The organism is Paenibacillus sp. J31R30 (genome assembly GCF_059692115.1).
In genome coordinates, this window is record NZ_JCAUAV010000010.1 from 56,959 (window position 1) to 172,301 (window position 115,343).

The 115,343-nt window shown below is 47.5% G+C and carries 114 protein-coding genes (2 of these 114 only partly in view); 72 read left to right on the plus strand and 42 right to left on the minus strand.

What is annotated here, in order from left to right; translation table 11 throughout:
• On the minus strand, window positions 1-1,468 hold the 5' portion of the coding sequence (locus tag AC58QO_RS25590; protein ID WP_497270520.1) for an O-antigen ligase family protein. It extends 305 nt beyond the left edge of the window; 1,468 of the gene's 1,773 nt are visible here — the first part of the coding sequence; its start codon is at window positions 1,466-1,468; the stop codon falls past the left edge of the window.
• 163 nt (window positions 1,469-1,631) lie between these two features.
• Here AC58QO_RS25590 and AC58QO_RS25595 point away from each other — a divergent pair, with 163 nt between their 5' ends.
• The 6 genes from AC58QO_RS25595 to AC58QO_RS25620 all read left to right on the plus strand — a co-directional run bounded on the left by AC58QO_RS25595 (window position 1,632) and on the right by AC58QO_RS25620 (window position 9,625).
• Complete coding sequence (locus AC58QO_RS25595; protein ID WP_497270522.1) at window positions 1,632-4,811, plus strand: S-layer homology domain-containing protein; 3,180 nt, start codon at window positions 1,632-1,634, stop codon at window positions 4,809-4,811.
• 114 nt (window positions 4,812-4,925) lie between these two features.
• Window positions 4,926-5,465 carry an NfeD family membrane protein gene (locus AC58QO_RS25600; protein ID WP_497270524.1) on the plus strand — a complete coding sequence of 180 codons (540 nt, stop codon included), beginning with the start codon at window positions 4,926-4,928 and terminating at the stop codon, window positions 5,463-5,465.
• Window positions 5,466-5,483: 18 nt separating this feature from the next.
• The gene (locus AC58QO_RS25605) at window positions 5,484-6,929 is read left to right on the plus strand and encodes a flotillin family protein (protein ID WP_497270526.1); all 1,446 of its coding nucleotides are present in this window, start codon (window positions 5,484-5,486) and stop codon (window positions 6,927-6,929) included.
• A 242-nt stretch (window positions 6,930-7,171) separates the two neighbouring features.
• On the plus strand, window positions 7,172-8,617 hold the full coding sequence (locus AC58QO_RS25610; protein WP_497270528.1) for an HD domain-containing phosphohydrolase: 1,446 nt from the start codon (window positions 7,172-7,174) through the stop codon (window positions 8,615-8,617).
• 110 nt (window positions 8,618-8,727) lie between these two features.
• Window positions 8,728-9,063, plus strand: coding sequence for a hypothetical protein (locus tag AC58QO_RS25615; RefSeq protein WP_497270530.1), 336 nt, complete (start codon window positions 8,728-8,730; stop codon window positions 9,061-9,063).
• A gap of 34 nt (window positions 9,064-9,097) precedes the next feature.
• Window positions 9,098-9,625: a YfiT family bacillithiol transferase gene (locus tag AC58QO_RS25620; protein ID WP_497270532.1), complete on the plus strand. Its 528-nt coding sequence runs from the start codon at window positions 9,098-9,100 to the stop codon at window positions 9,623-9,625.
• Between the two features lie 69 nt (window positions 9,626-9,694).
• Here AC58QO_RS25620 and AC58QO_RS25625 read toward each other — a convergent pair whose 3' ends face one another.
• Together AC58QO_RS25625 and AC58QO_RS25630 are read right to left on the minus strand one after the other, a co-directional pair.
• Window positions 9,695-11,020, minus strand: a complete 1,326-nt coding sequence (locus AC58QO_RS25625; protein WP_497270534.1) for a hypothetical protein — start codon at window positions 11,018-11,020, stop codon at window positions 9,695-9,697.
• Complete coding sequence (locus AC58QO_RS25630) at window positions 11,007-11,573, minus strand: RNA polymerase sigma factor (protein ID WP_497270536.1); 567 nt, start codon at window positions 11,571-11,573, stop codon at window positions 11,007-11,009. The genes AC58QO_RS25625 and AC58QO_RS25630 overlap by 14 nt, the downstream gene beginning before the upstream one ends.
• 344 nt (window positions 11,574-11,917) lie before the next feature.
• On the opposite strand from AC58QO_RS25630, the gene AC58QO_RS25635 reads away from it, so the two are divergent.
• From AC58QO_RS25635 to AC58QO_RS25650, 4 genes are all read left to right on the plus strand, one after another.
• Window positions 11,918-12,367, plus strand: coding sequence for a hypothetical protein (locus tag AC58QO_RS25635; RefSeq protein ID WP_497270538.1), 450 nt, complete (start codon window positions 11,918-11,920; stop codon window positions 12,365-12,367).
• 173 nt (window positions 12,368-12,540) lie between these two features.
• Window positions 12,541-13,809: an S-layer homology domain-containing protein gene (locus AC58QO_RS25640; protein WP_497270540.1), complete on the plus strand. Its 1,269-nt coding sequence runs from the start codon at window positions 12,541-12,543 to the stop codon at window positions 13,807-13,809.
• Window positions 13,810-13,939: 130 nt separating this feature from the next.
• Window positions 13,940-14,629: an L-ribulose-5-phosphate 4-epimerase gene (gene araD / locus AC58QO_RS25645; RefSeq protein ID WP_497270542.1), complete on the plus strand. Its 690-nt coding sequence runs from the start codon at window positions 13,940-13,942 to the stop codon at window positions 14,627-14,629.
• Window positions 14,630-14,777: 148 nt separating this feature from the next.
• Window positions 14,778-15,269 carry a GAF domain-containing protein gene (locus tag AC58QO_RS25650; protein WP_497270544.1) on the plus strand — a complete coding sequence of 164 codons (492 nt, stop codon included), beginning with the start codon at window positions 14,778-14,780 and terminating at the stop codon, window positions 15,267-15,269.
• A gap of 141 nt (window positions 15,270-15,410) precedes the next feature.
• On the opposite strand, the gene AC58QO_RS25655 is transcribed toward AC58QO_RS25650, so the two are convergent.
• From AC58QO_RS25655 to AC58QO_RS25665, 3 genes are all read right to left on the minus strand, one after another.
• Complete coding sequence (locus AC58QO_RS25655) at window positions 15,411-15,692, minus strand: helix-turn-helix domain-containing protein (RefSeq protein ID WP_497270545.1); 282 nt, start codon at window positions 15,690-15,692, stop codon at window positions 15,411-15,413.
• A 134-nt stretch (window positions 15,693-15,826) separates the two neighbouring features.
• Window positions 15,827-16,468 carry a thiamine diphosphokinase gene (locus tag AC58QO_RS25660; RefSeq protein ID WP_497270758.1) on the minus strand — a complete coding sequence of 214 codons (642 nt, stop codon included), beginning with the start codon at window positions 16,466-16,468 and terminating at the stop codon, window positions 15,827-15,829.
• Window positions 16,469-16,636: 168 nt separating this feature from the next.
• A complete protein-coding gene (locus AC58QO_RS25665) occupies window positions 16,637-16,870 on the minus strand; it encodes a hypothetical protein (protein WP_497270547.1) in 234 nt (77 codons plus the stop codon).
• A gap of 120 nt (window positions 16,871-16,990) precedes the next feature.
• Here AC58QO_RS25665 and AC58QO_RS25670 point away from each other — a divergent pair, with 120 nt between their 5' ends.
• A complete protein-coding gene (locus AC58QO_RS25670) occupies window positions 16,991-17,728 on the plus strand; it encodes a DUF554 domain-containing protein (RefSeq protein ID WP_497270549.1) in 738 nt (245 codons plus the stop codon).
• 1 nt (window position 17,729) lies between these two features.
• Here the strand turns inward: AC58QO_RS25670 and AC58QO_RS25675 are convergent, their stop codons facing one another.
• The gene (locus AC58QO_RS25675) at window positions 17,730-18,431 is read right to left on the minus strand and encodes a response regulator (protein WP_497270550.1); all 702 of its coding nucleotides are present in this window, start codon (window positions 18,429-18,431) and stop codon (window positions 17,730-17,732) included.
• A 323-nt stretch (window positions 18,432-18,754) separates the two neighbouring features.
• On the opposite strand from AC58QO_RS25675, the gene AC58QO_RS25680 reads away from it, so the two are divergent.
• Window positions 18,755-19,708, plus strand: a complete 954-nt coding sequence (locus tag AC58QO_RS25680; protein WP_497270551.1) for a diguanylate cyclase domain-containing protein — start codon at window positions 18,755-18,757, stop codon at window positions 19,706-19,708.
• Between the two features lie 140 nt (window positions 19,709-19,848).
• On the plus strand, window positions 19,849-21,477 hold the full coding sequence (locus AC58QO_RS25685) for an S-layer homology domain-containing protein (RefSeq protein ID WP_497270552.1): 1,629 nt from the start codon (window positions 19,849-19,851) through the stop codon (window positions 21,475-21,477).
• Window positions 21,478-21,762: 285 nt separating this feature from the next.
• On the opposite strand, the gene AC58QO_RS25690 is transcribed toward AC58QO_RS25685, so the two are convergent.
• The 5 genes from AC58QO_RS25690 to AC58QO_RS25710 form a co-directional block, all read right to left on the minus strand.
• The gene (locus AC58QO_RS25690; protein ID WP_497270554.1) at window positions 21,763-22,287 is read right to left on the minus strand and encodes a spore germination protein GerPE; all 525 of its coding nucleotides are present in this window, start codon (window positions 22,285-22,287) and stop codon (window positions 21,763-21,765) included.
• Between the two features lie 2 nt (window positions 22,288-22,289).
• Window positions 22,290-22,472 (minus strand): spore germination protein GerPD, encoded by a 183-nt coding sequence (locus tag AC58QO_RS25695; protein ID WP_477589118.1) that lies wholly within the window; start codon window positions 22,470-22,472, stop codon window positions 22,290-22,292.
• Between the two features lie 54 nt (window positions 22,473-22,526).
• Complete coding sequence (gene gerPC / locus AC58QO_RS25700) at window positions 22,527-23,234, minus strand: spore germination protein GerPC (protein WP_497270555.1); 708 nt, start codon at window positions 23,232-23,234, stop codon at window positions 22,527-22,529.
• A gap of 109 nt (window positions 23,235-23,343) precedes the next feature.
• Window positions 23,344-23,553: a spore germination protein GerPB gene (locus AC58QO_RS25705; protein WP_310501772.1), complete on the minus strand. Its 210-nt coding sequence runs from the start codon at window positions 23,551-23,553 to the stop codon at window positions 23,344-23,346.
• A gap of 35 nt (window positions 23,554-23,588) precedes the next feature.
• Window positions 23,589-23,813, minus strand: coding sequence for a spore germination protein (locus AC58QO_RS25710; RefSeq protein ID WP_497270557.1), 225 nt, complete (start codon window positions 23,811-23,813; stop codon window positions 23,589-23,591).
• Between the two features lie 129 nt (window positions 23,814-23,942).
• Here AC58QO_RS25710 and AC58QO_RS25715 point away from each other — a divergent pair, with 129 nt between their 5' ends.
• Window positions 23,943-24,401: a hypothetical protein gene (locus AC58QO_RS25715; protein ID WP_497270558.1), complete on the plus strand. Its 459-nt coding sequence runs from the start codon at window positions 23,943-23,945 to the stop codon at window positions 24,399-24,401.
• Between the two features lie 282 nt (window positions 24,402-24,683).
• On the opposite strand, the gene AC58QO_RS25720 is transcribed toward AC58QO_RS25715, so the two are convergent.
• The 8 genes from AC58QO_RS25720 to AC58QO_RS25755 all read right to left on the minus strand — a co-directional run bounded on the left by AC58QO_RS25720 (window position 24,684) and on the right by AC58QO_RS25755 (window position 32,559).
• Window positions 24,684-25,238 (minus strand): C40 family peptidase, encoded by a 555-nt coding sequence (locus tag AC58QO_RS25720; RefSeq protein ID WP_497270560.1) that lies wholly within the window; start codon window positions 25,236-25,238, stop codon window positions 24,684-24,686.
• A 260-nt stretch (window positions 25,239-25,498) separates the two neighbouring features.
• Window positions 25,499-26,863 (minus strand): sensor histidine kinase, encoded by a 1,365-nt coding sequence (locus tag AC58QO_RS25725; RefSeq protein WP_497270562.1) that lies wholly within the window; start codon window positions 26,861-26,863, stop codon window positions 25,499-25,501.
• Window positions 26,860-27,594: a response regulator transcription factor gene (locus AC58QO_RS25730; RefSeq protein ID WP_497270564.1), complete on the minus strand. Its 735-nt coding sequence runs from the start codon at window positions 27,592-27,594 to the stop codon at window positions 26,860-26,862. The genes AC58QO_RS25725 and AC58QO_RS25730 overlap by 4 nt, the downstream gene beginning before the upstream one ends.
• 57 nt (window positions 27,595-27,651) lie before the next feature.
• Entirely contained in the window at window positions 27,652-28,548 is an 897-nt protein-coding gene (locus AC58QO_RS25735; protein WP_497270760.1) for a PIG-L deacetylase family protein, read from the minus strand.
• Between the two features lie 101 nt (window positions 28,549-28,649).
• Window positions 28,650-28,853, minus strand: a complete 204-nt coding sequence (locus tag AC58QO_RS25740; RefSeq protein ID WP_497270565.1) for a hypothetical protein — start codon at window positions 28,851-28,853, stop codon at window positions 28,650-28,652.
• Window positions 28,853-30,016, minus strand: a complete 1,164-nt coding sequence (locus AC58QO_RS25745) for a Ger(x)C family spore germination protein (RefSeq protein ID WP_497270567.1) — start codon at window positions 30,014-30,016, stop codon at window positions 28,853-28,855. The genes AC58QO_RS25740 and AC58QO_RS25745 overlap by 1 nt, the downstream gene beginning before the upstream one ends.
• Complete coding sequence (locus tag AC58QO_RS25750) at window positions 30,016-31,455, minus strand: spore germination protein (protein WP_497270569.1); 1,440 nt, start codon at window positions 31,453-31,455, stop codon at window positions 30,016-30,018. Before AC58QO_RS25750 ends, AC58QO_RS25745 begins: the two co-directional genes overlap by 1 nt.
• 9 nt (window positions 31,456-31,464) lie before the next feature.
• Window positions 31,465-32,559 carry a GerAB/ArcD/ProY family transporter gene (locus tag AC58QO_RS25755; protein WP_497270570.1) on the minus strand — a complete coding sequence of 365 codons (1,095 nt, stop codon included), beginning with the start codon at window positions 32,557-32,559 and terminating at the stop codon, window positions 31,465-31,467.
• A 182-nt stretch (window positions 32,560-32,741) separates the two neighbouring features.
• On the opposite strand from AC58QO_RS25755, the gene AC58QO_RS25760 reads away from it, so the two are divergent.
• Complete coding sequence (locus AC58QO_RS25760; RefSeq protein WP_497270572.1) at window positions 32,742-33,065, plus strand: hypothetical protein; 324 nt, start codon at window positions 32,742-32,744, stop codon at window positions 33,063-33,065.
• A gap of 97 nt (window positions 33,066-33,162) precedes the next feature.
• Here the strand turns inward: AC58QO_RS25760 and AC58QO_RS25765 are convergent, their stop codons facing one another.
• Window positions 33,163-34,128 (minus strand): aldolase catalytic domain-containing protein, encoded by a 966-nt coding sequence (locus AC58QO_RS25765; RefSeq protein ID WP_497270574.1) that lies wholly within the window; start codon window positions 34,126-34,128, stop codon window positions 33,163-33,165.
• A 168-nt stretch (window positions 34,129-34,296) separates the two neighbouring features.
• Between AC58QO_RS25765 and AC58QO_RS25770 the strand changes: the two genes are divergently transcribed.
• From AC58QO_RS25770 to AC58QO_RS25785, 4 genes are all read left to right on the plus strand, one after another.
• Entirely contained in the window at window positions 34,297-35,133 is an 837-nt protein-coding gene (locus AC58QO_RS25770; RefSeq protein ID WP_497270576.1) for an inositol monophosphatase family protein, read from the plus strand.
• Window positions 35,134-35,215: 82 nt separating this feature from the next.
• Window positions 35,216-35,632 (plus strand): BRCT domain-containing protein, encoded by a 417-nt coding sequence (locus AC58QO_RS25775; protein WP_497270578.1) that lies wholly within the window; start codon window positions 35,216-35,218, stop codon window positions 35,630-35,632.
• A gap of 274 nt (window positions 35,633-35,906) precedes the next feature.
• Window positions 35,907-36,731 carry a hypothetical protein gene (locus AC58QO_RS25780; protein ID WP_497270580.1) on the plus strand — a complete coding sequence of 275 codons (825 nt, stop codon included), beginning with the start codon at window positions 35,907-35,909 and terminating at the stop codon, window positions 36,729-36,731.
• A gap of 178 nt (window positions 36,732-36,909) precedes the next feature.
• Window positions 36,910-38,265, plus strand: coding sequence for a dicarboxylate/amino acid:cation symporter (locus tag AC58QO_RS25785; RefSeq protein ID WP_497270582.1), 1,356 nt, complete (start codon window positions 36,910-36,912; stop codon window positions 38,263-38,265).
• Window positions 38,266-38,331: 66 nt separating this feature from the next.
• On the opposite strand, the gene AC58QO_RS25790 is transcribed toward AC58QO_RS25785, so the two are convergent.
• From AC58QO_RS25790 to AC58QO_RS25800, 3 genes are all read right to left on the minus strand, one after another.
• A complete protein-coding gene (locus AC58QO_RS25790) occupies window positions 38,332-38,490 on the minus strand; it encodes a hypothetical protein (protein ID WP_497270584.1) in 159 nt (52 codons plus the stop codon).
• Window positions 38,491-38,576: 86 nt separating this feature from the next.
• On the minus strand, window positions 38,577-39,836 hold the full coding sequence (locus AC58QO_RS25795) for a BaiN/RdsA family NAD(P)/FAD-dependent oxidoreductase (protein ID WP_497270586.1): 1,260 nt from the start codon (window positions 39,834-39,836) through the stop codon (window positions 38,577-38,579).
• A gap of 211 nt (window positions 39,837-40,047) precedes the next feature.
• Window positions 40,048-40,974: an FAD:protein FMN transferase gene (locus tag AC58QO_RS25800; protein WP_497270588.1), complete on the minus strand. Its 927-nt coding sequence runs from the start codon at window positions 40,972-40,974 to the stop codon at window positions 40,048-40,050.
• Between the two features lie 223 nt (window positions 40,975-41,197).
• On the opposite strand from AC58QO_RS25800, the gene AC58QO_RS25805 reads away from it, so the two are divergent.
• Window positions 41,198-41,881 (plus strand): response regulator transcription factor, encoded by a 684-nt coding sequence (locus AC58QO_RS25805; protein ID WP_497270590.1) that lies wholly within the window; start codon window positions 41,198-41,200, stop codon window positions 41,879-41,881.
• Between the two features lie 14 nt (window positions 41,882-41,895).
• Window positions 41,896-43,389: a sensor histidine kinase gene (locus AC58QO_RS25810; RefSeq protein ID WP_497270592.1), complete on the plus strand. Its 1,494-nt coding sequence runs from the start codon at window positions 41,896-41,898 to the stop codon at window positions 43,387-43,389.
• Window positions 43,390-43,517: 128 nt separating this feature from the next.
• On the opposite strand, the gene AC58QO_RS25815 is transcribed toward AC58QO_RS25810, so the two are convergent.
• Window positions 43,518-43,904 (minus strand): DoxX family protein, encoded by a 387-nt coding sequence (locus tag AC58QO_RS25815; protein WP_497270594.1) that lies wholly within the window; start codon window positions 43,902-43,904, stop codon window positions 43,518-43,520.
• A 246-nt stretch (window positions 43,905-44,150) separates the two neighbouring features.
• Here AC58QO_RS25815 and AC58QO_RS25820 point away from each other — a divergent pair, with 246 nt between their 5' ends.
• The 5 genes from AC58QO_RS25820 to AC58QO_RS25840 all read left to right on the plus strand — a co-directional run bounded on the left by AC58QO_RS25820 (window position 44,151) and on the right by AC58QO_RS25840 (window position 51,037).
• Window positions 44,151-44,981, plus strand: a complete 831-nt coding sequence (locus AC58QO_RS25820; RefSeq protein ID WP_497270596.1) for a hypothetical protein — start codon at window positions 44,151-44,153, stop codon at window positions 44,979-44,981.
• A gap of 211 nt (window positions 44,982-45,192) precedes the next feature.
• Window positions 45,193-46,893: a permuted SH3 domain-containing protein gene (locus AC58QO_RS25825; RefSeq protein ID WP_497270598.1), complete on the plus strand. Its 1,701-nt coding sequence runs from the start codon at window positions 45,193-45,195 to the stop codon at window positions 46,891-46,893.
• A gap of 34 nt (window positions 46,894-46,927) precedes the next feature.
• Window positions 46,928-47,653 (plus strand): ABC transporter ATP-binding protein, encoded by a 726-nt coding sequence (locus tag AC58QO_RS25830; RefSeq protein ID WP_497270762.1) that lies wholly within the window; start codon window positions 46,928-46,930, stop codon window positions 47,651-47,653.
• The gene (locus tag AC58QO_RS25835; protein ID WP_497270600.1) at window positions 47,650-48,825 is read left to right on the plus strand and encodes an ABC transporter permease; all 1,176 of its coding nucleotides are present in this window, start codon (window positions 47,650-47,652) and stop codon (window positions 48,823-48,825) included. Before AC58QO_RS25830 ends, AC58QO_RS25835 begins: the two co-directional genes overlap by 4 nt.
• 19 nt (window positions 48,826-48,844) lie before the next feature.
• Complete coding sequence (locus AC58QO_RS25840; RefSeq protein WP_497270602.1) at window positions 48,845-51,037, plus strand: hypothetical protein; 2,193 nt, start codon at window positions 48,845-48,847, stop codon at window positions 51,035-51,037.
• Window positions 51,038-51,090: 53 nt separating this feature from the next.
• Here the strand turns inward: AC58QO_RS25840 and AC58QO_RS25845 are convergent, their stop codons facing one another.
• Window positions 51,091-51,453: a hypothetical protein gene (locus AC58QO_RS25845; protein ID WP_497270604.1), complete on the minus strand. Its 363-nt coding sequence runs from the start codon at window positions 51,451-51,453 to the stop codon at window positions 51,091-51,093.
• A gap of 265 nt (window positions 51,454-51,718) precedes the next feature.
• Entirely contained in the window at window positions 51,719-52,735 is a 1,017-nt protein-coding gene (locus tag AC58QO_RS25850; protein ID WP_497270605.1) for a metallophosphoesterase family protein, read from the minus strand.
• A gap of 208 nt (window positions 52,736-52,943) precedes the next feature.
• Between AC58QO_RS25850 and AC58QO_RS25855 the strand changes: the two genes are divergently transcribed.
• Genes AC58QO_RS25855 through AC58QO_RS25865 form a run of 3 tightly spaced genes read left to right on the plus strand, consistent with a single transcriptional unit; the run spans window position 52,944 to window position 54,888 of the window.
• Window positions 52,944-53,312: a GntR family transcriptional regulator gene (locus tag AC58QO_RS25855; protein WP_497270607.1), complete on the plus strand. Its 369-nt coding sequence runs from the start codon at window positions 52,944-52,946 to the stop codon at window positions 53,310-53,312.
• Window positions 53,312-54,208 (plus strand): ABC transporter ATP-binding protein, encoded by an 897-nt coding sequence (locus tag AC58QO_RS25860; protein ID WP_497270608.1) that lies wholly within the window; start codon window positions 53,312-53,314, stop codon window positions 54,206-54,208. The genes AC58QO_RS25855 and AC58QO_RS25860 overlap by 1 nt, the downstream gene beginning before the upstream one ends.
• On the plus strand, window positions 54,205-54,888 hold the full coding sequence (locus AC58QO_RS25865; protein WP_497270610.1) for a hypothetical protein: 684 nt from the start codon (window positions 54,205-54,207) through the stop codon (window positions 54,886-54,888). Before AC58QO_RS25860 ends, AC58QO_RS25865 begins: the two co-directional genes overlap by 4 nt.
• Before the next feature lie 54 nt (window positions 54,889-54,942).
• On the opposite strand, the gene AC58QO_RS25870 is transcribed toward AC58QO_RS25865, so the two are convergent.
• Together AC58QO_RS25870 and AC58QO_RS25875 are read right to left on the minus strand one after the other, a co-directional pair.
• A complete protein-coding gene (locus AC58QO_RS25870) occupies window positions 54,943-55,473 on the minus strand; it encodes an SRPBCC family protein (protein ID WP_497270612.1) in 531 nt (176 codons plus the stop codon).
• A gap of 42 nt (window positions 55,474-55,515) precedes the next feature.
• Window positions 55,516-55,848 (minus strand): ArsR/SmtB family transcription factor, encoded by a 333-nt coding sequence (locus tag AC58QO_RS25875; RefSeq protein WP_497270614.1) that lies wholly within the window; start codon window positions 55,846-55,848, stop codon window positions 55,516-55,518.
• Window positions 55,849-56,140: 292 nt separating this feature from the next.
• Between AC58QO_RS25875 and AC58QO_RS25880 the strand changes: the two genes are divergently transcribed.
• Window positions 56,141-56,851 (plus strand): 3D domain-containing protein, encoded by a 711-nt coding sequence (locus AC58QO_RS25880; protein WP_497270615.1) that lies wholly within the window; start codon window positions 56,141-56,143, stop codon window positions 56,849-56,851.
• 74 nt (window positions 56,852-56,925) lie between these two features.
• On the opposite strand, the gene AC58QO_RS25885 is transcribed toward AC58QO_RS25880, so the two are convergent.
• The gene (locus AC58QO_RS25885) at window positions 56,926-57,786 is read right to left on the minus strand and encodes an alpha/beta hydrolase (RefSeq protein WP_497270617.1); all 861 of its coding nucleotides are present in this window, start codon (window positions 57,784-57,786) and stop codon (window positions 56,926-56,928) included.
• A 255-nt stretch (window positions 57,787-58,041) separates the two neighbouring features.
• On the opposite strand from AC58QO_RS25885, the gene AC58QO_RS25890 reads away from it, so the two are divergent.
• The 15 genes from AC58QO_RS25890 (at window position 58,042) to AC58QO_RS25960 (ending at window position 72,759) form a co-directional block, all read left to right on the plus strand.
• Window positions 58,042-58,338 carry a LiaF transmembrane domain-containing protein gene (locus AC58QO_RS25890; protein WP_057314263.1) on the plus strand — a complete coding sequence of 99 codons (297 nt, stop codon included), beginning with the start codon at window positions 58,042-58,044 and terminating at the stop codon, window positions 58,336-58,338.
• A gap of 47 nt (window positions 58,339-58,385) precedes the next feature.
• On the plus strand, window positions 58,386-59,081 hold the full coding sequence (locus AC58QO_RS25895) for a PspA/IM30 family protein (protein WP_497270619.1): 696 nt from the start codon (window positions 58,386-58,388) through the stop codon (window positions 59,079-59,081).
• A complete protein-coding gene (locus AC58QO_RS25900) occupies window positions 59,050-59,538 on the plus strand; it encodes a PspC domain-containing protein (RefSeq protein ID WP_497270621.1) in 489 nt (162 codons plus the stop codon). Before AC58QO_RS25895 ends, AC58QO_RS25900 begins: the two co-directional genes overlap by 32 nt.
• A gap of 3 nt (window positions 59,539-59,541) precedes the next feature.
• Window positions 59,542-60,228 carry a PspA/IM30 family protein gene (locus tag AC58QO_RS25905; RefSeq protein WP_497270623.1) on the plus strand — a complete coding sequence of 229 codons (687 nt, stop codon included), beginning with the start codon at window positions 59,542-59,544 and terminating at the stop codon, window positions 60,226-60,228.
• Window positions 60,229-60,767: 539 nt separating this feature from the next.
• Window positions 60,768-62,273 (plus strand): sugar ABC transporter ATP-binding protein, encoded by a 1,506-nt coding sequence (locus AC58QO_RS25910; protein WP_497270625.1) that lies wholly within the window; start codon window positions 60,768-60,770, stop codon window positions 62,271-62,273.
• 10 nt (window positions 62,274-62,283) lie between these two features.
• Window positions 62,284-63,267 carry an ABC transporter permease gene (locus AC58QO_RS25915; RefSeq protein ID WP_497270626.1) on the plus strand — a complete coding sequence of 328 codons (984 nt, stop codon included), beginning with the start codon at window positions 62,284-62,286 and terminating at the stop codon, window positions 63,265-63,267.
• Between the two features lie 63 nt (window positions 63,268-63,330).
• On the plus strand, window positions 63,331-64,338 hold the full coding sequence (locus tag AC58QO_RS25920; RefSeq protein WP_497270628.1) for an ABC transporter substrate-binding protein: 1,008 nt from the start codon (window positions 63,331-63,333) through the stop codon (window positions 64,336-64,338).
• A gap of 120 nt (window positions 64,339-64,458) precedes the next feature.
• Window positions 64,459-66,075, plus strand: coding sequence for a response regulator (locus AC58QO_RS25925; protein WP_497270630.1), 1,617 nt, complete (start codon window positions 64,459-64,461; stop codon window positions 66,073-66,075).
• Complete coding sequence (locus AC58QO_RS25930) at window positions 66,072-67,847, plus strand: cache domain-containing sensor histidine kinase (RefSeq protein ID WP_497270632.1); 1,776 nt, start codon at window positions 66,072-66,074, stop codon at window positions 67,845-67,847. The genes AC58QO_RS25925 and AC58QO_RS25930 overlap by 4 nt, the downstream gene beginning before the upstream one ends.
• 31 nt (window positions 67,848-67,878) lie before the next feature.
• Entirely contained in the window at window positions 67,879-68,859 is a 981-nt protein-coding gene (locus AC58QO_RS25935; protein ID WP_497270634.1) for a substrate-binding domain-containing protein, read from the plus strand.
• A 149-nt stretch (window positions 68,860-69,008) separates the two neighbouring features.
• The gene (locus AC58QO_RS25940) at window positions 69,009-69,911 is read left to right on the plus strand and encodes a hypothetical protein (RefSeq protein ID WP_497270636.1); all 903 of its coding nucleotides are present in this window, start codon (window positions 69,009-69,011) and stop codon (window positions 69,909-69,911) included.
• Window positions 69,908-70,300: a DUF3905 domain-containing protein gene (locus AC58QO_RS25945; protein ID WP_497270638.1), complete on the plus strand. Its 393-nt coding sequence runs from the start codon at window positions 69,908-69,910 to the stop codon at window positions 70,298-70,300. The genes AC58QO_RS25940 and AC58QO_RS25945 overlap by 4 nt, the downstream gene beginning before the upstream one ends.
• A gap of 130 nt (window positions 70,301-70,430) precedes the next feature.
• A complete protein-coding gene (locus tag AC58QO_RS25950; protein WP_068665909.1) occupies window positions 70,431-70,868 on the plus strand; it encodes a BrxA/BrxB family bacilliredoxin in 438 nt (145 codons plus the stop codon).
• Between the two features lie 437 nt (window positions 70,869-71,305).
• Window positions 71,306-72,115: an NAD(+) synthase gene (gene nadE, locus AC58QO_RS25955; RefSeq protein ID WP_497270640.1), complete on the plus strand. Its 810-nt coding sequence runs from the start codon at window positions 71,306-71,308 to the stop codon at window positions 72,113-72,115.
• 77 nt (window positions 72,116-72,192) lie between these two features.
• Window positions 72,193-72,759 carry a GyrI-like domain-containing protein gene (locus AC58QO_RS25960; protein WP_497270764.1) on the plus strand — a complete coding sequence of 189 codons (567 nt, stop codon included), beginning with the start codon at window positions 72,193-72,195 and terminating at the stop codon, window positions 72,757-72,759.
• Between the two features lie 64 nt (window positions 72,760-72,823).
• Here the strand turns inward: AC58QO_RS25960 and AC58QO_RS25965 are convergent, their stop codons facing one another.
• Complete coding sequence (locus tag AC58QO_RS25965; RefSeq protein WP_497270641.1) at window positions 72,824-73,801, minus strand: aldo/keto reductase; 978 nt, start codon at window positions 73,799-73,801, stop codon at window positions 72,824-72,826.
• Window positions 73,802-74,000: 199 nt separating this feature from the next.
• On the opposite strand from AC58QO_RS25965, the gene acpS reads away from it, so the two are divergent.
• Entirely contained in the window at window positions 74,001-74,387 is a 387-nt protein-coding gene (gene acpS, locus AC58QO_RS25970; protein WP_497270766.1) for a holo-ACP synthase, read from the plus strand.
• Between the two features lie 77 nt (window positions 74,388-74,464).
• On the opposite strand, the gene AC58QO_RS25975 is transcribed toward acpS, so the two are convergent.
• Window positions 74,465-75,064: a hypothetical protein gene (locus tag AC58QO_RS25975; protein ID WP_497270643.1), complete on the minus strand. Its 600-nt coding sequence runs from the start codon at window positions 75,062-75,064 to the stop codon at window positions 74,465-74,467.
• A 99-nt stretch (window positions 75,065-75,163) separates the two neighbouring features.
• Between AC58QO_RS25975 and mutY the strand changes: the two genes are divergently transcribed.
• Window positions 75,164-76,288 (plus strand): A/G-specific adenine glycosylase, encoded by a 1,125-nt coding sequence (gene mutY, locus AC58QO_RS25980; protein WP_497270645.1) that lies wholly within the window; start codon window positions 75,164-75,166, stop codon window positions 76,286-76,288.
• Between the two features lie 40 nt (window positions 76,289-76,328).
• Here the strand turns inward: mutY and AC58QO_RS25985 are convergent, their stop codons facing one another.
• Window positions 76,329-77,009, minus strand: coding sequence for a Crp/Fnr family transcriptional regulator (locus AC58QO_RS25985; RefSeq protein ID WP_497270647.1), 681 nt, complete (start codon window positions 77,007-77,009; stop codon window positions 76,329-76,331).
• Between the two features lie 201 nt (window positions 77,010-77,210).
• Between AC58QO_RS25985 and AC58QO_RS25990 the strand changes: the two genes are divergently transcribed.
• Entirely contained in the window at window positions 77,211-77,558 is a 348-nt protein-coding gene (locus AC58QO_RS25990; protein WP_497270648.1) for a DUF805 domain-containing protein, read from the plus strand.
• Between the two features lie 102 nt (window positions 77,559-77,660).
• Here the strand turns inward: AC58QO_RS25990 and AC58QO_RS25995 are convergent, their stop codons facing one another.
• The 5 genes from AC58QO_RS25995 to AC58QO_RS26015 form a co-directional block, all read right to left on the minus strand.
• A complete protein-coding gene (locus AC58QO_RS25995) occupies window positions 77,661-78,272 on the minus strand; it encodes a superoxide dismutase (RefSeq protein ID WP_236288187.1) in 612 nt (203 codons plus the stop codon).
• A gap of 96 nt (window positions 78,273-78,368) precedes the next feature.
• Complete coding sequence (gene yfhS / locus AC58QO_RS26000; RefSeq protein ID WP_497257385.1) at window positions 78,369-78,587, minus strand: mother cell protein YfhS; 219 nt, start codon at window positions 78,585-78,587, stop codon at window positions 78,369-78,371.
• A gap of 70 nt (window positions 78,588-78,657) precedes the next feature.
• Window positions 78,658-79,782 carry a Ger(x)C family spore germination protein gene (locus AC58QO_RS26005; RefSeq protein WP_497270650.1) on the minus strand — a complete coding sequence of 375 codons (1,125 nt, stop codon included), beginning with the start codon at window positions 79,780-79,782 and terminating at the stop codon, window positions 78,658-78,660.
• Entirely contained in the window at window positions 79,779-80,879 is a 1,101-nt protein-coding gene (locus AC58QO_RS26010; protein ID WP_497270652.1) for a GerAB/ArcD/ProY family transporter, read from the minus strand. The genes AC58QO_RS26005 and AC58QO_RS26010 overlap by 4 nt, the downstream gene beginning before the upstream one ends.
• Complete coding sequence (locus AC58QO_RS26015) at window positions 80,876-82,393, minus strand: spore germination protein (RefSeq protein WP_497270768.1); 1,518 nt, start codon at window positions 82,391-82,393, stop codon at window positions 80,876-80,878. The genes AC58QO_RS26010 and AC58QO_RS26015 overlap by 4 nt, the downstream gene beginning before the upstream one ends.
• A 357-nt stretch (window positions 82,394-82,750) precedes the next feature.
• Here AC58QO_RS26015 and AC58QO_RS26020 point away from each other — a divergent pair, with 357 nt between their 5' ends.
• The 9 genes from AC58QO_RS26020 to AC58QO_RS26060 all read left to right on the plus strand — a co-directional run bounded on the left by AC58QO_RS26020 (window position 82,751) and on the right by AC58QO_RS26060 (window position 89,947).
• Entirely contained in the window at window positions 82,751-83,182 is a 432-nt protein-coding gene (locus AC58QO_RS26020) for a GNAT family N-acetyltransferase (protein ID WP_497270654.1), read from the plus strand.
• Between the two features lie 144 nt (window positions 83,183-83,326).
• Entirely contained in the window at window positions 83,327-83,881 is a 555-nt protein-coding gene (locus AC58QO_RS26025; RefSeq protein WP_497270656.1) for a DUF402 domain-containing protein, read from the plus strand.
• Window positions 83,882-84,481: a signal peptidase I gene (gene lepB / locus AC58QO_RS26030; RefSeq protein WP_497270657.1), complete on the plus strand. Its 600-nt coding sequence runs from the start codon at window positions 83,882-83,884 to the stop codon at window positions 84,479-84,481.
• 47 nt (window positions 84,482-84,528) lie between these two features.
• Window positions 84,529-85,710 (plus strand): tRNA epoxyqueuosine(34) reductase QueG, encoded by a 1,182-nt coding sequence (gene queG, locus AC58QO_RS26035; protein ID WP_497270659.1) that lies wholly within the window; start codon window positions 84,529-84,531, stop codon window positions 85,708-85,710.
• Window position 85,711: 1 nt separating this feature from the next.
• Complete coding sequence (locus AC58QO_RS26040; protein ID WP_497270661.1) at window positions 85,712-86,248, plus strand: methylated-DNA--[protein]-cysteine S-methyltransferase; 537 nt, start codon at window positions 85,712-85,714, stop codon at window positions 86,246-86,248.
• Window positions 86,249-86,283: 35 nt separating this feature from the next.
• Window positions 86,284-87,315, plus strand: a complete 1,032-nt coding sequence (locus AC58QO_RS26045) for an HD-GYP domain-containing protein (protein ID WP_497270663.1) — start codon at window positions 86,284-86,286, stop codon at window positions 87,313-87,315.
• Window positions 87,316-87,392: 77 nt separating this feature from the next.
• The gene (locus tag AC58QO_RS26050; protein ID WP_497270664.1) at window positions 87,393-87,629 is read left to right on the plus strand and encodes a YneF family protein; all 237 of its coding nucleotides are present in this window, start codon (window positions 87,393-87,395) and stop codon (window positions 87,627-87,629) included.
• A 25-nt stretch (window positions 87,630-87,654) separates the two neighbouring features.
• Window positions 87,655-88,242, plus strand: a complete 588-nt coding sequence (gene folE, locus AC58QO_RS26055; protein WP_497270666.1) for a GTP cyclohydrolase I FolE — start codon at window positions 87,655-87,657, stop codon at window positions 88,240-88,242.
• Window positions 88,243-88,621: 379 nt separating this feature from the next.
• Entirely contained in the window at window positions 88,622-89,947 is a 1,326-nt protein-coding gene (locus AC58QO_RS26060) for a deoxyguanosinetriphosphate triphosphohydrolase family protein (RefSeq protein WP_497270668.1), read from the plus strand.
• Between the two features lie 398 nt (window positions 89,948-90,345).
• Here AC58QO_RS26060 and AC58QO_RS26065 read toward each other — a convergent pair whose 3' ends face one another.
• Window positions 90,346-91,374 carry an alpha/beta hydrolase gene (locus AC58QO_RS26065; protein ID WP_497270670.1) on the minus strand — a complete coding sequence of 343 codons (1,029 nt, stop codon included), beginning with the start codon at window positions 91,372-91,374 and terminating at the stop codon, window positions 90,346-90,348.
• A gap of 300 nt (window positions 91,375-91,674) precedes the next feature.
• Between AC58QO_RS26065 and AC58QO_RS26070 the strand changes: the two genes are divergently transcribed.
• The 3 genes from AC58QO_RS26070 to AC58QO_RS26080 all read left to right on the plus strand — a co-directional run bounded on the left by AC58QO_RS26070 (window position 91,675) and on the right by AC58QO_RS26080 (window position 94,600).
• On the plus strand, window positions 91,675-92,418 hold the full coding sequence (locus tag AC58QO_RS26070; protein WP_497270672.1) for an IclR family transcriptional regulator: 744 nt from the start codon (window positions 91,675-91,677) through the stop codon (window positions 92,416-92,418).
• Between the two features lie 254 nt (window positions 92,419-92,672).
• Entirely contained in the window at window positions 92,673-93,569 is an 897-nt protein-coding gene (locus tag AC58QO_RS26075) for a cation diffusion facilitator family transporter (protein WP_497270673.1), read from the plus strand.
• 113 nt (window positions 93,570-93,682) lie between these two features.
• The gene (locus AC58QO_RS26080; protein ID WP_497270675.1) at window positions 93,683-94,600 is read left to right on the plus strand and encodes an SRPBCC family protein; all 918 of its coding nucleotides are present in this window, start codon (window positions 93,683-93,685) and stop codon (window positions 94,598-94,600) included.
• 109 nt (window positions 94,601-94,709) lie between these two features.
• On the opposite strand, the gene sleB is transcribed toward AC58QO_RS26080, so the two are convergent.
• Together sleB and acnA are read right to left on the minus strand one after the other, a co-directional pair.
• The gene (gene sleB, locus AC58QO_RS26085; RefSeq protein ID WP_497270677.1) at window positions 94,710-95,372 is read right to left on the minus strand and encodes a spore cortex-lytic enzyme; all 663 of its coding nucleotides are present in this window, start codon (window positions 95,370-95,372) and stop codon (window positions 94,710-94,712) included.
• 231 nt (window positions 95,373-95,603) lie between these two features.
• Window positions 95,604-98,321, minus strand: a complete 2,718-nt coding sequence (gene acnA / locus AC58QO_RS26090) for an aconitate hydratase AcnA (protein WP_497270679.1) — start codon at window positions 98,319-98,321, stop codon at window positions 95,604-95,606.
• Window positions 98,322-98,555: 234 nt separating this feature from the next.
• On the opposite strand from acnA, the gene AC58QO_RS26095 reads away from it, so the two are divergent.
• The 10 genes from AC58QO_RS26095 (at window position 98,556) to AC58QO_RS26140 (ending at window position 108,068) form a co-directional block, all read left to right on the plus strand.
• A complete protein-coding gene (locus AC58QO_RS26095) occupies window positions 98,556-99,578 on the plus strand; it encodes an amidase domain-containing protein (protein ID WP_497270680.1) in 1,023 nt (340 codons plus the stop codon).
• A 40-nt stretch (window positions 99,579-99,618) separates the two neighbouring features.
• Window positions 99,619-100,761, plus strand: a complete 1,143-nt coding sequence (locus tag AC58QO_RS26100; protein ID WP_497270682.1) for a D-alanine--D-alanine ligase — start codon at window positions 99,619-99,621, stop codon at window positions 100,759-100,761.
• A 7-nt stretch (window positions 100,762-100,768) separates the two neighbouring features.
• The gene (locus AC58QO_RS26105) at window positions 100,769-101,086 is read left to right on the plus strand and encodes a hypothetical protein (RefSeq protein WP_497270684.1); all 318 of its coding nucleotides are present in this window, start codon (window positions 100,769-100,771) and stop codon (window positions 101,084-101,086) included.
• Window positions 101,087-101,743: 657 nt separating this feature from the next.
• A complete protein-coding gene (locus tag AC58QO_RS26110; RefSeq protein WP_497270685.1) occupies window positions 101,744-102,181 on the plus strand; it encodes a hypothetical protein in 438 nt (145 codons plus the stop codon).
• Between the two features lie 132 nt (window positions 102,182-102,313).
• Window positions 102,314-103,303, plus strand: coding sequence for a UV DNA damage repair endonuclease UvsE (gene uvsE, locus AC58QO_RS26115; RefSeq protein WP_497270687.1), 990 nt, complete (start codon window positions 102,314-102,316; stop codon window positions 103,301-103,303).
• Between the two features lie 95 nt (window positions 103,304-103,398).
• Window positions 103,399-104,169 carry an enoyl-ACP reductase FabI gene (fabI, locus tag AC58QO_RS26120; RefSeq protein ID WP_497257337.1) on the plus strand — a complete coding sequence of 257 codons (771 nt, stop codon included), beginning with the start codon at window positions 103,399-103,401 and terminating at the stop codon, window positions 104,167-104,169.
• A gap of 198 nt (window positions 104,170-104,367) precedes the next feature.
• Window positions 104,368-105,234, plus strand: coding sequence for an inositol monophosphatase family protein (locus tag AC58QO_RS26125; RefSeq protein WP_497270689.1), 867 nt, complete (start codon window positions 104,368-104,370; stop codon window positions 105,232-105,234).
• A gap of 199 nt (window positions 105,235-105,433) precedes the next feature.
• A complete protein-coding gene (locus tag AC58QO_RS26130; protein ID WP_497270691.1) occupies window positions 105,434-106,399 on the plus strand; it encodes a sugar kinase in 966 nt (321 codons plus the stop codon).
• Window positions 106,400-106,460: 61 nt separating this feature from the next.
• Window positions 106,461-107,123, plus strand: coding sequence for a bifunctional 2-keto-4-hydroxyglutarate aldolase/2-keto-3-deoxy-6-phosphogluconate aldolase (locus AC58QO_RS26135; RefSeq protein ID WP_497270693.1), 663 nt, complete (start codon window positions 106,461-106,463; stop codon window positions 107,121-107,123).
• A gap of 69 nt (window positions 107,124-107,192) precedes the next feature.
• Window positions 107,193-108,068, plus strand: a complete 876-nt coding sequence (locus AC58QO_RS26140) for a DinB family protein (RefSeq protein WP_497270695.1) — start codon at window positions 107,193-107,195, stop codon at window positions 108,066-108,068.
• Between the two features lie 47 nt (window positions 108,069-108,115).
• Here the strand turns inward: AC58QO_RS26140 and AC58QO_RS26145 are convergent, their stop codons facing one another.
• Entirely contained in the window at window positions 108,116-110,776 is a 2,661-nt protein-coding gene (locus tag AC58QO_RS26145) for an alpha-L-rhamnosidase (protein WP_497270697.1), read from the minus strand.
• Between the two features lie 433 nt (window positions 110,777-111,209).
• Here AC58QO_RS26145 and AC58QO_RS26150 point away from each other — a divergent pair, with 433 nt between their 5' ends.
• Both AC58QO_RS26150 and AC58QO_RS26155 read left to right on the plus strand, forming a co-directional pair.
• Window positions 111,210-114,062 carry a GxGYxYP domain-containing protein gene (locus AC58QO_RS26150; protein WP_497270699.1) on the plus strand — a complete coding sequence of 951 codons (2,853 nt, stop codon included), beginning with the start codon at window positions 111,210-111,212 and terminating at the stop codon, window positions 114,060-114,062.
• A 173-nt stretch (window positions 114,063-114,235) separates the two neighbouring features.
• Window positions 114,236-115,343: the 5' portion of a GntR family transcriptional regulator gene (locus AC58QO_RS26155; RefSeq protein WP_497270701.1), read on the plus strand. The gene runs 80 nt beyond the window's last position; 1,108 of the gene's 1,188 nt are visible here — the first part of the coding sequence; its start codon is at window positions 114,236-114,238; its stop codon lies off the right edge, out of view.

Below are 115,343 nucleotides of genomic sequence, written 5' to 3' on the forward strand. Positions count from 1 at the left end.
GTTGAATGGCTTTCGTGTCACTAGTTGTGTGTTCCGATTGTGCAGCAAACGCTTCTGACATACTCAGACGGATAAAAGCTAACGAAAATAAGAGAAAGACCAGTGAGACAAGCATGTTTATAAGTCTTTTTGTTTTTTTTACATCGCTGGTAGATTTGGACTCTTCCAATTGCGTGTGACATAATACGCCAAAAACGACCCATAAACCAAATAGCAAAGGAAAGTTGAATGTAAAATCAACTATACTATGAACCAAAAGGCAACCGAATGCAGAAAGGCAACTTACAACCCAAATTCTCGTAGAACCACTTGATTTAAGATAGGAAGATAGAGCTTTCCAAATAAACAGGAAAACAATTGATAAGAATAGCAGCACGCCGATAATTCCGGTCTCAATCCATGTCTCTAACCAATGATTATGTAAATAGAGGACAGTGTATGCAGCCGTTTGATAGCGGTACTGTAAGATGTTCCAAGCGCCACCGCCATAACCTAGTAGAGGAGAGTCCATAATCATTAACCAAGCGTCATGGTAGTAGCCGATACGTGTAGTCCATTCAGAGACATGAGGGCTTATTTGAGTCAAACGATTTAGAGCCATATCATTATTTGCGTAGATCAATGCTCCAGCTAGTACTAAGAGAGTAGTAATTATTGTTAGGAGTATAGTTCTATCCCGCATTTTAGGGATGAAATGCATAAATAAAGCAACGACGAGAACAGAGCATATATATGCCCATTTGGATGATGAAAATGATATAGCACTGGCAATTCCGGCGCCAACAGCTACAGCAACAAGGAAAATGGCTTTTCTATTTCCTTTTCCAAAGGCTAGATATTGAAGCGGAGTAACAATAATAAAAAGAAGTAGAACAGTCCGAGACCCTGTCAGAATGACTCCTGATGTTAGGAGGGAACAAAGCCAGATGTATCGGATTTTGTTTTCTAGAGCGGCTAGCATCGTGGACATGATAAAAGCGGTTAATAGTAATATCCCCCAGGCATTAGCATATTCCAAAGGTCCTTCGAAACGCCCATCTCGAAATTGGTCAATGAGAACACCGCAGATAACCCATGCAGCACATAGGTAGACGAACATTTTAATCAGAACATTTCTATGTTCTTTGGTAAGCTGAGCCGAGATAATGAATAGAGGTATAGCGATTGCAATTCGAAATGATGTTGCCAGTGAGTCTTGTTGATTAATAGCAGGTAAAGTAAGTAAAAAGTTCAAACAAACAAAAGCGGCTAAGCCGTAAAATACAGCATGAGAAGGCATTCTACCTTTAAAAATAATTGCTGCTGCAGATATGTAGAGGCAACCTCCTAGCATTAAGTACTCTGGTTTAAATAGTAGCCCATGCCAGAATAGAGAAATAAATAGGAATGTAAACATCAGGACAAGTGAAATAGAGGAGTGCCAGTTTCGTGTGCTTGTAGATAAGTTTTGTTTTTTTATTTGATTCACAATCGGTATATTCACTCCATCTTGTCAAATTAAGCGAAATTCGAGGCTATGTTCCTATATTTTCATTATAATGGATAGGACTTTGGTATTGTTGAATTTTCCATTTTCTCTTATTATTAGTAGGTAATCATCGATAGGAAACACTACCTGAGGAGGAAGTATTTTGAAATTAAAAAGCAAGTTAACTAGGCGGCTAAAGGAAAGAGCCTCTGCTGCGCTAGTGCTATTACTTTTGGTAAATATATTTACCCCAATTATAGCATCTGCAGCTAGTTTGTTTAATCTACAGTTTGATCCTGTGTCTGGTACGGTGTATGGGTATATTTATTCGGACAAGGCGGCGTTATCGGTAAGTGTAAATGATGCTACATATGGGACAAAGCCAGTAACTCCAAGTAGTATAAACTTTACAAGGATGTTTGGGACTGGCTATTATTATGAGTTGAACGGCTTGGGAAGCGATTCGCTTAAAGGACTTAAGCCTGTTACAGCCGTTGTGTATGAGGGGATCACCCCTGTTTACTCAACGATAAATAATGTGAGTAGTAATGTTTATAACTATAGTGGAGGTAATGTTACTCCTACTCCGCCTACTGGTCTTGTGGCAACTTTTGATCATGGGAGCTGGAGAATTAATTGGGACTTGCTTAATCAGCCGCTTCTCGATGGTATCAAAGAATATCGGAATGGAAAACCGGGTGGTTGGTCTACTGGTGGTTATATTCCAACTCAATGGAATACATCCTATGAGCTTAATAGTGAGCCTGTGGAATTTCAATTGAGCGTAACGGACGTACTTGGTAATGAATCGGCGCTTAGTGAGAAGGTTACACTCGTAGCTGCAACGGAACCAGATGCCTATCACTACACAGGTGTCGTTAATTTTAACGGCGTCGCGGAAGCAAACACAAGGTTTGATGTTAAAAATGCAGATGGTGTTGTTGTTGAAAGTTTTACGTATACGAATCAAGAAATCAAGGGCCAATCAGAACTTGGCCGTTACCGAATCAACGCCAATCAATATGACTATAACTATGTAGGGAAGCGATTAGAATATTATTTCGATTTGCCAGATAATAATTATTCAGTAACGGTTACGAATTCGCAGAATAAAATCTTCCAACTGACATCTTATGTTTCTAATAATGCTGCATATGTTGACTATGATGGTCTCTTTGCTCAAGTATATCACCCAGAGGTAAATATGAGTGGTAATTTTACAACCTTGCCAATCATGTTTACGAATTTAGATGCAGGTCATTGGTACGCACCTAATGAAGAAATTGTAAGGTTTACACCCACAAATGGTACTGGAAATCGTTTGGATATAGACTTTCCCTACGATAGTTGGCCGTTGTACGGAGTGGGGGCACATAATACAACGACTATTCAAAATGCAAATTTGATTGGTTCTGATTTAAAGCTTATAAAAGTTTCAGATCAATCCGAAGTTGGTATTACCAACTTGACTCATAACCCTTCTTTTTCTAATGAAGTAGTTACTAATACTTCAGTAGTAAATGGTAGCGGAGGCGGTGGTGGCGCTATTGCAACTACAACTGCAACTGCAGTAACTAGTACTGGGGACAGTTATGTACGACCGCAATTACTATCACTTGTACTAAATAAAGCTTTAGACCCTAATGAACAATATGTACTAAAAATGTCTTCTTCAAGCGGGTCCAATGAAATTAGATTACCGCTATGGGGAGGAAGTGGATTTAGTGCTGCAATGTCACTTTCAGTAAACAGTATTTATAATTATCCATATATATTCTCTGGTAACATGATTGACAATTACTCAACTGAACGAACTATTAATATTCTGCCAGCAGGAACGCTAGATGCTAATGCGGCTGCGGCCGTAACAGCCAAAATCACAGCTCTGCCAGCTACTTCAAGCTTAGTGGTAGCTAATGAAACAGCTGTAAATGCAGCTAAAGCAGCGTTTGATCTACTTACTACAGCTCAAAAGGCGTTTGTAAGTTCAGAGAATCAAACCAAACTGACGAATGCTATTGCTAAGATAGCGGAATTAAAAGCAGCTGCTAAACCTCCTGGCGGCGGTGGGTTTTTCATGGACAATTCACCGAAACCATCCGATGACGGTGCCACGGTGGATACAAGCAAGTATCTTACGAAAGAAAAAGGCACTGATGGTAAAGAGGTTTCGCGCGTACAACTGGATTCGGATGTATTTACAAAGGCTCTTGATGTGATCAAAGGCAACGATAACGACCACCAAACCATCACATTGGATGCGACAGGCACACAAGCTGGGGCCAAAATCGATATCCCAGCAGCATCTTTGGTGGAAGCGATGAAAGCGAACTCGAACATCGTTATTTCCATTCAGTCTGATGCCGGTACGTATCAGGTGCCCGTTAGCATTTTCAAAGACATCGCGAATCAATTAAATAAGGATCTTAAAGATGTGAAAGTGACGATTTCCGTGACGCAGGCTTCGGAGAAGTCATATCAAGCACTTCAACAAGCGAATCCAACGATCCAAACGTTAATCGCAAATCCGATTGAATTTACAATTACAGCAGAGTCAGGTTCTACGAAGGTAGAATTGAATGATTTCTCAGGCACCTATGTGGAACGGAAAATTATCGTACCAGCTACGGTAGATGGCGATGCAACCGTTGTTTCATTCGACTCGGTAACAGGTAAAATGACATTCATTCCTGCAGTAGTGTCACATGTTAATGGCAAAAGTGAAATCACCATCAAGTCGCCGCATAACAGCATGTACACGCTAGTAAAGTTAGACAAATCATTTAGTGATATCAGCACACACTGGGCGAAAGCGGACATTGAATTGCTAGCTTCCAAGTTCGTTGTACAAGGAATGAGCGAAACCACTTTTGCACCTGATCAACGTGTAACACGTGCACAATTCGCATCTATGCTGGTAACCGCATTAGCTTTAAGTCCAGATCCGAAGTCATCCGCTTCTTTTACAGATGTAAAAAGTGATGATTGGTTTGCAGGCGCTGTGGGTACAGCAGCTAAATTAGGACTTGTTGAAGGAAACAGTGCTGGGGAATTCGCTCCTAATGCGGACATTACAAGAGAGCAAATGGCCGTGATGATTTCTCGGGCGTTGAAGCTTTCAGGTAAAGATGTAAAGTCAACACTGGCTCAAGACAAGTTGTCTAGTTTTGTTGATAGCAGCTCAATCAGCGCATGGGCAACATCGGCAGTGGTGCAATCACTTGCAGCTAATATAGTCAATGGACTGACAGATCAATCGTTTGGACCTAAAGACAGTGCGACGAGAGCTCAAGCAACAGTTATGTTAAAAAGGTTCTTACAGTTTGCAGAATTTATAAACTAATATAGAGTCAAAAATCCACCTACTTAACTTAAAGTAGGTGGATTTTTTTGTACAAACATGAAGCGAAACCTTTTATTACCAATTTCGTCTATATTTATGTGGGAGGTAAAGCCGATGTTAACGTTGTTTATTGTTTGTTTTTTTGTAGGACTTGTACTTACGTTGCTCATCACAATCTTCGGTGTGGACAGCTTCGAGCTGCACGGCGATGCGGGCGGTACGCATGGACACGGGCATAGCGGCCCATCTTGGTTCAATATGTCCTCGCTGCTCGCGGGCCTGACGGTGTTCGGGGGCATGGGGTACATCCTTAACAAGGTTGGCATGACGAGTGGTTTACTCATTCTTCTCCTTGCCATTGCTGCCGGAATTATGATGGCGTGGCTCTTCTTTCTTTTGTACGCCAAGGTCATTTATAAGCACGATGACAGCATGAAGGAGAGCGATTTTGAGCTCAGCGGTCAGTTGGGAAAGCTTACAGTTCCGATTATCAGAAAAGGTATTGGTGAAATGGTCTATGTGCTCCAAGGAACCACACGCTCCATCAGTGTTCGTTCCGAGAACGGAGAGTCCCTGGCGAAAGGGACGAAGGTTGTTATTTTGAACATGAGCAAGGGTGTTGCAACGGTGACGGAATTTAGTGAATTTGAATGATGGGGAGGTACGGCAAATATGATGTATTCTGTGCTTATCATGGTAGTTGCTATTGTGGCTGTTGTTTTTATCTTACTGGCTTCGATTGTCAAAGCGTATAAGAAAGTGCCGCCGAATGAAGCAATGATCGTGTACGGTTTAGGGGGCAAAAGGGTTGTGCAAGGCGGGGGGACGTTCGTGATCCCAGGCTTTCAGAGCTACAAAACGATCTCCATGATGCTTACGAGTTTTGATGTGAAACCAGATCAGCCGATGTTCTCGCTGCAAGGTATTCGTCTCAAAATCGAAGCTGTGGCTCAGATCAAAATCCAGAGTGATCCCATCGCGATCGCAACCGCCTCTGAGCAATTTCTCGATCATACGATGGCGGAGCGGGAAGCGATGATTTTGCATTCCGTAGAAGGACATTTACGGGGGTTAGTCGGGCAATTGACGGTAGAATCCATTCTCAAGAATCCTGATGAGCTTAACAGCAAGATGAGGGAGACGTGTTCTGAGGATCTGGATAAAATGGGGCTCAACCTCATTTCCTTCGTGCTGAAGCGGGTAGCGGATGATCAGGGCTACATCGAGAACTTGGGTGTACCTGAGGTAGAGCGGATTCGCAAAAGCGCTAGCATTGCCAAAGCTGAAGTGGAGCGAGATATTCAAATTCGGAAGGCGGATACGGAGAAGGAGTCGGCCATTCGCAAGGCGGAAGCGCATCAGTTGACGATTGAAGCAGAGAGTGCCGCGTCGGCGAAGGAGGCTCAGTACCGCAAGGAGCTCAGCATGAAGGAAGCCGAGTTCAAGCAGGAGACGACGAGTCGTCAGGCGGAAGCAGATTTGGCCTATGAATTGAAGCAAAAGCAAATTCAACAGCTGCTCGTGACGGAACAGGTACGTATCCGTCAGATGGAAGCAGAGGCGAATAAAACCGTTCGCCAAATCGAGGTCGAGCTGAAGCAGAAGGAGCTCGAGGCTTCGGTCATTAAGCCAGCCGAAGCGGAGAAGCTGGCGGCTATCATGCGCGCCGAGGTGAGCAAGCAGCGGCAAATTCTTGAAGCCGAAGCGGATGCGGAGTCGACGAGAAAGCGCGGCGAAGCCACGGCGGAAGCGGAGCTTGCCAAAGGGAAGGCGAACGCCGAGGTCGTGCGTCTAGCGGGGCTTGCGGAAGCGGAGGCGCTGGAGAAAAAAGCCGAGGCCTACAAGCAGTACACGCAGGCTGCGGTGACGGTGGAAATTCTCCGCATCCTGCCGGAGCTGGCGGAGAAAATTGCGGCACCGCTAAGCAACGTGGACAAAATCACCGTTATCTCGCAGGACGGTTCGACGTCCGGCGTGAATCGCATCACCGGCGATATCGCCAAAATGATCGCGCAGGTGCCGGAAATCACTCAGACGCTCACGGGCAAAAGCGTGACCGATTTGGCCCGCGCGTTTCTCGGGACGGATGCTGACCCGACGTTGAAGCGGGAGGGGTAGGGATGTTGCCCCGCGACCGACTTTAAGACCCTGAAAGGGCCTTAAAGCCCCAGACACGCGCCAAACAACCCAAGCCACACTCTGAACTATAGAGTGTGGCTTTTCTTTTGCCAGAATAGCTAGCAAGCTAGTCGATTCTAATAGAGTTATCGAGCGAACATTGCCAGATTACGGTACAATAGTGGTGATGCGAGGGTACTTCGCAGTGAGGATAGTTTCTGCGTGATCTGTTGCGAAATTATATGATGGGTTCGGGGATTGCAGTGCTTGTTGTAGGCGGGGTTATTATTTCGACGACGCTCACGATTTCAGGCGTTGAAATGTTTCGTGTTTTTATTATCATGATTTCTTCGTTATGCGTGATGATGCTTGCCGAGTTTGTGGTGTTTAGAAGGCACATTAGGCCTATACGCAAAATGATAGGTCAGGAGACGCCGTCTCTGGCGACGATTCGTGCGGCCTACTTACAGACACATCGCTTTCCTGCGTTGTCGGTGATGCGGATCATGGGGCCGCACTTTCTGGGGCTATCTATTCCTGCTATGACCATAGCAAGCGTAGGGATTGCGTGGGGTTGGTTGACGCTGCCTGCTTTTTATGTCGGGCTGGCGGGCATAGGGGCCGTATTGATTGCTAGTATGCATGCTTTGCTTGAGTTTTTTACGACGGCGCAAGCCATTAGGCCTATGCTGATACATATACGCGAGCTGGGTCAGCGGCTTTATGGGGAAGACGTCTCGTTGGATGGACGCGTCATTGTGTCGATTCAGCGAAAGTTTCAGCTTAGTGCGTTTCTGATTGGCACGATGCCGCTTTTTCTTTTTAGCTTAGCAACGCAAATTCGGTTGAGCACAAGCGTGGATTCCTCGCAGCTGATCGCGGATTATTGGAAATGGGCGGCGATAATTCTGCTGCTTGGCGTCGGTTTCTCCTCCTTAGGTGCTCGCATGCTGGCCAGTGATATTCAACAGCCGATTGAGGATTTACATCGCGTGATGAAGCAAGTTCAATCAGGTGATCTTAAAGTAAGGGCCTCTGACTTATACTCGGATGAGTTTTCGAGGTTGTTTGCGGGCTTTAACCATATGGTGAAAGGGCTCGATGCCCGTGAAAAAATGAATAATCAGCTCCTCCAGAGCTATTACGCTACACTTGCAGCAGCTCTCGATGCTCGAGATGCCTACACGGCAGGGCATTCAACGCGCGTTGCCAAGTACTCCTTGCTGATCGGACGAGCAGTGGACCTGAGCGAGCAGGAGCTCGATTGGTTGAACAAAACAGCGCTGCTCCACGATATCGGCAAAATCGGCGTGCGCGATGCGGTCTTACTCAAGGATGGCCGATTAACCGAAGAGGAGTTCGAGCAGATCAAGCTTCACCCGGATCTCGGTGAGTCGATTTTGAAGCAAATTGAGCCTGCTGAGGCGATGGCTCCTTTGCTTCCAGGCGTGCGCTCGCATCACGAGCGCTACGATGGCGCTGGATATCCGGATGGCCTGAAGGGCCAGGATATCCCTGTGTTCGGCCGCATCATTGCGGTAGCGGATGCGTTTGATGCGATGACGTCCGATCGGCCTTATCGGAAGGGAATGCCTGTCGAGAAGGCGATGGCCATTCTCGCGGAAGGAAAGGGGACCCAGTGGGATCCCCGTTTTGTTCAGGGCTTTATGGATGCGTACAAAGCTTAGTTGCTATAGGGTAGACAGGGTTTGAGCGCAGGGGAGTAGGGGATGTGTGGCTTACAATGAAAATTCAATAAATGTTAATTTGCAAACTACTAGTGAAACAGAGGTGTTTGATGAGGAAAACAAACATAACTTTTATTATTTTGCTATTAGTAATTTTATTGCCTGTCTCTTATATAATGTACGGCCATTTAATATATAAACTAGACAAAAAGAAGGGAAGAACCGCTGTAGAAGAATATTTCAATAAATTTAAATGCTCTTATACAATTGAAAACATTTACGAATATCGTGTGGGTTCATGGATTGCTGGTTATACAAATGGCTACTTTTATGAAGTGAAAGGTTGTGACGGAGATCAGCGTAGAGTTTTTTTTAATACAGGAACAAGGGATTTAATACTAAATAATCCTGACAATTCAGCCTTAGTAATTAAAAAAATAAAATAATTTTTACTTAATAGCAACCAAGGAGGATGGTCACATGGATAAATTACGCTTCCCGATCGGATTGTTTGAGCACGAAGGTGAGGTGTCGGAGTCACAACTCCGCGCATGGATGGATGACATCGAGTTGATACCAAGCAGATTGCGTGAAGCCGTCGCGGGGCTCTCGGACGAGCAGCTGGACACGCCGTATCGCCCTGGAGGGTGGACGCTGCGTCAGGTGGTGCATCACGTCGCAGACAGCCATATGAACAGCTACATACGGTTCAAATTGGCACTGACAGAAGACAAGCCGACGATTCGGCCGTATTACGAGGATCGCTGGGCGGAGCTTAGCGACGGGAAGTCCGCGCCTGTAGAGCTGTCGCTTGCACTGCTAGACGCGCTGCACAGCCGTTGGATGATCCTTCTGCGCGACATGCAGCATGAGCAGTTTGCCCGCACATTCGTACATCCCGAGTCGGGGAATACAATTCGATTGGATTGGCATGTAGGCAACTACGCGTGGCATGGCAATCATCATATAGCTCATATCACAAGCTTACGGGATCGCAAAGGCTGGTAACCGCCAGCGCAGCAGCCGAAACCGCAATAAAACCCGCTAGGTCGATGTCGACTTAGCGGGTTTTGCAGTTTAGCGAGACTTGGCATACTCTTCCACTTGAGGACCCGCAGATCCTTTAGCGCTCACGATCCCAGCCTCAGGTGATAAATAGCGCCCAACCTTGTCGATCCATTCCTGGACGTAGTGATCGGTGGCCCATTGTGCCATGACGAGCTGCTCGCCAGGTTGTAGATCTAGGGTAAGTTGAGGAATACTGCCGGGCGCCTGCCCGTAGGAGTAGAATTTGAGCTTATCCCCTTCAAAGATGACGAGCATATCATCCAACGGCGACGTTAGCGCATCTGTGGCTTGCGGCCACGAAGACTTGAGATTGCTCCAGGAACAGCAGATATCGTCATGATTGACGACCTTATCCGGCAGCTCGCGAGGGAAATCGCGAAGCACATAGCGATCTGGTGCTGACGCACTAGTGCGAGTTGTTTCGGCAACTTTGCCTACCCACTTGCCGGGCTCACGCTGTACCGTCCAGCTCTGACCAGAAACCTCACTAAGGGCATTGTCTCCGACTCTGGACATTGAAGCAAGCTCATTATTCAAACTTGTGCCAAAGACATCCATAATGGACACATGGTTCTTGTCCACCGGCTTTTTGTAGAATTGCAGGGTGCGTGCTTCCCTCAGCTGTGGGAGTGTACGCACCCAGATGCGATCTGCATGATAAGGTGCATTCCCATTCCAAGCCTCCTCGGACTCTGCGATGGAGACATATTGGTTGCCTGCAAACAACAGTGTTTCAACGCGATTGAACTCTTGATCCTCTGGATTTGTGAAGCGCTCAGTCTTAACTGGCTGATCCGCCAAATGAGCAGATAAATAATGAGACTCACCCTTGCTTGTTGTTTGCGTGAGAGAGTCGATTTTCCAAAAATTTTGCTTATACGGCATCAGAATGCCTGTTCCTTCGGAGGTCTTCTCTAATTGCCCCCGAACAGGTGCTATGAGCATCGTTCGATAGGTGCTGTAGCGAAGGGGGGATAGCGCACGTCCTGGGACGCCTTTGGCAGGCTCATGCTCCGTGCGCAGTCCAATTAGCAGCGCTGTATTAATGGGAGCAGGAGGAGGCGTAGATACCGTTACCGCCGCACTCATTAGCTTCCCTTCGAGAGCAGCTGCTTCGCTTTGCGTATGCATGGTGTGCCATGGGAAAAGAAGAACGACAGCTAAGACAGTACCTAAACCAGCGACACAGAGAAGAGGCTTCGCCTTGGACTTGTTTCGCTCCTTGTGTCGAATCGTTTCCTCGATGTCATGCTGAAGCTTGGAGGTGAACCCCTTCTGCTGAAGGGGGCCATCTTCCAATTGCTTCTGGAAGTCATCCGGCTCAGGAGTTTTCAAGCGCTTCACGCTCCTTCAGACTAAGAACCTTAAGTCTGGCGTGGTGAAGCCTGGATTTAACCGTTCCTTCCGAGATGGCTAGAATCGCTGCCATTTCTTTGGTGGTCATCTGATAATGCGCATGAAGGATTAAAATTTCTCTATATTTTGCGGATAAAGACATGACTTTTTGCCAAATTTCACTTGCATATAAATTCTCGACCGCTTCGGTTTCTGCCGAGTTGGCAGTTCCTCCCGATTGGACGAAGCCGACAAGGGTTACCTTGCGCCAAAAAGCTTTGCGCAAATAATCATAAGCAGTATTGCGAGTTATGGTAAGCAACCAAGTTTTGACCGCAGCTTCACCACGGAAAGTTGTCAGATTGCGATATACTTTTAAGAAAGCATCCTGTGCAATGTCGTCGGCTGCATCTTTATTGCGACAAATGCTAAATGCGTAATTCCACACATCATTCCCGTAGGTTTCCATCAAATTACGAAGGATCACCTTCTGATCTGTTGTTTCTGCGATGTACTTCAAATAATCAAATACATGGACACCGGTCGTTTCCAATTCTCTCACCTCTCCTATATAGACGCATGAAGTCGCGAAAAGTTCATCAACTCCAATAGAAACTTTACCCATATCATTCGTAAGCCGCCGAGCGTTTGAGCCTCATCAGAGCGTATTCGTTCTTCCTTCGGTTCATGCCATCATTCTAAGGATGGTTTTGCTAATAAGCTAGGTCGTAGTTGGCAGGAAATTGTGCCTAGGAAAGAGAAAAGTAGGAGTAGAAACTGGAACGATACGAAGAGAGATTTAAATAGAAGAGGAACGTATGCGGACTAGCTTGACAATAAAGCGCTTTAGCACGCAATATGAAGGAAGGACTAGATCCTTCGGAGAGGAAGAACAGCATGAATTTCGTTGAGCATATAGCAGATCATTTGCGATCCGGACAAATAAGTAATTATCCGCAGCCGATTGCACTAAACTTAGGTTTAGTGTACACCGTGAAGCTAGAAGACAAGAAGACGAATTTAATTTGGCTTCCTTTTGAATATACAGGTTTAGCTTACATTGATATGGGCCTGCAGGTGAATGTTTACCCTTACTATCGCGGCACAATTATTGAAGAAATTGAACTTTCCCGAGGAACGGATCTGCACAAGCCCCAAACGGAAGAAGCATTCACCAAGACCCTTTATGCTAAAGGTTACGAACTGCACCAACTGTTGCAAGAAGAGCAGTACAGTCATTTACAAGGGAGTGCACCCGATTACCTAGCTAAAATGATGTATATTGTCGATTGGATGCGTTATTACAACTCTGCCAAAGCGGTAGCAGTGGCGAAAATAAAAGGTTAATCAACATTCGAGACAGCGGATCTTGCTTTCTACCTAGTAGAGGGCAGGGTCTTTTTGGTATTTCATACGGCTATAGTCCCAGTATGGGGAGCTTGTCCTGCTTGGATGAATGGGCTTTTAAGCATGTTCTCAAAGACTAGTAGAAGGCTTATCCTAGAGGATGGTGGAAGTATGTGCCGAAAATTTGGACAGAAGTGGAGAAAATAGCGATGAAACGATGGATGAAATGGCTGACGATAGCAACAATCGGTTGCCTATTAACGATAGGTAGCCTGCAAGGTAAAAGTGAAGCAGCAGGAGGATTTAAGGATATTGGGGGACATTGGGCGGAGCAGACGATCGTTCAAATGGTACAGCAGGGTTTGCTGGATGGATTTCCAGACGGCACCTTTCGACCTGATGAGACCGTAACGGCAGACCAATTTGTAAAAATTGTCCTGCTAGCCTTCACAGATAAGTTCCCGAATGGTGAACGGAAGTGGAAGACAAGCTTCTTGCAAACGTTGAGTGCGAGTAATCAAAATATTTTACAGCAGGACTACCGAGACTTCACGTTTAAGCCGAATACGGTCGGTTACTGGGCTAAACCTTACTTGGATCTAGCTAGTGATCTTCATTTTATTAGCAAAGGGCAATTCGCTGACTATAAGGCTTCCTTGAAACGGGAAGATGTCGCAGAGATTTTGTACTATTTGTTGAAGGAAACCGAGTACTTAGAAGACGAGACGTATAGTCTTGCGGCTGCATCCCATTTCGGTGATCTGCAGAGCGCAACGAGCAGACAGCAGAAGTTTATCGGAGAGTCGATGACGAAAGGGATTATGGAAGGGTATCCGAATGGTTACTTCGGTGTGGGCCAATATGTGACTCGTGCTGAGGCGCTGCAAATTATTACACGTCTCCAGACGAAATCGAAGCGCGTGAGCGTGAAAAACGACAATGAAGCTTTCATCAAAGTCGTGCCAACTAAGGATGGGAGCTATAAGAAGCTCGTTTTCCCAGATGAGCGTATGCTGCAAGCGTACGAAGTAATGGAAGAGGCGGGCAAACTGCGCGGAACGAATTACGATTTGGTAGAGACGACGCTGCGCCTATTCAAGAATGCTGAGGCAAAAGCTCAATCGCTGAGCGGGGCAACGGCGGAAGCGCGCAATAGCAATGAAGCTTCTCTCTGGTTGGATCCACAGTTTGCAACGTACGGAGTAACGGTCCAACTGGAGGACGGGGTGCTTGCCCGTAATACGGAGAGCATTCGTAAGTTCACAGATTTCCTATTCGGCTATGATGCGGACATTTTCAATCGCCAATTTACAGATGCATGCGCGCGTGCAGCAGCGAAAGGTGTTCTAGAAACAACAACGACACAAATCGGCAACTACTCGGTGGAAACACGTTTGGAGTCGGATGGGAAGACGATCGTTTTCTCTATTATTCATTCTTAAAAGGCATGGGAAAAGATGTACATACAAGCTAATTTGTTTGTCTGCCAATTGTAAAACATCTAGCTAACATGTACGTACAAGTGTATAATGGAGTTATCATATACATTTTATCGGAAGGTGTTGAGCTCAGATGCTTGATCAATTGAGACAGCAAGTTTTGGAGGCCAATTTAGATCTACCCAAATATCGGCTGGTTACTTTTACATGGGGCAATGTCAGCGGAATCGATCGGGAGCAGGGGCTCGTCGTTATTAAGCCAAGCGGCGTACCTTATGAGGATTTGAAAGCAGAAGACCTCGTCGTCGTTGATCTGCAGGGGAACATTATCGAGGGTAAATTGAAGCCATCTTCCGATACGCCAACGCATCTGGCCCTATATCGCGCTTTCCCAACGATTGGCGGCATCGTTCATACACATTCGCCTTGGGCTACCAGCTGGGCGCAGGCTGGCCGTGCCATCCCGGCACTGGGGACAACGCATGCGGATTACTTCTACGGTGAAGTGCCGTGCACGCGTCTCATGACAGAGGCTGAGATACAAGGAGCCTACGAATTGGAGACGGGCCATGTCATCATTGAGACGTTCCGCGAATTAGATCCAGCCATGGTGCCGAGTGTGCTTGTGAACTGTCATGCGCCTTTTAGTTGGGGCAAGGATGCGCATAATGCGGTCCATAACGCGGTGGTTTTGGAAGAGGTTGCGAAGATCGCGTATCGTACGTACAACTTGAACCCATCGATTCAGCCTATGGATCAAACCTTGCTGGATCGTCATTTCCTAAGAAAACACGGAGCGAACGCTTATTACGGGCAAAAATAAGATCTAACCAGGACAGTCGGCTGAAATCAGCTGATTGTCCTTTTTGTTGCAAACTCAAGCAACCCTCCCTCTGTTTTCACACCCTTTGGCGGAAAGCCATTCATTTGGTATGATGAAAGATAGACTAGGAAGAAGAGGATGATGACCAATGTTTACGAAGTCGAACTATAGTGGCACGAGAGAAGAACAATATACCTTGCTGATCGGGCAAGTTGAAGCTTTGATACATGATGAACCGAACCGCATTGCGAATCTGGCGAACGCGTCCGCTTTGCTGGGACAGTTTCTGGAGGATGTGAACTGGGTAGGGTTTTACTTGGTGGACACGCAAATCGAACGGAAAGAGCTCGTATTGGGACCTTTTCAGGGATTGCCGGCCTGCGTGCGAATTCCTTTCGGTAAAGGGGTTTGCGGGACGTCTGCCGAGCGCAAGGAGACGGTGCTTGTTCCGGATGTCCACGCCTTCCCAGGACATATCGCCTGCGATGCCGCTTCACAATCGGAGATCGTGATCCCGATTGTGGCGGGAGGCGAGCTCGTCGGCGTGCTGGACATCGACAGCCCGAGCCTAAGCCGGTTCGACGACGTCGACCAGCGCTATCTGGAGCAGTTCGTGCAAAAGCTTGCCGCCGTGATGTAGGGTGGGTGTTCCAGCTTTACAAATGAGCGTTCCCGCGCGAAACGTGCCCACTTGCCCATAAGCGGAGCGGGCTTGCTACCGAGCGCTACATGCAAAAAGAAACGCCAACTGCTTCTGCAGCTGGCGTTTCTTTTTGGCTCATTATGAAGGGTAAGCGTCGGTGCTAATAATAGCGGATAAGAGCTTGCGCATCGAGCGCGTTCCGACTTTATCCATGATTTTCTCGATGTGTACTTTCACTGTCTTCTCACTGATGAAGCAATAATCTGCGATTTCTTTGTTGCTATAACCGCGCAAAGCGATAAGACTAATAATTTCAGCTTCACGAGTCGTAAGGACGTGCTGAGATACAAAGTGTGTAATAACAGAAGGTAGTTTGGTAGGAAGAAGATTTCTTACAAGGTTCTCTTGAACAGGGGGCATGCTTAAACGACCTCAATATCTCAATAAATGACTAGCCTATCCGTTATTGTAACAGAGTTAGCCACATTATGGCGAAGAAGAGAGTGTCGAATTTCCAAATTTTTATGTAATTTTTGTTGAAGGGCGAGCGCTCTCTAATCCTTGCTCTGAATCACAAGCAATAAGCCTGATGATAGTTCGATAAGCCCTTCTGGTTCAAGGAGAACATTGCTGATACCAAGTGACATCCCGATGTCTAGTGTCGCTTGCTGAAGGGGGTATTGAAAGCCATGCAGCGTGATCCCCGTGACCTCCAAGCTAAGCGGGAGCAGCGAAATATGTGTGTAAGGTTCCTTTCGCACGCGTGTTGCTTGATCGATCACCATGATGAGGTTGTTGGCATCCATAATCGCACAAGGAATCCCTTGCGCCAAGCCTTTGCGGAGCAAATGCACATTGGCAAGCGAGTGATCGAAGCGCGTACCTAGTGCCCCGACGAGTAGAATCTGGCTCGGATTCTGTTCCAGCGCCCAGTTAAAAGCCATCTCCGTATCCGTTAAATCTTTGTAGATTGGATCACAATCAATTAAGATTTTGCTAGATGCTCGAATTAGGGCGAGCTCCTCGGTTGTAACCGAATCAAAATCCCCCATCGAAATATGTGGGAGAAAGCCATTTTGAATGAGAAATAGCGCCCCCCGATCAGAGCCGACAAGAATATCATCCGCCCGAATTTCCCCTAGCGCCCAATCGCCTAGCGTGCCGCCTGTGATTATCATAATACGTGTCATATCTATATCCCCCAGGGCAAAATTAACCAATCATCTACCCCTTAGTATACCATAAGTGAAATAAACGGTTACGCTGTCCTGCAAGGACCTTATATGTCGAGAAAAAACCGAGAAGCCAGGAAGGCCGCTCGGTTTTTCTGTGCATCAAGCGAGAGAAACATGTTCGGTAAAAACTTAGGTTCGTGCATCTACGCGCTTGCGCATAGGGTTAAGCTCGGACTGATCGTGATCAATCTCCGCCTCATCGGCAAAGCCTTGCAGCTCATATGTGCTGCGTCCTAGAACAAGATCGGCGGGAAACTCATCACCTCGTTTAAGCGTGACCTCTTGCCCAGCTTCATTGGCGTAAATACCGTCGGTTTCAACCGTATCGCCTGTCATAGGATCCATTGTTTTGTTCTTTGACATTCACCATGCCTCCTTTCCTGTTGCTTATCCTTACCATTTCCAACGTCGCAGGAAATTATGAGAAGAATCATGTAGAATGAGAAGGTCATCATAGTTTGTACGCAGAGGGGAATGAAAGGTATGGCTTTATGGGGGACGATCGTGAATGCAGTAGCCATTATTATCGGAGGATTACTTGGCATGCTGCTGCCCCGCATCTCAGAAAGTATGAAAAACACAGTCATGCAGGGCCTAGGGCTCGCTATAACTGTGTTGGGTATTACAATGGCACTTAAATCAGATCAAATCGTGATCGTGATCATGAGTATTGTCGTTGGCGGTATTCTCGGCGAGTTGATGCGGATCGAAGCCAATCTTACGAAGCTTGGCGACTGGCTTCAGAGCAAGATGAGCAAGCAACCGACGACGCATCCAGCAGCGCCAACCAGCATCTCAGAAGGCTTCGTCACTTGTACACTCGTCTATTGCATCGGCGCCATGGCGATATTAGGTCCATTGGATGGCGGCCTGCGTCATAATCACGATATTTTATACACCAAGTCGTTGCTCGACGGGTTCTTATCCATCATCTTCGCATCGACATTGGGGATCGGCGTTGTTTTCTCCGCGGCATCTGTGTTTGTGATGCAAGGAACGATTGCACTGCTAGCTACAGTGATCGCCATGGCGTTCAGCCAAGCGTCGCTGGATGCGATGATTGTGCAGATCACCGCGGTAGGCGGCGTCCTGGTTATCGGCGTAGGTATCAATATTTTGCAAATCAAAAAAATTAACGTGGCGAATATGCTGCCAGCACTTGTCATAGCCGCAGCGGCGGTGCCTCTGCAGCAGGTTATTGCCGATTGGCTAAATCGCTAAATTAGACAGCGGAGCCGTTAAATTTATACCCAACGCCTCTGACAGTAATGATGTATCGAGGCTCAGCTGGATTAACTTCTATTTTCTTGCGTAAATTGCTGATATGTACAATGAGTGTGCGTGGATCGCCCATACTGTCCAAGCTCCAGATGAGCTCAAACAAGTGCTCGATTTTATAAACACGATTTGGCGTTTTGGCCATGAGAGAAAGTAAATCAAATTCCTTGGCAGAAAGGGAGATCGTTCGTCCATTCGCTCGTACGATGTGGCTGACCAGATCGATTTCTAGACCAGGGAATTTGACCAATTGCGGGTCATCTTGATGCTGCTCACGAATAGAGTTACGGCGAAGAAGGGCTTTGACCCGGGCAACAAGCTGGCTTGGGCTGAACGGCTTCGTCATGTAGTCATCGCCACCCATGCTAAGACCAAGAATGATATCAATATCCTCGCTTTTACATGAAATGAACAAGATGGGGGTATTGCTCGTTTTGCGGAGCTGACGACATACCTCTATACCATCAAGTCCTGGCAGCAAAATATCCAGAATAATAAGATCAGGCCTATGTTCCCTCACAATTTCAAACACATCATGTCCGTTATTTGCACTGATTACTTTGTAGCCTTCACGCACCAAGTAGAGCTGAATTAATTGGACAATTTCTTGCTCGTCATCAACGACTAAAATTGTTTCTCCGGCCATGCTTGAATCCCCCTCAGTAATGAAACAACTTCTAAAGTAAGAAGGGTGTTCCTACTTTCATCAGATATTACCTACATTATAGAACGATTCTCCTAGTAATTTCTATCCTTTTATTGACAAATAGCGGGTTCTGAAAGGCATGATGTGGATAATTAGGTACAAAGGATGTCGATGTAATCTCGTTTGTCTGAAGATGCGACATCAATCGCTATTTTTCGACGAATCATTGATTGAAACTTAAGCATCATTTTATTTAATTTTTATGTTGCCGTGCTAAGCTACCAAAGTCTCTATGTAAAGCATAAGAGGGGGCGGCAGAGGTTATGCATAATGAGATGGTGAACAAGGACAGCAAACATGCAAGGTTGTCGAAGACGTCTCTCGCTCGTCAAATTATCGAGCAGGCTTGGGATTTGTATTGCAGGATAGATGTGCAAGGGAATTTGATCTATGCTTCGGAACGGTTTCGAGGGGTTCTCGGCTATGTACCCGATCATGTAGGTCAACTCATGGAGTCAGTTGATTCGGAGTTTCGTGTAGATGTGTATAAATTGTTCGTGCTTACCTTGCAAACGAAATCTAGCAGTAAACTAGAGTTTCGTGCGAGAGGAGCGAATGATGCTCACCTATGGATGGAATGCACAGCGATCCCACTTCGTGATGAACAGGGTGAGCTCATCGAGATTGTTTTCGCACTTATGGACAGTACGCAGCGCAAAAATCATGAAAACCAACTTGTTGCTATGGCATTCCATGATTCATTGACAGGCCTGCCGAATCGCCGACTGTTCAAAGAGAATTTACAACATCTGCTGCAGCAGGCGAAGCGAACAGATCGTGCTTTTGCACTGCTCTATGTCGATATTGATGATTTCAAAATCATCAATGACACGATGGGACACGATATCGGAGATGCATTTTTACAAGCTTTTGTAGACCGGATGCAGAGCTGTTTAAGAGATATTGATATATTTGCCCGAATGGGAGGAGATGAGTTTACGATTTTAGTGCCGGCTGTGGATTGTCAGGAGCATGTCGAGGGTATAGCGCGTCGCATCATAGCCAGTGTTGAGAAGACATGGGACGTTCAGGGGCATGTTTTTAGATCGACAGTCAGTATGGGCATTACGATGTATCGACCTGATCTTAAGGATGCAGCCCAAATGATGAAGGAAGTCGATATTGCCTTATACCAGGTGAAGGGTAAGGGCCGAAATCACTATCAATTTTATACACAAGGGTTATCTGACCACTGGTCGATGACATACTCTATTTAAATAAGCCGTTGCGCAAGAGCGGGAAACCCCCTCTTCCATAGCGGTTTTTTGTGTTTCCCCAGTATTTACTCGTAGCGATTTTGATAGCTTTCTAGGATGATAGAAGGAATCGAAACGAATCGAATAGGGGAGGAGACAAGATGAAATTGAGCAATGGATGGCGTAAGCTTGTCGTTGCCCTAGTCATTGTCGGTGCGGTGTGGCAGGTAACATTTGTGCATAAGAACGAGGTTATTGCTGGGGCTACCGCGGCTCAGGGGAAATTCAATATGTCGTATATATTCATGGGAGCACCTAGCTCCTTTGTATCACAAGTCAATAAAAGCGGTGAGACCTTAGACGTAGTATCGCCAAGTTATTTTCATCTAAAGGAAGATGGCAGTTTAGAAGTGTCCGATCTAGAGGCTTCTTTCATAACGGAGATGCATAAGCAGGGGAAACGGGTTGTTCCATTTCTAAGCAATGATTTCAGTCAAGCGCTAGGTGAAAAAGCAATCGATGGACGCGAGACGCTAGTTAAAGAGCTTGCAGCAAGTATCAAGGCTAATAATCTGGATGGTGTGCAATTAGATATTGAAAATGTAGGGGCGGCCTACCGAGATAAGTACACGGATTTCGTTAAAAAGCTGCGCGAACAGCTGCCGAGTACCAAGGAGGTTTCCGTCGCAGTAGCTGCGAATCCAACAGGCACTACGACGAGCTGGATTGGTCTCTATGACTATAAAGCACTAGCGGCTGTCTGTGATTATTTGATGGTCATGACGTATGATGAGAGCTATCCTGGCGATCCTACGCCGAGTCCTGTTGCTAGCTTGCCCTTTGTCGAGAAATCCATTCAGTACGCATTGACTCAAGCGCCAGCGAATAAAATAGTGCTAGGTATTCCACTCTATGGCCGTTACTGGAATCAGGATCCTGCGTCCAATGGAGCAGGAATTCCGGCTAGAAGCGTTCAGAAACTAGTCGATCAATACGGTGGAACGATACGTTATGACAATGCTAGTCAATCGCCAGTTGCAACCTTTACGATACAATCAACGGCTGCGAAATCAACGGTGAACAGCAAGCAATTGTCCGCTGGCACCTACACAGTTTGGTTTGACAACGAACAATCAATCAAAGCTAAGCTAAAGTTAGTAGGGAAATACCAGTTGAAAGGAACTGGAAGCTGGAGCCTTAATCAAGAGACTGATGATACGTGGAGCTACTATCAGCTGTGGGCGGATGGTTTTTACTTCACGGATATGCAAAAGCACTGGGCGCAGTCCGACGTCCTGAACGCCGCGAATCGCGGCTGGATGGTCGGCACAGCCGCAGACACGTTCGCGCCCGACGCGGCGCTCACAAGGGCGCAAGCCGCGACGATTATCGTGCGCGCGCTCGGCTTAGAGGACGTGGCGGCTGCTAGCGCCACGTTCAGGGATGTGCCTGCGACCCACTGGGCGTCGCAGGCGATCGGGATCGCGCAGCAGAAGGGGCTGATGCAGGGCATCAGCAACGATCGCTTCGCGCTCGATCAGAGCATGACGCGGGAGGAGATGAGTGTGCTGCTCTCCCGCGCCTTAAATCTGACCACGCCGGTTAGCGGCGGGGCGAAGAAGTTCACGGACGTGCCAGCGGACAGCTGGTCGGCAGAGGCCATTGCTGCGATGAGCAGCAGGGGCCTTGTCGACGGCTTCGAAGGCGGCACGTTCCGCCCGAGCGCGTCCTTGACGCGTGCGCAGATGGCGGCGCTGTTAAGCCGCGCTCAACCGCTGCTCACGAAGTGAGCAGGTTTAAAAGAGAGTCCCATCAGCCATGGATATGTGGCTGTTGGGACTCTCTTTTGTGCATACAGCTGAGAAGCATGCAAAAGTGCAACTTTTTTATCGAATTTACCTCCTGATCAGAAATGCGTGCAAAAGTGCAACTATCTCTGCCCCTATTCATCATTTCGGCCTTTTTCGGTTCGAAGGGATGCACTTTTGCACTAATTCATCTATTTGTACCGTTTTCCATGAAAATGAGTGCCTTTTAGCATCTTTGACGCCTAATAGCTCCTTTTGCATGGCCTCTTATTGTGCAGCAGGCGGTGGCGTTGATTGCTGCTGCTGGGTAACGAACACAATACGCGGCGGCTTATTTTCAGGTGTTGATGATGACTTGGGAGGGATATCACCAATGACATCATCTGTCGCTGAGTAGACGAAGGTGGTTTGTTCCTTGGGCCCAGGTTTATTGGTCACGAATTGACGGATGTTTTTGACCCGGGTCTCGGACCTGGTAACGCGGTTGCTACCGATTTGAAAGACAGATGATGCGGCAACTCCGAGAAGGCGGACGTTACGTACCGTAATATAGCTTCCTAAGTTATCCACACACATTGTGAACGGTTCGGGAGGCTGAGGGAGAGGGAAAGGTCGTTCATAGAATGGATAAGCCGCGAAGCTGCCCTCGTTCCCATAATAAATAGGCACTTCGCGTTGAACCGCAAAGACTCTGTTCTGCAGAGCCGTGTATACATTATCCCCCACATGCATGGTGCTGGATGAGCCTATGCTATTTATATAGATGTTGCCAACAATCGATAAACGTGCCATGGTTATCCCTCCGAAGGAAGAGGAACGAATGGCGCGATAATGACAGATTCAGGCGGTGTATCGAACATCGAAGATAAGGAGATGACCTCCGTGTCGCCAATTAGGAAGATGGAAGCACTCGCGACCCCGACGATACGGACATCGCCTACACAGATTTGTTTATTTTCGACATGTAAATTAAACATCGCTTGCCCTTCTTTCCTATAAAATGTTTAACGTGCCAGTCCAAGAATGTGCCTTTACTTAGGTAGACTGGATATGTACGTCTCGATTGCGGTAAGGATGTCTTGCTTCGTTTTGTCCATAATGTTGGTAGTCACAGCCTCCAGAGGCTCTTTGAACCCAACGCCGCGGTATTGATTCACATAATGCTGAATACGCGTATCCAGCTGCTTGCGAATATCATCAATGATCAAATCTTTGTAATCATCGTCGAGTGGATGTTGATATTTATGTTCAAGGCTGTTGATATCGGACTGCACACCGAACTGCAAATACTGTTCAATGCCGCTAGCAACCTCCGATTGGATGTCTTTCCCTTGCTTTGCAGCTGTTCCACGTGATGTCGGTTGAGTCGCACCGCCACCCGCATTAGGCATTACCCCTTGGTATTGTCCGCCTTGGTAAAAAGGATTCATATCCATACCCAAACCGGCACCATTCTCATCTTTGTTCAACGAGTTGCCATTCACACTGAAGTCTTCAATCTGATCGATTGCGCTGGGACTGATTCCGATCGTGAGTGTACCGTCGAGCTTTTCAACTTTCAGCTGATCAAAATTATATTCAATTTTATCGATGTGGATTCGCTTCTCATCTTTTAAGGCCTTCAGATCCGCCTGCAGCTTGCTTACGGTTTGTTCTAGCTTCTCAATGCGCTGCTTCTGCATTTCCATACAGGCGGTTATCTGCTGGGCCCATTGCTGCCACGTGATCGGGTTAGTCATTAGGAAAAAAGCACCTCCTTCCGGATTCCTCAGGCATGGTATATTCAGCGCTATAGGACACCTTCTTGAGCCTGGCTAATCTTGAAGCGCGCAAGAAGTCTTCTCCAGGTCACGTAGCTGGCGGCAGAGGAACAAGCGCTACAGGGTTAACTTCGCTCGTTCCAAGCTCAGGAGCAGGCTCTACGAAGCCGCCTGTATTGTACAGATTAGACAACGAGCGAATCGATCCGGCCGTGCCAATCTGGAGGACAGATGAGTTGGCGACAGAGTTAACTTTTAATTGTTGAATCATGATGGTTTGATGGATGGTCCAGTTCATTTTCCGTGGAACACCTCGCTTTATTCTGACCTTTGTCAAAGGATATTGCCGCTTGCATTGGCATCAATGAGGTCGGAATCGTTAGTTACCGTCGTGCTGTAGGTATTATAAACACGCGGGAAATCCCCTGTGTTAAATGAACCTGCTCCAGCGAATGTCTTGGAGGAGCTGGTCGGTGAAATAATAAAGGAATCGCCGAAATGAACGACAGAGCTGGAACCGACACTAATAATTTTCACATTCCCAACGATTGCTGGCATTATCCGATCCCCCTTGCGTTATCACACCTACAGTATATGAGGTATCCGCCTAGAGGTGCTCTGAATTTTCGGGAGGGTGTCACATTGGGAGGTAGGCACATATACTGTTAGCAAAATGAGGTGATGGGCTTGAGCGGATTTAATCGCCATCCTTGGTTGAAGTGGGAGCAAGTTGAGAAGTTTCTTGGACAAAAGCTGCCGTTCGCCGAAAAAGGGCAGACCTTTCTAGATAATATGACGTGGGCTGAAGGATATGTACAGGACATGCTGAAAAAAGCGATGCCAGGCTTGGATGCCAGCATTTCATCCTCTGGATCCATCGGTACAGAAATTTTTGAAACGCACGAGCATGTCATTATTAAGGTCAAAATTGCCAAAGAAGAAGATCCAAGAGCACTTCAAGTGTTCGTGAAATCTAATCAAATTAAGCTGACAGGATTTACGAACGCCAAGAACCGAATTATAAAGGTTCCTACGCTGGTGCTGCCGAGAACTGCAAATGTAACGTATAAGCAGCGACTGTTGGAGATCAAGGTACGCAAGCGCGGTTTAAAGGAGAGCTATCATGAGGCGTACATTCGCTACTAGTCGCCGCGTCCGCAAGGAACCCCTTTGGCATAAGGCTGAGGGGGTTTTTGGTGGATGATTTTGCAGCTCGTCCCTATCGCCACTATCCTTATCGCTCAGATCAGCAAGACTCTTTCCAAATCCTGAGCCAATGGGATAGTGTCCACAAGATGGGCATTAAAATCCCACCCCACGCCAGCGCCCCCGTTACAAGGCTCTCAGAGTTATCTTTTTCACGCAAAAAAAGCCCAATTAGATGGATAAATTCCATCTAATCGGACTCTCAACTTTATTTGCTAGTTACTACAGCACACGACGTGCCGTCATATAACGTGATGACCACGTGCCACTGCTAAGATTGGTAATACGTACGCCGCCTGCGCCGTAAGTTTGAAGGATTTTGTTATTGCCCATATAGATGGCAACGTGGTGAATAACGCCTGGCTTCCCAGGGATCGAGAAGAACACCAAATCACCTACACGCAGGTTACTGCGGGATACATACTTACCTACACGAGCTTGTTGTTGGGATGTTCGCGGCAGGCTGACGCCAACCTTTTTGAATACATATTGCGTGAAGGAAGAGCAGTCAAAGTTACGTGTTTGACCTGCCTTAGCACCGAATTTGTAAGGTGTTCCTAAATATCTTTTACCGATGGAGATGACTTGGCTTCCTCTTGAAGTCGACGTTGCTGACGCTGTAAGAGCTGTAGCATCTGCTGCTTCAATAGATGTAGATGTAGATGTAGCCGCTTCCGCTTTACCTGGAGCACCTGCTGCAAGTACTGACAATCCTATAGATACGGACAAGGCCGTAACGACTAATTTTTTGTACCAAGTTTTTTGTGGGTTTTTCATGGGGTTTGCCTCCTTAGAGTTTTCGCTGAGTTTTCGCCAAGCTATCTTGCATTGAAGACATGGTAAGCTTCAAATGAATGTGCGCAAGAATCTTGATCAGTTGACCCTTAATTGAGTAACCTTGCGAGGTGTTGTCCACCTGAGACTCAGTATAGCAGATGAAAATTGCCCTATTATTTACCATGCAACCCTGTAATTCGCGCTATATCAAGGGGAAAGCCCAATTCTGAGAGAATGATGAGAATCCCCTTATAATGTTCTTATTGACAGGATTGTGGAAGCGCTACAATGGCTGTGGAGCCTTGGCCTAGACTGCTTTGCAGCTCGATAGTTCCCTGATGTTTTTGCACAATATGTTGAGCAATAGCGAGCCCAAGTCCTGCCCCGCCTTGCTTTCGGTTCCTAGCTTTATCGGATCGATAGAAGCGGTCAAAGATGTGAGGAAGATCTTCTTCCGCGATGCCAATGCCTTGATCCATGACTTTGAGAATCACTCGTTTATCGTGCAAACTGATGCGGATATCCACGATCTTCTGGCTATATTTTAAGGCGTTATCTATTAAAATAATAAGCAACTGTCTGATCTGATAGGGATCACCCGTCATCGGGAGCTCTTTCATATCGTGTTCGGCTTGAACACGAATTTCTCGCGAGGAAGTTACTCGGAGGGAGGCCGCGGTTTGCTCCACGAGTTGAATAAGGTCGAAGTTCGTATTCTGCTCACAATTTTCACGGTTGGTATCCGTGAGCGAAAGCAGATTTTGCGTGAGCAGCTTCAACTGAGCGGACTCTGACACGATTGCTTCCAATGCTTCTTCCCGCAATTGATCATTGCTGGAGGCCCACCTCCGCAATAAGCTGGCGTAGCTCTCAATAATGGTGAGCGGCGTTCTAAGCTCATGGGAGGCATCAGCAAGGAATTGCTCCTGTTTACGAAACATATCCTGCAATCTGTCAATCATGCGATTGAAAGTGGTGCCTAGTCTCATCAGCTCATCATTGGCCTGCTTATCTGGCAGCGTAATATGACGAAATGAACCGCTATTCTCAATGTTTTGCATGGTAGCGATGAATTGATGGAGAGGTCGAAACAGGACATTGGTATAAAAATAACCCCCGATTAGGGCCAATATAAGCGCACCAATGGAAGTCAGAACAAGAATCGAGATCAACATTTCGGAGTACATGCCTAGCCTTCGCAGGTTTCGGCCTATTTCTAAGAGAGCAACCTGTTTACCCTCTTTGAAAACCGGTGTCCTTACGAATAACATAATGCCATCGGCATCGGTTATTAAGGCTTCAGACGCCTCGGTTGCATAGCTGGCTGGATAACTAACAAGACTCATATCGGAATAAATCTGATGAGCAACCTTAGAGTCAGGTGTGATGTAGCGCAGCATTTCTTGGGGGATTAGCAGCTCATCCATCTGCATATTGTCCTTCCAATACTCCGGATGATTAGGCAAATCCTTCATTAGCAAGGCGCTGGCTTTATCCTTCAATAGGTCAATTTCACCCTTCGTTGTCACACGGATGAACATGTAATACACGAAGGTAAAGCTGAAGAAGAGGATCGCCATTAATCCAATGGATACCCACAATGTAATTTTTACTCTTAGGCTCATACGGACTCCTGGTCATCTGAAAGCGGAGAGCTGCCGTCAGATGGTGTTTTAATTAGATAACCGATACCGCGAATCGTCTGAATCAGCTTGGTGGTGAAGGGCTTGTCTACTTTTTGACGTAAATAGCGGATGTACACATCGACAACATTGGTATCCCCGATAAAATCATAACCCCACACTTCCGTAATAATCTGTTCCCGCGACATCACCTCGTTCTGATGCTGAATCAGGAAGCGCAGCAAATCAAACTCCGTTGGTGTCAGCTCAATGGCAATACCCTCGCGCGTGACAGCACGGCTTTTTAAATCCATAGTAAGCTCATCGATTTTCAGCAAATGATCCTGTTCAGGAACTTGCTCTTGCAGGCTCTTCTGACGAAGTAGGCTGCGAATGCGGGCTAAAAGCTCCACCGTTGCAAAAGGCTTCGTGACATAATCGTTGGCGCCTTGATCCAGCCCGCTTACGCGATCGGGAATGGCATCCCGCGCGGTTAACAGAATGACAGGCAGCGTGGCATTTACCTGCCTGACGCGTCTGAGAACTTCGAGTCCATTGAGTTCTGGGAGCATCACGTCAAGAAGGACGAGATCCCATCCTTCTTCGCTTAAGACAGCCTGGAGTCCAGATCTTCCATCCCCACAGATAAGCACCTCGTAGCCCTCATGCTCAAGCTCTAGTTGCAGCACGCGGGCTATTCGTTCTTCATCTTCAATCAACAAAATGCGGCTCATAGCAGATGATGTTCACTCCCATAGTCACTCCTTGAAGGCAGCGGATCGATTTTTAGTTTATCGGTTTGGCATCCAGAATATTTCTTCACATTTGATAAAAGATTGCAGAAATTCCGGTTCAACGGGAATCTGCGAAGGATATGCGAGCAACGCTTGCCACTTGCAATAAGCTTGACCCAGCGTCAGTGGTCGACGGATAGGTGGAGGCCAAGTTACGTTTAATGGGACACGATGTCCCCCTGCAAAGTGCGCCTCGAAGGGCAGCTCCGGCGTGATGCCGCGTGGCCATGGCCACTGTGTCTCTGAACCGCTGTGGATCAAATAGGTGTAGACCTTACCCGTATAGCATAACTGTGAAACGGCCTCCATGACGAATGCATGCGCAGCACCGTGGTCTGGATGCGTATCGGCGGCATCTGTGACATACAGCTCTTTGGGCTGCAGCAATGTGATCAACGCCTTCGTATCCCAAAGAGCACAAGCTTTACGGTAGGGTGCAGGGCAGCCGTAATACTGCGAGTGAAAATCAGGCACAAGCGCCCCATACGTCGCCTGCTGCTGCGTAAAACGCTGCTGAAATGGGGGCATCGTTCCTGTGGTGGCGTAAACCTTGTCTAGCCCGGCATCGGGATAGCTGAGGAAAGTGAGATCCCGCGGACGAAGTCCGATTAGCGACGCGGCTGACATAGCTTCTTGCTGGCGTATGCGTGCCAGCTCCCAATAATGTGCCGGTCCTAGCTCTTCGGGACGCTTGTTAAACAAGAGGGTGGCGGCTTCCGGGTAGCCATCTCCATTGGTGAAGAACACGACATGAACGCGTTTGCCGCAGGCGATGGCGTTCATAATCGTGCCAGCCGTCCCGAGGATTTCATCATCGGGATGCGGAGCAAAAATAAGCAAATCAACGGGGGAAAGCCCTAATATGGCCTTATTCGCCCCGCTCCATGTGTCCATCTTCAACGCAATTCCTCCCTGCATCACATCAACTAAATGATATCAATGTATGTAGGCAGGAGCGGAAGCGTGAGGATTGGCAAATGGGCGGCAACCCGTCCCTACTTCCAACCGGGGAATAACGGTTTCGTAGGCTCGGGCAAACGGAATCCGCCAATAAAGGCACAGCCTAGTCCCCAAGCAATGACCATCCAGACTAGGCAAACAATCGCTTGCTTACGAGTACCATGTTTCGCCCAATAGGACATTTGTTGGATCGTGATCAGGATGGACGGAATCGTCAGAGCGGTCAATTTGAGCCACATTACTCGCTCACCTCATCCTCTCTCAAATAATAAGGTGCACCCTGAACACCAATTTGGAAGATATTAGCGGATACCTTCATTTGGACGTCTACTTCAGGAAATATGTCAGGCCAGTCCTTCTCTATCTTTTTCCAAATTTTTGGGTATTTACGATAGACGGATTGCCCGAGACCTGCGCTGTCCGTCTTGTAGGTTTTTTGCAGTGTTTGGAAGAGCTTCTTGTAGATTTCCGTGATTTGCTCCTGAAAGGATTCGTTGAGCTGTTCCATAACCGCAGGATCGCTAGGATCTAGTTTCGTGCGATTGTCCATAATCCGACCACTAGCTGTTATGTCCAATGTAAACTGTGGCTGATCGTTTACGACTTTTACATGTTTCTTTACATTCAATTTGGTAACTCGTATCGACAAATTGCTTTTCTGATCTGCCATGGAAACGTCCACGTCACCGAAAGGCTTCCTTCCTAATAAGCTCGTTAGAGCAAAAGCTTGCATTTCCTCAACGTAGCCTACTAAGGTAGTTTTGTTAAATAAGGCAACACTGTTGAGTAATAGTTTGCCATCTTTGTCCTTGGAAAAGGCAGCAGCAACAGGCTCAATGCCAGTAGCAGCGGAGGAAGCATAGAAATTGCGGAGCATGGAAGGCACTTGCAATTTCCGAACAATCATTTCGCGCAGTGCTTCTTCCTTCGTGGCCTCCAAGGGGTATTCACTTTCGACAAGACTTTTGGCATCTGTCCCACGCGCGATCACGATGTAGGTGCGCAGCCGATTCTTGGGATTCCTCGAAAGAAAGTCCAGAACGGGGGCAATATCATGACGGGCAAGAGCTTCACCTACCATGAAGATACGGCGGTGTGAAGGCAGTTCATCTCTAGAAAGCTTGCGATCTAGCTTTATGGACATGGCCTCAATACTTTCACCATAATCGGTGAGTGGCATGTAGGTCCTCTGCTGCGTTCCGCCACTTGTCGTCAATTGACCTGCACCAATCGATTTGGGAATCGCAATCTGGACATAGCCTCTGTATTTGCCTGTATCGGGCATGAGATCAAATGCGGAGAGCTGCAAGATGGCGATATCATTAATTTCTTTCCGATCCCAGCAGCCCGTCAGCAGGACAAGAAGCATGATGTATGTCAGGAATAGACGTGTTTTTCTCATTATTCGTGCCTCTTCTTATTCGACTTCGGCGAAGTGGAGACTAGATCACGATCAATAAGCCAATGCGGGGCACGAACAAGGAAGTCACGTAACCCCTTTAATCGTAAAGGCGCAATCGGAGCTAGGTATGGAACACCTACAGAGCGGATCCCTGTCAAATAAATGGCAAGTGTAAACAGCCCAAGCAGGATCCCGACGAATCCCAATGTCCCTGCGAGTAAGAGCAGCAGCAAACGCATGATCCGTATCGAAAAGGTCATATTATAGCGCGGAATCATGAAAGAAGCGATTCCCGTTACAGAAACAACGATGACCATTGGCGTAGATACGATACCAGCTTGCACAACAGCTTGCCCGATAACGAGAGCGCCGACGATGCTGACGGTTTGTCCCATAACGCGAGGTAAGCGAAGTATCGCTTCACGGAGTGCCTCGAACGTAATTTCCATAATGAGCGCCTCGACTATAGCTGGAAAAGGAGATGCTTCACGGGCCCCAGCGACAGAAAGCAATAGATTGGTCGGCAGCATTTCAGGATGAAACGTTGTAATGGCAACGTAGAGTGAAGGCAATAGAAGGGCCAAGATGATGGACAAAGACCGAATAAATCGTATGAATGTTGCACTCGTGAACATCAAATAGTAGTCTTCGCTGGATTGAAAGGCCGACCAGAACTGGAAGGGGGCAATCAAGACGAAAGGGGTATTATTGGTGAAAATAGCTACCTTGCCTTCGAGAAGAGATCCAGCGACTACGTCGGGTCTTTCCGTGTATTCCATAGTCGGGAAAATGCTGTAGGGATTATCCCGGATCATCTCCTCGATATAGTTGCTCTCGAGTACCGCATCAATGCGAATAGCACTTAGCCGTTTGGTAATTTCATCGACAATTCCTTGATCCGCGATCCCCTCCAAATAGATCAAACGTACTTCCGTTTGACTGAGGGCGCCGATCTGCCAGGTTTTGATCCGCATTTTATCTGTTTTCAGGCGACGACGCAGCAAAGCTACATTCGTCTCCAACATTTCGGTAAAGCCCTCTCGGGGACCGCGCACACCTGACTCTGTCTCGGGCTGCTCAATGCCGCGGTGCGGCATGCAGGCCAGATTGGCTAGAAGAACTTTAAGCTGACCTTGCTCGGCAATCATAACAAAGCCTGTCAGCAGATTATCAATCAGTGTTTCGAAGTGATCGGTATGTATGACTTCCGGCGTTAACAGATGAGAGGAAAGAGTTTCCGTCGTAGGCTGTGCCTGAGTCAAGGGTTTGGTTATCTCTCGTTCGATCCGTTCAGCATCGACCAATCCCGAAATGTAGGCAATAAGTGTAGTGCGTATATGTACAAATACCAAATCAGGGTCGTGATCGAGCTGTTGATTGATATCAGCTTGAAGCTGTGCGATATCGATGGTGTAATCCACAGGAGTTTGTTGCATCATGTATCCTCCCTAGCTCTCTACTCTTCGCTTTCTAATTACCCCGCTTAATAAGAAAATAATGAATGGAATCACCACGAATAGCGGAAGCTCAATAATCCAAGGCACAACCTTTAGGCCTACAAATATGTGGCTTGCTATATTTTTGGCGGTGTAAATCGAGATAAACCAAATCAGGATAGCGACGGGAATAATCACTATGCGATGATTCTCTGTTTTCCACTGTGTGGTGATGGTTGTGCAAGCCGCGTAGACATACAGTATGATTTTGAACAAACCGCCTGTAATGAAAGTTGTTACCACAAACGGATCGAAATTGTCGATAAAATCGGCGATTCGGATCAACTGAAAGCTGGTTAACAGCGGATAGAAGGAGCGATAGAACAGATCTGGCCCTAATGTACTGACAGCAATGAGGTCAAGAACGACAAAAACAGCGCCGACCAACATAGAGGAGTACAGCGCAGCCTTACGAAACTTGCGTGGGTTTACAGTTAATTTCCAGATCATCGTGAAGACCACAATTTCACCGAAGGTGGTTGTTAAACCAAGCGGGAATACCGTCACGCCAATGCTCCTCCAATCTGATGCCACAGGCAGCAGCCACGAGAGGTCTACAGCATCTGAGAAGATCAGCAGGATGAGCTGGATGCAGGTAAACAAGAATACGATGATGATACTGAGCTCAGCTAACCGAGCAATCCGTTCAATACCGGCATAACAGGCATAGGCAACCAAGATGGCAAGAAGAAGCATTAAGAACGGAGCCGGTGTGCTAGGGAGGAGAAAAGTTCCCATTAGCTCTCCCAGATCCCGCAGAATTCTTCCAGCTTCGTAAATAAAAGCAAACGTATACAGGGTGGTTAAAAAATGGCCAAAGTAGCGGCCGAAGGTTATTTGAAGCAAGGAGACTAAGTTTTCTCCCGGATGTCGTTCATATATAAGTGTAAACATCCACACGATGCCTATTCCGATCATTGCGCTGATCAAAGCGGCCAGCCAAGCATCCTGCTTAGCGCCACCAGCGAAACCAAATACAATTGTTGTACCTAGCTGGAATAAAAACATAAGACAGAATGTTTGCCATGTCGAGAGCACTTGAATCACGCAGAACCCCCCTGACGTGCTAATGCTCTTACTATTTTCAAATAAGGGAAAAAATATCCTTCCATGCCTGAAATCACCTGATGTGTAAACGAATTGAGGGGGTTAAAATGTCCATTAGCCTAGTCCACCTTCCTTGGTTGTGACATAAAATAAATCCATAGACGAATGAAGGAGTAGAACCTATGAGTATATCTCCGAAAAAGAAGGTGCGCATCAAAGTCAAGCATAAGGTAGCGATATTACTCCGAGATCACGATGCTACCGCAAGAGTCTATGTTGAAATCTTTGGGGATTTGAAGTCAAGAGAAGTCATGGTGGAAGCGATAAAACGCTTAGAAGCTGGATTGATTTATGCGGATGAGAAATGCACAGAATTAATTGAGAGTGATTATATCGAGGTGTACCCAAAAAAGAGCTTAAACCGAAGAGATGGGGAGGACTTCATTTTTCTCATCGATCGGGCCTACGCAGAAAACTATGTGATTTCGGCAAAAATTATCAGGTAGTGGCAAGGCAGAGTGGTATAAAAAACCCCTATTCATGCAGTTAGAAGGCTTTCCCTTCTTAAACTGGACTTGAATAGGGGTTATTGAATTGCATTACTTATTTCTTGCTTGCAGCTGGAGACGTTTCTACAGAAGTTAAACGATCGTAGAAATCGACCAGATTATTTCTTTCAGGTGAGTCAAGCAAGGCCATTGCTGTACGAGGATGCTCGTCCAAAGCACCAACGATCATGTAAGGAATGAGGTAACCCCAATCCCATTTCTCACGCATTGCGATCATGTGCTTTTCAATAATGCCAAGAACAGGACGTACATCGTAACGTGCTCCCTTAAGGTGGCTGAGCAACAATTCGGTTGTACAGTTACCTGCTGCGCGCCCCATACCGTATACGGAGGAATCCAAGAAAGTTACACCTTTGGAAGCACCCGTTAGCGTGTTAGCGAAAGCAAGCTGCATGTTGTTGTGCATATGCAAGCCAAGTTCCTTCTCAGGAAGCAAACGTTGGAACTTGGAAACTAAGTAATCAATGTCTTTGGATTGCATGCTGCCGTATGAATCTACGACGTATACAACGTCAACCGGGCTTCTGTTGATTTCTTCAAAAGCTTCCGTCAACTCGTTCTCCATTACGTGGGAAAGCGCCATAATGTTCAGGGACGTCTCATAACCCATGTCATGGAATTTCTGTACAAGCTCAAGACCTTTATCTACATCCTTGATGTAACAAGCAACGCGGATCAAATCGAGCAAGCTGTCTTCACGAGGCAAAATGTCTTTCTCATCCACACGTCCGATATCAACAAGAGCGGATAGTTTGGTATCTGTTTTTTTGGTAATCACATCACGCAAGAAAGATTCATTAAGGAATCTCCAAGGACCTGATGATCCGCCTTTAAGTAGCTTCTCTGAGTTCTTATAACCAATTTCCATATATTCTACGCCGGCTGCGCTCAAGCCGCGATACATGTCTTGGACAAACTCCACGCTAAAATCCCAATCGTTAACTAAACCGCCGTCTCGAATCGTACAATCCAAAATCTTGTGCTGATGATGCTTTACCATACTCGCAATGCCCCTTTCGACAGCTCTTGTCGCCTTCTGATTTTGCTATATTATCACTTATGAACAGGTGGCTTGTCAATGCAAAGCCAAGGCCGCAACGCAACTTTTCTAGGTAGGATATGGTAAAATATAAACGACAGAAGTGATCACGCAAGGAGGATGTAGGGAATGAATCGAAACGAATGGACATTAGCAAGGGAAGTTGCCGCCAAGGCAGCTGTGAAGGCAGGTACGCTGGCCAAGCAACGTTTCGGTGGTCAATTAATTCTTCAGCACAAGGATGAGCGCGGTGATCTGGTGACAGAAGTGGATGTGCAGGCGGATCGTCTTATCGTGGAGGACATCCTGAGTGTGTTTCCGACGCATCGTATTTATAGTGAAGAAGCCGGTGAGGGTGGAGCAGCGAGTGACTGGGTATGGCATGTCGATCCCTTGGATGGAACGAATAATTTCGCGTTGGGCGTGCCTTTATACGGCGTTTCAATATCATTAAGCTACCAAGGGCGCATCGTACTGGGTGTTGTACATGATTCTGTTATGGAAATGACCTATGTGGCTGTGCAAGATGAGGGAGCTTGGCAAGGGGATCGGAAGCTGCAGGCGAGGCCGAGTGGTGCACTAGTGAAGTCTACAGTTTCATGGATACAAGGACATGCTGTAACGAAAGATGATCAGCGGGCATTAGCGGTTAGGTATCATCTGGAGTACTCGGTCAAAAGAGTGATGCGCTTATGGGCCCCGTCCCTGGTGTGGGCTATGCTGGCTAGAGGCGATCTGCACGGCGTTGTCTTGTACAACTCAGAAGGGGAGGATCTGTACGCAGGCTTGCTGCTTGCGCAGGAGGCTGGTGTGAAGGTTACAGATTTCGCAGGCAATCCGCTTCCGTTACTCGGAGGCCCAGCTGTTATTGATGAAGCGGGTGCGGACAAGGCTGTCTATTTGGTTGCTGCTGTGCCGGAATACCATGCAGAGCTGCTCCAATTCGTTCAAGAAGCACTTAAGTAAGAATAGGTGTCGAATAGGATAGGAACAATTGGTCAAACCTAATGGCAGACTTTCCATTTGAAGGAAGAAGGGGTGCTAATAGATGAAAGACTTTGTTCCTATCTTTTTTGAATTTGATCAAACGCGGGATGCCTTGCTTGCGCTAGATACCCTAGAAGAGCTCGGCTATAAGCCAGAGCTGCTGGAAGGGGAGCGGGCCACGCTGCACATCCATCTGGATGAGCAGGAGATCACCTCGGCCATCGAAATTGCCCAGTCGCACGGCGGGCGGCTTGTTGATAGTGCGCAGATACAATCGGAGCAGGCCACCTTCGCCATGGCGTATGACCTGGAGGGCTCCATCCGCATTCCGGCACACACCGTGAATGAGGACTGGTCCGACAGTTATGCAGCCTCAGCGGTGGTTGCGGATCGCGATGCGCTGCCGAGTGACGATGAGGCGGCGTTCGATCCTTCGGCCGATGACTATAATCATTTTAGCGCCGGTATTCGGATTTAACCGGCGGGAACGAATTAGAAGAGCCTGAGGAGGGGGAGCCTCGGGCTCTTTGGGTTTTGCTGAGGCTTCGGGGGCATAAGGCATCAACTTCCGGCTTCAACTGTATATATCCATTAGAACGCCATATTTTAAGCAAGAATGATGCGTTTGATTGGTTTTGAGTTGGAGCCCGTTTTCAGCTTTTTTTGAAGAACAATGGAAATATCATGTAACCTTTCGTCACCCGTATGCGTTTGGTGTAATAAGGAAGACAATTGAAGAAGGAGTGGTTCTCATGGGAAGAATGAGGAAGATCGCCATCGCTGTGGTTATGGTTAGTATGGTCAGCGCGCTTGCAGGATGCGTCGCGAAACAGACCAATAACGGGGTCACGAGCAGCAGCGAACCAACGACGCAACCAACAGCGGCTGTCTCTCCGTCGCCTTCCCCTGAGCCTACTTCGGTAGGGTCACCTGTACCATCCCATGTGCCAGCAACACCGCAGCCGTCTTCGACCCCAACACCGGTACCGACGACCAAGCCGCAGGCAACAGCTAGCGCGAAGCCTACGCCAGCAGCAACGGCGCCAAGCTTCTCCACCCCTTTAGAGGCTAAGCAAGTGATTGAAGCAAGAGCTGAAGAGGTGCTAATCGCGCTCAAGGAGAAGAACATGGCGAAGCTTGCAGGCCTCGTGCATCCGCAGAAAGGTGTCCAATTCTCTCCGTATTCCTATATCCATACAGCGACCGACATTCAGGTTCAAGGCAGTAATTTAGCAGCGCTTTGGGCTAGCCCAAGTCTCACGCACTGGGGTACTTTCGATGGATCAGGCGATCCAATCGACCTCACATTCCCGAATTATTGGGCTAAATTTGTATATAACGCCAACTTCGCCGCAGCGCCTCAAATTAGCTATAACACAATACTGGGCAAAGGGAACATGATCAATAATGTGTTCAGCGTTTACCCGACCAGTTCATATATCACCGTTGAATATCATTTCCCTGGTTTTGATCCGCAATATCAAGGGATGGATTGGACCAGTTTACGACTTGTTTTTGAATACTCAGGCTCGCAATGGGTTGTCGTCGCCATCGTGCATGACCAGCACACGATATAGAAATTTCGCGGGAATTTCATGAAAAAGATCTAAAGCCGAATTGAACCTCGTATACATTAGAGGATCGTTCGGTTTTTTGCGTTAACTGGAAATTAAAACCATTGACAGGTGATGTGAGTTGTCATATATTTATCACAATTAAACCAAGTAGACTTGTAGGAATAAGGGGATGATGAACATGCAAAACAACCTAGTAACCGCTTTTCAAACGAACTGGGTAAGCTTAGTCGTATCAATCGTAATTATTGGTTTCCTCGTTTTTCTAGGCAAAAAGAGAGTGAGTTTCGGTAACCGAGTCTTTATCGGTTTAGGACTTGGTCTAGTGGCAGGGGTTATTTTTAACCAAACCGGATTGCAATTTAAAAGTGTAAGCACGATCGGAACAACTTACGTTAATTTGATCAAAATGCTAGTAATGCCTCTGGTCTTTATTCTTGTTATTAATAGTATTTCGTCGTTGTCTAGTATGGCTCAGCTTCGTAAACTGGGTGTCAAAACAATTGGCTGGTTCCTAATTACAACGGGGATCGCAGCATTAATCGGTCTTCTAGTTGCATTGGCGATTGATCCAGGTAATGGCATCGCACAAGCGGTTCCGAAGGATTTTAAAGCCAAAGAAATTCCAACCTTCTCCCAAGTAATTCTGGATCTGGTACCGTCCAATCCAATTAGCGACATGGCGAGTGGTAAAGTTGTACCGGTTCTAATCTTCGCTATTTTCGTTGCAGTAGCCATCGTTTCAGTAGGTTCCAAAAAACCTGAGGCTGTAGCATCTGTAAAAGCATTCATTACTTCTGCAACTGCAGTTATGCACCAAGTTGTTAAATATATTATTCGTTTGACTCCTTATGGGGTGTACGCGTTGATTGCGGCAATGGCAGGTAAATATGGATGGGAAACATTAGAGCCGTTATTTAAAATTATTTTGACTTCCTACGTGGCATTAATTATCCACTTCGTCTTGATTTTCGGCGGACTTGTGCTGCTTGTAGCGAAAGTTAACCCTATTAAATTCTTCAAAAAGGCATACCCGACGATTGCAGTTGCCTTTACTACTCGCAGTAGTTATGCAACGCTTCCTGTAAACTTGGAAGTTATTACGAAACGTCTACGCGTATCACCGCGTATTGCAAGCTTCGTGGCGCCGCTTGGGGCAACGATGAATTTCAACGGCTGTGGTGGTGTTTGGCCAGCGGTTGTCGCGATTTTCGTAGCAAAAGTTTACAACTTGCCACTAGGTATTTCCGAGTATGCATTGTTGATTCTAGTTAGCGTTATCTCCTCCATCGGGGTTGCTGGCGTACCAGGTCCTGCATCGATTTCAACAACGGTTGTATTGACAGCACTTGGCTTGCCGCTTGAAGGTATGGGTCTTGTTCTTGGTGTAGAAGCACTGATCGACATGGGTCGTACAGCAGTAAACGCAACAGGTACTACAGTTACAGCATTGCTTGTAGCAGAATCCGAAGGTGAATTCGACCGCGCTGCGTTTGATCGTGACGAGGAAGATGAATTGGATCTAGCGACTGCGTAATAAGCAGAACGTGAAATAAATGAAAAAGACGAGCGGACACCTTGGTGTTCGTTCGTCTTTTTTTTTCTAAAACAGCGGGAATACATAACGGACCAGGAAAAACAGCAGTCCGAAAATGATAATGATGTACGCAACATATTTAATAAAAGTTGATGCAACAAGCCCCTTGTCATATTTCTGCTCAATTCGCTTCTGCTCAATGTCCACGCTTTTCATTGGTTCCATCGTTTCCAGCTCCCTTGTTAGGTATGGGTGTAACCTATACCTAACAATACCCGTTCGGGCGGCGGATGAATCACCAATATAAGACGTCACTCCTGCATCGCCGCATGCGTGCCCGCCATATATCCTGTCGAAAAAGCCGCGGTGATATTATAGCCGCCCGTGTAACCATGAATATCGAGGATTTCTCCGCAGAAGTAGAGACCTTGCACGAGCTTGGACTGCATCGTGCTCGGATCTACTTCTTTGAGCTGAACGCCGCCGCCGGTCACGAACGCTTCTTCTAAAGATAACGTCCCCTTAACGATAACGGGGAAAGCTTTCATGAGCTTACATAGCTCCAGCCATTTCTGCTTAGGTATGTTGTCATACGTCAGCTGTTCGTCCAACTCCGACTTCGTGAGCAGAAGCGGGATGAGCCGCTCGGACAGCAGGGGCTTGAGCACGTTTTTGATCGCTTTCTTAGCGTCGCTTCTCGCGAGCGCCATGCTCTCGTTGTACACCTCGTCGGTGCTTAGATCAGGGAACAAATCCACCGTGACGAGAACTTCCTTACGCTCGGATTTGTTCAGTTCCTTCACCACGAACTGGCTGCAGCGCAGCGCAATCGGCCCTGAGAGGCCGAAATGGGTGAACAACATGTCGCCGCGATGCGCGATGATCGGCTTCCCCTTCGCGTTCAGCACGCTGAGCGTCACGTCGCGCAAGGACAGTCCTTGCAGCTCGCGGCTGCGGATGAAAGGCTCCTTCGAGGTTAACGGAACCTCGGTCGGAAAAAGCGGCGTGATCGTATGCCCGCCCGCCTCAGCCCAAGCATACCCGTCTCCCGTGGAGCCGGTGTGCGGCACCGAGCATCCGCCGGAGGCGACGATCACAGCGCGGCTATTCAGCGTCTCCCCGCCCTGCAGCTGGATGCCGCTCACGCGGCCGTCCGCGTACAACACCTTTTTGACCGGACTGTTGGTCCGGATCTCCACACCCTGGCGCCGCACTTGGCCGATCAACGCGTCGACGACAGTTTTGGCCTTGTCGCTGATGGGAAACATCCGACCATTGTCCTCTTCTTTGAGGTGGATGCCGAGATTTTCAAAAAACGCAATAATGTCCTTATTCCCGAAATGGGTGAAAGCACTATAAAGGAAGCGCCCGTTGCCGGGGATATGCTTGATCAATTCATCCATGTCTTTGTTGTTCGTCACGTTGCATCTGCCGCCGCCAGATATGCCTAGCTTACGCCCCAGCTTATCGCCTTTATCGACGAGCAGCACTTTTGCGCCGTCCCTGCTTGCAGCAATGCCAGCCATCAGGCCAGCGGAACCGCCGCCAATTACGATTACATCATATGTCATTCAAATAAAGCCCCTGCCTCGTGTATTTTCTACATCATAGCATGTGAAGAGCCTCATATTCAAAAGATACACACAGTACGTGGATAACTTGTTGATAAAATAGCCATTTTTGTGGGTAACTAATATGTCGTCTGTGGACAAAGTGTGCTGAAATGTGGATAACATTCATTTTTTCCTAATTTCATCCACAAATGATTTTCAAATCATCTCTTTAAGCAAAGCTATCAACATCATCCCTACCCTGTCTTTCACTAAAATGAAAATGATCCACACGAATGTCTTGCCATTTCCTATCGAGAGAGGACTCTTGCCCGTAGTAGTGAAGCTCATCTTGCTTCGAAAGTACAAGAGCCTCGCACGTATCACTCCGTTTAGCTAGTAAAGAGAGACCAGCCTCCATCCCGAGTGAGCCGATAATACGTGCCCATACATGGCATTCCACAAGATCATGACCTGTCACTGTGCATTGCAGCACATCGCTGCCAGCGTCACCATGCCCACGATCCTCAAGCGGGCTGTACGTAGAGAGAGCACCCTCCGGCATCACAATCGCACCAAGTTTGGCGTTCTTGTTCCATGGATTTTGGATCCCGATCCGCCACGGCTCCTGCTGAGCCCCAGATTGCCCCCATACCGTCACATCGCCCTCGGATAGAATGAGCCCTGTTGCAAGTGATAAGGTTTGCTTCAAATAGTCGGTTAATCGTTTCAGAGACCAGCTTTTCTCGATGCCTTGCAATTGAATACACGTATGCTGAGGCAGCGTTACTGACTTGGTCATAGGATTAACCTTCCACCCTTCCCGAGCAGGTGCTGGCGTGAACTGTGGAGCGGCTCCCTTCTTATATAGTAGAGGCGTATATTGGCCATCTGTAATGGCCTGATACATTTCAGCAAGGAAGAGCACCTCTAGCATTGTATTGGACACAAGGCAGCTTTCTCCGGCTAATGTATTTAAAAGGTTAATTTCACTGTCTGCGAGGCCGAGGGAGAAGCGCTTTTCCTCACGTCCAAACCATTCATTGCCGATCTCATGTATCTGCAGCTTTTGGTGTTCCTCACAGGGGAGCAGAAGTTCTATTGCCGAGTCCAGTGTTTGAAAATGAAAAGGGAGGAAGGGTTGTGTTGTCATTGTCATCAGGAATTCCTCTTTTCTGTCGATCTTTACTTCATTTGAGTTCAGTATAAGGGAGCTAACTGAGATTCTAATGATCATTAGCTGAAAAGTAGCTGAAGATTCCGTGACATTCCGCAACTTTCAGCTAGCTTTCAGCCGCTGCTCAGATTGCTTTTAGGCAGGATATGAGATACTGATTGTAGAAGTCGTGTACGATATGAATTTCTCGGGGGAGACGATACAGATGCGTCAAATAAAAGGGATAAAAATATTACTCGTCGATGACGAACCGCATATCCTAGAGTTTCTTGAGCTGGGGCTAACGAACGAAGGCTTCGAGGTGATGACAGCACAGGATGGTATCAGTGCGATCACAGCGTGTAATAAATTTCAGCCGCATATCGCGATTCTGGATGTGATGATGCCTGGGATGGACGGTTTCGAGGTATGTCGCATGATTAAGAAGACGGACAATGTTGCCGTCATTATGCTAACAGCCAAAGATGAAATCGATGATCGGGTTAAGGGGCTCACGCTTGGAGCTGATGATTACATGATCAAGCCATTTAGCTTTGAGGAGCTGCTGGCACGGATCTATGCGCGGATTCGGAACCATTTTCCAAACTTATTCGGGGAAGTCGTCATTGGGCCGCTTCGCATGGACGATCGTCGCAAAGAAATCTCGATGCATGATCGGATCTTGGAGCTGTCGCCAACGGAATACGAGCTGCTGAAATTTATGGCGATCAATCACGGCCTTGTGCTGAGTAAGACGATGATTCTGGATAAAGTGTGGGGCTATGATTTTGGCGGGGAAGAAAATATAGTGGAAGTGTACATACGCTCCCTGCGCGAAAAGCTTGGCGATAAGGAGCATAAGCTGATTCGCACCATTCGCGGCGCGGGGTATCGGATGGATTTGACATGAAGAGGCGTGGCTGGTTGGCTAATAGCTTTGAGACCCGTTCTTTAAAGTTTCAGATCCTATCTCGCACGTTACTGGTCATGTCTGCCCTGTTGCTGTTAATTGGTGTGTTTCAATATGTGTTCATGCAGCAGTTTATGTTTCAAAATAAAGCAGAGACGATTCGCAACCAGCTCGCTGCGCTGCCGCCGAACGTGTGGCTTCGGGCAGAGCAAGGGCAAGATAAAGGAACGAGTCCTTTTCTGCCTAGGCAGGATTTCATGCGAAATAATCGGCAGGATGCTTTCGGTGAAGGTCCGCGGATTTTCGTGCCAGATTTAACGATAGCTCTCATAGATGACAAAGGGACTTACAAACTCATTTCCTCACAGGACGAACAGTCGACTTTGGAGTTAGAGAAGGAAGAATATGTAAGAATCCTGCAAAAGAGAACGAAGAAGCAGGAGCATTTGATTATGAAAGACAGCAAAGGGAATGAACAGCTGGTTGTATTCCATCAAATAGGGGGAGAACCAGAGCGTTCCCACGGCTATCAGGCGCTTATTCAGGCAAGCACAAGCACAGCTCCGATTAAAGATGTTCTTCTACGACAGCTGCTTACGTTCTTGTTTCTATCGATGCTCGCGATGGTGATTGGTTTGCTGGGCTTCCTGCCTGTCTTAAGGCGGACTCTCGTACCATTGTCCAATTTGGTAGATACGGTTAAAAGTATTGATTCCGGTAACTTGAACGAACGCTTCCCTGCTCATCAAGGGCAGGCGGAGATGGATCGTTTGGCGACTTCTTTTAACAGTATGTTAGAGCGATTGGAATTTTCATTTGAGGCGGAAAAGGAAGCGAAAGAGCAGATGCGCCGTTTTGCCGCGGATGCTTCGCATGAGCTTCGCACGCCGTTGACCTCCATTCACGGCTTCCTGGAGGTGCTGCTGCGCGGTGCTTATCAACAGCCGGAACCGCTGTTGAAAGCTTTGAAAAGCATGCACGGCGAATCGGTGCGCATCAACAAATTAGTCGAGGACCTGCTGCTGCTGGCCCGGTTAGATCGTACGCCGGCCTTCCAGAAGACGGAGGCAGCTATGGATGACTTGCTCCACGAGATGGAGCATCAGTTGCGACTACTCGCAGGTGAGCGAACGGTCACCTTCCTCTTGGAGCCGGAGACACAGTGTCAGTGTGATCCGGACAAAATCAAGCAAGTGATCCTCAACTTGTTCCACAATGCTGTTCAGCATACGCATCCGGAGACGGGTGAGGTGAGAGTCTCCTTAGTGAAAACAGGCGCAGGCGTTGAAATCGCCGTACGTGATAACGGACCTGGGATTGCGCCGGAGCATATTGCGCATCTGTTCGACCGGTTCTACCGCATCGATTCCTCGCGGGCAAGACGCAGCGGCGGGGCGGGCTTGGGTTTGTCGATTACTCGCTCGATTGTGGAGCTGCATGGCGGGACAATTGAGGTGGAAAGTGTAGTCGGTGAGGGGAGCACGTTTATCGTGCGGTTGCCGCGATAGTATTTAAGAGAAGAAGCTGGCGCTGATGTGTCAGCTTTTTTTTTGTGCGCTCAGAGTTTGGTGGAGTAGAAAAGAAGAGAAGAGAACCACAAAAGACCACCCGCCGAACGGGTGGCCTTTCTGCAAAACTAAGAGACGAGCTTGCGGCTGCGCGGGCGAAGCGCCCATGAAGCCATGACCAGCGCTAAGAACACTAGCGGTTGAGCAGCGACGGCCAAGCTATCTCCGTTCAAAATGTGCGAAGCAGCGGCACCCGTGAGCTCGAAGAAAAAGCCGGCGTACGCCCATTCTTTCAGCCGCGGAAAGCGTGGGATCAGGATCGCGATGACGGCCATCAGCTTCCAGAAGCCTAGAATGGTTAAAACATACTCGGGATAGCCGAGTGCGTCCAAAGTGGCGATCTGCTGCTCACCATGTGTGATGAAGAAAAATCCGCCAATCACGAAGCTTGCAGGTCCTAGGATGGTAGTTACCCAGTAAGCGATCAGCTTATTTCGTTCTTTACGATTTGCCATTTTGCAGCATCCCCTCTATTCGGATTAGTGCTCATTTAATCCTTATTCTACCATAATTGAATATAAAAAGCGAACATAAGTACGCTTTTTTTGAGGGCATTATTTCCATGCCATTTTCAGCCAATGCTCAGATGGCTCTCAACGAACCTTCAGTTTACACTCAGATGGGTTTCAGGTAAGGGGGCTATACTTGGTTTTGTAAGGGAAACACAAACACAAATCCAAAGATGAGGTGGAATAACAATTATGAAAAAAATCAGCAAAAAAATTCTCGCAGGTTCGCTAGTCGCATCTTTTGTCATCGGAGTTGGCTTAGTAGGAGCCCTACATAATGAAGCATTCGCAGATACAGCCGCAGGCACTTCCACGAGCACAGCTGCTCCGAAAGCAGGACAGGGTGGTAAAGGCTTTAACGATAGAGGCCGAGGTCAAATGGGAGAGCATGGTGGTTTCCGTGGCGGCAACGTGATCAAAGAAACAGCAACGATCCTAGGTGTTGAAGAAAGTGTCGTGCAGGAAGCACTTAAAGCAGATAAAACGTTAGCGGCTTTTGCTGTTGAAAAAGGATTGACGAAGGAAGATTACTTGTCCAAACTCGTTGCGGCAGAAACAGCAACTATTACAGCAGAAGTTACAGCTGGTAAGCTGACACAGGAGCGAGCAGATGAGATCATGAAAGGTTTGAGCGACCAATTAACGAAGCAAATTGATGGCACGGGCTTCAAGGGAGGTTTCCCAGGCGGTGGTAAAGGCGGTCCTGGAGGTAAAGGCGGCCCAGGAGGTTTCGGTGGCGGGCATTTCGGCAATCCGGAGGTCATTACGACTATCCTTGGTATTACACAAGATGAGTTAAGAACAGAGCTGGAATCAGGCAAATCCCTCGTAGATATCGCAACAGCGAAAGGTATCAGTGAAGATGCTCTGATTAGCAAAATCAAAGATGGCATGACGGATTCCATCAAAAAGGCCGTTGAGGAAAAAGGTACGGCCCGTAAGCGCCCTGAAGGTGCGCAAGGTCGTCCGGATCGTAACGCAACCAAAGATACAGCAACACCTGCCCCGACAGCTACCAACTAAGGGGAGGATATAGAAAGCTGCTCGCTGTGCGAGCGGCTTTTTGTGCTTGCGGTGGAATGTCCCCTTTTTCAGCAAACGCTCAGCTTTCGTTCAACTTACTTTCAGCCTACACTCAGACAGGTTTCAGTCGCCCCTAGTAGACTACATCTTGTGAAGATTGTACGACCTAGGCAACGAGTGTCTGGGTAAACCGGGAGAGGGGTTATGACGGATGAAAGTAGGCAGGAAAAAGAGGTGGCTCATTGTAGCCTTAGCTGCCATCCTTTGTGGGGCGGGTACATACTACTATGTACATAAGAATGCGAAGCCAGCAACAGCGGCAACACAGCAAACAACGATGAAGGTGGCCAAGGGAAATATCTCAATGGCTGTATCAGGTACCTCTCAATTGGACGCTAAGGATAAGCAAAATATCGTGATTCCAATGGAAGGGATCATCAAAACAATGAATTTAACCCAGAACCAAGTGGTTAAAAAAGGCGATGTGCTTGTCGAGCTTTCCGTTCCGTCAACCGAAACGAATCTAAAGGAAGCGCAAGTGACCTTGGGGCAGCTGGAAAGTGATCTGGCGGAGCTGCAGTCTGAGCAAGGAAATATGAGCGTATCCGCACCGATGTCGGGCAAGATTACCTTGAATGCTAATTTCGACGTCGGCAGTCAAGTGAATAAAACGACAAAGATCGGTACGATTTCAGATACAACGCAGTTTAAGGTGAAGCTGCCATTCTCATTGCAAGAAGCTGTTCAACTGAAAAAGGGTGACCCTGTGGAGCTGAGTGTGGACGGTTACTTGCTATCGAAGGTTGGTGCTGTCGATTCGATCGGTCACGAAATTAGCGCCGACGCGAATGGCAATAAAGTGGTGCTAGTTGATGTACTGGTCGATAATGACGGCACGCTTTCGGCAGGTTTGAAGGTGAAAGGCAGCATTGGCAGCGGGAATACCAAGGTAGCGTCTTCCGATCAGGCTGCACTCGCCTATGTGCGCACAGCGTCTATTTTCTCCGAAGCAAGCGGTACGGTGAAAACACTGAAATTCAAAGATGGCGATACGATTAAACAAGGCGATCTGATTGTGACTCTTTTTAATGACGACATTCAAAAGAATATCATCTCCAAACAATCCGCGATTGAAAGCCAGAAAATTCGTGTCAGCGATGCTCAGCAAAAAGTTGATCAATTGACGATCAAGGCACCGTTTGATGGCGTGTTCTCGGCTGATTTTGCCAACAGTAAAAATAATGTCCTTCGAAATTACCCAGTCGGCGCGCAAATCAATGCGAACACTACGCTGGGAGCGGTAGCGAGCTTAAGCACGATGCAGCTTGCGATTGCGGTGGATGAGCTGGATTTGACGAGTGTGAAGGTCGGGCAGAAGGTTAACGTCAAGGTGGATGCGATTGCGGGTAAAACCTTTACAGGTGAAGTGACCTCTGTATCCAATGTGGGTACAACGACGAATGGCGTGACCACCTATGATGCGGTTGTGGCAATTCCGAATACGGCTCAGAACGATTTGAAATATGCCATGACGGCGACAGCTGAGATCCTTATCCAAGATAAGAAGGATGTGCTTGTACTTCCAATTCAGGTTGTGACGACAACAAGAGGCAGATCAACGGTTACGGTGAAGAAAGCCGATGGTACAACCGAAGAGAGGGAGTTAAAAGTAGGCATCCGCAGCAAGACGCTAGTTGAAGTGCTCAGCGGGGTAAATGAAGGCAAAGAGGTTGTCATGCCGGTTCGCAGAGCAACAACCACGACGAATCAGCAACAGCAAGGCTTCCCAGGCGGAGGTGCCTTCCCAGGTGGCGCAGGCGGCTTCCAAGGCGGTGGCGGTGCAGGTGGAGCTGGCGGCGGTGGCTTCCAGGGTGGCGGTAATGCTGGCGGTGGCGGCGGGGCGCGTCAATAAGGAGCTAGCCTTGCCCCTGAAAGGAGCGAATGGGATGAATATCATTGAGCTAAATGAGATCACGAAGAGCTACACCCGTGGTGCGGAGGAATTGCAGATTTTGCGCGGTATTACCTTGCATATTGCAGAAGGTGATTTTGTCGCCATTATTGGTCCCAGCGGATCAGGAAAATCGACGTTGATGAATACCATTGGGCTGCTAGACAGCCCGACGTCAGGTTCATATACATTGGATGGCGTAGCTACTGAGAAAATGTCAGACAACGGACTTGCTCAGCTGCGCAATCGGAAGATCGGTTTTATTTTTCAACAGTTTAACCTGTTACCAAGGCTGACAGCGACGGAAAACGTCGAGCTTCCCATGATTTATGCAGGGATTCCAGCGAAACAGCGCAGAGAGCAAGCGAAGCGCATGCTGGAGAAGCTGGGGATGGGTGAGCGTGGACATCACAAGCCAAGTGAGCTTTCGGGTGGGCAGCAGCAGCGGGTTGCGATTGCGCGAGCGTTGGCCATTTCACCGTCGCTCATTCTGGCGGATGAACCGACAGGTGCGCTGGATTCGAAGACGGGCATCGAGGTGCTCGAGTTGATCAAAGAGTTAAATCAGCAGGGCAATACGATTGTGTTGATCACCCATGATCATCACATTGCAGACAATGCGAAGCGCGTGGTGGCGCTGCGTGATGGTGAGATCGTCAGCGATACTCGCAATGATGCGTGGTCGGTTGAAGTGCCTAAGCTAGAGGAGGCGCATTCATGAGAATTTGGGAGCTTTTCCAAATGGCGATGAGCACGATTCGTTCTAATCCGTTACGAACGGTTCTGACCATGCTGGGCGTTATAATCGGGGTTGCTTCGGTTATTACGCTTGTGTCGATCGGTCAAGGGACATCCAAAGCCATCGAAAAGCAGTACGAAGGACTAGGAACGAATCTTTTAACGGTAAACCTGATGGGGAACGGGCGCGCAACGCAGTTGAATTATGATGAGTTCATGACGTTGGAGGGGACAGCAGGCATCTCTTCAATTGCACCTACAATGACGCAGAATAGCAGCATTAAATTCGACCGCACAACGGAGAGCTACAATGTGATCGGAACGAATGACCGTTATTTGGAGTTACAAAAAGGAAAGATGGCCAGCGGGCGTTTCCTCGCGCAAGCGGACCTGGATTTCCGCAATCACGTTGCGGTTATCGGGAGTGATGTGGCTACGAAGTTTTTTGGCAAGGAAGACCCGATCGACGAAGAAATTAATGTGAAGGGCTTCATGTACACGATTATCGGTGTTCTTCAAACGAAGGGCTCGAATACGAGTGGAACCTCGTTGGATAGCTCGGTGTTTGTACCGCTGCCGACGATGAGCCGGGATTTCAAGCTAGGTAACATTCGGACCGCCTATGTGGAAGCATCCTCCGGTGATCTCGTCAGCCGTGCACAATTAGCCTTAGAAGCTTACTTATATCAGAAGTTTAAAAGTACAACGGGATACAACATTTTGAACTCGTCCGAGCTCATTAGCGCAAGACAAACGGCGTCCAGCACGCTGACCAACCAATTGGTTGCTGTCGCTGCAATTTCCCTGCTTGTAGGCGGGATCGGGATTATGAATATTATGCTCGTGACCGTGAGTGAGCGAACGAGGGAGATCGGGATTCGAAAGTCGATTGGGGCGAAGCGCAGAAATATTTTGCTGCAATTCCTAGTCGAAGCTACCTTAATTAGCGGGATGGGCGGTTTGATCGGTTTACTGGTCGGGGTCGCCTTATCGCTGGCCTGGCCGTATATCAATCCAAGCCAAGAGACGAGCCTATCGCTTAATATTGGACTTTATGCGTTTTTATTCTCAGCACTCGTTGGTGTCATTTTCGGCTTATATCCAGCTAATAAAGCATCAAAATTAAAACCGATCGACGCCCTGCGTTTCGATTAGGCAACAGGAGGTTTGTAACATGATTCGTCAACTAACATCGATTGGATTGAAATCAAGCTCACTTAAACAGACGAAATTGGCTATCCTACTGACGGGAAGCTTGCTGGCTGGCTCATGGACAGTTCCGGGCCAGGCTGCACATGCCGCATCTGAGGGCGTTTTTATCTCGAAGGATTCTTATTTTATGCTAAATAAAGCAGCGTTGTCGTCTTCATCCCTACAGTTTTCCGTATTATTTCATAATGGGGAAAATCAGACGCTTGATTTTAACAAGTATGGCGTGCGCGTTACGGATGGTGCTGGGCACAGCTACACGGCCAATTTGAGTGAGAAAAAGAGCGGAATCGTGAGTGGTGGTAAAGAGGAAAGCTTCCGATTCTATGCGAATTTGCCAGCCGGTGAAAATGCGGCTGATCTGAAAGTGGATGTATTCCGTTGGGATTACAATAAATCAGATTTCATGAATCATCTTGGTGAACTGCCCGTTTCTTCGGTCATTCAGGAAGGACAGCTGGAGGCGCCAGAGGAAATTATCAGCTTGCGCACGCTAGACAGCACACTCGCGAATGATGCGTCCCTTGCTTTTCAACTAGGCCAGAGCGTACGTGTCACGGAGAATGGCAAATGGTACATGTATACACAAGTGGCAGCGAAAAATTTAGGTTCTAGCAGCGTGAAGGTGCCAGCTGGACTGCTCGTTCGCCTTGTGGACGCCAATGGTTTGAAATACACCTCGACCGTTGCGAGTGGGGCGGATACGGCTATTTTGCCGAATCAGTCCGATACGTTGACACTCAAAACGCTGATCTCCAAAGGCATGCCAACAAACCGGTTAACACTGGAATATTATTACTTAAACCAAAGTGAGGATGTTTCACTGGGGACCTTGAGTATGAATTCGTCGCTGAATACGGTAGCTTTAGGCGTGAAACAGAGCTACGCCGGACAGCAAGATGGCGAGAACGTGACAGCGAAGGCAAGCTCATCTACGTATTCGATACAAGCAGATGGTGTCCACGTGCAGACTGTGGTAACACTGAGCAATGATGGGGAAGTAGTCGCACCTGTGCCTGCATTGGCGGCGTCCTATCAGTTCGGTGACTCGGGCTCGTCCGTATCATCGACAGATAATAGTACGCGCAGTGCCTTTTTAGCGCCGAAGGAGACGGCGACCTATTACTTCAATGCGACATTGCCAACAGGTGTCGATCCGAATGCGGCACAGCTCGTGCTCTGGCAAAAAGCAGCGGCGAGCACGGGCAGCTCAGCAGGAAGCGGGACGTCGACGGGAACAGGAAACAGTACAGCAACAACCGGGAACAATACATCGACAACAACGGGTAACAATGCAGTGACAACAACTGGGCAACAGCCTGTGGCTGTGTTCCTGCTGAAAGGCGCGAGCGAAGCTCAAAACGGCTTCACCACAGCGGTAGACTACGAGCTTGGAACCAAGCTTGCTCTGGGCAGCAGCGTTATAAATCCAAATCTCGATGTATCGCTCATTGAGCTTCATGCGCATGAGAATGATGATCTCGGCTACAAAACCGCGATTGCCAAATACAAAATCACCAACAACGGCACGAGCACGCTCGCGCTGCCTGAGCTGCAGAACGAGCTCATCGATAATAAAGGCAACGCCTTCACAGGCTCTCGTCAAAGCGCGGCGGCAACACAAATTACACCGGGAAGCTCCTATGTTGTAAGTTATTCTTACTTGCTGCCTAATAAGGAAACTGATGACGATGATGATTCTTTTGCATTGAATGTGTACGATGATAAGGCCGTGTCCGAGGGCAACGTGTCCGCAGGGACGTTCAAGGTTGCTCTGCAGGAAACAGAGGCAGGAGATACAATCGCGATCTATCCATTCTCCCTTAAAATCAATGACAGCTCGATTGGCTGGACGTATAGCGGCGGCACCTTCTCGTATGTTCTCGGTCTAGACATGGATATTACTCATGAGGATCAAGTCATTATTGACGCTAACTTCTCCAAAATCCAATTCGAGATGGTTGATTCCCTAGGTCGTGTCGTTGGCACCCAAGATGCTGCACTGACGGGCACGGCTAAATTAACGAGCGGTATTCAAAAAGTCACCATTTCCGGCTTGAAAAACGAGCAAGTGGATAATGGCATTGTCGTCAATATGTACGAAGTGATTAACACGCCAAACGGAACGGCGAAGCGCCTTCTGAAGCAATTTAAGTAAAAGAGAACTGCCCACACCTGGCTTACACCTGGTGTTGGGCAGTTTTTTTCTTATTAGCCGATAAATACGAATGCCGAAATACCAGAACGGACCGTACGTGTACGGAAGATGACACCGTCTTCATCAAAAGTTCTAAGAACTAAAGTACGCGAAGTAGGCGTGCCAATCGTACTGAATCTTGCTGTTCCAAACGCATCGAATCGAGCAGTTGCAAGACGAGTACCGTTTAAAGTACGAGCCTCACAGAAAAAGCCTGAAGTGACGAATGGGACACCAGCGTTATCTACCCAAAGAATAGTAAGTCGTCTTAGTATTTGTTTAGGGCCGAAATTTTTGTTAAGAGGAATGCGCGTGTACGACTTACCTTGTTTGCCAGAGTCTTTGAGAGTAGGGATGTTACGTTTTGTGTTTTGCATCTAAGTTTTCACCTCCTTCTCTCTATCTGTTTATAGTAGATGTCGAGGGAGGCTTGCCCGTTAAGTAGTTTTACCTATGTAAGAGAAAATGTGTTAATAGATAGATTGATTGATTTATAGATTCGGTGTCTACATGCAAAAAAATAAGAACAATCCTACAGGTGGACTCTTGCTGTAAGCGTGAAAAACAACCTTACAGCAGCACGAAACGCATTTGTGCTTCTGTAAGGTTGATAATCATCACTAACGATATGTAGCAGATGCGTTACTTTACATCATACCCCTTGGCGATGGATGGCTCGATCCATCGCTTTTCGGTATGCTCGCGGCGCAGAATAACGACGCGTTCAGGGTAGACGTCCACGATCAAGCTCTGGCTGAGCGACCGTGTTTCAGGCTCGTTCTTGGCGCTCCATACCTGGCGGATGGAGGCGCTTGAAGCAGCAAGAAACTTCAACTGCTTCACTTGGTTGGTAGTTTCAATGTTCCAGTGGGTGTGCCCACTGAACAGAATGACGTTCGGATGCGCGTCAAGTATCGCGCGCAGTTCCTGGTGCTGGACGACGCCCAGCTCCAGATCCGTGCCATCCAGCGTCCGCGGCAGCGGCTGGTGGAGGAACACGAACACGGGCTTGCGGGCATCCGCCGTGCCCGCAGCCGTGAGCCGCTCGCGCAGCCAGCTGAGCTGCGCGGGAGAGAGGAACGCATCCTCGTTGATGGATGCGTCTACGTCTCTGTACGCTTCCCCGCTAAGGAACAGGAAGCGATAGCCCTCCACGACAAGCTCGTGATACGGCTTGTCGTAGCCCCAGATGCGGTCGAATAAAGCGACCGCTTTCGCACTCGACCACGATGGATTCATCTTCGAGTAATCCATCTTTCCATCCGGCTTGTTCCACACGCCGTAGTAATCGTGGTTGCCCATGGTTGCCTGCACAGGGGCATGGGGTTGGCGGCTGAGCAGCGTCATCAAGCTGCGGTAATCACCTTCACTGCCATTCGTGAGGTCACCGTTCAGGACAAGCAGCTTGCTGTCGGGGCGCAGCGCATGGTGATCCGCTAGCGCTTGTCGCAGAAGCAGTAGAGAAGCTGAGTCCGAGGAGACGACATGAAGGTCGCTCATCACCGAGAAGGAAAACAGCGGTGGGGCTTGCTCAGCTTCTGCGCTAGCCGTAACGGGTATAGTGGTTTGGTGAAGCCCATGCCCACCTGCTCCAACAGGGCTGACCACAGCCAAACCCAACAGCACTACCAAACTACTCCGTATAAGAAATAGAAACATAGCGAACCTACCTTCCTATAAAGTTGTGACATGATGTCTGGGGTCGATTTGCCTACCTAACAGCTTTCCTCTACTGGTATTCCCCGATAAAAAAGGAATTATTTAATTGCCCAATTTTCATCAAGTAGTTGACATTCAAGTTATTTGGTTGTATGGTTAATTACATGAGTAACTAACCAATGTAGCAACGAAAGCGGTGGTGATAATTGTGGGATTTATGATGGACGATAGCCGCCCGATTTTTGTGCAAATCGCAGAGCAGATTGAGGATGACATTATCGAATCACGCATGCCGGAGGAATCGCAGGTTCCTTCTACGAATCAATTTGCAGCCTTTTATCAGATCAATCCGGCAACAGCAGCTAAGGGAGTTAACTTACTGGTGGACCAAGGGATTTTGTACAAGAAGCGTGGAATTGGCATGTTTGTAGCGGAGGGAGCGCGAATCAAGCTGATGGAGAAGCGTAAAGAACAATTTTATGAGCAGTATGTGGTGACGATGGTAAGGGAAGCTGAGAAGTTGGGCATCACGTTAGAACAGTTAACAGAAATGGTGCGGAGAGGGGAGAAAGCGTAATGACGAACGTTGTTGAGGTAAAAGGACTTACAAAGTCCTATGGCAAAGTGACCGCTGTGGATCATGTAAGCTTTAAGATTGAAGCGAATAAAATCTATGGTTTACTCGGCAGAAACGGCGCTGGCAAAACGACCATTATGCATATGATCTCCGCACAGCAGTTCGCGACTAGCGGCGAGCTTACGGTGTTTGGCGAGGAGCCTTTTGAGAATAGCCGGGTGCTGAATCAGATTTGTTTTATTAAAGAGAGCCAGAAATATCCGGAATCGTTTCGTATTATTGATGTGATGGCGGTGGCCAAATCCTTATATCCGAACTGGGACGACGCTTATGCTAACGCATTAATTGAAGATTTCCGACTTCCGATCAAAAGGAAAGTAAAAAAACTATCCCGAGGCATGCTGTCCTCCGTAGGGATTGTCGTAGGGCTCGCAAGCCGCGCGCCATTGACGATTTTTGATGAGCCCTATCTGGGGTTAGACGCGGTAGCTCGTGTGCTGTTCTATGATCACTTGCTGGCAGATTACGCTGAGTACCCACGCACCGTCATTCTTTCTACGCATCTGATTGATGAAGTAAGTCGGTTGTTGGAGCATGTGCTCGTGATCGACAACGGGAAATTGATTCTCAATGAAGATGCTGACGCGCTTCGCGGCCGTGCTTGTATGGTTTCCGGTCTGAAATCAGCGGTAGACGCGTTCACGCGGGGGAAAGAAGTGCTAGAGAGAACGGCAATTGGTTCTGCTGCAACAGCGACCATCATAGGCGCTCTTTCAGTGCAAGATCGCAAATACGCCGAAGAATTAGGACTGGAATTTGCTCCAGTTTCCATCCAGCAGCTCATTGTTCATCTGACACGCACGCAAGTGGCGGGAAAGGGGTCTGAATCACTATGAACCGAGTTAAGCAAGTAGTCATGCTCCATCTAAGGAACAAGAACACGTGGTTTGTGGTTCCATGGGCCATCCTGGGCGCCAATTTTCTGATCAATGCTTTAATTGCTCTCTCACTTAATGAAGGCGAAGTTATGAATACGGGTGCGATTGCCTCCATCTATATCTACACATTGATAACAGGCACGCTTACGCTCAAAGAAACGTTCCCATTCGCCATCGGGCTTAGTATTCGGAGAAAAGATTATTTCTTCGGTACAGCATTGACTGTCCTGTTGGTGAATACGATTTCAGGGACACTCATAACCATACTTTCAGCTATTGAGCAAGCAACGGATGGGTTTTATGTGAATTTGCATCTATTTGAAATAGGGTTCCTAAGCGATCTACCGTACATCGCTATACTGGGGATTAATATCATCCTTCTGATACATTTGTACTTCCTTGGATTTACAATTTCGAGCTTGCATCGCCGTTTTGGCAGCATGTCCATGTACATCTTCTTTGCAGCCGCGCTGCTGATGGGGACGATTACGTCCTACACGATAAGGCATTTCGAGCTTAGGGACGATATTGCCCATTGGGTAGTAAATCACTACATGGAATTGTTCTGGTGGATGATCCCGATGGTCGTCATCTACTCGATCATCTCCTACGGATTGCTGCGCAGAGCAGCTGTATAACTAAAAAAGAGCTCCAGAAGATAATACTTCTGAGAGCTCTTTTCTCGTCTGGGATTAACCCTTGATTTTCGCCAAGTATTCGTCCAATTGATTGAACGTTCCGCCGAATCCTTGTTCCATGGAACCTTTCATCGAAGCGTAGAATTGAATCTCTTCTTCTGTCGCGTTGATCGGGCCGCCCTTCATTGTGATAATGGTATGGCCGTCTTCTTCGGTCAGCGTTAATTCAGTTACGATTTCTAGCGGGAAAATAGGGCTGAACGGTGCACGGATCACATTGCCGTCGCTATCTGCAAACGAAGTGACATAAACCAATCTCGTAGGGGCTTCCACTTCGCGGTACGAGAATCTTCCGAACATTTCGAAGCCCTCAGGGCTTTTCATCCCATAATGGAAAATGCCCCCCGGACGAACGTCCAAAACCTTCACAGTCAACTCCATACCTGTCGGCCCCCACCATGCTGCCAAATGCTCCGGTTGTGTCCACACGCTGTATACAAGCTCAAGCGGAGCCTTCACGATACGTGTAATCTCTAATTGAACCTCAGTACCATTCCCTGTCATTTCAAAAGCATTTTGTTTCATTATTCATTCCTCCATTGATTAAATGTGTGATCCTGCGCCTGACTATTCGTCAGTCTGCTTCGATTCCTTGGCTTGCAACGCCTGTAAATAGGCTTCCATACGATCAAACTGAGTCTCCCATAGTCGCCGGAAAGGGCCCAACCAGTCATCCATAGCTTGGAGAGACTGCGTTTGCAGTTTATAGACCCTCCGGTTCGCGATCGGCTGCACATCGACCAGCCCTGCTTCGTGCAACACCCGCAGATGCTTGGAAACCTGAGGCTGACTAAGGCCAAGCCGTTCAACGATCTCCCCTACGGTCAGGGGACCATCTCGCAAGAGCTCAACGATGTGTAAGCGGTGTGGTTCGGCAAGAGCACTGAATATCGTATTCATGCACACAATATACCTCGAAAGGAATATTCCTGTCAAGGAATATTCAAATGGAAAAAATAACATGGATCAGACCAATTTGTCGGATCGTTTCTATGTGCGGAGTTCCCCTCTATAGGTTAACTATCGTAAACAGATCGGGATGGAAATATACAAACAGCCTACTCGGCACTCTCGTATTTTACTGCCTATCTAGCATTTATTTCATATGGCATGGTATAGAAATCAAATTTTTAGCCGAGTCTAGTAGCTATAACTCTATTAACTTTTAACTTTTCGAGGAGGAGCTATAGCTATGTTGTTTCGTAAAATATGTATTTCGACCTTATCTCTTACACTGTTGCTAGGATTGTGGTTCATGCAAGCGAAAGTATATTCCTTTCCGACGAGTGATGAAGATGGGGAAATGCCGCCTGTCTATGTGGCTTCTGTGAATGGAAGCTCCGATAAACCGATAGAAGAAACTCAAGGGCAGCCAGCTGAAATCGAGAAAGCCACGACAGCTTACAAAGTAAGCCGAGGAGATACGCTATTCAAAATTGCAAGAAGCTTCGATATCGCTGTTGAGGATCTCATCGCTGCAAATGCGATTTCCAATCCCAATCAGCTGACGATTGGACAAAGTTTAACGATTCCTATCGTAGCTGCAGGTGCTTCCTCATCAGAGGGACAGCCGAAAATAATCAAAAAAGTAATCAATACCACGCTAACCGCGTACACTGCAGGCTTTGAGTCTACAGGCAAAAAAGCGTCTCACCCTACATACGGCATCACCTATAGCGGCATCAAAGCCAAAGAGGGACGCACGATTGCCGTGGATCCAGCGGTCATTCCTTTAGGATCAACTGTATTCATTGAAGGTATTGGCATTCGGAAAGCGGAAGATATCGGATCGGCGATTCGCGGCTCTCGAATTGATGTGTTTATGAATGATTTGGGACAAGCGCAGGAGTTTGGTGTGAAAAAGAACGTGAAGGTGTATGTGTTAGATAAAGAAAACGTGTAGCCGCTGCTATAAGCATAGGAAAGAAAGAAAGAAAGAAGGAAAGACCGACGTCATAGACGGCGGTCTTTTTCATTTCAAGCATACATCTTAGGTGTATTAGGCGTAAGCGTATGCAGATCCAACCAACCTAGTAAATCAGCAAGGAATTGCTCTCGCCCTAGGTCATCGAAAGGGCGATGACGCATCGTATCGTAAGCGTAGCCTTTTTTATCTTGCGAACCTACCAAGTGCAGGAATTGCTGCAGCTTAGCGGGGGGCGTCAATTTATCTTCTAGTCCATATTGCAGGAGAAAGGGGAGTTGAAACGATTGTGCTTGACTTATAATTCTCGGAATGGCTTGACTTAGTCCAAGGCCTAAGCCTGGTGTTACGGTACTATGACGCAAAGGATCTGATTGCAGCTTCGCCGCCATGTCGGGATCTTGAGTTAGGCCCTCGACACTGCCTGATTTTTGAATGGTGAGTTGTGGCCGGATCTTCCCTAGAAGTTTAATGAGCCAATTTTCAAAAGTCGTCATTTCATACGAAATCGCGGGAGCCACCAAAACGAGTCCACTAATCCCAGTGCCCCGATCGAGCACATAGTCCGCACTAATCACGCCACCCATACTGTGACCGATGATAAAGAGAGGCAGCCCAGGGTTTTCAGATAGGATGAGTTTTCTAAAAACATCAAGATCTCCTTTGTATTCATCCCATGAGCGAATGAATCCACGAATACCCGGGCTCCGCCCATGACCGCGCGAATCAGCCGAATATACGATATAACCACCCTGTACGAGTGCGTCGCGCATATTGACCAATCCACCGCTGTGGTCGCCGTGTCCATGGACGGCAATAATAGTGCCTTTGGCTGGTACTTCTGACGGGGTGACTCTTCGATAGAAAAGTTCAAGCCCGCCAACTCCCTGAAACGTTCCCTCCGTGATGTTCACAAGGAAATCCTCCTTACGCAATAAGCGAGATGGTTTGAACTAGCCCTTATTTTACCATATCGCATAAATCGCACACACGATAATTTTATTCAAGCCTTTTAGGGGGGAATGCCCGTCTATCACAGGTCGTAGACCCACCCCGACTAAGGTCTAGGAGCAAATACCGTCCACGGTCCGTTTTGGAAAGCAGCGATTTTACCTACAATAAAGACATGAACAAGACAACAGCCAACAACGAAAGGCGGTGACGAAACGATGAAAAGAAATACAGGGCTTGCCGCTTTGCTAATCGCATTCGGCGCACTGATTTTATTCAATAAGCTAGGCTTTCACTTAGGAGACTTTATAGGCTCGGTGATGGGATATGTCATTCCCCTCATTATGGTTGGACTGGGTTACCTAGGGATTAAGAACGATAAGAAAATTGGATGGGTTATTGCGGGTATCGGGATAATCATTCTAGTTAGTAAGCTAGCAGGTTGGATCATTATCCTTCTGGCGATCGGGTTAATCGGTTATGGATTTTCAATGTTAAAAGGAAGAACGGCGTAATGTAAAGGTAGGAACCGAATACAGAGTGTGAAAAAGGTGGAGTGAAGATGAGCCTATTTAGGCGGATGAGAGATATAACCGTGGCAACTTTGAATGAGCATTTAGAGAAGTCAGAAGATCCAGTACGCTTGATTGACCAATACTTAGCAGCCCAACGTGAGCAGCTTCAACAGTCAGAGAGGCTGTATCAGCAATGCGTGAGTCACGCAGCATCACTTCGGCAGCAATATTTAACCGCACTTGAAACGAAAGAAAAGCGTGAGCATCAAGCGCTGCTAGCCTTGAAGGCAGGCGAAGAGCACATGGCACGAATCGTGCTGCAAGAGAAGCTGCAAGCTGAAGAGAAAAGCGTGCAATATCATGATCTGTATGAGCAGGCAAAGCAGTCCATCCTTGAACTGGATGAGGAGCTTCAACAACTGAAAGCCGATTACAAAGAAGTCGCAGACAAACGCAGCTACTACTTGGCTCGTATGGAGTCCGCCCGCTTGCAGCAGCGTTTGCATGCTCGCAGCAGTGTCACACAAGATGGGGCACCGCGGATGTTCGGCCGATTGGAAGAGCGCGTATCCGATATGGAGCTGCATGCCAGAACACTTCGCGATGTCCGCCGAATGGGTCGCGAAAGCTTTTACAGCGGGGGCAACCCGGCCGTAGATGCGGAGATGGAAGCACTTCGCAATAGACTGAAACAGGAGGGAACACAGGATCATGAACAAACTATATCGCTCACGAAGAGATAAGAAACTTACGGGCCTATGCGGGGGACTTGCAGAAGCCATGAATGTAGATGTCACATTATTACGTTTACTAGTCGTGATCACCACGTTTTTCACCGGAGGCACCGTCATTTTCATCTACTTTGTAGCGGCGATTGTTATTCCGAAGGAACCTGGGTTTGATCAGCCCCCATTTGATCCCTATGCAGGCTCGTATGGTCGTCAAAACTATTCAGGTGGGTCATGGAATCATCATAAATCCCACAATCACCACCACCATCATAAATCTCACAATCACCACCAAGCTCCTCAGAGAGCGGGTAGCTATGCACCATATGAAGTTAGTGAAACGACGAACAACATCGATGAGATGATGAAAGACATTGAGAAAAAAGCACTGCAAAGAGAAGTAGATGAACTAAGAGCCAAAGTCGCTAGATTTGAAAAACAAACATTGGATAGTAAAAAAGGAGACGTGTAAACCATGGGTGTATTTACAAGAATGAAAGATATGACGAAAGCATCAATTCACGAGGTATTAGATAAAATTGAGGATCCAATCGTGATGTTGAACCAATATCTTCGCGATATGGAGCAAGAAATTGCTCAAGCAGAAGTAACGGTTGCTCGCCAAATCGCAAGTGAGCGCAAGCTGAAGCAGCGTCTTGAAGAATCCGTTCGTTTAGTGTCTGACCGCGAAGCGAAAGCTTCCGCAGCCATCAAGAACGGTCAAGAAGCGATTGCTCGTCAAGCTGTTGAAGAGAAGTTGTACCACGAAGATAAAATTGTTGAGTACACAGATCTTCACGCTGCTGCTAAAGCACATGCGGATGAGCTTACTCAGCAGTTGCACGAAATGAAAGATGAGTTCTACAAAATGCGCAACAAACGCAACGAGCTAGTATCCCGCGCTCAATTGGCGAAAGCGAAAAAGCAAATGGCACAAGTTTCCTACAACGGTGTGATCGAAAGCGGCAGCGCATCCCGCGGCTTCCAACGCATGGAAGAGAAGATCATCCAGCTTGAAGTTGAAGCTGAGATCGCTCGCAAGCCTTACGTACCCGCAGGTACTGTAGGCAGCTACACGCCGATCGACACAGCGAAGCAAGCTAAAGTGGATGAGCAGTTGAACCTGCTCAAAGAGAAATTGAACGGTCAAGCGGCTGAATAGCAGCTTGGGTAGTAAGCGGAAAGCGGAAAGCCCCTCCTGGTGAGGGGCTTTTTGGCTTTGAAGTACGGTCGGCCGGCTATGATCCAGCAGCTTCACTAAACTAACTGTTTGCGGAACGTGGTTCCCCTATTCGCCCCAAAACAAGCAAAATCATCGAGAAACGGAACGAGAGGGCTCTATTTTCTCGAAAACAGCTGTTTTGTAGCTGATTTAGGGTGCAATAGCGGAACAACGTTCCGTTAAATGCAGGAATGGGCTGTTTTCGAAGAAATAGAGGAACGTAGTTCCGTTTCCCCGAATTTTTGCCCCGAATTGGGCTATACCACTGGATTTATCCAATATAAAGATGAATTTTCCGCCCATTTTACTCATTCCATTGGATTTGTCCAATGGAGCTCGCCGTTTTACGCCCTTCCCCAAATCAGAAGATTTTCAACGTTTTTGAAGAGATTTATCCACTCTCATTCCAGCTTCTGGCAGGTAGAATGAACTCATAAGCAAGAGACATAACCGATCTGGGGTACGAGGTGAGATAGACGATGAGTGAAGAAGTTTTGCTTAGGATGGAAGGGATTGAGAAGCATTTTCCTGGCGTTCACGCGCTGCATCAATGCCAACTAACTTTAGCGGCTGGTGAGGTACTCGCGTTAGTCGGTGAGAATGGTGCAGGGAAATCGACGTTGATGAAAATTGCCACGGGTGTGTATCAGAAGGATGAAGGAAGTATATTCATCAAAGGCCGCGAAGTGAGCATCCCTCATACAAGAGCAGCACAGCAGCTAGGCATTTCGATGATTCACCAAGAGTTGAATCTCATGCCGGATTTGACGATAGCGCAAAACATTTTCATCGGACGCGAGCCGCGACATAGTTTCAAGCTTTTCGTAGATGAACGAAAGCTGAACGAACAAGCGCAGCGCCTCATGGACCAGATGAACCTTCAACTGGATCCCCGGACGCTGGTAGCTGATTTGACAGTAGCTAAGCAGCAAATGGTCGAGATCGCGAAGGCGCTGTCCTTTCAATCCGAGGTGCTGATCATGGATGAACCGACAGCCGCGCTAACCCACGCTGAGATTGAGGAGATGTTCCGTATCATCAATCAGCTTCGCAGCCGCGGAGTTGGCATTGTCTACATTTCGCATCGGATGGAGGAACTGAAGCGCATTAGCAATCGCATCACGGTGATGCGTGACGGCCGCTATATTGATACCGTGCAGACGGAGACGACATCGATCGATCAGATTATCTCCATGATGGTAGGCCGGGAGCTCTACGTCAGTCCGAACCAGCAAGCGACAAACACCTCACAGACGATGGTGCTTGAGGTTTCCAAGTTAAACCGCGGCTCAGCGGTGAAGGATGTTTCCTTCCATCTGGCCAAAGGAGAAATACTTGGCTTCGCAGGCCTCATGGGAGCAGGGCGCACGGAGGTGGCGCGGGCGATTTTTGGTGCAGACGCCATCGACTCAGGCAACATTCGCATTCATGGGCGCGATGTTAGCATCAAAGCTCCGCATGATGCCGTGAAGAACGGTATCGGCTACTTATCCGAGGACCGCAAGCGCTACGGGCTCATGGTGGACATGGATGTGAAGATGAACATCGCACTCGCATCGTATCGGAAGGCTAGGCGGGTTTTTGGCTGGATGCGTGATGGCGTTATCGCTCAAACAGCGCAGCACTATGTGGAAGCGCTTCAAATCAAAACGCCGACCATCCATCAACAGGTGAAATTCCTATCCGGCGGTAACCAACAGAAGGTCGTTATCGGCAAATGGCTGCACCGCAACTGCGATATTCTCATCTTCGATGAACCGACGCGGGGGATCGATGTGGGAGCCAAAACAGAGATTTACAAGCTGCTCGATGATCTCGCCGCACAAGGGAAATCGATCATTATGATCTCCTCGGAGCTGCCTGAAATATTGCGCATGAGCCATCGCATTATGGTCATGTGCGAAGGACGCATAACCGGAGAACTCACACAGCAGGAAGCAACACAAGAAGCTATTATGAGATTCGCTACGATGCGGATCAGCTAGGAGGAGTCCCATGTCTACATGGCTTGCACAGAGAAAAATTGTTCCCACCTTGTCTAAACAAAGCGGGGCTGCCCAGAAGCTGTTGGCATTCGCCAGCTTGATCATGCTCGTACTGATCTTTTCTTTATCGTCGAGCAACTTTTTCCAATTCGATAACCTAGTCGCGATCATGCTTTCAACCGCCGTTATCGGGGTTCTGGCCTTAGGCTCTACGTTCGTTATCATTACTTCCGGTATCGACTTGGCCGTAGGAACGGTCATGACATTCTCCGCCGTGATGGCCGGTGTGATTATCACGACGTGGCAGCTGCCTATGCCGCTCGGCATACTCGGAGGCATTCTCGCCGGAGCGATTTGCGGTCTCATTAGCGGGCTGCTCGTAGCCAAAATGAAAATTCCGCCCTTCATCGCGACACTCGCCATGATGATGGTAACGAAGGGCTTATCGCTTGTTATTTCAGGTGCGAAACCGATTTATTTTAACGACACGCCAGCATTTACCCAAATTTCAATGGGCTCGATCATCAGTGGAATTCCGAACGCGATACTCATCTTCTTCGGAGCCGCGATTGTGGCCAGCATTATTTTGACCAAAACGATTATTGGCCGTTACAACTTCGCCCTAGGAAGCAATGAAGAGTCCACGAGACTCTCAGGCGTCAACGTCGACTATTGGAAAATCGTGATTTACACACTGACAGGCGTGTTCAGCGGAATTGCCGGTATCATGATGGCCTCCAGGCTCAACTCCGCACAGCCCGCACTCGGATCTGGCTATGAGTTGGAAGCGATCGCAGCCGTTGTTATTGGGGGAACTTCCCTCAGCGGGGGCAAGGGCTCCATCCTTGGAACGGTCATCGGAGCGCTGATCATGAGCGTGTTGACGAATGGACTGCGGATTTTATCCGTGAAGCAAGAGTGGCAGACAGTCATTGTAGGTATCGTGATAGTGTTGGCGGTTTACGCAGATATGATGCGCCGTCGCAAGAAATAACCTTGGTATTTACTCCATAAGGAGTCCTATACAAACCAAATTAGGAATAAGGGGCGATCAACCGTGCAAAAACGGACTAAGAAATTTGCTGTAGCGTCATCGTTAATCTTACTATCCGCTATCGTTTTGAGTGCATGTGGTTCCACTTCTACGAAAACAGCAACATCAACTGCAGGAACAACGACAACAGCCGTGAAATCAGATAAGATCTACATTCCTGTCATCTCCAAGGGATTCCAGCATCAGTTCTGGCAAGCGGTTAAGCAAGGTGCTGAGAAAGCATCGAAGGAATTCAATGTGGAGATCACGTTTGAAGGTCCTGAAACGGAAACACAAGTCGATAAGCAAATTGAAATGCTGCAAGCGGCACTGGGCAAAAAGCCTGCGGCTATCGCTTTCGCTGCGCTTGACAGCAAAGCGGCATCGCCGCTGCTAGAGAAGGCGAAAGCGAGCAAAATCCCGATTATCGGTTTCGACTCTGGTGTGGATAGCGACATCCCGGTAACGACTGCCGCTACGGATAATAAAGCCGCAGCATCACTCGCTGCTGATAAAATGGCTGCACTCATCGGCAATGAAGGCGAAATCGCCCTTGTCGTGCATGACCAAACGAGCCGTACGGGTGTTGATCGCCGAGATGGCTTCGTGAACCAAATCAAAGCGAAATATCCAAACATCAAAATCGTAGATACGCAATACAGCGGTGATCCACTGAAAGCAACGGACTTGTCCAAAGCGATTATCCAAGCTCACCCGAATATTAAAGGAATCTTCGGTTCTAACGAAGGTGCGGCTATTGGGGTTATTAACGGGATTACAGAAAGCAAAAAAGACGGCAAAATCGTCGTGATCGGCTTCGACTCCGGTAAACAACAAATGGATGCCATTCGCAGCGGTAAAATGGCTGGCGCGATTACACAGGATCCAATCGGTATCGGTTATTGGTCCGTGAAAGCAGCTGTGCAAGCGATTAAAGGCGAAACAGTTCCGAAAAATATCGACACAGGCTTCCACTGGTACGACAAAACGAACATTGATTCAGCGGAAATCAAAGCACTCCTATACGAATAGAACTTAGAGGCTGCGCCCCCACGGGCAGCCTCTATTGCCAATTCTTGGGGCTGGTATGTACAATACACATATACCCGAACATAGACGAGCCTAAATCGATTTCGCCAGAGGTGAACACATATGTACACAATCATCATGATTGATGATGAGGATGAAGTCAGAGAAGGCATTAAGAGAAAGACGAACTGGGAAGCCTGCGGTTTCCAGCTTGTTGGCGATTACGATAACGGCCGGGACGCCTATGAGGCGGTTGAGCGGCTGCAGCCGGATGTCGTCATCACCGACATTAACATGCCGTTCATGGACGGACTTCAGCTCACAGAACGGATCGTTGCCAAATATCGCACCATCAAAGTTGTTATTGTAACCGGTTACGAGGATTTCGATTATGCGAAGCAAGCGATCAAGCTGAAGGTTAAAGACTATTTGCTGAAGCCGATCAACAGCGCAGAATTCACCGAATTCCTGCAAAAGCTGTGCGCGGAACTGGATGAGGAGCGTAAGCAGCGCGAGGATATCACCTTCCTCCGCCGCCAGTTTCAAGAGAGCATGCCGCTGCTGCGTGAGCGGTTTCTGGAGCGGTTGGTCACGTCCGGCATGCGGAAAGAAGAGATCGAGCGGAAGCTGCCGATGTTTGGTCTACAATTGAACGGAGCGGGACATACGGTGCTGGCGCTGGATATTGAAGATTTTGGGCGGGAGCTGTATAGCGACCAAGTAGCGGAAGAAGAGCTGCTGCGATTTGCGGCTTATAATATTTTGCATGAAATCGTGGAGAAAGAGCATGGCGGTACGGTTTTCCGAACCCGTGATGATAAGCTCGTAGGACTGGTATCGGGTCACCAAGAGCAGGTAGAGGTTATATGTCAGACGCTGGCCGAACAGGCGAGATATAGTATTGAGAAATATTTGGGGATGACGGTCACGGTCGGCATTAGCCGCATGTACGAGGGACTACAGGAGCTGCCGAAGGCTTTTCAGGAAGCGCTTACGGCGCTAGATTATCGCTTTTTGCTGGGAAATAATCGAATTATTGCCATCGGGGATATGGAGTTCGGCAGCAGCTTGGACAATACCAGCTATATGAGGATGGAGAAGAGGCTCATCTCGGCCATCAAAACAGGGGAAAAGGGCGTCATTTCCCAAACCCTGCATGATTGGATTGACGATTTGAAGAAGTCGGCGTGTCCGATGGAGACTTGTTACGGCAAGCTGCACAAATTGCTCGTCGCTTTGATGAATGCTGGGGTGGAGACCGGGCTGGATGAAGATGATGTGCTGGGTGATCATTCGTTCATGGAACTCTACACGCGCAAAACATTGCATGATGTGCGACTCTGGCTAGAGGGCATCTGTTTAACTTTCGTTGACCGGCTGGCAGAAAAGCGTACGCATGTGTCGGGGGCGCAGTTGGAGTCGGCTGTTGCCTATATTCACGAGCATTATGCCGATGAGCAGCTTTCGCTGCAACAGGTGTGCAATCATATTTATATGAGCATGAGCTACTTCAGTGCCTTATTCAAGCCCCATACAGGAGAAACCTTTATCGAGTATGTGACCCGTTACCGCCTGGAGAAAGCCAAAGAAATGCTGGCCACCACACAGCTCAAAACATATGAGCTTGCTGCCAAGGTCGGTTATGGGGATCCGCAATATTTTAGTGTTATTTTTAAAAGACATACGGGCATGACGCCGAAGGAGTTCAGAGCCGCCAACAAGGCTGGGCTGAGCTTATGAGAAGTGTCCTCCATGCCTTTCAATTCAAAAGCATTCATACTAAATTCGCGTTGGCCTTTTCTTGTTTAATTTTATGTACAACGGTCATTCTCAGCTATAGCGCATATCGACTCTCGACGGTCGCTGTTACGGATGCCTCGCTGACGTATACGAATCAGTTGATCGAGCAGGTCAATAAGAATATCCAAACCTATATCGGCAATATGGAGAGTATTTCTACGCTTTCGTTGAGCAACACGGATCTGAAGCAATATCTCTCTTTGAAAAATCCGCAGGATACAGAAGCGCAGCAATTGGAGCGCCAAATTAGCAATTATTTCAGTACCATCGTCGCATCGCGAAATGATATCGCTTCCATAGTGTTCATCGGTTCGAATGGCGCCGTTGTATCGGATCGGGTGTCACCGGAATTTAAGCCTTACGCTGAGCTTATTTCACAGGAATGGTACACGAAAGCGAGCAGGAGCAAGGGGGATATCGTGATTTCGTCCTCCCATGTCCAGCATGTGTATCAAAATGAATATAAATGGGTCGTTTCGATTTCCAAACAGATGCCGAATCCATTGCCTGGGGCTGCAAGCGGGGTGCTGCTTGTTGACCTGAACTTTAACCTCATTAATGATTTATGTAATCAAATTCAGTTGGGCCAACGGGGCTATGTTTTCATCCTCGATCAAAGCGGCGATCTGATCTACCATCCACAGCAGCAGCTGCTCTATTCCGGCTTGAAATCGGAGGATATCCGAGCACTGATGCAGGCTAAGGACAGTACGTTCGAGACGGTGGCATCGGATGAAAATAAGATCTATACCGTGCGCACAACGAATTTTGGTTGGAAGATTATTGGCGTGACCTATGCGGGCGACTTGAGCGGGAACAAAAAAGAGATGCAGCTTACCTCCGCCATGTGGGGCGGTATTGCACTCATTATTGCACTGGCGATTTCGATTTGGTTGTCGATTACGTTGACCAAACCGATTAAGCAGCTGGAAGTGCATATGAAGCAGGTCGAGAAGGGCAACTTCGACATCCGCGTGGATGTGGAAGGTGCGAACGAGATCAGTAAGCTGTCACGGACGTTTAATCTGATGATTAGCAAAATCAAAGAGCTCATGAGCCAGACGGTGCTGGATCAAGAAGTCAAACGGATTAGCGAGCTGAAGGCGTTGCAAGCGCAGATTCAGCCTCATTTTCTATACAATACGCTGGATTCGATTATCTGGATGGCCGAGATGGGGAAAGTCGATGACGTTGTGACGATGACCTCTGCCTTGTCCAAGCTGCTTCGTTCAAGCATCAGCAAAGGTGAGGAGCTTATTCCCATCAGCGTGGAATTGGCCCATATTGAAAACTATTTAACGATACAAAACATCCGTTATCGCAATAAATTTACGTATGACATTGAAGTGGATAAGGATCTACTGGAGGATCGCAGCTTAAAAATCGTGCTGCAGCCGTTGGTCGAAAATGCGATCTATCATGGCATGAAGCATTTGCCGGAAAAAGGGCATATCCGGATAACGGGGCGGAAGCGGGACGGTGTTATTGAGCTGAAAGTGACGGATAACGGGGTTGGGATGAGCGAGGAGCAGTTGAAGGCTTTGAAGATGAAAACCCATCAACCACAATCAGGCAAAGGCTTTGGTTTGCATAATGTGAATCATCGCATCCAGTTGTATTTCGGGGAGCTATACGGCTTGCATTTCGAAAGTGAGCTGGAAGAGGGCACAACGGTTACGATCACGTTCCCTGAGATGCCGTTCCATGTCTGATCAAAGTGAAGGCTAGAAGTGAGGTGTTCCATTGAAAATAAAAGTTGGCACGCTCGTGATAACGGCAGCTGTTGGTCTTGTTCTGATCTTGGGGGTCTTTGTCGTCGCTAAGAGCCTGAGCGTGAAGAACGAATCAATCATTTTGATTCCGAAAACGATTGATACGCATGTGGAATTTTGGCAGGTGCTGAATCAAGGTGTATTTGCAGCTGCGAAAGAGTATAATGCGGAGATTAAGATCAGAGGGACGGCATCCGAGTCGCAAATCGATGAGCAGATAAAGCTTGTGGAACAAGCCATAGCTGAGAAGCCTAAGGCGATCATTCTGGCTGCTACGGATTACAATCGCCTCGTTCCCGTTGCACAGCGTGCGATCGATGCAGGCATTACGCTGATCACGGTCGATTCGGGTCTTGCGGGCGGTGTTTCCGAGAGCTTTATTGCGACGGATAATTACGCGGCAGGCCGCAAAGCGGTGGAAACGATGAAGAGTTATGTGCAGGGACCAGCAACTTATGCCATCGTTAGTTTTGTGAAAACCTCGAACACCCAGATGGATCGTGAAAATGGGGTGCGAGATGGTCTGAAAAGCGATACTTCCGTTAAGCTGCTAGATACGTTGTATAGTAACGGGTCCGAGGATAAGGCGTATGAGCTGACAAAGGAGCTGCTTCGGGAGCATTCCGATATCAGCGGCATATTTGGCCTGAATGAGCCTTCCACGATGGGTGCGGCGCGTGCGCTGAAGGAGCTGGATCCCGACCGAGCGATTAAGCTTGTGGGCTTCGACAGTTCGATGAATGAAATTTCGTTCCTAGAGTCGGGGATTTTGCAAGGGACCGTTGTGCAGAAGCCATTTAACATGGGCTATTTAGCTGTGAAAACGGCCCTCCAGGCGCATCGCGGCGAATCCGTCAAACGAATTGTAGATACGGGCTCGGAGGTCATTACCAAAGAGAATATGTATACGAACGAGAATCAGAAGCTATTGTTTCCTTTTGTGGGGAAATAGGAAGCAGCGCATGGTCGTTCCGTTAGTTCGAGATATTTAGACAAGCCCCTCAGGTCTTCAGCAAATTTCCCAGGAAATATTAGGCAGGATGTCGAAACTTAAGAGGGTTAAAGAGATGTAGGATTAGGAACAAGAGTCGGAGGTTATGTATGCCTGATGTAGTACAATTGGGACCGCTGCAATTGCAGGGTAAACTAGTCGCTTTGCTATTAGCATGTGTGTTCGGATTCTGGCTGATGCGACGAGCTTTGCAGCAAGTGAACCGGGTGGAGCATGCGGAGTCTACCCACATTCGTGGAAACGTAAAGGGTATAGATGATCTACTCCTTAACAGTGCTCTGATCGTGTTTTTTACTTGGCGCTTGGGCAGTCTCTTGACGCAGCCATCCTTGCTTTGGGAGAGTCCGATGAAGCTGCTTCTTACAGCAGGCTCCAGTATGGAGATTATTTTAGGCGTCGTACTGGCCTATATCTATCTAGCCTACAAAGTGCGCAAGCAGGGTATCGCTTGGCGGCTTCTACTTGATATTTTCGCGATAGGCGCTGCATCGGCTGTCTTCCTGTATACGGCATTGACACCTACCTTCGGGCTGCCAACCACGTTGCCTTGGGGCATTGGCGTTGAAGGTACAGTGTCGCGGTTTCATCCGAACCATGCGTATCTAGCCATGTTACTTTTACCGTTAATCGTGTGGCAGCAGGTATGGACAGCTCGTTCGACGACGGAACTTGGAGTGAGTAAGCTGCTGAAATATACGCTGCTGTATGGCGGCGCAGTGGGGATGATAGCCAGCTATTTTACTTCTGCTGAGCCAACTACGGTGTATCTCAGCCCTGGTCAGTTGCTGAATCTACTCCTAATGATTATTGGAATGTTTCTTCCTATTTTGTCACATACTACGGGCAGAAAGGAGCTGATGGATATGAGTCAGAACGATTCCAAAACGCAAATCCAGCAAGAACAGCAAAACCAAGAACGCGCCAAATCACCTGCAAGTAAAGAGGGCTACGTCGATAAAAAACTGGACGGTCCCAACCGCCCATCCACATGAGTCAAGATCAGAAGAAGTCGACCACGACATCCAAGGACCAGAGCGAGCTCGATCCCTACGAAATCGAATTTTTGCCGCAGTTTGAGCAGGGACGCGGACCGCGTGCACCATTTGTAAATGAATACGGCGTCACCATCGGTGATCATGATTATGAATCCGACAACTCGCCACTGGAGCAGTGGACATCCGATACGAACCCCGAGGTAATGGCGGGGGATCAGTGGGTTCATCCCTTTAAGGATGTCGGCTTCCAAAGCGCCGAGAATCGGGAGATTTTTGAAGAGGGCGTCGCGCCGCAAAGCGGAATTTTTACCCATGCGGATAAGAATGTGGCCTCTGTGACGGCCGAAGCTACCACCAGTAAAAAGAATGATGAAGCGGAAGCCTAACAGCTTTCGCTTTATTTCTTTGTCACGAAGTTGGGACATTGGACTTTGCTTTCACCGTTATCGGATGTATAATATAAGTTGTAGTCATTACGTTTTAAGAGTAACTATTAAATCCTAAGGGGTGGCACATATGGCAATGTCTTTTGATTCATACATGAAAGATATGGTTAAACCGATGAGAGAAGATTTGACTCGTCTGGGTATTACGGAGCTTCTAACTCCAGAGCAAGTTGAGGAAGCGATTGAAAAATCCAAGGATGGCACGATGCTGCTTGTCGTGAACTCCGTTTGTGGCTGTGCTGCTGGTCAATGTCGTCCAGGTGTAGCGAAAGCTCTTCAGAACGAAACAGTTCCAACTTACACATACACGGTATTTGCTGGTCAAGAGAAGGATGCTACGGCAAAAGCGCGTGAATTCTTGGCGCCATACCCGCCATCATCCCCATCCATCGCGTTGTTCAAGAATGGTGAGCTAGCTCACTTCATTCAACGTCACCAAATCGAAGATCGTTCCGCGGATATGATCGCTGGCGATTTGATTGGTGCTTTTGAACAATATTGCAAATAATACAAGCAAGGAACCATAAAGGGGCCTACCTGCTGATGAGCAGGTGGGCTTTTTATTATGTGATGACTCGCGCTGAGGAGTGAGCAGGGCTCCAGTAAGGTGAGGTTAGTCGGAAAAACTTCGCCGGAAGCTGCGTTAGTTCGATATCTCCGAATTAATAGGAGGATTCCTTATTACAATGGAGCAATAGTCCGATTCTGCCGAACTATTCACCCACTTTCCGCCGACGAGTGCTGTTTAGGTCGATTTAGTTTGGCGATTTCGGACTAATCCAGATTATTTGACGCGCATGGTGAGATTAGTTCGGTAAATTCGGACTAATGGGTGTGGGTAGTGTAACTACTACGGATTACACTTTGAAATTTGAAGACCGAAAGTCTATACTAAATCTTAAAGAAGGCATCATTCCAAAATTTAGATAAAAGGTGGAGAGTTGCATGAGTTTACAAGCTGAAATTATCGCAAAACTCGGCGTTAAACCGGAAATTGATATTGATGAAGAGATCCGCAAACGTGTGGATTTCCTGAAAAATTATGTGCTTGGCGCGCATGCGGGCGGCTTGCTGATCGCAATCAGCGGCGGTATCGATAGCGCGGTGGCGGCAGGGCTATGTAAGCAAGCAACGGACGAGCTGACAGCGGAAAAAGGCAAAGAATACAAAACCGTTGGCGTATTCCAGCCTTATGGGCAGCAAGTCGACATCGAAGATAGCTACGCTGTGGCTAAGGCCTTCGATTTGAAATACCAAATCGAGAACAACATTGAGGAGTCCGTCGACGAGATTGCCATCGAAGTCGAGTACGGACTCAAGCATATCGGCGTTCACCAGCATGTGAGCCGCGGCGGCAAAGGTAACATCAAGGCGCGTACACGCATGGTCATGCAGTATGCCTTGGCTTTTGAGCTGGGCTTGATCGTCGTAGGCACAGATCATGCATCTGAAGCGATCACCGGCTTCTTCACGAAGTACGGCGACGGTGCGGTTGACATTACGCCGCTGAGCACTCTGAACAAGCGTCAAGTGCGTTCACTTGCGGCGAAGATCGGCGTGCCGCAAAGCGTACTGGACAAAGCCCCGACAGCCGGGCTTTGGGACGGGCAAACCGACGAGGAAGAGCTCGGCATCACCTATGGTGATAATAGCGACTACCTCGAAGGCAAGCAAATTGATCCAGCTGTGCAAGTGAAGCTGGAGAAGCAGTATTTGAAAACGGAGCACAAGCGGATTCCGATTCCAGGGGTTTAAGGCTATGGCTTAAGCGCGAGTGGAACGTTAAGCGACATGTTGAAAAGCCCCATCAAGGGGCTTTTTTTGTGCGTAAAATGCCCTTAATTTGTAAATATATGGTACAATCAGGAGTGGTCGTAGTTAGGCAATTCATTACCTCAACAACTATTTTGGAGGCGGATACGGTGGAACTCACGAATGAGTATGTACTTGTCACGAAAGCGTCTTTTCATGCAGTGGGGATGAGATGGGAGGGCACATTTGCTGAGGCTGGGGCAGGAGGTATACGGATCGTTCAATGTGAAATGAAGGATCGCTTACAAGAGATCACTCACATTCTACATCCTGAAACGTTACTGGGTCTGTCCTATCATGTCACGGAGGGTAGATTTACGCATTATGCCGTTGTTGAGGTTGAACAGGTAGGGGACATTCCAGAAGGCATGATAACGATTCATATTCCTACGTTAACTTATGTGAAGTGTGAGCATACAAGAGGACAAAGTATTGAAGATACCTATACAAATATATTTACTTGGATTGAGAATTCGGGTTATAGGCTGAATAAAAGTGTCGTAACTCATTTTGAAGAATATCCTATGCAGCAGGACCCGTACTCGCAAGATCCTGAATTCACCGTTATGATACCTATTGAAACATAATCCGATCTACTTCATAAAAAATAGACCCGAGGCATCGCCTCAGGTCTATTTTTAAATCCAACGGCTACGGCATACGCGCTCCGCGGGAGCTTTCAAGCAGCGTGTACCACTCTTCGCGCGTCATGCTGTCCGCGATGCGAACCGCGTCTTCGCAAGCGATGATACGCTGCGCGGAGGAAGTTCCGATGACCGGCTGGATGCGAGCCGGATGCTTCATGAGCCAGCCCAGTACGATGGCTTCTGGCGTTGTTTCTTTCTCAGTGGCCAGCTTCTGAACAAGCGCGGTCGTTTTCTTAACGGTGTCAGGTGCATCCTCAATCGTACGACCCGAGAATTTACCTTTGGCAAGTGGCCCCCATGCTTGAATTTGTACGTCGTTCATTTGGCAATGTTCGAGGATACCATCGGCAAAATTAATGTTTGTTCCGGCTTTTTGATTCACCAGAATGCCTTGCTCAACCCAATCCAAGCGTGCCAAGCTCATCTCCAATTGGTTCACGACAAGCGGCTCAGGCAAGGAGTTTTGAATGAAGCGCATTTGTGCGGAAGTCATGTTGGACACGCCGAAATGGCGAACCTTACCCGCAGAGCGCAGGGTATTAAAAGCTTCCGCAATTTCTTCAGGCTCCATAAGCGGGTCTGGGCGATGCAGAAGCAGAATGTCGATGTGCTGGGCGCCTAGACGACCGAGAATACCATCGACGGAGCTTAGGATGTGATTTTTGCTAAAATCAAAACGCTGCGGATGCTGCTCATCTTGAAAGCGAATTCCGCATTTCGACTGCAAAATAATTTGGTCGCGCAAATCAGGTCTATTCTTGAGCACCTGACCGAATACGGTCTCGGAATTCCCTCTTTTATAAATGTCAGCATGATCGAACATGGTAATGCCAATCGATAATGCGGCTTCTACTGCTTTCTCGGCGGTGATGTAATCTTCCTTGGTTAATGCATTTCCAGCCCAATCTCCGCCTAATCCCATACATCCGAAAACAATTCGACTGTTTGAAATCCCGCGTCTTTCCAGTGGCATGATTTTCACTATGATGGCCTCCCAGCTATAATTTCTAAGCCTAGTATAACGCCTGCTGGAGAATGACATAAGAGCTGAAAATAGGGTTACTTACTTACCTCCACGTAAGCCATGGACATTGTGTACGCCCTTTCCCTTGACCTTGACCGAGGAATCGGTTAAATTGTACGCAAAGCGTATCGTTAGTAGAAATGAGGCCAATTTAGCGATGATCATTGGGGTCGGAACGGATTTAATAGAAATTGCGCGGATAGGCAAAATGTTAGAGGGATCTTCAGGCGATCGGTTTCTGGAGCGGATTCTGACGCCGGCGGAGCGAGAGTTGGCGGAGAAACGCCGTGGACGACTCGCGGAGTTTGTTTCCGGTCGTTTTGCAGCGAAGGAAGCGATCGTGAAAGCCATCGGCTGCGGGATTGGGAAGCAGATTGGTTTTCAAGATGTTGAAGTATTGCCGGATTCATTAGGGAAACCGGTCTGCCAAGTGAAAGAAGATGCTCTTCTGCGAGCAGGCCTACAAGGCAGCCACCGCATCCATATCAGCATCACGCATACGGAATCGATGGCTGCCGCCTATGCCATTGTGGAGCAGCTGTGAGTAAGAAGGGCAGGCGAACATTAGCTCGTTTTCCGAGCCTATCGCGCAGAGCAGGCGGTTAAGCTCGTTTTCCAAGCCTAACGCGCCCAAACCCGCAGCATATAACCGCTCACGAGCAGGCTGATACCGCCCATTCCCTCTAGAATGACACCTGAGTAACCCAAATACCACACGCCCATCACCGCGGTCAGCACGAAAAGCCACAACCCCACATAAACCAGGGATCTGCCAAGCAGCAGCCCGACCTGGACGAACCCGATCGCGAGTAGAAACGCTCGCAAGATAGGAGCAAACAGCGGATTCACCGCGCCAATCGCCTCTAAAAAAGCCACGGCTGCAATAAGCATGGCTCCAGGCAGCACCAGGAGAATCGGATGCCCCCATCCTGTGCGCTCGGAAGCCTCATTTGCCTTGGTATCTCCGGCACCTAAGGACTTACGCATCCCCCAGATCTGAATCAAGCTGGCCACCACTGCAGTGATAAAAGCCGCTTGCTTCAACCAATCCAAATCGCGCCAGTAGATGGCGAAATCAACTCCAGCACTAAACACCCACTCGGCGCCCCAAATGAACAACAGGGGAATCAGACCCTTTGCTTCGCGCAGCCAATCTCTTCTTTTATTTTCTAATTGTTGTTGTCCCGTTTTAGTCAAATCAGCTTGCTTCGACGTTTGCATACATTCACCTCTAGTTTTATGTTCCGCACTTCTCGTATAATGGTACCATGTCCATTCATCCATTATAACTTGAACGTGCCCCATAGAGAAGGAGAGCTCATGTACAGCGAAGAACAGAAGATGTATTTTTCCAAGAACCTCTTGGATTGGTACCAGACACATAAACGTGATTTACCCTGGCGAAGAAGTAAAAACCCTTATTATATATGGATTTCCGAAGTGATGCTGCAGCAAACACGCGTGGATACAGTGATTCCGTATTTCCATCGGTTCGTGGATCAATTTCCAACCGTTGAGGCTTTGGCCACAGCGCCAGAGGAAAATGTGCTCAAAGCGTGGGAAGGGCTCGGCTACTACTCGCGAGCGAGAAATCTGCAAACAGCCGTTAGAGAAGTGCACGAACGCTACGACGGTGTTGTCCCTGCGAATAAAGAGGAAATCTCCGCGCTCAAAGGTGTCGGACCCTACACATCAGGCGCGATCCTGAGCATCGCCTACAATAAGCCAGAGCCTGCGGTCGATGGCAATGTGATGCGTGTGCTTTCACGCTATTTTCTCATCGAAGAAGATATTATGAAGCCGTCTACGAGGACGATCATGGAAAAGCTGGCGCGCGAGCTCATTTTGGAGGGAACCGCAAGCGACTTTAACCAAGCGCTCATGGAGCTGGGAGCCATGGTGTGTACGCCGAGATCGCCGCACTGCTTGACGTGCCCTGTTATGGCACACTGTTCGGCGCGTGAAGCTGGCATGGAAGAAGCCCTGCCAATCAAAAAGAAAGCCAAACCGCCCCGTCCAGAGCTGCGGGCAGTGGCTTTCATTGAAGGAACGGGAGAGCATGCAGGCAAATGGTTGATCAGACAGCGTCCGCAAGAAGGGCTGCTCGCACGGATGTGGGAGCTCCCGCATATTGAGTGGTCGACAACCGGGTGGCAATCCGATGAGGACAACATGTCCGAGCTTCGGGTGAAACTTGTGGAGCAGGAGCAAATTGGGATTAAACCCGAAGAGTGGTTCATGGATACCGAGCATATTTTCAGCCATATTGTATGGAAAATGAAGGTATACCGCGCTAAGCTCGGTGACGCCAATCGGCCAAGCACGGGAGAAGAATGGATCCCGTTCCACTATCGTTGGGTAGGCCCAGATGATCTTCAAAACTATGCCTTTCCGAATGTGTTCGTACGGATTATGAAGGAATGGCAGGAGCGAATGGAGGCTTAGCCATTAGCACTAGCACCTGTAGTTTGTAGTACCACAATAACTACCGAATTTCGGCCTGAATGGCTTCAATATTCCTTAACGTGATTAACTTCTTATCAATGTGTATGAGCCCGTCATCCAGCAATTCCTGCAATACCTTCGTGACGGATTCCCTTACTGTGCCAACTAAGTTGGCCAACTGCTGGTGAGTCAGCTTAACATCAATCAGAAGACCGTCTGGCGTAGTGATTCCGTGCTGCTCGGACAATCGAAGAATTGTTTTAATAATACGTGAGCGAACCCCAAGGAATGTTAAATCATAGATTTGATCATTGGCATGACGCAGCCGTTGCATGGTCGTTTCCAGGAGCTTTAGGCATAGCCTAGGGCTCTTTTCCATGAACAAAGTGAAGTCTGTTCGGTTGAGCACATAGAGGGTGCTAGCCGCCATCGTTTCAGCCGTGGCCGAGCGAGTCATCCCGCTGCTAAGCAGTGACATCTCCCCGAAGAAATCCCCATCCCGGAACAAGGCTAGCGTGACCTCTTTGGCCTCGTCCAGACGATATATTTTCACAACACCAGTATGGATCAAGAATAATTCCTCACCAACGTCGCCCTCTTCAAAAAGTATGGTTTCCTTCTTTACTTTCTTTTCCGTAAATAAAGGGGCAATCCCGATCAGATCTTCTTCCGAAAGCTCTTGAAACAAGGGGACATGTTGAAGTAACGGTACGATGGTCAAGGGCTCGTCAACTCTTTTCAGCTGTAGATTAATTATACCAGTATCTTACAACTTGATTTTGCCGGCGTAAAGAGAAAAGAGAAAGTGAACCTAGCTGCAATGGAAAAGATGTATGAGACTCTTCAAACTGGAATATGAATGGGAGAATGTTAAATATCCAAGGACACTGTTCGGTGACTACAAGAAAAGGAGTCGTTGCAGATGGAATGGTATTTAAAGGTGTTAACGAATTATGTAGGCTTTTCAGGCAGAGCAAGACGGAAGGAATATTGGATGTTCGTGCTTTTCAATATTATCATTTCAATTGGTATTGCTATCGTCGAGTCTATTATCGGAATAGATAAGCTCTTGTCAGGTCTTTATTCTTTAGCAGTCCTATTACCTTCTCTAGCCGTAGCCTTTCGTAGATTGCATGACACGGGTAAAAGCGGATGGTGGTTGCTGCTTAGCTTAATTCCCCTGATTGGTCCCATTATTTTGCTTGTATTCTTCTGTCAGGATAGTGACTACAACGATAATCAATACGGACCCAATCCGAAAAGGGAATAAGCGCTCTGAGGATAAGGCCCACAGAACGCAAAAAAGCGACCCGAGAGGGTCGCTTTTCACATCATATAGGGATCTTTTAGCGGAGCTAAAAGTCTCTCAGATTTACTTCGCTGCGTCGTAACGTTTGCCAACTTCGTTCCAGTTAACAACGTTCCAGAAAGCTGCGATGTAGTCAGGGCGTTTGTTTTGGTAGTTCAGGTAGTAAGCATGCTCCCAAACATCAAGACCAAGAACCGGCGTTTCGCCTTCCATGATCGGGCTGTCTTGGTTCGGCAAGCTGTATACTTTCAATTTGCCAGCTTTGTCAACAGCTAGGAAAGCCCAGCCAGAGCCAAAACGTGTTGTAGCTGCAGCAGCAAAATCTGCTTTGAATTTATCAAAGCCGCCAAGCTCGCTGTCAATCGCAGCCGCTAGAGCGCCTGTAGGTGCGCCGCCAGCTTCTGGTCCAATTGTTTCCCAGAATAGGGAGTGGTTAGCGTGACCGCCACCATTGTTGCGAACTGCTGTGCGGATATCTTCAGGAAGGCTGTTAAGATCAGCGATCAGGTCATTAAGGGATTTGTCATGCAGAGCTGGGTGTTTGTCCAAAGCTGCATTCAGGTTTGTTACATATGCGTTATGGTGACGATCGTGATGGATTTCCATTGTTTTTGCATCGATGTGTGGCTCAAGAGCGTCGTTTGCGTACGGAAGAGCGGGTAGTTGATGTGCCATTGAATAAATACCTCCTAAAAATTATGTAGTTTCAATCTCATTATGAAGGAACACAGCTAATAAAGCAACATTTGTGTTTACTAAGTCTGCAGTCCATCAGATGCCGCGACGCTCCATTTCTCGTGTAATTTGATTGTGCATGGCGGTATCTTGCTCATGTAAATAGGGAGATAAGTCGCTCATCGTCCGATGGAGCTGAAGTAATTCAATTTCAGTCCATTCTTCGGGCTTTTTGGTGCTCAGAAACTGGAAATCAGGAATTTCCCGGGGATACTCGTGCGCCGTAAGTTCATGATCTAGTTCTTGATCTGACATAGGTTTCACCTCTTTCTAATCGGAATATCCTCCTATAAGATGGTTTTTTTTCATGCATCTCATTCATGCTCTATATGGTTTCGCCCATATTCTTTATTTTAGTATTCACATGAATACGCACTTCGGCTTCGGAGAACGCATGTCCCCACTCATCTTGTACGTTTTCCCAAGCCTTGAATTGATAGGCGCGCGCATACAGGCCAAGGCCGATAGGGTCAACTTCATGCTGTTGCATCTTTGTAACTAGAGATTTCATTTTCGCATCCAATTGCTGATTGATCTCGGCTTCAAGCTTAGGTGCTTCGTGCTGTACATCGAAGGCGAAATATTTCTCTGTGAGATGAACGGGTATCGAGAGCTGGATATCAAAATGGAATTTATTCTGTTCAAATGTGACTTTAATGTCCCTTTTTATGCGTAAAGCGTAGAAGCTAATCGCTCCTGTATCAAAAAAGGAATCGCCCTTCTCCTTGGGGATCACGACAGTTAAGGTCAAGGAGTCCTGTTTATCGTTTTGCAGCATTTGTAGAAGCTGATTTTCGGTGTGATCGATGGTGTAGGCATACTTTCCCTTTTTATTCAGTAACATTGTGCCTGTAGCATCAACATCCTTATCTTTGCGCATGTTGGTTAAGAATGGCGTGATCCCTTTCTCAAACATTTGCCGATGGAGGTCAAATAATGTTGTAACTTGTACTAGATTGTGCATATAAGCAGTATCTAGGAGTCTGGCAATATGCATAGACAATCTCCGTTTATCTCGGGGGGCAAATCGAATAATTTCCTCTACAGAGCCCTCGATGGCGATGACTCTGGCGGTTTCAGACATTTTTGGATCACGATAGAATATATCCATTAATTTAAACCAGTCTTCATGGGCTAATATGCGTTTGCCAATCAGTATATTTTGAATTTTGCCACCGCCAATAAGCGCCGACACACGTCCCTCTAATTCGTTCCGTCCATCCTGTAAGGTAATCGCCGTGACCTGCGTCACTTCATTTTTCTCCTTCGCTTCCTTGTTAAAGACAGGACTTGAAGCATAAATGACGATGTGATTATCTTTATCTAAATCAAAACCCACCATAAGAGCAAGCGTCACATTCTCTAAAGGCAATCGATCTTTACAGCTAGATAGCACGATGAACAGAGCGAATATCGGGAAGATCACAAGGCTAATCCGCATCGGCTTCATGGAGACACCCTCCGTGAGATTAGGCGCATGCCGGCTAGAAGGCCCCATAAGAGAAGTGGCATAACAAAAGCAATGCTGATGCCTAGATTTTGAACAAAGCTGCTTAATTTCATACTGTCATTCCAGCTTGGATTCCAAATCCATGCTACAACGACCATAACGGTAAGGATAAGGAGGATGTGCAGTCGAGGTTGCCCCTTGATACCGAGCTGCTGGGTACATAGGACAGTGGCATACAGCATGGGGATGAAGGTTCTCACGATAATAAGTAAATAGACGGAGAGAATTAATATATCAAATCGTTCCAGAAAACGAGATTCAAGGATTTTGTATAAGGATATGAGTGTATTATGGTATTGCGTAATTTCGTCCGGACTGAAATTGACAAAAGCAACCACTGTAACCAGTAAGTAAACGATGAAGGTAAACGAATTTGCAATAATAATGCCCGTGGATGCAGTACTTTTTTTTTCTAAGTACGGGTAGAGAAAGAAGGCAATCTCAAACCCAGTGAAAGCTAAAATGGTGGATTTAACAGTCTGGAGTATCGGCATCCAGCCATGTTTTAGAATGGGAAGCAGATAAATCCATTGCGCATATTTGAAAAAAAAGAAGGTAACCAGGATGAGTCCCACGGAAAGGAAAACGAGAATCTCAGAATAGCGGCCAATGATGCGGAACCCTCCTTTGGTGATCATATAAGCGGGAACAAGAAAAAGCAGCATAAGAACGGATGTACTTGATTGCTGCATAATCCAATTTTGAATGAGAAGTCCCATGCGATGATAGATTAGAAAAACGAAGATAAGGAAATAGCCAGCAAACACAATCATACCGACTCTCCCAGCCCAGATCCCAAAATAGTGGCTTAGTAAGTCTATAATCGTGCCATTAGGGTGCTTTTTCATGATCTGAATAATAATCAGACTGCTAGCCATAGATGCTAGCCATCCGATAATTAAGACAATCCATCCGTCCGTGCCGCAGCCCCTAGCGAGGTCACCAGGCAGAGGGATTAAGCCAACACCTAGCTGAGCACTATGAATAATCAAAATATACTGAAGCAGTGTAATCTGATTGCCTTTACCTGGATTCATGATGAATCATCTCCTTTCTGTTTCAGTACACCGTATCGACGCTTTTGAAGAGAACGAACGCTTTTGGGTCGATATACCATTTTTTTGAGCGGCAGGCGGATAAAGACATCCTTCCAGTCCGCCATTCGCAGCGGAGCAATGGGAGAACTATAAGGTTCTCCGAGTGATTTTAAGCTAATGAGATGAGCTAGGATGACCATTGCGCCTGCCATGATCCCGATGATGCCGTACATGGAAGCGATCGTCATCATTGGAAAGCGGATTAATCGAACGGAAGCCGCCATGTCATAATTGGGGAGGATGAAGGAGGCAACCGCCGTGGAGGCGACGACAACGACCATGAGATTGCTCACAATCCCCGCTTGAACCGCTGCTTGCCCAATGACAATCCCTCCAACAATTCCAACAGTTTGGCCAACGGGCGCAGGAAGACGGACGCCTGCCTCCCTCAGCATTTCGAGCATGATCTCCATAATGAGCGCCTCGATAAAAGGAGGAAAGGGGACAGCGGATCGAGACTCGCCAATCGACAAAATCAAATCCAAGGGAATGAGTTCATGGTTAAACGAAATACACGCTATGTAGAAAGCAGGTAGAAACGCTGCGATGATACAAGCAAAGTAACGAAGTAGTCGAAAGAACGTAGCAACGGGCCAACGCGTGCTGTAGTCGTCAATACCCTGAAAAAAGGCAGCTAGTCCTACAGGTGCAATTAGTACACTGGAGGATCGATCTACGACAACACAATATCGTCCTTGCAGCAGCTGAGATGCAGCTGTGTCTGGGCGTTCAGTAGTCATCATTTGTGGAAACAGGGAGAAGGGATTATCTTCAATTAACTCCACAAGCTCGCCAGTATTGATGATGCAGTCGATCTGCAAGCTGCAGATACGGCGCTCTAATTCAAGGCGTATTTCAGGGAGTGCAACATCTTCTAAATACAGGATGGACACTTTGCTTTTGGTCCTGTTACCGACATAAAGCTCTTTAATTTTGAGCTCTCGGCTGGAGATGTATCGTCGAATTAAGGCAATATTTTGACTTCCTGTTTCGATAAAGCCTTGATGAGCGCCTTTCAAAGAGGCTTCTATCTGGGAATCCGTGATGGAGCGTTGAGGCCAGCCTTGTGTTTCTAAGGAAAAAGCATGGGTTTGCCCATCAATGAAAAGAACGCTATAGCCGTACAGTATAGCTGTTTCAACCCCTGCCCAAGCAATGAGGCTTTTGAGATCTCCTATAGCGACGGGTAATTCGTCGCTCTCATCAGTAGTTGTGCGAAACATGAGCTCATGCAGAACATTATTGTTAATGGAATTTTTATCTACAAGTCCATCGAGATAGGCCAGTGCTGCCGGGGCTCCGGATTGTTTATAAGTGAACGTACGCACGATCAAATCAGGTGTATCACTGAAAATCGTGGCGAGTTGATCTATATTTTCGGAAAGGCTTGTTGAAATTTCGACGATCTCGGATGTTGGCTTCTGTTGTTGGTGCTCGGAGCTTTCTTCGATCATCCGATGTGCAGCTTTAAATAAACGGCGGATCAGTTCCATGTTCAACCATCCCATAAATTCTCAATTTCATGATGCTGTCTTTCATTGTTCCTTGGCGCACGGTATTTTATGCGTCTTGAAGACTAATGCACATCGCATAGAAGTGAGGTCAATAGCACTAGAATTATCAGCTTTCTTATCAAATTACAACATTGAAAACGCTTGCATTTAAGCGCTTTCAAGAGGAATATCGAAAAAAACAAAGTTTTTTGTGAATTTCACCACAATTTCAGCAGGATTTCGTGTTTTTTTGTCGTATTTACTTATTTACCAGAAAATTAATCTCTACAAATTAATATGGAATTGGGAGAGAACCGTATGCATGTTCGTTCATTTCAGCTTGGTGATACCTCTTCGGTTAAAGAACTTCTAGAAGACGTTCTGTCGGAAACCTGCTATGAGGAGACGATTGAAGCCTTCGCTCGTCAGCTATCGTGGGACACGGAGCTTGTTTTAATCGCTCAAGAAGAAGAGCAAGTCGTAGGCATGATTATCGGCACGATTGATAATAACAATGGCTACTACTATAGGATCGCAGTCGCAACAGCATATCAACGTAAGGGTATTGGCAAAGCTTTGATCGAGGCAATGAAGCAGCGGTTTCTCGGGCGGAATGTTAAGAAAATTATGGTAACGGTAGATGTTCATAATGAAATGGTGTTGCCTGTGTACGAGTCTGCTGGCTATAGCACAGATGACTTCTCCAGAGCTGCACATCGGCTTAGCATTGTGAAGAAAGTAAGCGTGTAGCCTCTTGGGTGGCACGGTAAGGAAATAAATAGGTTTGGCTTATAGGAAGCATATCTGTGCCGCCATTGCAATTGGGGGTCAGATATGCTTTTCTAGTATAATAAGGTAACGTTTCGGCAGCAATTTGACAGAGGAGCTTTGAACATGGATAATTTCACGCCGTATGTGATAAAAAGCTTCAAACACGACGGGCATCTACATCGCATGTGGCTGACTAATTGGCGGGTTCCTCCAAGTCTGCTCCATGAAGAGCATCAGAAACAGGGCATGCTAGTGTTTATCAATAGTCAGACCAAGATTCAAGAAGCGGACGGCAAGGAGTGGGTTAGCCGCATTCCAGGGGTTTCTTTTTTTATTCCCAAAATGTGGTTTAATATCGTTGCTCTGATGGAGGAGTCTGGGGTGCGCTATTACTGTAATGTAGCCTCACCGATGTATCTCAATCAGCAGGTATTAACGTATATCGACTATGATCTGGACGTCATCCGGTTGCCGGATCGTACTGTACATATTGTGGATCAAGATGAATACGAGCGTCATAAGCTGGGCTACCATTACTCGGCCCTTGTGGAGACGAAGGTGAAGGAAGGGCTTGCAGCACTGCTGGCTTTGGTTAATGAGGACAAGCCGCCTTTCCAAGATGACATGGTGATCTATTATTACGAGCAATGGGAAAAATATAAGAGCGGAGGCGGTTGAATGAGCTTCTTCGTAGGTCGCGAAGATACCAATAGGAACGTTTCTACGCCAGGGCAAGTTCAAGAGTCGAAAAGCTTCACGCATGAGCTGTGGGACTGGACGAAATCCATTCTCGTAGCTCTTCTTGTTGTTATCATTGTGCATCAGTTTGGATTTAACTTATCAACCGTTCGCGGTCACTCGATGGACCCGACACTAGGCGATGGTGAATGGTTGTTCGTGAATAAAGCGATTACTTATATAAAAGCACCAGAGCGCGGCGAAATTGTCATTCTCAAGGAGCCTGAGAAGCTTGCGCTGCCTCAGCATCCTTTGTTGGTCAAAAGGGTCATCGCTATTGCGGGCGATGAAGTACAGAGCCGCGCAGGGGCTCTGTATGTGAACGGCGATAAGGTTACGGAGCCGTATGCGGATACGCTCATTGAAGATGGGGATTTCGGTCCGACGGCCGTCGGACAGGGACAAATCTTCGTCATGGGCGATAATCGTCACCTGGCGGCGAGTGCAGACAGCCGCATGTTCGGGGTCATCCCGACCAGTCTTGTCCAGGGACGGGCAGAGTTTGTACTATGGCCACTCGACATGGCCGGTAAGCTATAAAACAGCGATGAAATCAGAAGAGTGAGGTGAGCGGGTTGGCGGTTTCCATGGCAGAGAGAACAGATTGGCGTAAGCTGCAACAAGAGATTGTGGAAGCCGCGCCTTCTCTCGGTATTGATAAGATCGGCTTCACCTCCGCGGAGCCGTTCCACGAACTGAAGGACATCCTTCTCCGCCACAGGGAGAAGGGCTTCGAATCCGGCTTCGAGGAGCCGGATATCGAGAAGCGGGTACACCCCGAGCTGAGCTTCGACGCGCCACGGTCGATCATTTCGATCGCGGTCGCGTACCCGTCGAAGCTGCCGAACCCTCCCCGATCCGAGCCGGGGGCTTATCGGGGCATGATCTCGCGCTCCTCGTGGGGGAGCGACTACCACGACGTGCTTCGCGACCGACTCGCGAAGCTGGAAGCGTTCATCGCCGAGCGCGTGCCGGAGGCGAGGCTGCAGAGTATGGTCGACACCGGTGCCCTAGTCGACCGCGCCGTCGCCGAACGTGCCGGTATCGGCTGGAGCGGCAAAAACTGCGCCGTCATCACCCCCGAATGGGGATCGTGGGTGTATTTGGGCGAAATGATCACGAACATCCCGTTCGAATCCGATATAGGTATTATGGACCAATGCGGAGACTGCACGATTTGCATCGATGCCTGTCCAACAGGGGCGCTAGTCGGCCCAGGGCAGCTCAATTCGAGTCGCTGCATCTCGTTCATCACACAGACCAAAGGGTATGTGGATGATGAATTCAAACGCAAGATCGGCAACCGACTCTACGGCTGTGATACGTGCCAGGTCGTGTGCCCGAAAAACAAGGGGATAAACTGGACGCATCATCCCGAGCTTACGCCTGACCCGGAGAAGGTCAAGCCGCTGCTCATTCCCTTGCTCACGATGTCGAACAAGGATTTCAAAGAGCAGTATGGGCGCATCGCGGCATCCTGGCGCGGCAAAAAGCCTATCCAGCGCAACGCGATCATCGCGCTCGGTAATTTCAAGGACGCGTCGGCGGTGCCGGTCCTAGGGGATCTGCTGCGGAGCGATCCTCGCCCGGAGATCCGGGCTACCGCAGCGTGGGCGCTAGGGCGAATCGGCGGCGAGGAAGCTTGCCGCGCGCTGGAGAAAGCTGCTGCGGCTGAGCAAGAGCCGCAAGTACAGACGGACATCGAGAAGGCCATAGCTGCACAGATTACTGCACAGATCAGCCAAGAGATGGCCGAACAGGAGGGATAAGATGAAACAGCCCCAGGAGACAGTCATGCTTGCGTATACCGAGATCGACTCGCCCATCGGTCCCCTTGTCCTTATGTCATCTCCAAAAGGACTGTGCAAGGTGGAGTTCGGTACGGTTGAAAGCAATCGAGAGAGCCGCGAGGCGTGGGCTCGCCGTTGGTATGGAGCGTTTGAGCTTAGCGAAAATGCAGAGCAGCTAGCGCCCGTAGCTGAACAGTTATCGCAGTATTTTAAAAGGGAACGAGAGAGCTTTGAAGGGGAAATGGATCTGCAAGGGACTGAATTCCAGAAGCGTGTATGGCTAGCCCTACAAACGATCCCTTACGGAGAGACAGCGTCCTATAAGCACATTGCTGAAGCTATCGGCTCGCCAAAGGCTGTAAGAGCTGTAGGCGGCGCGAATAATCAAAATCCCATTCCAGTTATTATCCCTTGCCATCGAATCATTGGAGCAAACGGCGACCTTGTAGGTTATGGCGGAGGGCTTCCGACCAAAGTGCACTTATTGGATTTAGAGCAACGAACGTTACTAGTGTAGATGATTAAACAATAACAACATGTGGAGTGAATCCTATGAAATATGTGCATCTGGATTCTGTGGAGCCTGGTCAATATCTGGGACGTACGATTTATGCCAGTAATGGGGCTATTTTGCTATCGGAGAATGTGCAGCTAACGGTATTTATGATCAATACATTGAATCGCATTGGCGTGACGATGGTTTATATCAAGGACCCCAATCTGGAGGATGTGGAGATTCCAGAAATCCTTTCAGAAGAAACGAAGCGACTTGTCATGACCCAGATGGGTCAGACGTTCGCCTCTATTCAGTCGGGGAAAGATTTTAATTCACGCAGCGTCAGCATGTCGATTAATACGCTGCTGGATGAGATTATGAAGAATCGCGATGTCCTCGTGCAGCTGAATGATATCCGGACGCAGGATAATGCCATGTATATCCATGCCATGAATGTGTGTATGATGTCTGTGCTCATCGGGATGAATATGGGGATGAATGCGACCCAATTGAAAGATCTGGCCATGGGGGCGCTTCTGCATGATATCGGAAAAGTGGAGCTGCTCACAGACGATGAATCAGAGGATCCGCGGCGGCATCATACGTGGCGCGGGTTTGAGCTTTTGAAGAATAAGCGGGAGTTCAATCTGCTCATTGCACATGTTGCCTTTCAGCATCATGAGGCACTGAATGGAGAAGGCACGCCGAGAGGGATAATGGGCGAAGATATTCATCTCTATGCCAAAATAACAGCCGTCGCCAACATGTACGATAACTTGTTGTTTGATATGTCTGCGGGTCGTCGCAAGCTGCCGCATGAGGCCTGTGAATACATGCTGGCGCTGGCGGAGACGAAGCTGGATCGGGATGTGTTGATTCAATTCATGAAAATTGTCTCCATCTACCCTACCGGCACATCAGTTCGGCTAACGAATCGGGAGACTGGTGTTGTCGTGGGTCAGCATAGAGGACTTCCGACGCGGCCGATCATTCGAATTGTGAAGCAGGATGCGACCGATAAATTGTTGGAGATCAAAGAGATCGATCTGGCCAAAGAAACGACTGTATTCATCGAACAGGTGCTTTGATTTGTAAAGCGTGGAACAGTAATGATATGATAGAACAAGCATTCTATTCTAAATTGTACAAGCAGGGGGCATAGGTTATGTGGAGTTATATTATTCCCATTCTCACATTGATTGTTGGTTTGGTTGGTGGATTCTTTATTGGTGTATTCTATCTAAAGAGACAGCTTGAATCCATGCAGAACAATCCTGAAATGCTGGCCAAAATGGCGAAGCAAATGGGCTATAACATGAATAAGCAACAATTGAATAAAGCACAGCAAATGATGAAGAACCAAAACTTAAACCAAAACTTGAACCAAAAGCGGCGGAAATAAGACATAGGGTGGAGTGGTAAAGTAGATGGCATCCATCGATTATAAAAATGCATTAGTCGCGGAGAATCGCGAGCAGATCGAAAGTCATGTCCGTGAGATTTTGCGTTTGATTGGTGAAGATGTAGATCGGGAAGGTCTATTGGACACGCCAGCTCGTGTAACGCGCATGTATGAAGAGATTTTTGCAGGTTACGCAGCGGACCCTCGTGAAGTTCTTGGCGTCACCTTCGATGAACAGCATGAAGAGCTGGTCATCATCAAAGATATCGTGTACTACAGCCAGTGTGAGCATCATATGGCGCCTTTCTTTGGCAAAGTCCATGTTGGTTACTTACCTAGTGGTAAAGTGGCTGGTCTCAGCAAATTTGCCCGTTTGGTCGATGTCGTTACACGCAAGCTGCAGGTGCAGGAGCGGATTACATCTGAAATTGCTGATATTTTGGCGGAAGTGCTCAAGCCGCATGGCGTCATGGTTGTCGTTGAAGGCGAACATATGTGTATGTGTGCAAGAGGCGTGAAGAAATACGGCAGTCAAACGGTCACCTCCGCTGTGCGCGGTTCGTTCCGTAAAGATTCAACACTTCGTTCGGAATTTCTATCTTTATTAAAATAATGTGAGCACCGGGGAATGTGCATGAAGACAATGGTCTTGTGCATCATTCCCTTTTTTGTGCGTCAGGAGCAAGTTAGGCTTGTTGGGTATAGAGGAATATAGTATTGTTAAAAATTAACCACATAAGAAAGTATAAGTTTTCAGTTCCTGAAAACGGCTTTCTTCTTGGCGATAAAACTTACCGATAAACGCGGTCGCTCATCCTTGAATTGCTTCGATAGAAGTTTTCTCATAATCCTTGCTACTTCGGCTAGATTTGAATGGTGACTATCGTACATGCTCTCGCATAAACTAATAGAAGAAAGATGGATCGCTTGGAGCAGCAGGATACGGGTGAGATCGGCGCAGACAGCGCTAGAGGGCAAGAGGGGGCAAGCATATGAACAACATACGGAAATATCGGCCTGGTGAGGCAGCTTCCTCAAAATGGAGTGAAGAGCGGGATGAATTTGAGCGGGATTACGCAAGGTTGATACAATCGCCGACTTTTCGGCGTCTGCAGGGGAAGTCACAGGTGTTCGGAGCCGGCTCAGGAGATTATTACCGGACGCGTCTGACGCACTCCTTGGAGGTCGCGCAGATCGCCCGTGAAGTGGCGAAGCGGTTAGAGCGGACGAATCCCTTTTTAAGCAAAAAAGAGCATCCAGGCCTGATCATTGATCCGACCGTAGTTGAGTGTGCATCCATCGCGCATGACTTTGGTCATCCTCCTTTTGGACATAAGGGCGAAGAAGTGCTCAACCATATCCTGATGAAGGATCACGGTTTGAAATATGAAGGCAATGCGCAAAATTTTCGAATTCTTATGTTTCTTGAAAAAAGAGCAGGCAGCGAGAGCGGCCTAGATCTGACAGCAGCCGTGCTTCTCGGCATTAATAAGTATCCCTTCCTCATCGAAGAAGAGGGGCGTCTCAAGGGCGTATACGGGGCGGAGTGGGACATCATTCGTGAGCTGCGTGATATTTGGAAAATGCCGGAGGGCTGCTCCACGTTGGAAGCGCAATTGATGGACTTATGCGATGATATTGCGTACTCTACGCACGATATTGAGGATGGCATTCGGGCGGGGAAAATCCAAATGAACGCTGCCTTTTTCGAGGATCAACGCCTAATTCGGCATCTAGTGATGGAGATATTGAATGACCCGAATCAGCATAAATTCGGCTGGGAGCAAGTCGATATCGAGCAAATGGTGAGACGCGTGCTGCATGATTATTTGGAGCAATGGCAGCTCATATTTGCAGAGTGCAACCGCGAGGAATCACGGACGCGCAGAGAGATGAAAGCGCGCTGGGTCAGCTCATTTGCCAGTCGCCTCGACATTATCGACGACACGGAACGCGGCTGGAAGAAGGTCGCCCTCGTCAAAGACGGCGCGGAGGATATGGACCTGCTGCGGACGATGGAAATTCTCAAAAAGCTGGCATGGGTCACGCTGATCAAGGATTTCCGCGTCCTGCGCTTGCAAAAGCGCAGCGAGATCATCGTCGAGCGCCTCTGGGACAGCTTTATCAATAAGGATAAAGGGCAGTGGATCATTCCGCCTGACTGGATCGATAGCTACGAGCGGCGCAGCACGAATAGTAATTGGAGCTGGCCGCGGTTCGTAGCGGACTACATCTCGGGCATGACCGACGCGTATGCGGAGAAGGTCTACGCGGAGCTGTTTGCCAGTAAATCGGGCTCGATTTATGAGATGGATTGAGTTTTGTTATAGATGAGGGGTAAGCGCTGCTTACCTCTTATTTATGTTCGGTTCACAGATGGCAAAAATGCAAAAGAGCATCCTTTTCAGAGGAATTCACTTCATCGTTTTAAATAAATGCAAAAAGGCATCTTCTGGGGGCGTAAAGGTCTAATCAGAGCCGAAAATACAGAAATTGATGCCTTTTTGCATCAATTTTAGCTAAAATCGTGTAATTGATAGAGAAAAGTTGCACTTTTGCATTTCTCAGTAGATGGAGAGTATGCTGGTTGCAGCTTGGAGAATGTCTCATGCAAGTTACAACACGCAGCTTCATACCACATAAGCATGATAAGTTACCGATACTGCATGTAATCTGGCAAACGGCAAAAAAATACCGACCTCATCAGAGGTCGATTTTATAGGGAGGAGGGAATACCAGCGTTAACGTGCTCGGATGTGGCAGATAGGTCGATACTGCCTAGGAAGTCCATCGTGCGGCGCACATACGTTTTGGGCTCAGCACGGTACAGAAGCTCATGCTGTGCGTTAGGAAGTATCCATAGCTTAGAGGCGCTGTTGTGCTGCTGTTTGAACATCGCTTCGACTAAGCCATGAGGAGCTTTCTTATCATTGGTGCCATGGATCAGGAAGATCGGCATCTCATAAGAAGTTGTGGTTACTTTTTTGAATGGAACATCATGTAAGCTTACCCCGTTCAGTAATGGAAGAAATAAGCTGACAAGCGGCAGAGAAGGGTATCTAGGTATTTGCACGATTTGCGTCATATTGTGATAAAGGGTGTCCGAGTTCAACAGAAATGTGCTGTCGAGGATCATCCCTGAAATATCTCCGTTTTGCTGCAGAGCCGTCTGTAAAGCAGTGCCTGCTCCCATAGAAAAGCCCCATATAAAGATCGAACCGCCTGTGGACTGTTTGACATAATTGATGGCTCCGAGCAGCTCCTGGGATTCTTGAACACCGCCTGTCATGAGGCGATCACTGCTTGGATTCACATAGCCATAGTCAAACATGAGAACGTTGTACTGCTGTTTATGAAGCTCGCGTGCCAAGGTGTACAAAGGGACCCATTCTTCCTCGCGATTTCCGCCATAGCCATGGGAGAAAATAACGGTCTTACTCGACCCAGCTGCTGAGATGAACCAGCCGTCCAAGTTGGACTTACCATTTTGACTAGGGAAGGATACATCCGTGTAAGGAAGACGTACAGCCTTCATCGGGTTTGAATGGAGAGGCGCTATTTGTGGTCGAGCTAGGGTCCACGCAATGTAAGCATGGAAGATGAGTACGACTGATGTACAAAGAATTAATAAGGCTAGAAGCGTTGTGGTGATTAGCTTTCTCCTGCGTAAAAAAGGCTGCGTGATCACCTGATCAAGTGTAGGTTGAAGCGATCCCGTAACGGGATTGAGTGTAGTTGTAGACATAGATGTAGCCTCCCTCCGTGAAGATGAGTATATGACTGATGTGCTGGTTAGAGGTATGAACAAGTGAAGGGAGAGTAAATTATTTAAATATTCTGAAAAGTGCTGATCTTAATTTAATAGTATTATGAATGCGCTTTCAAGTCAATGAGGATGCGGCATTTGTAAGCCTATTGTAACGGTTCTGTAATAATGGGAAAAAGAGGTGTTTGACCTTTACGGTTCCATGTAGTTTCGTTATACTGAACATAACAAGGTTTCATATGGTGAAACAGTTTGGCTCATGAAAGTGGTGTTCATACGATGGAAGATGGCAAGCTGACCGTGCGTGCTGTTGAGCGCGCTTTAGATATTATGCTTTGTTTTACGGGGGCGTCGGAGCTGACGTTAACCGAAATTGCTACACGTGTGCAGCTTCACAAAAGCACGGTGCATCGCCTTCTAGCATCGCTAGAAGGCAAAGGCTTCATCATGCGTGATGAAGCGACGGATAAATACAGGCTGGGCTACCGGCTGTGGGAGCTTTCGGCTAACCTGTCCAAAGAGGGAGACCCCGGCATCATTCTGCTGCCTGAGATGGAGAGACTGCGCGATCAGCTCGGTGAAACGATCTCGCTGTACGTGCAGGACGGCCTGGTGCGTGTGCGCATCCAAGCCGTGCAGAGCAACCATGCCATTCGCCGTGTTGCCCCTGTCGGGGCGCGAATGCCGCTTTACGTCGGCGCCTCGAGCAAGGTGCTCGTCGCCTTTGCTGAGCCAGGGCTGCTGGAGCAGCTGTTAACCTCGGCCGATTGGCCGACAGGGTTAGACACGCAGGCGTACCTGCAGCAGCTCAGCGACACAAGGCGCTCGGGCTTCGCCACGAGCGTCGAAGAGCGCGAGCCAGGCGCGGCGGCTGTGTCCGCGCCGATCCTCGACCGCGGCGGCCGACTTGTGGCCGCCCTCGCGGTCTCAGGTCCAGCGAACAGGCTTACGCTGGAGCTGATGCAAGAGCAGGCGCCGACGATAATGGAGGCGGCGCGGCGCATGGGGACGATGCTGCGCTAGCGGCACGATGCGCTGGGGGGCTTATGACACCCATACGCCCTTCCCATCACCTTATCTCGCGAAAACCCGCGAGCTAGCCCCAAATAAGCACTCGCAGAGTGCTTATTTCCCGTATCTACACCGAAAATGGCGCATTGCGCAGCCAATAAGCACTTTCCTGCACTTTCTATCCCATCCCCTCAACCACCCCAACATGGACGGATGCTTTGCCTCTGAAAAGCCATACTAACAGTGGGAAAGGGAGTGGGCAAGTCATGAAGAAGACAGCCTCGATGCTGGCGATATGGCTAAGTCTGGCCAGTAACATTGTGCTGACCGCCATCAAAATCATTGTCGGCCTTCTGTTCAATAGCCAAGTGCTAATTGCCGACGGCATTCATAACGCAGGAGACGTCATTGCGACGGCAACCGCCTACAGCTCTATGCGCGTGTCCTCGAAGCCAGCGGATGTGGAGCATCCTTATGGGCATGGGAAAGCGGAGGTGCTCGGCGCCTTTATCGTTGCGATCATACTAGGCGGAGCCGCTATCTATATGGGCTATCACTCGATTCATGCCCTATTCGAACCAGCGAGCGAGGCGCATATTATTGCACTTTGCGCGGCTATTGTTTCTCTCATTTGGAAGCAAATTCTCTACGTCTACACCATGCGTATTGGCAATAAGCTCAACAGCAAGGGGCTCATTGCCACAGCTTACGACCATTTGGCAGATGTGTATGCCTCAATTGCAGCTTCCGTAGGGATCGGCTTGGCATTGTTAGGAGATCGCTACAACATTAGCTACTTGGGGTATGGAGATCCTGTAGCGGGGATTATCGTCTCATTTCTTGTCTTGAAGCTGGCGTACGAAATGGGCAGCGAATCTTTCGATATTTTGATGGAGCGAAGTGTGAGCCCCGCCTATATCGATCAGTATGCTAAGCTGATCCGTGCTGTACCAGAGGTCAAGCGGATCGATCGTCTTCGTGCGAGGGAGCATGGTCATTACATATTAGTTGACGCTAGACTAGGCGTGCCAGGCCAGCTGACGATTCAAGAAGGTCACGACATCAGCCGTAGCATTAAGCAGAAAATCAAAGAAGCCCATAACGATGTGGATGAGGTGTTAGTCCACTTGAATCCTTGGTATGAAGAGCAAGCTGACGCATGAGTAGGTGCGTCAGCTTTTTGTTTTTCCATTATTTACAATTCTTCCGGTTCGCGTTAGATTAGTCATAGCATCTTTCCGAAAGCGTCTACGTTAGAGTCAAGGGAGTGAAAGCTATGAGTCGGAGAGCAAGAGACATTTGGTTGGGAATTGCTGTGGCTAATGGATGCGGAATCATCTTTATGCTTTTGACAGCTTATAGTATCAAGCTCGCTACAGGGATCGAAGGTATTTTGATCTTATCTGATTTTGTCTTACTCCCGTTCATCATGGGTATCATAAACGCCTATTTCTGGCGAAAGCACCGCGTGACAGTTGGCCCGTCTTTTGGGTATGCTTTTCTCAATTTACTTGTGGGTTTAATTTATAGTTATTTCATGATGGGTGAGGGCTATATTTGCCTGATCATTGTAGCACCATTGATTTACATCTTTATTCTAATCGGTATTTTACTTGGTAAAGCCATGTTCAAAAGAGACCAAAAGACCGTTAATATCTCCATCCTTACAGCGATGATCGGCCTCGTCTTACTCAATATCTTTACCGCCGAGCCTGGTGAAAGCCAGGTCACAGACCGAATCCTAATTCATGCGAAGCCTGAGGTCGTATGGCAAAATGTCACGGCATTTTCACCCATTACGTCAGAACCTGACTATTGGTTATTCAGAATCGGATTGCCAAGCCCCGTTCAATCTACCGCAGAAGGCCAGTATGTCGGCGCAGAACGTAAGTGCATTTTCAGCAATGGCATCGTGTTCAATGAGAAGATCGTAGAATATGAAGAAAACCGGAAGCTAACCTTCGCAATTACGAAGTTGCCCGATGATCCGGAAATACTAGGGCATTTGAGCTTGTCCAAAGGACAATTCATCCTAGAAGACAATGGGGACGGTACCACGACATTAATAGGCACAAGCTGGTATGATTTGAAAGTGAAGCCCTCGTTTTATTTCGATCTATGGACGAAAAGCATTATTCGCAACGTTCATCTCGAGGTGATGGAGCACATGAAAGAGTTAGCGGAACAAGCGTAAGAAGCAGTCTCTTTATGATAAAAAAACACCTCTAAACGGCTCGCTTCAGCAGCGGCTTCGTTAGAGGTGTTTTCATTATTCATCGTGCTCTTCGCACGTGTCGCAATCATTACTTCGCAAATATATGATTCCCAATCTGTACTGTCTGTTGACGTGTCCAGATCCATGAGCTTGTTGCTGTTTTTGGGTTGAAATAGTAGAGGGCGCCACCTGTTGGGTCCCAGCCTCGTACAGCTTCTAAAGCAGCTTTGTAGGCTTCGCTATCCGGTGTTAAGTTGTATTGGCCGTCGCTGACTGCCGTAAACGCACCAACCTCGAACACGATGCCTTGAATGGTATTCTCGAACTGACTGGATTTTAACCGGTTCATCACGACCGCTCCAACAGCCACTTGACCTTCATAGGATTCGCCGCGTGCTTCACTGTAAATGACCTTAGCTAGCATATCAAGCTCAGCTTGGTTCACCGTGAATTTACGTAAGTACTCCCATGTTTGCGCACCAACGATCCCATCCACGCTAAGTCCATAATTCGTTTGGAATTTACGAACTGCCGCGGCTGTAATCGGACCATATTTTCCATCTATAGAAGGCTCATATATGCCTAAAGTTTTTAGTCGGAATTGTGCGTCCCATACGTCACCATTTTGTGTACCTTGCTTTAAAGTCGTAGCTCCTGCTGCGGATGCCGTCGGGCTCCACGATCCTGCATTCAAGCCTAAACCAAAGGAAGCTACGAGTGCGACTACGACTAGTTTTTTAATCAACATCATCTTCATCTCCCCTTTCGCTTTCCTCAGTATAGGTGCCGAAATACGCCGTCTCAACCCGCAGTTTTTGGAAATGTAAGTCAATCCCTTGGGGGAGTAAGGGTTGAACGGGGTGCATTTTTGCTCGACTTTACGACATTAAGAAAGATTTTCTCCTGAAAAATGGAAAAAGCTCGAGACTGCCATGAAGGCAATCTCGAGCTTTGGTGTGTGTGTTTTGCTGGATATTTATAATTAGTTTTTGTTCTCAGCAAGAATGGAGCGAAGAACCGTTTGTAGGATACCGCCGTTACGGTAGTAGTCTACATCTACCAAGCTATCCAAACGTACAAGTGCTGTGAATTCGAAGCTAGTGCCGTCTTCACGTGTAGCAGTTACTTTTACGGATGAACCTGGTTGAACGTCATTGCTCAAACCTGTGATGTCGAATGTTTCACGACCAGTAATACCAAGTGTTTTCCAGCTTTCGCCGTTAACGAATTGAAGTGGAAGAACGCCCATTCCAACAAGGTTACTACGGTGAATACGCTCGAAGCTTTCTGCGATAACAGCTTTAACGCCTAGCAAGAACGTACCTTTAGCTGCCCAGTCACGGGAAGATCCAGTTCCGTACTCTTTACCTGCGATAACTACGAGGTTTTGGCCTTCAGCTTGATACTTCATGGAAGCATCATAGATGGACTCAACTTCGCCAGTTGGCAAGTAAGTAGTAACGCCGCCTTCAGTTCCTGGAGCCACTTGGTTACGAATACGAATGTTCGCGAACGTACCGCGCATCATCACTTCGTGGTTACCACGACGGGAACCGTAGGAGTTGAAGTCTTCTCTTTTGACACCATGGTTAATCAAGTATTGGCCTCCAGGGCTGTCAACTTTGATGTTACCAGCAGGGGAGATGTGATCCGTAGTAACGGAATCGCCCATAAGTGCAAGAGTTTTAGCTGCTTTGATATCAGCGATATCATCAAGAACTGTGCCCAAGTCTGTAAAGAATGGAGGCTCCTGGATGTATGTGGAGTTCGTGTCGAACTCGTACAGATCGCCTTCTGGAATTTGAATTTGGTTGAAACGTTCATTTGCACGGAATACATTGCTGTATTTGTCGCGGAACATGTCAGGGCTCATAGCAATGTTAAGCGCATCTTGAATCTCTTGGTTTGTAGGCCAGATGTCTTTCAAGTAGACCGGTTGACCGTTCTCGCCATAACCGATTGGATCCGTTGCAAGGTCGATGTTCACTGTACCTGCAAGAGCATAAGCAACAACCAATGGAGGTGATCCAAGGTAGTTCGCTTTTACTTGAGCATGAACGCGGCCTTCGAAGTTACGGTTACCGGAGATAACAGCAGCAACCGTCATATCGTTGTCGATAATCGCTTTGCTTACTTCGTCTGGAAGCGGACCGGAGTTACCGATACAAGTTGCACAGCCGTAACCAGCAACGTGGAAGCCTAGCGCTTCTAGGGACTCAAGAAGGCCTGCTTTAATCAGGTACTCAGTAACAACAAGGGAACCTGGCGTCAAGGAGCTTTTTACGAAAGCTGGTTTTTTCAAACCAAGAGCTACCGCTTTTTTCGCTACGAGACCAGCACCGATCATTACGCTTGGGTTGGATGTGTTTGTACAGGAAGTGATCGCCGCGATGACGACTGCGCCAGTACCCATTTTAACTGTTTCATTTGGATACACAACATCAACAACTTCAGCCACTTTCTCTTCAGTCAAGCCGTAGCCGCCCTTTTCGATTGGCTGACGGATGATAGCGTTGAAAGATTCTTTCATGTTCGTAAGTTCTACGCGATCTTGCGGACGTTTAGGACCAGCTAAGCTTGGAACTACCGTGCTAAGATCAAGTTCAAGAACTTCTGTGAACACTGGATCTGGCGTGCTGTCTGTACGGAACATGCCTTGTGCTTTGTAATAAGCTTCTACAAGCGCAATTTGCTCTTCCTCACGGCCAGTAGCACGCAAGTAGTTCAATGTTTCGTTATCAACAGGGAAGAAACCGATTGTTGCACCGTACTCAGGAGCCATGTTCGCAACCGTTGCGCGGTCAGCCAAGGAGATGTTGCTTAGACCAGGACCGAAGTACTCAACGAATTTACCAACAACGCCTTTTTTACGCAAAATTTGTGTAACAGTCAATGCCAAGTCAGTCGCTGTAGCGCCTTCTGCCAATTGACCCGTCAATTTGAAACCAACTACGTCTGGAGCGACGAAGTATAGAGGTTGACCAAGCATACCAGCTTCCGCTTCGATACCGCCAACGCCCCAACCTACAACACCAAGACCGTTGATCATCGTTGTATGGGAGTCTGTGCCTACGAGGGAATCCGGGTACACAACAGTTTCGCCGTCGATTGTTTTCGTTGCTGCAACAGATGCCAAGTACTCCAAGTTAACTTGGTGAACGATACCTGTTGAAGGTGGCACTGCACGGAAGTTATCGAATGCTGTTTGTGCCCAACGCAAGAAACGGTAACGCTCTTCGTTTCTTTCGAATTCTAAGTCAATGTTCATTTCGAGTGCATCCGGGGATCCGAAAGCATCAACCATGACAGAGTGGTCAATTACAAGGTCTACAGGAACAAGCGGGTTGATACGTTTAGGATCTCCGCCTTCACGAGCCATTGTCGCACGCATTGCCGCAAGGTCAACGACGACAGGAACACCTGTGAAATCCTGAAGAACGATACGAGCTGGAATGAAAGGAATTTCTTTGTTCTCATCGCGGCCTTGAGCCCAACCAGCGATTTGTTTTACGTGCTCGCTTGTAATAGCGCGACCATCGAATTGACGAATAGCTGCTTCAAGCAAAACGCGGATGGAAACTGGAAGATTGTTGATTGTGCCGTGACCTTGGCTTTCAAAGTCAGGAAGGCTGTAATACTGGAACGATTTCGTGCCGACAGTTAACTGCTTACGCACAGAAAAAGAGTCCTTATTGGACATAGGTAGTTCCTCCTCAATAATAATATCTAACCATGTCATCGAATTTCATCTAGTGAAACACGATTTCATAATTCCCTCTGCTTCAAGTATACCGCTTCGCTACGCGTGAGTAAAGATTAATTTCAATCATTTTTACCGTAAATATGTCATATATTGAATCAATTCAAAGCAATTCGGGCTTGTCCTACCAAAACCTATTAAAGACCCTAATTAAAGCTAAGGAGGGATACCAAGATGTCCTGGAAAACAGCGCTCTACAATTACGTTCATGCGAAAAATCAGGCTGAGCTTGAGGGCTCATCTGCACCATTAGAAGCATTTGTCTCGGACAGCGCTTATGTACGGAAACAGGATGTCAAGGTGCGAAGGCTCCTGAACAGTTACCGAGATCGCGATGCTAAGCTGCTGCGAGGTGAGACGAAGCTTCGTCTGCTGGGCGTTAAAGAATTGCCTTATGGCATTATTGTAGATATCCATCTGCATCGTTTTTTGACCTATCAAATTGGATCAATAGAACATCAGGAGGAGCGCATAGAATCAGAACGTGTGATTATTGAGAGTAACGCTAAGGGCTGGAAGGTTCAGAGCGCGGAGCTTCTACAAAGTGAAAAGTCCCAGCCCAGCCGCGGTCGCAGCTTCCATTTGTCAGAGAATCAAACATTCCTAAACACCCAGCGCAGCTCACCTTCACTTCCTTATATCAATCCTAGTATACGCAATACGGGTGGTCTGGAATCCGCTCATCGGAAAATCATTTATAATCGCCCCAAAGCCGTCCAATATGCGGAAATGTGGTGGCAAACACCGAATCCAAGGTACGAATATTTCGAAGTGGATTGCACGAATTATGTCTCGCAATGCCTCTTTGCAGGCGGGGCTCCAATGGACTATACTGGGAAAAGGGATTCGGGCTGGTGGTATGCTGGCAAAAAAGGGCATCAAGAGCTCTGGAGCTATAGTTGGGCAGTAGCCAACAGCTTACATCATTATCTTGATCGTCCTCACACGCATAGTTTGAAAGGCACCGAAGTCAAAGATCCCAGAGAGCTTCAGCCTGGCGACACAATCAGCTATGATTGGGATGGTGACGGCCGCTTTCAGCATAATACGTTCGTCATCGGCAAAGATGCCAACGGGATGCCATTAGTTAATGCGCATACCTTTAATAGTCGCAATCGTTACTGGGCGTATAAGGATTCACCTGCTTGGTCGGAACGGACGAAATACGTGTTCATTCATGTAGCAGATGAAATGTGATGAGAGCAAAGAAACTGCAAATACTAGACGGAGGTACGTAATGAGCCGCAAAATACGAATTGGATTAATTTATGGAGGGAAATCCGGCGAGCATGACGTGTCTTTGCAAACAGCATTGGCGGTTATGAAGGCTGTGGACTTCACGAAATATGAAATTACACCGTTTTATATATCGAAAAAAGGGGAGTGGAGAAGCGGTGCGCCTCTTCTAGGCCCGGCTGAATCCAAGGAAGTACTGACCTTCAGTACAGGTGATGCTAGCGCCCCTGCTTCCAACGCACTGGCGCCGATTTTTGGCGGCATTCAAACGAAGGGTGATGTGGCTGTCTCTTCTGTCACTTCAGCTGGAGCTCAGGATCTTGGCTTAGATGTTGTATTCCCGCTATTACACGGAACTTTCGGAGAAGATGGGACGATTCAAGGTCTTCTGGAAATGGCGAATATCCCTTATGTAGGCGCAGGTGTGTTGGCTTCTGCAGTAGGCATGGATAAAGTCATGATGAAAAAGGTTTTCGCGCAGGAAGGGCTTCCTCAGTGCATTTTCCGTCATTTTACCCGTACAGAGTGGGAGAAGAATCGCGCATATCACCTCATGGAGCTGGAAACAGCGATTGGCTACCCATGTTTCGTGAAGCCAGCTAACTTAGGCTCAAGCGTTGGGATTTCCAAAGCGAGAAATCAAGATGAGCTTATCGCGGCAGTTGCTTTCGCCTTCCAATATGATCGCAAAGTCATTATTGAAGAAAACATCGATGCCCGCGAAATCGAAGTTGCCGTTTTGGGGAACGATGAACCTATCGCTTCTGTTGTAGGTGAGATCGTGTCTTCGAATGAATTCTACGATTATAAAGCCAAATATCTGGACGGCAAATCAGCGATGATTATCCCTGCAGAGATTCCCCAGGAGGTATCGGATGAGGTCAGAGCACTGGCACTCCGTACGTTCTTGGCGGTAGATGGCAGCGGCTTGTCACGTGTGGACTTTTTCTTAGGCAAAATCGATCAGAAGATCTACATCAATGAAATTAATACGATGCCTGGTTTTACGCCATTCAGCATGTATCCGCTGCTATGGCAAGAAACAGGGAAACCATATAAAGAGTTGCTAGATGATCTTATTCGTTTGGCGCTTGAGCGTCATGCAGCGAAGCAAAATATCCAATATTCTTTCGATGCGGAGTAGATAAACCATGGGTTTTCAAACGGAATTCAATTCAGTTTGTAAGTTTAAGTCCGAGCAGGAGCTCTATGAGCTGCTGGAGTATGGCCGCGGCAAAATGGTAAAAAGCGGCTTCCGTGTTTTCCCGACAGGTCAGAAGGTTATCGCATATACACCTGAGAACCAAGCGATTGCGATTGTTCGTATTGTAGCTTCCATCGCAGAAATTAATTTCCAAGGTGAAGAAGTCACACAGGTGGAAATGGAACTCATCCGTCGGTTGAATGAGGAAGAGGCGCGAGTTCAGACCTCGCTGGCATTTGAGATGTTTTTCGGAGAGCAAGCTTAAAATGAACAAGATAGAGAGAAGCACCGTCCATGGGGCGGTGCTTTTTTGTGTTGCGCAATCCGCATAACTATCCAACCTAACTATCCCGAACGATCTAAGCTTGCGGTCATTGGATAAATACATTGTATTCTCCGATCTTAGGTTGAAATCTAGCATAAGGCTGTCCCGCAGGGGCGAAGATGCGAGAGAGCATCCTTTTTCAGCGAAAACGGCCGAACATAGCTAAATTAGTGCAAAAGAGCATCCTTTTGGACCGAAAAGGTACCCACATGCGGAATACAGGCCGAAATTGTTGCACTTTCGCACGCATTTCAAAACGCGAGCTCATCTCGATACCAAAGGTTGCACATTTGCACTTTTGCATATGAATCACAGCTGCCCTTCACATAAGAAGAGTATCCCCTGCCATATAGATGGCTTTTGGTACACTTGGATTTTTCCAATGAACGTGAGGTGTTTGAGGTAGTGGGACTGTGAATGAAGCTGCTAAGGCATACATGTGGATTACGTGTTTGGAGCAGCTAAATCTAGGGGAAACGGAACGACATTCCGTTTCTAGCTTTACATTGGTTTGTTTATACGGTTTCATTTGTCCCTTTCAAACGGCGTGCTAGCTTCATATAATAGCTTATCCAAATAGAAAGGAAGTGAACATAAATGGAAAAACACACAATTATTAGTACTGACGGCAGTTGGGTAAACGCACTTGAAAACGAGCCAATTGCGGCATGGGTGCAACCGCGAGAAGGTGAAGCTTATGTTTGGGGGGCGAGTGATTCCCTTGGACCAGCAGCAGTAGTAGCCAAAACATTCAAAGTAGGCCATAAGAGAATCAAGAAAGCGACGTTATTTCTTGCCGTTGACAACTATGCTATCGTGCTCATTAACGGAGTACCGGTAGTTATTGACCAGCCACAGGATACTTTAGCCTTTTACAATCCAGGAAGAACGTTTCATATCGAGCCTTTCCTAAACGAAGGTGAAAATAATATCGTGATTGCTGGATTTAACTCTCCATCCAATGCTAACCGAAGCATTGGCAATCCAGCCGGTATCCTTGCACGCATTGAGATTAAATACGACCATCACCATTAATCTCATGCAATAAGTGCGGAAGACCCTTGTGACGTTCTTGAACGTTGAAGGGTCTTTTGTCCAAAGAGCCTGTATGTGCCTCTGTTTACCAGGGTAATCTAATTCTGAGAAAAACCTGGAGGTTAACCGAACATGCTCATTCGCCTCGGATACGTGGCCATGTCCACGATGGTAAAGAATGCATCCCCGTCCAAGACGATGACGGCAACGAATTTCAGCAAGCTGCTCGATCGCGAGGCAGCCATTCGCAAATTAGAGCGTATCAGTGCTGAGAATATACATAACACACTCCGGCTGCTTAAACATAATCGTGCTCATGACATCATGGTGTTCAGATTTTCATCCCGATTCATCCCGCTGATTGGCCATGAGATGCTTGGCGATTGGGACCCGATCTCTGCGTTATCAGCTGAGTTTGAAGAGCTCGGCAGTTATGCCAAGCAGAATAACATGCGTGTGAGCTTCCATCCTGATCATTTCACCGTGCTTAGCACGCCAAGGAAAGATGTGCTGGAGAAGTCTGTTCAGGATTTGGAGCGTCACTCCGCCATGTTGAACACCATGGGGCTTGGCATGGAAGCCATGTGCAACATTCATGTTGGCGGTTCCTATGGGGATAAGGTGAAGGCCGCGAAGCGATTTGTGCAGAATTTCAGCGCGCTGCGCAAGCCAATTCAACAGCGCATCACGCTTGAAAATGACGACAAAACCTTCAATGCGCTAGAAACGCTTGAGATCGCCGAGCAAGTCGGTGCCCCTATGGTGCTGGATGTGCATCATCACGCGGTCAACAACAATGGCGAAGATGCTGTGCAGTTATGGCCCCGGATCCAGGAGACGTGGCTCGCTCGCGCACGCTTGCATCTGGATGAGGCGTCAACTGCGCTCCCTCCGAAAATTCATGTTTCCAGCCCCAAAGGTGAAACCGAACCAAGAAGCCACGCTGACTATGTGGAGGTGGGGCCGCTTTTGGACTTCCTGAAAGCCATAACCCCGATCACGCCAAAGCTCGATATTATGATTGAAGCGAAGATGAAGGATGGCGCTCTGTTCAAGCTCATGGAGGACCTGAAGGGTCAAGAAGGCGTCGTGGCCCTCGATCAAGCGTCGATTCAGCTCTAATCCCATATTTTTCTTGAAATGTTGGACAAAATGGGGTACTTTGGAGTGGGAATGAATGACTAACCATGCCATTGTGAGAGGGGCTTCTACGAACCATGAGTCAATTATTAAACGGGAAAAATATACTTGTAATGGGTGTTGCCAATGACCGCAGTATCGCTTGGGCCATTGCACAATCTTTAGCCGCACAAGGCGCTAATCTGGTGTTTACGTTCGAGAACGAGCGCGTTGAGGAACGCGTACGCAAGCTGGCTGACACAATTCCAGGTTCAACTTTGATGCCCTGCAACGTAACCGTTGATGCAGAGATCGATACCTTGGCATCCGCGCTCAAAGAGAAGTTTGGTGTCGTGCATGGTCTTGTACATAGTATTGCTTTTGCTAAAACAGAAGAGCTTGACGGGTTGTTCGTAGATACTTCACGCGATGGTTTCGCGCTTGCGCATGACATCAGTGCCTACTCCCTTGTTGCAGTCTCCAAACGTATCTACCCGCTAATGACAGAAGGTGGAAGCATCATGACCATGACGTACCTTGGCGCAGAACGCGCTATGAAAAACTACAACGTTATGGGCGTTGCCAAAGCAGCACTTGAAGCTAGTGTTCGCTACTTGGCGGCAGATCTTGGCCAATACGGCATCCGCGTAAACGGTATTTCCGCAGGTCCGATTCGTACCTTGGCTGCCAAAGGGATCAAGGATTTCAACTCCATCCTGCGTCAAGTTGAAGAGAAAGCTCCGCTCCGCAAAACAACAGATACAGCTGAAGTTGGCGACACGGCTATGTTCCTCATGAGTAACTTGTCCCGCGGTATCACGGGCGAAGTTATTTATGTAGACGGCGGGTACCACATCGTTGGTATTTAAGTAAGAGCCATATTTTCATAGATCAAAGAAGAAGGAAATCCGTACGGTCTTGGTGCCGATACGGTTTTTTTTCGTTTATTTCCGCGCCAATGTGAAAATGTACGAATAATTTAGGATGAAACGCACTAGTATTAGAAACGTATAATTTACTATACTTAACGTATTATCTAAATTAATGAAAAGAAAGAGTTGATATATATGGTACATGGTGAGACGGAAACCTTCGTTGTTGGGAGTAAAAGTTTTACAGCAGTAGCCATTAATACGGCAGCCAAAGCAGGACAATGGATCAAGACCAAGCTCGGAGACATTAATCATGTGGGGACGAAACACTCCGCTCAAGACTTGGTGACAGAGGTCGATAAAGGTTCGGAGAAGCTGATTCGTAATTTAATTATGACGCATTTCCCAAACCACTCCATTCTCGGAGAGGAAGGCGTTGAACCAGGTCCGGAAGCGTCGGCCAAAGCGCTGCAAGAAATGAGCGACGAGGAGTACCTCTGGATCGTGGATCCGATCGATGGCACAACGAACTTTGTTCATGGTTTTCCTTTTTTCTCCGTATCGATTGCACTCGCGCACAAAGGTGAAGTCATCGTAGGTGTCGTATATGACCCATCACGTGACGAGTTATTCGTTGCTGAGAAGGGGAAAGGCGCTTACATGCACGGCAAAAAGACGGAGGTCTCCGAAGACGAGACGCTGCTCACCAGCTTAATTGCTACAGGGTTCCCAGCTGATCGTGATGGGGCGCTGCCAATTAACCTGAAAGGTGTTCAGGCGCTCTCACCCAAGGTCCGCAACATCCGAGTAGCAGGCTCAGCTGCGCTGCATTTGGCTTATGTGGCTGCGGGACGTCTTAGCGGATTTTGGGAAATTGGTCTCAATGCCTGGGATATTGCTGCGGGTGCCTTGCTCATTCAGGAGTCAGGCGGTCGTGTGACGGATACCGAAGGCAAGCCTTATCATTTGGGCGTTCGTAACGTGATGGCAACTAATGGGCGCATTCACGAGGAGTTTCAACAAGAACTAGCATTGGCTGAGGCTACAGGGCATGTGAAGTAAAAACCAACCTCTTGCAAGGTCGTTCCATGAGGAATGATTGCGCAAGAGGTTTTTTTCCTCTATTTGGATGCAACAAAGCCCTTCGTAAAAGTCTGGTTAAATCCGTCCAAATCCACTATAATAGGTGATATCTCATTTATTTAAACGTTTCAATTAACGGGACACGCAGAGTCGTGATCAGAATGGATGGAGTGCTTCTATGTCGGTAAATACAGGATCAGGACCAGATATTATCACTTTTGGAGAAACGATGGCACTGTTAATGCCTTCAGGCGGCAAGGGCTTGGAGTACTCTTCTGAGCTGCATAGCTTGTTTGGCGGTGCAGAGAGCAATGTGGCGATCGGCATTTCACGTCTTGGCGGCAGCGTAGGCTGGTTCGGCAGACTAGGCAAGGACCCGCTGGGTCGTATGATTTTCAAAAAAATCCGTGGTGAAGGCGTCGATGTTTCTCGCGCGGAGTTGACTGCAGATGCGCCGACAGGGCTCATGATGCGTGAGGTTCTGATGGGCAAAACGTCCGTTTACTACTATCGCAAAAACTCAGCAGCAAGTCAGATGAACCCGAAACATTTGGATGAGGCGTACATCGCTGGGGCTAAAATATTGCATATTACCGGTATCACACCGGCGTTAAGTGAGTCGTGTCGAGAAGCGGCTTTCGAAGCCGTTCGTTTGGCTCGTAAGCATGGCGTGAAGGTAAGCTTCGATCCGAATTTACGCTTGAAGCTGTGGAGCATCGAAGAGGCGCGTCCTGTTCTGCTCGAGCTTGCGAAGCTGTCCGATATTTTCTTGCCAGGCTTGGATGAACTGAAGCTTCTGTACCAAACAGAAGACTGGGATGTCATCGTGAGCAAGCTGCGCGAGTTGTCGGCCGTTTCCATCGTTAAAGGCGGAGAAGATGTGACATATGTCGTGACAGCTGATACGATTACGACAGTGCCTTACTTCAAAGCAGAGCAAGTCGTTGATACTGTGGGTGCGGGTGATGGGTTTTGTGCGGGCTTCTTAGTTGGCGTGATGAAGGCGTATGAGTATCCAGAGGCCGTTCGCATCGGGAACTTGGTTGGCTCCATGATCGTGCAGGCGGAAGGCGACTGGGAAGGCGCTCCGACGTGGGAGCAAGTGGAAGCGGTACTTAACAACGTTAAACATATAGAACGTTAATTGCTCGGAATCGTTACGAAACAGAACTCATATATGCTTACACAAAGAAGGGAAGATGATTGTGAAAAAACTTCAATTACTTCAGCAAATTACAAATGAGGGTGTTGTAGCCGTTCTACGCGGTGAAACGCCAGAAGAAGTCGTCGAAATGGCGGATCAAGCGATCGCCGGCGGTATTAAAGTCATCGAAGTCACGATGACTGTACCTTTCGCGCTGCGCGCGATCGAGGAGCTTGCAAAGCGCTACTCGAGCACAGCGAAGGATCCGTCTAAGTACGCGATTATCGGGGTGGGCACAGCCCTTGACCCTGAAACGGCGCGTGCCGCGATCCTTAGCGGGGCCGAGTTCGTTGTCGGCCCGTCCTTGAACCCGAACACGGTTACGTTGTGTAACCGGTATCGAGTGCCGATCATGCCAGGGTGCATGACGATCGCGGATATCCAAACCGCCTTGGAACTAGGCGTGGATATTGTAAAGCTCTTCCCGGGCAATCTATACTCCCCGGCGATGATTAAGGCCATTAAAGGTCCGCTGCCGCAGGCGAACATTATGCCAACTGGTGGGGTTTCACTAAGCAACCTCGGCGAGTGGATCCAGGCCGGCGCAGTTGCCGTCGGCATCGGCTCCGATTTGACCAGCGAAGCGGTCAAAACAGGGAATTATAGCCTTGTGGCTAAGAAGGCTGCTCAATATATTGAAGCCTACCAAGCGGCTAAGCGGTAGGTTTGGAAGTGCGCTCCGTCGAAATTAGGACGGAGCGTATTTTTTTGTGCGAAAATGGAGGTAGAGAAGATGGAGCGGGGTAGGGCTAGGCTTTTGCTGAGGGCGGACAACCTGGAGGCTTCGTTTGCTTTTTACGGGAGCCAGCTGGGCTGGGAAGTGATAGAGCTGGCCGAAGAGTGTGAAGCAGCTTTACTGCATATTTGCGGGACAGAGGATGAGGCCGTACTGATCGCGGTAGGGGAAGTGCCGGAGCAGCTTCAACCATATTTGAGTCGTTGGCTGCAGACAAATCACACGTATCCACAACCTGGGAGTCTTGTGTACATTGGCGTCCCCTCGGTAGCTGAAGTGGAGTCGGATTTGCTCTCATATGGCTGCCATGCTGTAATGACGAGTCATGAAGAGCCAGGACATATTCGTGAACTGCATGTGCCCACGATAGACGGGTATATCTTGGTGTATTGGGAAGAGCTGTTTCCATCTGATAGTGACATCATTCTGATGTTCGAAGCGGGAGCCACCGAGCTATTGATGGCGATAGAAGGCTTATCCGATGCTCAACTCAGCCTAAGGGAAGTACCTGAGAAGTGGTCCATTCGTGAGCACGCATTGCACTTGATCGACCTTGAATTAGTCGCTATGCACAAAGTGAAATTTGCTTTGGCGGAGCCGGGGCGGAAATACCAAGGTAATTCCTTTCAGCCAGATGATTGGCAGAAGGGGTTGGCCTATGCAGATAGACCGATTGAGAGCGAAGTACAACTATTCCTAGCGGCTAGAAGGCATATCCTCGGCTTGTGCGAACATCTGCCAGATGCGCTCGCACGAACCATTCGAACGGTGAATCGAGAAGAGACTGTTGCACAAATGTTGAAAATGATGGCGGGACATGCGAACCATCACATACGTGCGATTAAGCGAATTCGCGAGAAATTCAGCGTGTAGGCATAAAAACCCTTCTGTAAAAGGTGCAGAAGGGTTCTTATATTTGTTTAAATAGCCTTGGGTCGGATCTGTGAACGGAAATGATACGTTCCTGAACTCACTTCACAAACAACATAGTCCTTTATATCAGTGTCTTTTAAAATTACTTCCTCTGAAAGACTAAGGGCAATTCCGCTTTCTGTAACTTCATTAGAGTTCAGAGTTGGAATGAAAATTGTAGCCTGTGAGTTAGTAGGGACCGTAACCTCTAGACTATAATGTCCTTCAACGGATAACTGCCATGAAACCTTGATCTGGCCATACAAAGACTCCATTTGAGCAGAAACCTGTGTTAGTGAACCTAGGATATGCGGCTTAACCGTGAAAGATTGATACCCTGGCTTATTAGTCTGAATACCTGCAAGGTACTTAAAAAACCACTCTACAACAGTGCCGAACATGTAATGGTTTTGTGATCTTGATTTTAATTCCCACTCTTCCAATAGTGTGTGAATACCGCTCTCAAGCCAGAATCCCCAGCTCGGATAAGTTTTCTGATCAGCGATGGTATAAGCCAGCTCACCAAATCCTAATTCAGTAAGGACTGGTAGAATGTACTTCGTGCCGATGATTCCCGTGTTTAGATGCTCATCTCGGACATGAATGATGTCATTCAATAAATGAAGGATGACTTGGGCTTTGTCCTCGCTAGGCGTCAGTCCAAATGCAAGTGGAATGATATTGGAAGCTTGCCGATATCCGGCTTCGATCTCTGTTTCGTAAACACCAGCATCGCGATTGAAGAATGTCTTGTGAAAGCTCGCAGCAATTTCTTTCGCCACATTGTTATACTGTTTAACGTCAGATGCTGTTCCTACTACCTCCGCAATTTGGACAACTGTTTTTAAAATATGATATGCATATGCCGATGCCATTAAACGTGTTCCTTCAGGTGCACTCCAATCCTTGCTTCCTGGTGGAACCCAATCACCAAGCACACTATGCGCGGTATGATCTGCATGAAGCTTGGAAATCTCCCAATCAGCATAGCCTTTCATGCTGCTATAATGCTGTTCCAGTACGCTGCGATCCCCAGAGTGCATATAAAGATACCACGGAATTAGAACGTAAACCGATGTCCAAACGGGTGCATGATCCCATCCCCACATGGACGCTGGTACAATAAGTGGAATCGCTCCATCTGGCTTTTGGCAATCTTGGATATCTTGCACCCATTTCTCCCAGAATAGCAAAAGGTCAAAGTTATAATTTGCAGTTTCCGCAATCAGATGCGCATCTCCTGTCCAGCCGTTCTTCTCATAGACCGGTGTATCAGTAGGGATACTGTGCAGATTGTTAAGAATGGTACGACTAGTCGCTTCGTAGATGTGATTCAATAAAGGATTTGAACATGTAAAGTTTCCGGTTTTTCTTACTGAGGATCGAACAATTTTCCCGCGGATGGAATCGAATTCTGGCATTTCAGGCCAATTTATCAGTTCCACATAACGAAAACCTTTATAGCTAAAGGCAGGCTCCCAAACCTCTAATCCATTTCCGTGTAAAATGTAATGATCTGTTTGACTTTCCCCGGTAACATAGGTGTTTTCGTTATAAACCGATTCGTTTGGATTCAGTTTTTCGCCATAACGCAATTGTACGGAAGTTCCCTCGCTGCCACGAACTTGAAATTCAACCCAACCGACGATGTTGACACCAAAATCAACAATATAATTACCTAATTCCGTAAGCTGAATACTAATGGGTTGAATGGTTTCGATAATCTGAATCGGCGGGATGATTTGTGATTGTAACTTAACCGGAGAACTTTCTATCCCTCTAGCAAGTGACCAATCCGTATCGTCGTAATCAGGGGATGTCCAGCCCGATTTTTCAAGCCTAGCATCATAAACTTCTCCGCTGTATAACGAATTCTTCAACCTAGGTCCAGGTGTAGTGCGCCATGTTTCATCACTCGCGATCCAGTGACTTGATCCATCCTCGAACAGGATATTGACTTGGATTAGCAGCTTTGGTTCGCTATTCCAGGAGGCTTTTTCCCAATTCCAAACATTGGGGGTTTTAAGTGCATAAAATCCTCTGCCAAGCTCGACAGCAAAGCAATTCATACCATGATTTAAGCTAGATGTAATATCGTGGGTCACATAAAATGTGCGTTGATCGTAATTCGTAAACCCGGGATCTAAAACGTTGTTGCCTATTCTTTCGCCGTTAATCCATAATTCATGATACCCTAGCCCGCAAATATAGGCTCGGGCCAGAACAATTTGTTTATCTATTTGCACTACTTTTCGTAGTAAGGGTGCGGCAGCTTCATGATCAGTTGGATCCTCAGGTCCTCCAATCCATCGCCCTTGCCAATCTGTGCCATGCAATAGTCCCATTTCCCACCAAGTCGGATCGCTCCATTCACTGGGAATATCGTGTTGATCCCAAATTCTTACCTTCCAATAGCAACGCTGGCCGGTTACAAGTGTTTGCCCTGAATAACGAATAGAGAAAGATTGATTGGAATCGATTTTCCCAGTATCCCAAAGTTCACCCTTTTCAACTAGAAGGGCTTCTGGATTGGAGGCTACAAGTATTTGATAAGATTGTTGTTTCGTACCACGCTTTTCAGAATCTAAACACCAGCTTAATCTGGGCTCCAAGGTGTCGATGCCTAACGGGGTGGTTGTATACTCTGTTTTTAATTGATTAGGTTTCATATCATTTGCCTCCATTTCAATCCACTTTATTATAATTCATTATATTATATCATTATGCATTTGTATATTTGATATAAAATATTGATTGTGCCCGAATAAAATGGGGATACCTTAGGTATTTTCGCAATTTATTAGTTCAAGCAAACTTGGGATTCAATCAGCGGAAGATTGGAGGAAAAGGAAATGATTAGACTAGCTTAATTAAACCGCCACATATGCTATAAATGTTGCGTCAAAAACTTTGTATTGATATTATTTGACATAAATAATATAGTTAACGCATGTTGATGATTAGGGGGTGGGCAGAAATATATGGTGCTGAACTTGGTTTGTATTTGAAAGCGCACTCAAAAGCAGTGCTAAATTAGATTGGTTTTTTCTCAAAAGCTGATCTATGTATGAAAATGTCATTTTACTAGACGGAGGGAAGTTAATGAAAAAGAAAAAGTTTGCAAGTATGTTACTCGCAGTCTTTGTTTTAGCCGCAGGAGTTAACTTGACAGTATCCGTTCCACCTGTTGAGGCTGCAATAAACTGGCCGACAGGCCAAGTTCTCCCCTCGTTTCCAGCACCGGCATCAACACTTGATGTTATGGATACAACAACGGAATATAAATACCAGTCAAATAGTCCTCAGATATCGCATTCAACTGGTCATCTCGATGGAACGAATTGGATTGTTCAAACCAGTGTTGATCACGAAGATGATTTCATGATTTATGGTCCATATGCAACAGATATCCCAGTAGGAATCAATACGGCATTCTTTGAATTGGCTGTCGATAACAATACGGCAAACAACGATGCTATCGTGAGAATTGATGTAAGGGATAACACGAACGGACAAACATTGGCAGCTAGGGATATAACAAGAATGGAATGGAATAGTAACGACGGGAATAGGTTGCAGACTTTTAATCTCACATTTAATCATACAAATGCAGGACACGCTCTTGAATTCAGAGTTTACTGGTACGGAGGATCCTTTGTCAGAGTGGGGGCTGTCGGTACGAATCCAAAAGCTATGGAAGATGATGCTGTTTTGTTTTCGACCGTAAAAGGATTGGTGAATAAGACGCAACCCCGAATTTACACCTATGACAATGCCGTAAGGGGTGAAGATGGGAAGTACAATTGGTTAAATACACTAGGCTTAGGGCACGTTGATGTGACGGATAAGTATAGTCTCATTACCAAATATAGAAGCGAGATTAGTGGGATCGTGATCTACGATGAAGCGGTTCCGGATACGGTTAATCTAGCCACGACGATTGCTTCGCTTAATGGTGGTATCGTTGCACCGCCTTCCGTGGTAGCCAAATTAACCGCCGCACCATACAACTTGCCCATATTGAATGATTTGCGAGGTATGTTTACGACAAAGATTCAAGTTTACCAGTACTTATATACGAACTATTGGTCTCAAGTGACGCACAAGATTATCGTTGGATTGAACCCTACGATAAAAGGTTTTCTGCGGGATTATGCCATTTCGGTAGGTGCTGCTACGATCTGGCTTGACCCTAGTGTGTCTGCAGAAGATACGATCTTAAGACAGTTCCTTTCAGGGATGCCGCATGATGGAACCGGAACTTACATGGGATGGTGGCCAGATGAAGGCGTAGGAGTGACAAGAACATCTGAGTACGGAGTTACAACAATTGCAGGTGACTACTCATCAAACTTGACAGTTTTCGGTGGTACTTCAAGAACCGTCAATGTCAAACCATTAGCCAATAAGCCTGCATTACGAAACAAAATATATGTATCTTTGATTATGAGTGATGGAGATAACTTGCAGTATCTAGAGCATCACTTTAAAACTCCTAAGCTCTGGGATGCTCCTAATAGGGGGGCTATACCGATAGGGTGGACTGTTTCACCAGCGATGCTGGATGCTATGCCTGGTGTGTTAAACTACTTGTATAATTCGGCTACTCCGAATGATAACTTGATAGCTGGTCCGACTGGCGTTGGATACACATATCCAAATTTCTGGAGCAATCAGGGGTACCTTGATAACTATGTGACTCTAAGTAATGACTATTCAAATCGCGCTGGTTTAAAAGTCATAACGGTTTGGAACACAATTCTTGGAGGAATCAATGCCAATGTGGGTAATAGCTTTGCCACTAACGCGCCGTCACTCTTAGGAATGACAGGTATGCAGTCAGGCGGACAGATTACGCAATATAACAATATGTTACCAGCTCAAGGGCTTAACGCTACATACTGCACTTATTATTCCGATATTATTAATAATATTGATAGTACAGTCTCCAATTGGAATGGTACTGCTCCGAAATTTGTATCCATTCAAGCTCAACCCTGGACTGTGACCTATCAGATGTTTGTGGATGCTGTTAATCATTACGGCGGTAACAGTAATATTGTGTTTGTAACACCTGATAATTACTTTCAACTGATGAGGGAGTATTACAACTTGCCTGTGGATCCGTCTACGGTTGTAAAGACTTATGAAGCGGAGAACACGAGCTATGCCACATCGCCGTTTAACCATAATGTTGGTCGGGCGGATGGTGATTCGTGGTCTGCGAATGTGGCCCAAGATAATGCGGGATTCATGCTGTGGGGTCCTTATGTTTCCACTTTGCCAGCCGGGCAACTTACAACGACTTTCAAGGTCAAAATTGATTCTATCGCGGGGAATAACGACAACGTGCTTAGACTTGATGTTAGAGACTCTACAACTGGGCAAGATCTGGCAGCCTTTGATGTATACAGGAACCAGTTCAAGGTCAATGATTTTTACCAGGATTTTAGTCTGAGTTACACGAATGTTGCTGGCCATCCTTTGGAATTTAGGGCAGGCTACCAGGATAATGCCAAGATTAGTATCGATAAGGTTACAACAACAACCAGATTAGGTAGGTATGAAGCTGAAGGTACAGTCCTAGGACATGGACTAGGGCGTGTTGTTGGAGATGGCTGGCAAGCCAATCCTACGCAGGATAGTGCCAATCATATGGTATATGGCCCGTATGATGCGAACGTTCCGATCGGCAATAGAAAAGTCACATTTGCGCTAAAAGTTGACAACAATACGCTGAACAACTTGCAGGTGGCTTCGATTGATGTTTGGGATGCTACAGCTGGTACAGTTTTGGCTTCGCAGAATATATTGAGACAGCAATTCACGTCTGCGAACCAATACCAAAATTTCAGTCTCACTTTCAATCAGACGGCTCTGAATCATCAACTGGAATACAGGGTGTATTATAATGATGTGGCAACGATAACGGTAGATAAAATAACGATAAATTAGTTCTCATCTTACTATGAAATGGCTTGTGATCTTGTCTACTTGATCCCTAAAGTAGCAGGTCACGAGCCATTACTAGTTCTCATGAAGTCTGCGGAGGGCTGTGGCTATTGACTATGAGGTTTAATTTGCTATAATTGACATAATATAATTTAGCAAATAGGGGTAAATTTAAAATGAGTAATGAGAGACAGCCATTATATATGCTTATTCAGGAACATTTCAAGCGTTTGATTACCACGGGGAAGCTGGCTGACGATGACAAAATTCCAACAGAGAAAGAATTAATGGATGAGTTTAATGTTAGTCGGATTACAGTTGCGAATGCACTTACTCAGCTGGCCAAAGATGGCTGGATTTATAGAGTACCTGGGAGAGGGAGTTTTGTTAGAGGTGCCTCAGTGCCTCAGCCTGTGTCGCATCTTCTTGAACGACTTGAAGAAACTGAGCATCAACCTAGTGTGGTTATGGAAGAAAACCCTAGGCTGCCAGTAAAGAAGCACCGTCAAATGATCGGTTTTTTAATTCCATCCTTAGAAGATTACTTTGCATTGCGACTGATTCAAGGTATTAATTCGATTTTGGATGAGAGTCGGTACTATTTAACTATTGTGCTTACAAAGCATAGCAAGGATAGGGAGAAAGAAGCGATTCGGGAGCTTATTGATAAAGGTGCGGAAGGCTTGATTATTTTTCCTATCGATGCTGAAACATATAACGAAGAAATTCTCGCATTGAAGATAAGAAATTATCCATTTGTTCTGATTGATCGACATCTACCTGGCGTAGAGACGCATGTAGTGAGTTCGGATAATTTCATGGGAATTCAATTGGCGGTCAACCACTTATGGGATTTGGGGCATCGGGACATAGCGCTAGTTACGGATTCTCCTCTTTCTACGGTCACTGTTGAAGGGCGGATTGCAGGTTACATGGAAGTTTTGAAGCAGAAAAATGCTTTGATAAATCCAGCGCTCATCCTAACCGAATTTACAATTGATTATAAAAAAGGCGTCGATGAGCAGCATCCGCTATATAGGTATCTCCGTAATAAATTAGCTACTGCTTATATAACTTTAAATGCTAAACTTGGGCTGCATATTGCAGCGATCGCACAACGATTAGAGTTGAATGTTCCTGGTGAGCTGTCCATTCTCACTTTTGACGACCCTTCATCAGGTGAGGGTGAGACGAGGTCCTTTACACATGTTGCCCAATCTGAAGCTGAGATTGGCAGCAAGGCTGCTGAAGTTTTGATTGAATTATTGGACAGTAATCACGAAG

Bases quoted from the DNA above. Each gene is read 5' to 3' on its own strand.
- AC58QO_RS25600 (WP_497270524.1), top strand. From the start codon at position 4,926: ATGTTAACGTTGTTTATTGTTTGTTTTTTTGTAGGACTTGTACTTACG.
- AC58QO_RS25605 (WP_497270526.1), top strand. From the start codon at position 5,484: ATGATGTATTCTGTGCTTATCATGGTAGTTGCTATTGTGGCTGTTGTT.
- AC58QO_RS25610 (WP_497270528.1), top strand. From the start codon at position 7,172: ATGATGGGTTCGGGGATTGCAGTGCTTGTTGTAGGCGGGGTTATTATT.
- AC58QO_RS25615 (WP_497270530.1), top strand. From the start codon at position 8,728: ATGAGGAAAACAAACATAACTTTTATTATTTTGCTATTAGTAATTTTA.
- AC58QO_RS25620 (WP_497270532.1), top strand. From the start codon at position 9,098: ATGGATAAATTACGCTTCCCGATCGGATTGTTTGAGCACGAAGGTGAG.
- AC58QO_RS25635 (WP_497270538.1), top strand. From the start codon at position 11,918: ATGAATTTCGTTGAGCATATAGCAGATCATTTGCGATCCGGACAAATA.
- araD (WP_497270542.1), top strand. From the start codon at position 13,940: ATGCTTGATCAATTGAGACAGCAAGTTTTGGAGGCCAATTTAGATCTA.
- AC58QO_RS25650 (WP_497270544.1), top strand. From the start codon at position 14,778: ATGTTTACGAAGTCGAACTATAGTGGCACGAGAGAAGAACAATATACC.
- AC58QO_RS25655 (WP_497270545.1), bottom strand. From the start codon at position 15,692: ATGCCCCCTGTTCAAGAGAACCTTGTAAGAAATCTTCTTCCTACCAAA.
- AC58QO_RS25665 (WP_497270547.1), bottom strand. From the start codon at position 16,870: ATGTCAAAGAACAAAACAATGGATCCTATGACAGGCGATACGGTTGAA.
- AC58QO_RS25670 (WP_497270549.1), top strand. From the start codon at position 16,991: ATGGCTTTATGGGGGACGATCGTGAATGCAGTAGCCATTATTATCGGA.
- AC58QO_RS25675 (WP_497270550.1), bottom strand. From the start codon at position 18,431: ATGGCCGGAGAAACAATTTTAGTCGTTGATGACGAGCAAGAAATTGTC.
- AC58QO_RS25680 (WP_497270551.1), top strand. From the start codon at position 18,755: ATGCATAATGAGATGGTGAACAAGGACAGCAAACATGCAAGGTTGTCG.
- AC58QO_RS25685 (WP_497270552.1), top strand. From the start codon at position 19,849: ATGAAATTGAGCAATGGATGGCGTAAGCTTGTCGTTGCCCTAGTCATT.
- AC58QO_RS25690 (WP_497270554.1), bottom strand. From the start codon at position 22,287: ATGGCACGTTTATCGATTGTTGGCAACATCTATATAAATAGCATAGGC.
- AC58QO_RS25695 (WP_477589118.1), bottom strand. From the start codon at position 22,472: ATGTTTAATTTACATGTCGAAAATAAACAAATCTGTGTAGGCGATGTC.
- gerPC (WP_497270555.1), bottom strand. From the start codon at position 23,234: ATGACTAACCCGATCACGTGGCAGCAATGGGCCCAGCAGATAACCGCC.
- AC58QO_RS25705 (WP_310501772.1), bottom strand. From the start codon at position 23,553: ATGAACTGGACCATCCATCAAACCATCATGATTCAACAATTAAAAGTT.
- AC58QO_RS25710 (WP_497270557.1), bottom strand. From the start codon at position 23,813: ATGCCAGCAATCGTTGGGAATGTGAAAATTATTAGTGTCGGTTCCAGC.
- AC58QO_RS25720 (WP_497270560.1), bottom strand. From the start codon at position 25,238: ATGAAAAACCCACAAAAAACTTGGTACAAAAAATTAGTCGTTACGGCC.
- AC58QO_RS25725 (WP_497270562.1), bottom strand. From the start codon at position 26,863: ATGAGCCTAAGAGTAAAAATTACATTGTGGGTATCCATTGGATTAATG.
- AC58QO_RS25730 (WP_497270564.1), bottom strand. From the start codon at position 27,594: ATGAGCCGCATTTTGTTGATTGAAGATGAAGAACGAATAGCCCGCGTG.
- AC58QO_RS25735 (WP_497270760.1), bottom strand. From the start codon at position 28,548: ATGGACACATGGAGCGGGGCGAATAAGGCCATATTAGGGCTTTCCCCC.
- AC58QO_RS25740 (WP_497270565.1), bottom strand. From the start codon at position 28,853: ATGTGGCTCAAATTGACCGCTCTGACGATTCCGTCCATCCTGATCACG.
- AC58QO_RS25745 (WP_497270567.1), bottom strand. From the start codon at position 30,016: ATGAGAAAAACACGTCTATTCCTGACATACATCATGCTTCTTGTCCTG.
- AC58QO_RS25750 (WP_497270569.1), bottom strand. From the start codon at position 31,455: ATGATGCAACAAACTCCTGTGGATTACACCATCGATATCGCACAGCTT.
- AC58QO_RS25760 (WP_497270572.1), top strand. From the start codon at position 32,742: ATGAGTATATCTCCGAAAAAGAAGGTGCGCATCAAAGTCAAGCATAAG.
- AC58QO_RS25765 (WP_497270574.1), bottom strand. From the start codon at position 34,128: ATGGTAAAGCATCATCAGCACAAGATTTTGGATTGTACGATTCGAGAC.
- AC58QO_RS25770 (WP_497270576.1), top strand. From the start codon at position 34,297: ATGAATCGAAACGAATGGACATTAGCAAGGGAAGTTGCCGCCAAGGCA.
- AC58QO_RS25775 (WP_497270578.1), top strand. From the start codon at position 35,216: ATGAAAGACTTTGTTCCTATCTTTTTTGAATTTGATCAAACGCGGGAT.
- AC58QO_RS25780 (WP_497270580.1), top strand. From the start codon at position 35,907: ATGGGAAGAATGAGGAAGATCGCCATCGCTGTGGTTATGGTTAGTATG.
- AC58QO_RS25785 (WP_497270582.1), top strand. From the start codon at position 36,910: ATGCAAAACAACCTAGTAACCGCTTTTCAAACGAACTGGGTAAGCTTA.
- AC58QO_RS25790 (WP_497270584.1), bottom strand. From the start codon at position 38,490: ATGGAACCAATGAAAAGCGTGGACATTGAGCAGAAGCGAATTGAGCAG.
- AC58QO_RS25795 (WP_497270586.1), bottom strand. From the start codon at position 39,836: ATGACATATGATGTAATCGTAATTGGCGGCGGTTCCGCTGGCCTGATG.
- AC58QO_RS25800 (WP_497270588.1), bottom strand. From the start codon at position 40,974: ATGACAATGACAACACAACCCTTCCTCCCTTTTCATTTTCAAACACTG.
- AC58QO_RS25805 (WP_497270590.1), top strand. From the start codon at position 41,198: ATGCGTCAAATAAAAGGGATAAAAATATTACTCGTCGATGACGAACCG.
- AC58QO_RS25815 (WP_497270594.1), bottom strand. From the start codon at position 43,904: ATGGCAAATCGTAAAGAACGAAATAAGCTGATCGCTTACTGGGTAACT.
- AC58QO_RS25820 (WP_497270596.1), top strand. From the start codon at position 44,151: ATGAAAAAAATCAGCAAAAAAATTCTCGCAGGTTCGCTAGTCGCATCT.
- AC58QO_RS25825 (WP_497270598.1), top strand. From the start codon at position 45,193: ATGAAAGTAGGCAGGAAAAAGAGGTGGCTCATTGTAGCCTTAGCTGCC.
- AC58QO_RS25830 (WP_497270762.1), top strand. From the start codon at position 46,928: ATGAATATCATTGAGCTAAATGAGATCACGAAGAGCTACACCCGTGGT.
- AC58QO_RS25835 (WP_497270600.1), top strand. From the start codon at position 47,650: ATGAGAATTTGGGAGCTTTTCCAAATGGCGATGAGCACGATTCGTTCT.
- AC58QO_RS25840 (WP_497270602.1), top strand. From the start codon at position 48,845: ATGATTCGTCAACTAACATCGATTGGATTGAAATCAAGCTCACTTAAA.
- AC58QO_RS25845 (WP_497270604.1), bottom strand. From the start codon at position 51,453: ATGCAAAACACAAAACGTAACATCCCTACTCTCAAAGACTCTGGCAAA.
- AC58QO_RS25850 (WP_497270605.1), bottom strand. From the start codon at position 52,735: ATGTTTCTATTTCTTATACGGAGTAGTTTGGTAGTGCTGTTGGGTTTG.
- AC58QO_RS25860 (WP_497270608.1), top strand. From the start codon at position 53,312: ATGACGAACGTTGTTGAGGTAAAAGGACTTACAAAGTCCTATGGCAAA.
- AC58QO_RS25865 (WP_497270610.1), top strand. From the start codon at position 54,205: ATGAACCGAGTTAAGCAAGTAGTCATGCTCCATCTAAGGAACAAGAAC.
- AC58QO_RS25870 (WP_497270612.1), bottom strand. From the start codon at position 55,473: ATGAAACAAAATGCTTTTGAAATGACAGGGAATGGTACTGAGGTTCAA.
- AC58QO_RS25875 (WP_497270614.1), bottom strand. From the start codon at position 55,848: ATGAATACGATATTCAGTGCTCTTGCCGAACCACACCGCTTACACATC.
- AC58QO_RS25880 (WP_497270615.1), top strand. From the start codon at position 56,141: ATGTTGTTTCGTAAAATATGTATTTCGACCTTATCTCTTACACTGTTG.
- AC58QO_RS25890 (WP_057314263.1), top strand. From the start codon at position 58,042: ATGAAAAGAAATACAGGGCTTGCCGCTTTGCTAATCGCATTCGGCGCA.
- AC58QO_RS25895 (WP_497270619.1), top strand. From the start codon at position 58,386: ATGAGCCTATTTAGGCGGATGAGAGATATAACCGTGGCAACTTTGAAT.
- AC58QO_RS25900 (WP_497270621.1), top strand. From the start codon at position 59,050: ATGAACAAACTATATCGCTCACGAAGAGATAAGAAACTTACGGGCCTA.
- AC58QO_RS25905 (WP_497270623.1), top strand. From the start codon at position 59,542: ATGGGTGTATTTACAAGAATGAAAGATATGACGAAAGCATCAATTCAC.
- AC58QO_RS25910 (WP_497270625.1), top strand. From the start codon at position 60,768: ATGAGTGAAGAAGTTTTGCTTAGGATGGAAGGGATTGAGAAGCATTTT.
- AC58QO_RS25915 (WP_497270626.1), top strand. From the start codon at position 62,284: ATGTCTACATGGCTTGCACAGAGAAAAATTGTTCCCACCTTGTCTAAA.
- AC58QO_RS25925 (WP_497270630.1), top strand. From the start codon at position 64,459: ATGTACACAATCATCATGATTGATGATGAGGATGAAGTCAGAGAAGGC.
- AC58QO_RS25930 (WP_497270632.1), top strand. From the start codon at position 66,072: ATGAGAAGTGTCCTCCATGCCTTTCAATTCAAAAGCATTCATACTAAA.
- AC58QO_RS25940 (WP_497270636.1), top strand. From the start codon at position 69,009: ATGCCTGATGTAGTACAATTGGGACCGCTGCAATTGCAGGGTAAACTA.
- AC58QO_RS25945 (WP_497270638.1), top strand. From the start codon at position 69,908: ATGAGTCAAGATCAGAAGAAGTCGACCACGACATCCAAGGACCAGAGC.
- AC58QO_RS25950 (WP_068665909.1), top strand. From the start codon at position 70,431: ATGGCAATGTCTTTTGATTCATACATGAAAGATATGGTTAAACCGATG.
- nadE (WP_497270640.1), top strand. From the start codon at position 71,306: ATGAGTTTACAAGCTGAAATTATCGCAAAACTCGGCGTTAAACCGGAA.
- AC58QO_RS25960 (WP_497270764.1), top strand. From the start codon at position 72,193: ATGCCCTTAATTTGTAAATATATGGTACAATCAGGAGTGGTCGTAGTT.
- acpS (WP_497270766.1), top strand. From the start codon at position 74,001: ATGATCATTGGGGTCGGAACGGATTTAATAGAAATTGCGCGGATAGGC.
- AC58QO_RS25975 (WP_497270643.1), bottom strand. From the start codon at position 75,064: ATGCAAACGTCGAAGCAAGCTGATTTGACTAAAACGGGACAACAACAA.
- mutY (WP_497270645.1), top strand. From the start codon at position 75,164: ATGTACAGCGAAGAACAGAAGATGTATTTTTCCAAGAACCTCTTGGAT.
- AC58QO_RS25990 (WP_497270648.1), top strand. From the start codon at position 77,211: ATGGAATGGTATTTAAAGGTGTTAACGAATTATGTAGGCTTTTCAGGC.
- AC58QO_RS25995 (WP_236288187.1), bottom strand. From the start codon at position 78,272: ATGGCACATCAACTACCCGCTCTTCCGTACGCAAACGACGCTCTTGAG.
- yfhS (WP_497257385.1), bottom strand. From the start codon at position 78,587: ATGTCAGATCAAGAACTAGATCATGAACTTACGGCGCACGAGTATCCC.
- AC58QO_RS26005 (WP_497270650.1), bottom strand. From the start codon at position 79,782: ATGAAGCCGATGCGGATTAGCCTTGTGATCTTCCCGATATTCGCTCTG.
- AC58QO_RS26010 (WP_497270652.1), bottom strand. From the start codon at position 80,879: ATGAATCCAGGTAAAGGCAATCAGATTACACTGCTTCAGTATATTTTG.
- AC58QO_RS26015 (WP_497270768.1), bottom strand. From the start codon at position 82,393: ATGATCGAAGAAAGCTCCGAGCACCAACAACAGAAGCCAACATCCGAG.
- AC58QO_RS26020 (WP_497270654.1), top strand. From the start codon at position 82,751: ATGCATGTTCGTTCATTTCAGCTTGGTGATACCTCTTCGGTTAAAGAA.
- AC58QO_RS26025 (WP_497270656.1), top strand. From the start codon at position 83,327: ATGGATAATTTCACGCCGTATGTGATAAAAAGCTTCAAACACGACGGG.
- lepB (WP_497270657.1), top strand. From the start codon at position 83,882: ATGAGCTTCTTCGTAGGTCGCGAAGATACCAATAGGAACGTTTCTACG.
- queG (WP_497270659.1), top strand. From the start codon at position 84,529: ATGGCAGAGAGAACAGATTGGCGTAAGCTGCAACAAGAGATTGTGGAA.
- AC58QO_RS26040 (WP_497270661.1), top strand. From the start codon at position 85,712: ATGAAACAGCCCCAGGAGACAGTCATGCTTGCGTATACCGAGATCGAC.
- AC58QO_RS26045 (WP_497270663.1), top strand. From the start codon at position 86,284: ATGAAATATGTGCATCTGGATTCTGTGGAGCCTGGTCAATATCTGGGA.
- AC58QO_RS26050 (WP_497270664.1), top strand. From the start codon at position 87,393: ATGTGGAGTTATATTATTCCCATTCTCACATTGATTGTTGGTTTGGTT.
- folE (WP_497270666.1), top strand. From the start codon at position 87,655: ATGGCATCCATCGATTATAAAAATGCATTAGTCGCGGAGAATCGCGAG.
- AC58QO_RS26060 (WP_497270668.1), top strand. From the start codon at position 88,622: ATGAACAACATACGGAAATATCGGCCTGGTGAGGCAGCTTCCTCAAAA.
- AC58QO_RS26065 (WP_497270670.1), bottom strand. From the start codon at position 91,374: ATGTCTACAACTACACTCAATCCCGTTACGGGATCGCTTCAACCTACA.
- AC58QO_RS26070 (WP_497270672.1), top strand. From the start codon at position 91,675: ATGGAAGATGGCAAGCTGACCGTGCGTGCTGTTGAGCGCGCTTTAGAT.
- AC58QO_RS26075 (WP_497270673.1), top strand. From the start codon at position 92,673: ATGAAGAAGACAGCCTCGATGCTGGCGATATGGCTAAGTCTGGCCAGT.
- AC58QO_RS26080 (WP_497270675.1), top strand. From the start codon at position 93,683: ATGAGTCGGAGAGCAAGAGACATTTGGTTGGGAATTGCTGTGGCTAAT.
- sleB (WP_497270677.1), bottom strand. From the start codon at position 95,372: ATGATGTTGATTAAAAAACTAGTCGTAGTCGCACTCGTAGCTTCCTTT.
- acnA (WP_497270679.1), bottom strand. From the start codon at position 98,321: ATGTCCAATAAGGACTCTTTTTCTGTGCGTAAGCAGTTAACTGTCGGC.
- AC58QO_RS26095 (WP_497270680.1), top strand. From the start codon at position 98,556: ATGTCCTGGAAAACAGCGCTCTACAATTACGTTCATGCGAAAAATCAG.
- AC58QO_RS26100 (WP_497270682.1), top strand. From the start codon at position 99,619: ATGAGCCGCAAAATACGAATTGGATTAATTTATGGAGGGAAATCCGGC.
- AC58QO_RS26105 (WP_497270684.1), top strand. From the start codon at position 100,769: ATGGGTTTTCAAACGGAATTCAATTCAGTTTGTAAGTTTAAGTCCGAG.
- AC58QO_RS26110 (WP_497270685.1), top strand. From the start codon at position 101,744: ATGGAAAAACACACAATTATTAGTACTGACGGCAGTTGGGTAAACGCA.
- uvsE (WP_497270687.1), top strand. From the start codon at position 102,314: ATGCTCATTCGCCTCGGATACGTGGCCATGTCCACGATGGTAAAGAAT.
- fabI (WP_497257337.1), top strand. From the start codon at position 103,399: ATGAGTCAATTATTAAACGGGAAAAATATACTTGTAATGGGTGTTGCC.
- AC58QO_RS26125 (WP_497270689.1), top strand. From the start codon at position 104,368: ATGGTACATGGTGAGACGGAAACCTTCGTTGTTGGGAGTAAAAGTTTT.
- AC58QO_RS26130 (WP_497270691.1), top strand. From the start codon at position 105,434: ATGTCGGTAAATACAGGATCAGGACCAGATATTATCACTTTTGGAGAA.
- AC58QO_RS26140 (WP_497270695.1), top strand. From the start codon at position 107,193: ATGGAGCGGGGTAGGGCTAGGCTTTTGCTGAGGGCGGACAACCTGGAG.
- AC58QO_RS26145 (WP_497270697.1), bottom strand. From the start codon at position 110,776: ATGAAACCTAATCAATTAAAAACAGAGTATACAACCACCCCGTTAGGC.
- AC58QO_RS26150 (WP_497270699.1), top strand. From the start codon at position 111,210: ATGAAAAAGAAAAAGTTTGCAAGTATGTTACTCGCAGTCTTTGTTTTA.